The following is a 113,132-nucleotide window of genomic DNA, read 5'->3' as shown; positions in this document are numbered from 1 at the left end:
GAGCGGTACCTGGTGCGGATCCGGCGCAGCGAGGGCGTCGCGCTGGCCCGGGCGCTGCACGACGTGCAGGGGGTGCGCAGCGCGCGGAAGGTGCCCGAGCACGTGCGCGTGCAGCTGGACCCGCTCGAGCTGGCCTGAGCCGCCGACCTGCGCAGTTCACGTCGTGAACGCGCCGGGTAGCGGGGGACGGCTGGCGGTCTGGGCTCCGGACCGCCGGGTCCCCTCGCGCCGCCCGGTCCACTGCCGGGCGGCGTCCTCACGTCAGGAGCACCCATGACCGACCCCCGTCAGCCCGCCGCCGGCACCACCCGCGGCGCCACCAGCGTCGGCCCGCAGAAGAAGCGGAAGGGCCTGTGGCTCGCCCTGGCCCTCGCCGCCGCGGTGATCGCGCTGTTGCTGCTGCTCAGCCAGTGCGGTGGCGACGACGACCCCCAGCCGGGTGCCGCCGGCGCGTCCAGCAGCCCCAGCAGCTCGTCGTCCTCGGCCTCGGCCAGCCCGTCGTCCAGTGCCAGCTCCTCACCCAGCGCCACCAGCTCGGCCGGTGGCGGTGCGGCCGGTGGGGCCGCGGCCGGGCAGCCGAGCAGCCTCGTCGCCGCCGACGGCACCGCCGTCCTGGACCCCGCGGCCCCGGCGGACCCGGCCCCGGTGCTGGGGCAGGTCGCCGGCCAGCAGGTCACCGCAACCGCCGTGCAGGTGCTCTCCGTCCCCGCCGACGAGGGCTTCTGGGTCGGCAGCTCCGACGCCCAGCGCGTGTGGGTCCAGCTCGCCGGTGCCGCCGGTGAGTCGCCGTACCAGGTGCGTCAGGGTGACCGGGTCGACTTCACCGGCACCGTCACCGCCCACGACGGCCAGTTCCCGGCCACGGTCGGCGTGGACGACGCCGAGGGCGCGGCCCAGCTGGCCACGCAGGCCCAGCACGTCGAGGCCGACCGCAGCACGGTGCAGCTCAGCAGCTGACCGGCAGGTCAGCCGGCCGGCTGGTCGAGCAGCTCCGCGAGCTCCTCGTCCAGCCGGGCGGTGGCCCGGTCGACCGCGGCGAGCTCGTCGGCCTGGCGCCACCAGCTGGGCAGCGTGCTCAGTGCCGCGCCCAGCCCGGCCACGGCACCCAGCAGCAGGTGCGGACGGTCGACCCCGCGGGCGCGCAGCGCGCGGGCCAGCGGGCCGTCGACCACCGTCAGGACCAGCCCCCACGCGCCGACGACGACTCCCTGCCGCAGCCGCACCGCCAGCTCCTCCGACGACATCTGCTCCGGGGGCACGCCGTCGACCAGCGCCGCCCGCAGCGCCGGCAGCTCGGCGACGCCGACGTCGACGGCGGCGACCCCGGCCATGGCGAGGTACAGCCGGCGGCGGGCCGCCGAGCGGGCGGGGTGGTCCAGCAGGGCGCCGCAGAGGGCGAGGACCAGTCCGTCGGCGGCGCTGCCGACGACGGCGCGGGCGTGGTGGGAGGTCACCGGGGTCATCCTCAGCACGGTAGCGAGGGAACCGCGCTCCCGGCGTCCTGGGCGCCGCCTAGACTCACCCGGTGAGCGTCACCCCGATCCGGATCATGGGCGACCCGGTGCTGCGCACCCCGGCCGCCCCCGTCGTCGACTTCGACAAGGAGCTGCAGCAGCTCGTCGCCGACCTGACCGACACCATGCACGCCGCCGGTGGCGCCGGCCTCGCCGCGCCCCAGATCGGCGTCGGCCTGCGGGTCTTCACCTGGTATGTCGACGGCGAGGTCGGCCACATCGTCAACCCCGACGTCGTCCCCGTGGGCGAGGACGTCGAGCGGGACGCCGAGGGCTGCCTGTCGATCCCCGGGTACCGGTTCGACTGCGACCGCTACCTGACCGTCGCGGCCACCGGCTGGGACATGTACGGCGAGCCGCTGCGCGTGGAGGGCTCGCACAAGCTGGCCCGGGCCATCCAGCACGAGACCGACCACCTCGACGGCGTCCTGTTCGTCGACCGGCTCGACACCGAGGCGCGCGCCGCCGCCCTGGACGTCCTGCAGGCCGCCGAGTGGCAGGGGCACCCGTCCTGGCTGCCCGAGGGCTCGCCGCTGCCGGTCCCCGTCGTGAAGGTGAGCCCCCACTGAGGCTCTTGTTCGCCGGCACCCCGGCCCCGGCGGTCACCTCCCTGGAGGCGCTGCTGGGCTCCACGCACGAGGTCGTCGCCGTCCTCACCCGCCCCGACGCCCCGGCCGGGCGGGGACGGCGCACCAGCCGGTCCCCGGTCGCCGAGCGGGCCGACGCCGCCGGCATCCCGGTGCTGCAGCCCCGCTCGCCCCGCGAGCCGGAGTTCCTGGACACCCTGCGCGAGCTGGCCGTCGACTGCGCGCCGGTGGTCGCCTACGGCGCGCTCGTGCCGCCCGCGGCCCTCGACGTCCCGGTGCACGGCTGGGTCAACCTGCACTTCTCCCTGCTGCCGGCCTGGCGCGGTGCCGCCCCCGTGCAGCACGCGCTCATGGCCGGTGACGAGGTCACCGGTGCGGCCACCTTCCAGCTGGAGGCGGGCCTGGACACCGGCCCGGTGTTCGGCGTGGTGACCGAGCCGATCGGTCCCCGCGACACCGCCGGGGACCTGCTCGGCCGGCTGGCCGTGAACGGCGCCGGGCTGCTCGTGGCGACCCTCGACGGCATCGCCGACGGCTCGCTCCGGGCCGAGCCGCAGCCGGCCGAGGGCATCAGCCTGGCGCCGCGGATCCAGACCGAGGACGCCCGGGTCGACTGGGCGCTGCCGGCGCACGTGGTCGACCGGCGGGTCCGCGGGGTCACCCCGGCGCCGGGCGCCTGGACCACCTTCCGGGGCAACCGGCTGCGGCTGGCCCCGGTCGAGCCGCTGCAGTCCTCGCTGGCCCTGGAGGCCGGTGAGCTGTCGGTCGGTCCCACCGGCGTGCTGGTGGGCACCGCGCGCGGCGCCGTCCGGCTCACCGAGGTGCAGCCGGCCGGCAAGAAGGTGCTCCCCGCGGCGGACTGGGCGCGCGGCGCCCGGCTCGTAGCCGGCGAGCGCCTCGGCGAGCAGGGGGGAGCATGACCGCCCCCGACCGGCGGGCCGGTCACAAGCGGCGCAACGACCCGGGCACCGGCAACCAGCGCCCGCAGTCCCGGCGGCACCGGCCGGTGCTGGACGGCGCCCGGCTGACCGCCTACGACGTGCTCGACGGCGTCTCCAGCCGCGACGCCTACGCCAACCTGCTGCTGCCCCAGCTGCTGCGCGAGCGCCAGCTCGAACCGCGCGACGCCGCCTTCGCCACCCAGCTGGCCTACGGCACGCTGCGCGCGACCGGCACGCTGGACGCGGTCCTGACCACGCTGGTCTCCCGGCCGCTGGCCGAGCTGGACCGCAAGGTGCTCGACCTGCTGCGGCTGGGCACGTACCAGATCGTCGACCTGCGGGTCCCCGCGCACGCGGCCGTCGACACCACCGTCGCGCTCACCCGGGCGATCGTGGGCACCGGGGCCTCCGGCCTGGTCAACGCGGTGCTGCGCAAGGTCGCGGCCGGCGGTGACCGGGCGGCGTGGGTGGCCGCACTGGCCCCCGCCGAGGACGCCGACCGGCTCGCGCTGAGCACCGACCACCCGCGCTGGATCGTCGACGCCTGGCGCGACGCCCTGGGCGAGGACACCGAGGTCGAGGCCGCGCTGCTGGCCGACGACCTGGCGCCGGAGGTGCACCTGGTGGCCCGGCACGTCGACCGCGACGCGCTGGTCGCCGAGTCCGGCGGTGAGGCCGGCCCGTGGTCGCCCTACGCCGTCCGGCTGGGCGGGGGAGACCCCGGCAAGGTGCGCAGTGTGCGGTCCGGTGCGGCCGCGGTGCAGGACGAGGGCAGCCAGCTGGCCGCGCTCGCCCTGACCCGCGCCCCGCTCGAGGGCCCGGACGCCGCCTGGCTGGACATGTGCGCCGGCCCTGGCGGCAAGGCCGGGCTGCTGGCCGCCGTCCGCCCGGCCGGGGTGCACCTGACCGCCGCCGACCGCGCCGAGCACCGGGCCGAGCTGGTGCGCGGCGCGCTGGCCGGGGAGGACGACGTCGACGTGCGGGTCACCGACGCCACCGCGCCCGACTGGCCGGCCGGCTCCTTCGACCGGGTGCTGCTCGACGCACCCTGCACCGGGCTGGGGGCGCTGCGCCGCCGTCCCGAGGTGCGCTGGCGCCGCACCGCGGAGGACGTCGCACCGCTGGCCGAGCTGCAGACCCGGCTGCTGGACAGCGCGCTGGCCTCGGTCCGGCCCGGGGGAGTGGTCGCCTACGTGACCTGCTCGCCGCACACCGCGGAGACGGTCGCCATCGTCGACGCGGTGGCCGGGCGCGACGACGTCGAGGTGCTGCCGATCGCGCCGCTGTTCCCCGAGGTGCCGGGCATCGCCCGGGGCGACTACGGGCAGCTGTGGCCGCACCGGCACGGCACCGACGCGATGTTCCTGGCCCTGCTCCGCCGCACCCGCTGAGGGCACCCGGCGCCCGGCCGGTCAGCCTGTTGCGGGTGCCCGTGTCCGCCGCGGACCGGGCACACGCGGCACGCCGTCCCGCCTGCTGAGCCCGGCGGGACGGTCCCGCGGGACCGTCTCGCCCGCGAGATCCGCGTCCTCGCGTGCACGCCGTCCCGCCTGCTGAGCCCGGGGACGGTCCCGCGGGACCGTGCCCGCCCGCGAGATCTGCGTCCTCGTGGCCTCCCGGCCCGTGAGGCCACGAGGACGCGGATCTCGCGGCGCCGGCCGTGCGGGGCTCAGCCGAGCGAGGCGAAGGCGCGCACCGGGAAGGTGGCCAGCCCGCGGACGGCGACCGGGACGGCGGTGAACACCGCGCCGGTGTCGGGCAGGCCGCCGAGCCCGGTGAGGTGCTCGACCACCGGGATGTCGGCGGCCAGCAGCGTGCTGTGTGCCGGGCGGGCAGTGCCGAGCGTGTCGTCGATGTTCACCGAGTCGATGCCGACCAGCGTCGCCCCGGCGTCCACCAGCGCGCGGGCGCCGTCCTCGGTCAGGTGCGGGTGGTCGCGGTCGAGGTAGGCCTCGGTGCCCCAGTGGGCGTCCCAGCCGGTGTGCACCAGCACCGCGCAGCCGGCGACGTCCAGCCCGGTGAACGCCGCGGTGTCCAGGGCGTGCCCGAGCCCGGCGGCCCGGACGACGACGGCCGGCAGCCCGGCGCAGCGCTCCAGCGGCAGGCCGGCCAGGTCGTGCCCGTCGCGGTACCGGTGCGCGGGGGTGTCGAGGTAGGTGCCGGTGTTGGCGACCATGGCGATGCGGCCGATCTGGAACTCGGTGCCCGCGGCGTAGGCGCCGTGGGACTCCTCGAAGCCCAGGTGGACGCCGATCTCGGGGGCGGGCAGGCCGGGGTAGGTGGTCATCCCGTGCTCGACGACGTGGCTCAGGTCGATCAGGCGCATGCGCGGATCCTGGCAGGTCCGATCGCGCTGGACGTGGGCACGGCCGTTGGGGACCCTGCCCGTCATGACCGCGCTGCTCTCCCACGTCACCGTCGACAGCCGCGACGCCCACGCCCAGTCGCTGTTCTGGGCCGCCGTGCTCGGCTGGGCCGAGGACCCCGACGACCCGAACGAGCACGGGGACGCCGAGTGCATGCTCTTCTCGCCCGACGGGCACCAGCGGCTGCTGTTCATCGACGTGCCCGACGCGAAGGTGGGCAAGAACCGGCTGCACCTGGACCTGCGGCCGGCCTCCGGCACCCGGGACGCCGAGCTGCTGCGGCTGCTGGAACTGGGCGCGGTGGTGGTCGAGGACCGGCGCCGGCCCGGCGGTGGCGGATGGTTCGTGCTCGCCGACCCGGAGGGCAACGAGTTCTGCCTGCTGACGAGCGAGGCCGAGCGGGCCGCGGTCGGCTGAACGCAGGACGGGGCGCACCGCCGGTCTGCGGTGCGCCCCGTCCCGTGCAGGTCGTTCAACCGGTCAGCGCACGGCCTCCAGTGCGTCGACCAGGCCCTCGCCGAAGTACCCGTTGTCGGCCGCGGGGCCGGTGCAGGTCGTCGTCCCGGTCGGGCAGGGGACGTCGTCGGCCTGGGCGTACAGCAGGTCGGTCAGCGCGGTGCCGGACAGCTCCGGGTGCGCGGACTTCAGCAGCGCGACCACGCCGGCCACGTGGGGGGAGGCCATCGAGGTGCCCGACTTCAGGCCGTAACCGCTGCCGGTGACGGTGGACAGGATCCGCGAGCCCGGGGCGGCGACGTCGATGACGCCCTCGCCGTAGTTGGAGAAGGACGACCGCGCCCCCGTCGAGGTGGTCGAGGAGACGGTGACGACGCCGTCCAGCTCGGCCGGGATGTCCTCGCAGCCGGCGTCGATCGTCCGGGTGACCGGGGTGGTGTCGTTCGGGCTGGAGCTGTCGGTGGTCTTGTGGGCCAGGTCGACGTTGGAGTTGCCGGCCGCCGCCACGTTCACGACACCGCCGTCCTGCGAGTACTGCACCGCCCGGTCGACGGCGGTCTTGACGGCGCGCTGGTCGGCGTCGTCGTCGCACCAGAACTGCCACGGGTCGATGTAGTAGCTGTTGTTCGTGACGTCGGCGCCGGTGGCCACCGCGTGCATGAAACCGCAGATCGCCGCCTCGGCGAAGATGAAGCCGTCGTCGTTGACGACCTTGACCGACGACATCCGCACACCCGGCGCCACCCCGACGATGCCGACCCCGTTGCGGGCCGCGGCGATGGTGCCCGCCACGTGGGTGCCGTGGTCGCTGGTGGTGGGCTGCCAGGAGGCGTAGCTGGAGTCCGGGGACCCGCTGAGGCAGCTGGCCGAGGCGGCGGTGTCGATGTTGGCCGCGAGGTCGGGGTGGTCGCCCTGGATCCCGGAGTCCAGGACGGCGACCAGCACGTCCCGGCTGCCGTCGGTGACCAGGTGTGCCTGGTCGGCGCCGATGGCCTGCATGTCCCACTGCTCGGCCTCGCGCGGGTCGGCCGCGGCGGTCGTGGTGTCCTCGATGCTCGGCGTCCGGGTCACCCGTGCGCCGGGCTTGCCCTTGCCGGACTCGCCCTTGGCCAGCGGGTCGCTGACGCCGTAGGTCGGGTCGGTGACGGCCACGGCGGCGGTGCGGGTGGCGCCGACGGACTCCACGGTCTTGTCCCGGCGCAGCGCCGCGGCGAAGTCCGCGTTGTCGGACTGGGCGATGACCACGCCGATCTCGGCATAGGACTCCACGACGGTGCCGCCGGCCGCCGCGACGGCCCGCTCGACCTTCAGCGTCTGACCGCGGTTGGCGGTGCTGATGTTGACCGCGTAGTTCTGCAGCGCGCCCTGGACGTAGCCGGGGGCCGGGCTGGCCGCCGGGGGTGCGGCGGAGGCGGCGGACGGGGTGAGGGCGGCCAGGCCCAGTGCGGTGGCCAGGGCCAGGCCGGTGGCCACGGTGTGCGTGGCGGTCCGGCGGGTGGTGCGGGGCATGAGGCTCCTCGTCCAGCGGGGCAGGGGCCGGGTGCTCCACGGAGCGGGTCCCGGTGCCGGAGGACGCTAGGTCGCACAACGCAACGTCACAACCTGGTCACAGGAAGTGCCTGGCCAGCGCCTCGCCACGCGAGGGAGGACCGGTCCGCCACGCCGGGTGGGTGACCTGGCTCACACCCGATCGGGATCGAGGGTGGCACGGCGCCAGGGCGTCGGCCGCGTCGCGGGCCCCGTGCCCAGGCGGGGTGCTCGGTGACCGCGGCGCACCGCCGGCGCAGCGGCCCGGTGGCCGCTGTCGGCGGCTCGTCACCGGGTCGGTGGGCTCGCCGTCTCAGCTGCCCGCGCCGGTCGCGGTCCGGTGACCCGGGCGATGGCCGTGACCGCCGCACCAGTCGGCGCCCGGTCCGGGGTGGCGCTCATGGCACGTCTGCGGCGTCCGGTGCGTCTGCACCGGGTGCTGCCCGGCGTGACGGTCATCGGCATCACGGGGGCGAGCCCGACGACGGTCCCGACGTCGGACGCGTCCGCGGTCAGCACGCAGAGCAGCCACCGGGGCGCCGGGGACAGGTGCACGTGGGCCCGACGTCGGTGCAGGTCACACGACCTCCACGGAGCTGAGCAGGTCCGCGTCCGTGCTGCTCTCCCCGTCACCGCCGGGGGCAGGAGCGGCCGGGAGTCGCCCGATCGGGCGCGGCGGACCAGGCACCTACGATCACCGCGTGGCACAGGAACCGATGATCGCGCCCAGTCTGCTGTCCGCCGACTTCGCCCGGCTCGCCGACGAGGTGCAGCGGATCACCGACGCCGACTGGGTGCACGTCGACGTCATGGACGCCCACTTCGTGCCCAACCTGACCCTGGGCCTGCCGGTCGTGCAGGCCATCCAGGCGGTGAGCCCGGTGCCGCTGGACTGCCACCTGATGATCACCGACCCCGAGCGCTGGGCCCCCGGGTACGCCGAGGCCGGTGCCCGCAACGTCACGGTGCACGCCGAGGCCTGCACCGACCCGCGCGCCGTCGCCCGCGACCTGCGGGCCGCCGGTGCGCTGGCCGGGCTGGCGATCAAGCCGGGGACGCCGCTGGAGGCCTACCTCGACGTGCTGCCGGACTTCGACACCCTGCTGGTGATGACCGTCGAGCCCGGCTTCGGTGGGCAGTCGTTCATGGCCGAGACGATGAGCAAGGTGAAGGAGGCCCGCCGGCTCGTCGACACCGGGCACCTGCAGCTCTTCGTCGAGGTCGACGGCGGGATCAACGCCGACACCATCGAGCAGGCCGCAGCGGCCGGCGCCGACGTCTTCGTCGCCGGTTCGGCCGTCTACGGCGCCGACGACCCGGCCGCGGCGATCCGGGCGCTGCGGGCCAAGGCCGCCGCGGCCCGGTGAACGCCGTCGAGCAGGCGGCGATGGCCCGCGCCCGCGAGCTGGGGGAGCGGGTGCTGGGCACCACCAGCCCGAACCCGCCGGTCGGCGCGGTCGTGCTCGACGCCGACGGCGCGGTCGCCGGGGAGGGCGCCACCTCACCGGTCGGCGGCCCGCACGCCGAGGTGCACGCCCTCGCCCAGGCCGGCGAGCGCGCCCGCGGCGGCACCGCGGTGGTCACCCTCGAGCCCTGCGCGCACACCGGCCGCACCGGGCCGTGCGCCGACGCGCTGCTCGCCGCCGGCATCGCCCGGGTCGTCGTCGCCGTCCCCGAGCCCACCGCGCTGGCCGTCGGCGGGGCCGCCCGGCTGCGCGCCGCCGGGGTCGACGTCGAGCTGGGCGCCGAGCAGCAGGCCGCCGAGGACGGCGCGCTGGCCGGCTGGCTGACCGGGGTGCGCGAGCACCGCCCGCAGGTCGTGTGGAAGGTCGCCACCACCCTCGACGGCCGGGTCGCCGCCGCCGACACCACCAGCCGCTGGATCACCGGACCGGCCGCCCGCGCCGAGGTGCACCGGCTGCGCGCCACCTGCGACGCGGTCCTGGTCGGGTCGGGCACCGTGCTGGCCGACGACCCCCAGCTCACCGTCCGCGACGCCGACGGCCGCAACGCCGACCGGCAGCCGCTGCGCGTGGTGCTGGACCGGCGCGGCCGGGTGCCGGCCACCGCCCGGGTGCACGACGACGCGGCCGCCACGGTGGTCAGCCGCGCCGCCGACCCGGCTGCCCTGCTGGCCGAGCTGTTCGACCGCGGCGTCCGCCGGCTGCTGCTGGAGGGCGGCCCCACCCTGGCCGCGGCGTTCCTCGCCGCGGGCCTCGTCGACGAGGTGGTGCTGCACCAGGCGCCGCTGCTGCTGGGTGACGGTGCACCCATGGTCGGCGGCCTGGGAATCGCCACGATCACCGGTGCGCTGCACCTGACGATCACCGACGTCACCCGCCTGGGCGGGGACGTGCAGATCCGGCTGCGGCCCACCCGGCACACTGGTGGGCCGACGACCGGCGGAGGGAGCTGACGTGTTCACCGGCATCGTGGAAGAGCTCGGCACCCTGGAGGTGCGTGAGGACGGCGCGGACAGCGCCGTGCTGCGCATCCGGGCCCGCAAGACCCTGGACGGCGTCGCCCTCGGCGACTCGATCTCGGTCAACGGCGTGTGCCTGACCGTGACCGGCGTCCAGGGCGACGCCGACGGCACCAGCGTGTGGAGCACCGACGTCATGGCCGAGACGCTGCGGCGGTCCAGCCTGGGCGCCACCGGCGTCGGCGACGCGGTGAACCTCGAGCGCGCCGTCACCGCCGAGACCCGCCTGGGCGGGCACATCGTGCAGGGCCACGTCGACGGCGTCGGCACCGTCGTGTCGCGCACGCCCGGCGACCAGTGGGAGGTCGTGCGCATCGCCGTCCCGGTGGAGCTGGCCCGCTACGTGGTGGAGAAGGGCTCGATCACCGTCGACGGGGTCTCGCTGACGGTCAGCGCGCTGGCCGACGAGCCCGAGCCGTGGTTCGAGGTCAGCCTGATCCCCACCACGCTGCGCGAGACCACGCTGGGCGCCCGCACCCCGGGCAGCCCGGTCAACCTGGAGGTGGACGTCATCGCCAAGTACGTCGAGCGGCTGCTGGGGGCACGTCGATGAGCGAGCTGCGGCTGGACACCATCGAGGACGCCATCGCCGCGATCAAGGGCGGGCGGCCCGTCGTCGTCATCGACGACGAGGACCGCGAGAACGAGGGCGACCTGATCTTCGCCGCCGAGCTGGCCACCCCCGAGGTCGTCGCCTTCACCGTGCGCTACACGTCGGGCTACATCTGCGTCGCGGTCAGCGAGGCCGACGCCGACCGGCTCGACCTGCCGCCGATGTTCCGGGTCAACCAGGACCGCCGCGGCACCGCCTACACCGTCACCGTCGACGCCCGCGAGGGCGTCACGACCGGCATCTCCGCCGTCGACCGTGCGCGCACCATCCGCGTCCTGGCCTCGGCCGAGGCGACCTCCGGCGACCTGGCCCGTCCTGGCCACGTCGTCCCGCTGCGCGCCCGGGACGGCGGGGTGCTGCGGCGCCCCGGTCACACCGAGGCCGCCGTCGACCTGGCCGTGCTGGCCGGGCTGCGGCCGGCCGGTGCGCTGTGCGAGGTCGTCAGCGAGCAGGACCCCACCGGCATGGCCCGCGGTGCCGAGCTGCGTGAGTTCGCCGACGCCCACGACCTGGTGATGGTCTCCATCGCCGACCTGATCGCCTACCGCAAGCGCTTCGACAAGCTCGTCGAGCGGGTCGCCGAGGCGCGGGTGCCGCTGCGCGCCGGGGAGTTCACCGCGGTCGGCTACCGCAGCTCCTACGACGAGCGCGAGCACGTGGCCTTCGTCTACGGCGACATCGCCGACGGCGAGGACGTGCTGGTGCGCGTGCACTCCGAGTGCCTCACCGGCGACGTCTTCGGCTCGCTGCGCTGCGACTGCGGCCCCCAGCTGGACGCCGCGCTCGCCGCCGTCGCGGTCGAGGGCCGCGGCGTCGTGCTCTACATCCGCGGGCACGAGGGCCGGGGCATCGGCCTGCTGCACAAGCTGCAGGCCTACCAGCTCCAGGACGCCGGCGCGGACACCATCGACGCCAACCTGGGCCTGGGCCTGCCCGCCGATGCCCGCGACTACGGCACCGGCGCACAGATCCTGGTCGACCTGGGCATCCGCACCATGCGGCTGCTCACCAACAACCCGACCAAGCGCGCCGGCCTGGAGGGCTACGGCCTGAAGATCACCGGCCGGGTCGGGCTGCCCACCCACGTCACGGCCGACAACATCGGCTACCTGCGCACCAAGCGCGACCGGATGGGCCACCTGCTGGAGATCATCGAGCCGGAGTCCGTGGTCGAGCCCGCCGTGCCGGTGCGGCGCTCCGAGGAGCAGCCGCTGTGATCGGCCCCGCCACCCGCACCGGGCAGACTGCACTGTCGACCCTGGCACCAACCCACCACGAGGAGCACCCATGAGCGGGGCCGGAGCACCGGGCCAGCAGCCGATCGACGCCACAGGACTGACCCTGGGCATCGTGGCCGGCACCTGGCACCGCGAGATCGCCGACTCGTTGCTGGCGCGGGCGGTCGCCTGCGCCGAAGCGTCGGGCGTGCCCTCGCCGACCGTCGTGCGGGTGCCCGGCGCCCTCGAGCTGCCGGTGGTCGCCCAGGCGCTGGCCGCCACCCACGACGCCGTCGTCGCCCTGGGTGTCGTCGTCCGCGGCGGGACGCCGCACTTCGAGTACGTCTGCGACTCCTTCACCGCCGGCCTCACCCGGGTGGCGCTGGACTCCGGCAAGCCCGTCGGCAACGGCGTGCTCACCACCGAGGGCGAGCGGCAGGCCCGCGACCGGGCCGGCCTGGACGACTCCGGTGAGGACAAGGGCTGGGAGGCCGCCGCCGCCGCGCTGCAGACCGCACTGGTCCTGCGCGAGCTGCGCACGCCCAAGCAGGGCACCGGTTTCGGGGTGACCCCCGCGTGAAGACCTTCGACGAGCTCTTCGCCGAGCTGAGCGAGAAGGTCGCCGCCGGCGACCCGGCCTCGGGCACCGTCACCGCCGTCACCGACGGCGTGCACGCCGCCGGGAAGAAGGTCGTCGAGGAGGCGGCCGAGTCCTGGATGGCCGCCGAGTTCGAGGACGAGCAGCGCACGGCGGAGGAGATCAGCCAGCTCCTCTACCGGGTGCAGGTGCTGATGCTGGCCCGTGGCCTGTCCCTGGCCGACGTCTACGCTCACCTCTGAACGAGGACCCCGCTGCCCCCCGCAACGAGCAAGCTCGCGGCGGGTCCCTGCAGCGGGGCCGAACGACCTGAGGAGTCTGCTGTGCTGCGCGTCGCCGTCCCGAACAAGGGCGTCCTGAGCGAACCCGCTCAGACGATGCTCGCCGAGAGCGGCTACCGGCAGCGGCGCAGCCTCAAGGACCTCGCGGTCTACGACCCGGAGAACGACACCGAGTTCTTCTACCTGCGCCCGCGGGACATCGCGATCTACGTCGCCGCCGGCACGCTGGACGTCGGCATCACCGGCCGCGACATGCTGCTGGAGACCACCCCGACCGACGGCGCCGGGGCGGTCGCGGCCGAGGTCATGCCGCTGGGCTTCGGGCGGTCCTCCTTCCGGTTCGCCAGCCCCGCGGACTCCGCCATCGACGAGGTGGCCCAGCTCGAGGGCAAGCGGATCGCCACCGCCTACCCGGGGCTGCTGCAGCGGTTCCTGGACTCCACCGGCATGAAGGCCGAGGTCGTCAAGCTCGACGGCGCGGTCGAGACCGCCTGCCGGCTCGGTGTCGCCGACGCCGTCTGCGACGTCGTGGAGACCGGGACGACGCTGCGGGCGGCCGGACTGCGGATCATCGGCGAGCCGGTGCTGTCCAGCGAGGCCGTGCTGGTGCGCCGCGAGGGCGCCGACGAGATCCCGGCCGTGGCCCAGCTGCGCCGGCGGCTGCAGGGTGTGCTGGTCGCCCGGCGGTATGTGATGCTCGACTACGACTGCCCCAACGACCTGCTCGCCCGGGCCACCGCGATCACCCCCGGGCTCGAGGGCCCCACGGTCAGCCCGCTGCACACGCCCGGCTGGTCGGCGGTGCGCGCGATGGTCGGCAAGGACGACACCAACCGGGTCATGGACGACCTCTACGAGCTCGGCGCCCGCGCCATCCTCGTCACCAGCATCGCCGCCTCCCGCATCTGAGGCCGCTGCCCGCTGCGGTCGTCCCGACGACCGTCACGGGTGGTCCGCCGCGACATCGAGCCCTGCCCCCACCTGGGGGCAGGGCTCGACTGTCTCCGCACGTGGTCCTGGCGCCGGTCGTGAGCCCGTCGACGGGGAGCTCTCCGCCCACCGGGCGGCGGGGCGTCGTCGGTGCCTCCCTCGGGGCGGCGCCGTCCCGGTGCGGGTCGTGTCTCGGCCGACCGCGTGCCGGACGCGGCATGCTGGGGGGATGCGCCGCATCGCCGTCCCGGTCCTGCTGCTGTCGTCCGTCCTGCTCACCGCCTGTGGCGGGTCGTCGACGACGGGAGCCGCGTCCGCGCAGGCGTCCAGCTCCGCGGCCGTGCCGAGCGACCCGGCCGCCTCCGGCGAGCCCGCCGACGGCGAGCTGGTCGTCGAACTGGTGCCCGAACAGGGCGAGGCCGCGCAGACCTACCGGCTGTCCTGCGCCGACCAGCCCACCGGGGACCTGCCCGACCCGGCCGCGGCCTGCGCCCAGCTGACCGGCCAGCCCGACCCTTTCGCAGAACTCCCGGCCGACACCATGTGCACCCAGCTGTTCGGCGGCCCGCAGACCGCACGCGTCACCGGCCGCTGGGCGGGGGAGCCGGTGGACCTGGCGCTCTCCCGCACCGACGGGTGCCGGATCGCCCAGTGGGACCGGCTCGGCGCGCTGCTGCCCGGTCCGACCGGCTGACGCCGACCGGACCGGGGAGGCTCAGCGGGGCCGGCCGGTCCGCTCGACCAGGTCGATCGCGGTGCACAGCCCCAGGGCCAGCGCCCGGCCACTGGTCGAGCCGCTGCTCAGCAGGGCCCGGATCGCCGGGACCAGGGGACCGTCGCCGACCATCGCGCGCAGCACGGCGGCGTACTCCCCGGTGACCCGCCCGGCCGCGGCGTGCCGCAGCAGGGCGCGGGACAGCTCGGTGGTGCGCCCGGCGGCCAGGCCGGTGACCCCGCTGGCGAAACGCTCGGCGGCCGGGTGGCCCAGCAGCACCAGGCCGGCGGTGGTGCCGGCCAGCACGTCGTCGCCCACCGGGGTGAGGCCCGGGCCCTCGCCGATCAGCCGGGTCGCGGTGCGCAGCGCCGCGTCCAGGTCGGCGCGGCGGACCGCTCCGCGCAGCGCGGCGAGCGGGCCGCTGGGGCCACCGGCCAGCCCGGGCAGCACGAAGGCGCTGTGCGGGACGCCCTCGCCGTAGAGCGCGGCCCGCAGCTCACGGACGCCCTCGGGCAGCAGCGCCGGGCGGGCGGTGGGCAGCTTGGGGCGCGGGTCCCACCACGCGGCCGCGCTCACCGTGAGGTCACCGACGACGAGCCGGCCACCACCGACGACGGCCGGGGCGCCGCTGGGCGCGGAGACCAGCGGGCGGCCGTTGGACGGGCGGAACAGGATGCAGCCCAGCGGCAGCCGGGCGGCGTCGGAGGTCAGCACGCCGACCACCTCGGGCCCGGAGGGCGTCGGCACGGTGACGTACAGCGCCGTGGGCGCCGACAGCAGCACCGTGCCCTGGCGCAGCGGGCCACGGAGCAGCTCGGCCACCCCGGTGCTCGCCTGGGCCGGCACCGACGGACGCGGCGCGGGCACGAGACCCGACGACGCACCCCCGGACAGGTGCAGCGTCGGCATGCCGGCACGGGCAGCCCGGCCCGGGCGTCCCGAGCGCGGCGCCGGCGCCGGCGCCGAACGCCCGGCCTCGGACGGGGCGAGGCCCCGCGTCGCGGTCGATCGTGGTGCGGCGGTACGGCGTGGGCCGGTACCGGCCCTGTCCTCGCTGGTCGCGGCGTCGCCCTGCCCGCCGGTGCTCTCGTCGATCGTGCGCATCTGACCTCCACCCCCGTGCGGTCGCCGGCAGCGGTCGATGTGCCGACTGCCGTCCCGGTCTGTGCTCCCGGGCGGCCGGCACCGACCCCCTCGAGCGCGGGGCCGCCTACCATCCGGTCGGGACACAGGTCGGAAGGACGAACGTATGTGGCGCGTCCCTCAGACCTGTATGGCGATTCTCGCCAAGTGTGGGTTCGCGCGTCCAGAGACGTCTGACAGAATCTCGCCGAGTTCTTCGTGACACGGCGTTTTGGGGGTACGTACAGTGACTGATCGTGAGACGTCCGTGACTTACGTTGCACACAGCGACCGGGCGGCTACGTTCAGCAGCGTCCCGCCGTCCGCGGAACCGGTGCTCTCGCAGCTGCCCCCGGCCGACCGCACCGCCCTGCAGGACAGCATGGGGCTCACCGTCGACCAGCTCCTGGACCTCCCGGGCCTCACCGGGACGATCGTCGTCGGCGGTGCCACCGGCACTCGGCGCATCGTGCGGCACGTCGTCGTCGAGGAGCCCAACGACCCCCTCGGCAGCGCCGGCCCCGACGTGCTCGTGGTGCTCGCCGGCCGGCTGGGCTCCCGTGACGCCGTGCAGAGCCGCGCGGTGATCGAGCGCCTGCACCGCGCCGGCAGCGGCGCGCTGGCCTTCCGGTCCGAGGGCGGGCAGGGCAACGCCGCCGGCGAGGTGCCCGCCGAGGTGCTGGCCGAGGCCGACCGGCGCGGGTTCCCGGTGCTCGCGCTGCCGTCGTCCACCCGGCTGGACGAGGTCGTCGCCGAGGTGCTCGGCGCGATCATCGACAAGCAGACCCAGGCGCTCAGCCTCGCCAACCGGATGCACAACCAGTTCATCGACGTCGCGCTGTCCGGCGGTGGGCTGGCCGAGGTGACCACCCAGGTGTCGACCTTCCTGGCCGGTGCGGCGGTGCTGGGGCTCGGGCCGGACCGCGAGGTGGCCACCGACGCCGGCCCGCAGGAGGAGGTCACCGAGATCCGCGACTGGCTGTGGCTGCTCGACGCCGCCGCCGACGACGCCTTCGGTGACCTGACCCCGGCCCGCAGGCTGTCGGGCAACCGCGCCGACCAGAGCGTGGTCACCCCCGCCGACGTCCTGGCCGACGCCGACCTGTCCCCGGCCGACGGCATCCTGCTGGTGCCCGGTCACCACGAGCTGCCCGGCGGGGTGGGGGAGTACGCCGTCGCCCCGATCATGGCCGGCGAGCAGCGGCACGGCTGGCTGGTCGCGGTGAACCGGCACGGGCCGATGCTGCTCGGCGCCGGTGCGGTGCTCGAGCAGGCCGCCGTCATCGCGGCACTGTCGGAGATCCGGCTGCAGGCGGTCCACTCCGTGGAGCTGCGGTTCCAGGGCGACATGGTGCGCCGGCTCGTCGGTGGCTCCTTCGCCCACACCGAGCGGGCGCTGGCCTACGCGCGGTCCTTCGGCTGGCGGCTGGACGGCCCGGTCGTCGTCCTGGTGACCGCCACCGAGACCGTCGCCGACGCCGGGGCGGACCCGACCCGCGCGCTCGACGTCCTCGACCGGCTCGCCGACGGCTGGCGGTCCGCGGTCGACAGCGAGGTCGCCGGTGCCGCCGTCGCGGGCCTGGCCACCGAGATCGTCACCGTGCTGCCGCTGGACGGGCGCACCCCCGAGGAGCTCTCCGGGCTGGTAGCGGCGGTCACCGCCCGGGTCAACGCGCGGTTGCGCCGGGTCGGCCGGCTGCTGGGCACCGGCATCGGCCGCCCGGCGGAGTCGCTGCAGGTGCTGGGCGACGCCTACCAGCAGGCCCAGCGCGCCCTGGTCGTCGGCCAGGAGATCCACGGCGGGCACGCGGTCACCCACTTCGACCAGCTGGGCGTCTTCCGGTTGCTGTCGCTGATCCCGGACAGCTCCGAGCTGCGCTCCTACGTCGACGAGGTGCTCGGCTCGCTGGCCGACTCGACCGACCCGGACTCCGTCGACCTGCGCGACACGCTGCGCGTGCTGCTGGAGACCAACCTCAACGTCGCGGAGTCCGCGCGCCGGCTGCACTTCCACTACAACACGATGCGCTACCGGATCGGCAAGCTGGAGCGGATGCTCGGGCCCTTCACCACCGACCCGACGCTGCGGTTGAACCTGCTGCTCGCGCTGCACGCCGCCCGGATCCGCGGCCTGGACCAGCCGCACCGCCCGCCGGTGGAGAGCGTCGCCGCCGCCGTCCTGGACGACGGGCTCGAGTCGCTCGTCTGATCGAGGACCCCTCCCTCCCTGCCACGAGCGAGCTCGCGGCGGGGAGGGAAGGGGCCGGTCGATGACCGCTGCGGACGCCGTCCGCACGGGGTGATGCGCTGCGCAACCAGTTCGTGCGTGCCGGGGGCGCCGGACGGGCACCGGGGGCCCGGGGGCCGCGTCCGGCGGCCCGGAGGAGGCGCATCCGCATGACCGAGAACACCCGCCCGCTCGAGGGCAAGGTCGCCCTGGTCACCGGGGCGTCGTCGGGCATCGGCGAGGCGACCGCGGTCGCCCTGGCCGAGGCCGGCGCCGCCGTGGCGATCGGCGCCCGCCGCAGGGACCGGCTCGACGCCCTGGCCACCCGGCTGCGCGACGGTGGCGCCCGGGTGCTCCAGCTGGACCTCGACGTCACCGACGAGGCGCAGTGCACGGCGGCGGTCGCCCGCACCCGCGAGGAGCTCGGCGGCCTCGACGTCCTGGTCAACAACGCCGGCGTCATGCTGCTGGGCACCGTCGTCGGGGCCGACCCCGAGGACTGGCGCCGGATGATCCAGACCAACGTCCTGGGCCTGATGTACATGACCCACGCCGCGATCGAGGGCATGGTCGCGCAGGGGTCCGGGGACGTCGTGAACATCTCCAGCGTCGCCGGCCGGACGGCCCGCCTCGGCGCCGGTGTCTACAACGCCAGCAAGTGGGCGGTCAACGCGTTCAGCGAGTCGCTGCGCCAGGAGGTGACCGAGCGCGGGGTGCGGATCTCGCTGGTCGAGCCCGGCGCCGTGGCCACCGAGCTGACCGACCACATCACCCAGGCCGAGGCGAAGGAGGCGGCGAAGAAGATGTCGACCGAGATGACGCCGCTGCAGGCCGAGGACATCGCCCGGGCGATCACCTACGTGGTCACCCAGCCGCCGCACGTAGCGGTCAACGAGGTGCTGGTGCGCCCCACCGCGCAGCAGCGCTGAGCCTCACCCGCCGGCCTCGACCGCCCGCTTGAGGGTGGCGAGGTCGGCGGTGACCGCCGCGGCGTCGGCGGCGAACTCCGCGTCGGTCATCGCCGGCGCGCGGCGCAGCGTGAACACGACCTCGCAGCCCGCCCCGTGGGGCAGCACGCGCAGCGGGTTGGTCACCGTGGTGCCGTCGGGCAGCGTCACGTCGTGGTCCAGGACGCCGAACGGGTTGCGCTCGGCGAAGCGGACGACGACCCGCCCCATCGGGGAGTCCGCCACCCACTCGCCGTCGACCTCGGCGATGCCGCCGGCCAGCCCGGCCGCCCACGCGGGCAGGTGGGCGGGGTCGCGGGCGTAGTCGTAGACCTCGGTGGCGGGCCGGTCGACCGACACGGCCAGGTGCAGGGACTCGCTCATGCCGGCCATCCTGGCCCGGGGCACCGCCGGTCGGGGCCTACGGCTGCCCGGCGGCCAGGGCGTCGACGGCCCGGTCGAGCAGCTCACCCAGCAGGTGCTGCTCGCCCGGGGTCAGCACGTCCAGCTGCGGTGCGACCGCGTGGAAGGCGACGGTGGCGGCCATCGGCCCGGACCCCGCCACGGCCGGGGCGTCGGTGAGGACCTCGCGCAGCACGGGCCGGTGACCCTGACCGCGGGCGCCGCACCGACCTTCGCCGACGTCGCTGCGACCGCCGCCGAGGTGGCCGGGCGCCCGGTCGAGCGCGTGCTGGTCGACCCCGAGGAGTGGGTCGCCGGCCAGGTCGCCGGCGGGACGCCGGAGTTCGTGGCCCGCTTCATGCTGGGCATGTACTCCGCCGCCGAGCAGGGCTTCTTCGCCGGCGTCGACCCGCTGCTCGGGGAGCTGCTGGGCCGTGAGCCGCGCACCGTGCGCGACCTGCTGGCCGCACCGGCGCGCTGACCCGACCGCGTCGGGACTGCCTCCGGTCGCAACGGGACGGCCAGTCCCGGGTGCGGTGGCCGGATCCCGCCAGAGGACGTCGCCGGCGCCACCTAGGGTCGGCGACGTGCCCTCCACCCCGCGCGTCCCACTGGTCCTGCTCGCCGTCTCGGTGACGGTGCTGGCCTGGGCCTCGGCGTTCATCGGCATCCGCGCGGTCGGTGCGGACCTCTCGCCCGGCGCGCTGGCGCTGGGCCGGCTGGCGGTCGGCACCCTCGTGCTCGGCCTGCTGCTGGCCCCGCGTGGCTGGGTGCGGCCGACCGCGGGGGAGTGGCGGCTGCTGGCCGTCTGCGGGGTGGGTTGGTTCGGCGTCTACAACGTGGCCCTCAACGCCGCCGAGCAGCACCTGGACGCCGGCACCACCGCGATGCTGGTCAACATCGGCCCGGTGCTCATCGCCGTCTTCGCCGGGCTGCTGCTGGGTGAGGGGTTCCCGCGCTGGCTGGTGATCGGGCTGGCGATCGCCTTCTGCGGCGTCCTGCTCATCGGGTTCGCCACCCGCGAGGCGGGGGCGGACCTGCTCGGCGTCGTCCTGTGCCTGGTGGCCGCGCTGACCTACGCGATCGGCGTGGTGTCGCAGAAGCCGCTGCTGCGCCGGCTGCCCGCGCTGCAGGTCACCTTCACCGCCTGTGCCATCGGCGCGCTGTGCTGCCTGCCCTGGGCCGGGGCGCTGGCCGCCGACCTGGGTGCGGCGCCGGCGTCGTCGGTGCTCGGCATGGTCTACCTGGGGGTGGTGCCGACGGCGCTGGCGTTCAGCACCTGGGCCTACGCGCTGGGCCGGATGGACGCCGGCCGGCTGGCGGTCACCACGTACCTGGTCCCGCCGATCGTGGTGCTGCTGGGCTGGGCGCTGCTGGACGAGGTGCCGCCGGGTCTGGCCTTCGTCGGTGGCGCGGTCTGCCTGCTGGGGGTGGCGGTGTCCCGGCGGCGGGTGCGCCCGCCGGTGCCGGTGCCCGCCGAGGCGACCGCGTGAGCGGTCAGGGCGTGGACGGTCAGGGCGTGGAGAGCACCCGGGCGAGGTCGGCCAGTGCGCCGGGCACCAGGGCGTAGTAGGCCCACACCCCGCGCTTGTCCCGGGTCATCAGCCCGGCGTCGACGAGCACCTTGAGGTGGTGGGAGACCGTGGGCTGGGAGAGCCCGACCGGCTCGGTGAGGTCGCAGACGCACGCCTCGCCGCCGTGCGCGGCGACCAGCGACACCAGCCGCAGCCGGGTCGGGTCGGCCAGTGCCTTGACCGTGCGGGCCAGCGTCTGGGCGTCCTCCGCCGACAGGGGGGCGCCCTGCAGGGGCGAGCAGCAGGCGACAGCGGTCATGCGCCCATCGTGCCGCAGACATTGACATCCGTCGATCCCCTCGGTCACAGTTGCCCCCGACGAGGCATCGACGGACGTCGATGGAGGAGGAGCGATGAGCGAGCTGCGTGAGCAGGTTCGGGAGCGGTACGCCGCGATGGCCCGCGAGGTCACCGACGCCGGGTGCTGTGAGACCCAGGCGGGTCCCCGGCCGGTCGAGGTCGACGAGCGCTTCGGCGCCGGGCTGTACGACGACGGTGAGACCGACGGCCTCCCGGCGGAGGCGGTGGCGGCCAGCCTGGGCTGCGGCAACCCGATGGTCGTGGCCGACCTGCGGCCCGGCGAGCGGGTGCTGGACCTCGGCTCCGGCGGCGGGATCGACGTCCTGCTGTCCGCCCGCCGGGTCGGGCCGACCGGCTTCGCCTACGGCGTGGACATGACCGAGGAGATGCTCGCCCTGGCCCGGCAGAACGCCGAGGCGGCCGGCGCCACCAACGTCGAGTTCCGCCGCGGGGAGATCGAGGCGCTGCCCTTCCCCGACGCCAGCGTCGACGTGGTCATCAGCAACTGCGTGGTCAACCTGTCCACCGACAAGGCCGCCGTCCTCGCCGAGGCGTTCCGGGTGCTCGCCCCCGGCGGGCGCCTCGGCATCTCCGACGTCGTCGCCGACGACGTCCTGACCCCGGCCGAGCGGGCCGCGCGCGGCAGCCACGTCGGCTGCATCGCCGGTGCACTGTCGATCAGCGAGTACACCGAGGGACTGCTGGCCGCCGGCTTCACCGACCCGGAGGTCGTGCTCACCCACCCGGTCGCCGACGGCATGCACGGTGCGGTCGTGCGGGCGGGCAAGCCCACGTGAGCGACGTCGTCGGCGACCTCGCCCGCCCCGCTCCCGACGCCCCGGTCCTGGCCCGGCTCTCGCGGCTGGACCGCTTCCTGCCGGTGTGGATCCTCGCCGCGATGGCCGCCGGGCTGCTGCTGGGCCGGTTCGTCCCCGGCCTGGACGACGCGCTGGACGCCGTCCGGGTGGGCGAGGTCAGCCTGCCGATCGCGCTCGGGCTGCTGCTGATGATGTACCCGGTGCTGGCCAAGGTCCGGTACTCCGAGCTGGACCGGGTGACCGGTGACCGCCGGCTGCTCGGCGCCTCGCTGGTGCTCAACTGGCTCCTCGGCCCAGCGCTGATGTTCGCCCTGGCCTGGCTGCTGCTGCCCGACCTGCCCGAGTACCGCACCGGACTGGTGATCGTGGGCCTGGCCCGCTGCATCGCGATGGTGCTGATCTGGAACGACCTGTCCTGCGGTGACCGCGAGGCCGCCGCGGTGCTGGTGGCGATCAACTCGGTGTTCCAGATCGTCGCCTTCGCCGCGCTCGGCTGGTTCTACTTGCAGGTGCTGCCCGGCTGGCTGGGCCTGTCGACCACCTCGGCGGAGTTCAGCGTCGGGGCCATCGTGGTCAGCGTGCTGGTGTTCCTGGGCATCCCGCTGGTCGCCGGCTTCCTCACCCGCACGATCGGGGAGCGCACGAAGGGCCGGGACTGGTACGAGTCCCGGTTCCTGCCGCGGATCGGCCCGGTCGCGCTCTACGGCCTGCTGTTCACCATCGTGATGCTCTTCGCGCTGCAGGGGGAGGCCATCACCGCAGCACCCTGGGACGTCGTCCGCATCGCGCTGCCGCTGCTGGCCTACTTCGCGCTGATGTTCGGCGGCTCGTTCGCCCTCGGCCTGCGGCTGCGGCTGGGGTACGCGAAGACGGCGACCCTGGCCTTCACCGCCACCGGCAACAACTTCGAGCTGGCCATCGCGGTGGCCATCGGCACCTTCGGCGTCACCTCCGGTCAGGCGCTGGCCGGCGTGGTCGGCCCGCTGATCGAGGTGCCGGTGCTCGTCGCGCTCGTGTACGTCTCGCTGTGGGCAGGCCGCCGCTGGCTGCCCGACGACCCGACCGTCCCCCTCAGGAGGAACCCGTGAGCACCCCCAGCATCCTGTTCGTCTGCGTGCACAACGCCGGCCGCTCCCAGATGGCCGCCGGCTGGCTGCGGCACCTGGCCGGCGACGCCGTCGAGGTCCGCTCCGCGGGCTCCGTGCCCGGCGACCAGGTCAACCCCGCCGCGGTCGCCGCGATGGCCGAGGTCGGCATCGACATCTCCGACCAGCGTCCGAAGGTGCTCACCACCGACGCCGTCGAGGCCTCCGACGTGGTCATCACCATGGGCTGCGGCGATGCCTGCCCGGTCTTCCCCGGCAAGCGGTACCTGGACTGGGCGCTCACCGACCCGGCCGGCAAGGGGGTGGAGGCGGTGCGGCCGATCCGCGACGAGATCGAGACCCGCATCCGCGGCCTGCTCAGCGAGCTGGACGTCGCCGCCCGGTGACCCAGGCGGCCCTGCGCACCGACCGGCTGCTGCTGGAGCCGCTGGCCGACGCCCACCGCGAGTTCGAGGTGGAGCTGGACGGCGACGCGGCGGTGATGCGGTACCTGGAGCCCCGGCCGCGCACCCGCGCCGAGGTGCTCGCCCGGCACGTGCAGCGGCTCGCGGTGGCCGAGCGGGCGCCCGGGCTGGGGTTCTGGGTGGGCTCCGTGGACGGCGAGCCGGTCGGCTGGTGGCTGCTCGACGTCCCGGAGCGCCCTGACCAGGGGCCCGCCGAGGGGCAGGCCGAGCTCGGCTACCGGCTGCTGCCCCGGTGGTGGCGGCGCGGGCTGGCCACCGAGGGGGCGCGCGAGCTGGTGCGGCACGCCTTCGCCGACCTCGGGCTGCAGCGGGTGTCCGCCGAGACGATGGCGGTCAACGCCGGGTCCCGGGCGGTGCTGGCCGCCGTGGGCCTCCAGCACGTGCGCACGTTCCACCTGCAGTGGGAGACCGCGCTGCCCGGGGCCGAGCACGGCGAGGTCGAGTACGCCCTCACCCGCGAGGCCTGGCTCACCGGCTGACCGCTGCTGCCGGACGTCGAGTGTGCGCTCACCGGGCCCGGAGGAGCGCCAGGACCCCGCTCAGCGCACTCTCGGCGCAGGTGGGCACTCCCGTGACGCGCCCCGGATCCCGCGGTCGGACGCCGAGGGTGCGCGCAGCGGGCTCGGTCCGGCCGAGTGAGCCCGGTGAGCGCACACTCGGCGTCCCGCACCGCCCGGGTGGCGTCAGCGGCGGCGGGGGGCCCAGGGGTCGTCGGGGTCGAAGTCGTCGTCCTCGGCGGTGGCCTGCTGGACGGGCGCGGCCGGCCGGGGCTCGGGGCGGCGCGTGGCGGCGGCCTCCAGGGCGGCGTCGCGGGCGGCGGCCTGCTGGGCGCGCTGCAGCCGGGCGTCCTCGCGCAGCTGGCGGCGGCTCGGCGTCCCGTCGGGGTTGGTCAGCGCCAGCCAGTCGTCCTTCTGGCGCCACAGCGCGACACCGGCGGCGACCAGCCCGATCGGCAGCACGTAGGCGGCGACCCGCTCGGTGCCGCCCTCGCCGAGGAACAGGAACACCGCCGCGCCGAAGAAGATCGTCGCGATGATGCCCAGCAGGCCCAGCACGGCCAGCGTGGTGCCCAGCCCCTCCGAGCGCGGGCGGACGCCGTAGGCCAGCGCGGTCAGCCCGATGCCGCCGCCCAGCAGGTGCGCGCCCGCGGCGATCGCGTGCACGGTGCCGTCCCCGTCGGAGGGGAAGACCCCGACCAGCAGCACGCCGATGCCGGAGACGGTCAGCAGCACCCGGGACAGCCGCCCGCCGGTGCCGGCCAGGCCCGGTCCCAGCAGCAGCGCGCCGGCGATGATGAGCAGGCCCTGGGCGATGAACGAGCCGTTCATCAGCAGCCGGGCCGAGGACCCCGCCGTCCCCAGGTCGCTGATCGTGTCCCGGGTGTAGGAGTAGCCCCCGAACCGGGAGGCCGCGATCGCCTCCACGACGAAGAACTGAAGAGTCAGCACCCATGCGAGTCCGCCCAGGCGGTACCGGCTGTCCGTCACGAGGACCCATGGTCCCAGCCCGGAGGCGACCGCGAGGCCCGGGGCGGCAGAGTGGGGGTGTGACCATCCGCTCCATCGCCCTGTTCGTCCTCGCCGCGCTGCTGGAGATCGGCGGCGCCTGGCTGGTGTGGCAGGGGCTGCGCGAGCACCGCGGCTGGCTCTGGGTGGGCGTCGGGATGGTGTCGCTCGCGCTGTACGGGATGGTCGCCACCCTGCAGCCCGAGGCGGCGTTCGGCCGGGTGCTGGCCGCCTACGGCGGGGTGTTCGTCGCCGGGTCGCTGCTGTGGGCGGTGGTCGCCGACGGCTTCCGCCCCGACCGGTGGGACCTCCTGGGCGCGGCCGTCTGCCTGGCCGGGGTGTCGATGATCATGTACGCCCCGCGCGCCGGCTGACTCAGGTCAGCGCGAGCACGGCGGCGTACTGCTCCGCCGACAGCCACGACGGGTTGCTGCCCGCCGGCATCCGCAGCACCTCGGCGTCCCGCGCGACCGGGTCGGCCAGCAGCTCGGCCCGGTCCACCGGCTCGGCCAGCCGGGTCAGGCGCAGCGGGACCGCGGGGCCGCCGTCGGTCGCGGTGACCGGACCGGTGAGGACGCCGAGGGCGTGCACGCCGGGGCGGTCTCGGCCACTGACCCACAGCAGCACCGGCTGCCCGGCGCCCATCAGCTCCAGCCGGTAGGAGGGGCGCACGCAGCGGTCGAGCTCGGCGGCGCTCCCGGGCAGCCAGCCGGGCAGGACGGCGTCGGGTGGTCGGGCGCTCTTGATCACCCAGCAGGCGACGTCCTCGGTGGTCAGTCGGGCCATGCCCGCAGCCAACCAGTCCCGGATCGGTCGTGCACCGTCCGGTCTCGGGCTGCCGGACTCCTGCGGCTCCCTCTAGCATGAGAACGGTGTCGTTCCCCGGGGTGGTCTGGTCAGCGGTCGAACGGCGTGCCCGCACTGCTGCGACCGGCCCGGTCGTGGCCTCCGGTGCGACCGACGGGCTGGTGCTGCACGGCCTGGTCACCGACTCCCGTGCGGTGACCCCGGGCTGCCTGTTCGCCTGCGTGCGGGGCGGGCGCAGCGACGGTCACCGGTTCGCCGCCACCGCGGTCGCCGCCGGTGCCGCCGCCCTCCTGGTCGACCGGCCGGTCGACGTCGACGTCCCGCAGCTGCTGGTGCCCTCGGTGCGCGCCCAGCTCGGGCCGCTGGGCGCCCTGCTGGCCGGCGACCCGGCCGACCGGCTGCGGCTGGTCGGGGTCACCGGCAGCAACGGCAAGACGACGACCAGCACCCTGGTGCGCGGCGTGCTGCAGGCCGCGGGGGAGTGCGCCGGGGTGGTCACCACCCTCGGTGCGCGGGTCGGTGACCAGACCCGCAGCACCCGGCTGACCACGCCCGAGGCCCCCGAGCTGCACGGCCTGCTGGCCTGGATGCTCGACGCCGGCGCCACCAGCGCGGTGGTCGAGGCCTCCTCGATCGCCCTGGACGTCGGCCGGGTCGACGGCGTGCACGTGTCCGTGGCGATCTTCACCGGCTTCGAGGAGGACCACCTCGACCACCACGGCACCATCGAGCAGTACTGGGCCAGCAAGGCGCGGCTGTTCACCCCCGAGCGCACCGACAGCGCGGTGGTCGTGGTCGACGAGCCGTGGGGACGCCGGCTGGCCGACCAGGCCCGGGTGCCGGTGACCCGGGTGTCGGCCACCGACGACCCGACGGCCGACGTGCGGGTGGTGAGCTGGCAGACCGGCGCGGCGGGCACGAACCTGGTGGTCGAGGACGCCGACGGCCGGCACTGGCTGTCCTCGCCGCTGGTCGGCCGGGTGCACGTGGGCAACCTCGCCGCCGCCTGGGCCACCGGCCGGGCGATGGGCATCTCCCCGCAGACCGTGGCCGCGGGGCTGGCCACCACCGCGCCGCCGGCCGGGCGCAACACCCTGCTGCGCGCGGACGCCGGCCCGCTGGTCGTCGTCGACTACGCGCACACCCCGCGCGCCCTGGCCGCGGCGCTGCAGACCGCCCACGAGCTGACCGGGCCCGGCGGCCGGGTGCACCTGGTGCTGGGCGCCCGCGGCCGGCGCGACCGCTACAAGCGGCAGGGCCTCGGCGTCTCCGCCCGCGCCGCGGACACCGTCTGGCTCACCAACGAGGGCAGCCACGGTGAGCGGCCGGAGTCGATCGTCGAGGAGCTGCGGGTCGGGCTGCTCGGCGGCACCGCCGAGGTGCACACCGTGCTCGACCGCCGGGCGGCGATCGCCGCCGCGGTGCAGGCCGGCGGCGCCGCCGACGTGGTGATCGTGGTGGGCCGCGGTCACGAGACGACGATGACCGACGACGGTGCGCCGGTCGCCTTCGACGACGCGGTCGTGGCTCGCGAGGTGCTCGCGGCCCGGGCCGCCCGGGAGTCGGCACCCAACGTCGTCCGGACCATGACCGGGGTGACGGCCGCGGACCTGGTGGCCGAACGCGCCTCCTGACCCCACCTCCTGACCCCCGCGCCGGTGACCGGGGCGCACCCGGGCAGGCTGGCCCCGATGAGCACGGGGGAGTGGGCCGGGCACCGCACCGGGGAGCCCGGGTTCCGGCGCGCCTCGGTGGCGGTGTTCCTCGCCGGCGTCGCGGTGTTCTCCAGCCTGTACGCCCCGCAAGCCCTGCTGCCGGAGCTGACCCGCTCCTTCGGCGTGACCCCGGCCGGCTCGACGCTGTCGATCTCGGTGAGCACCGCCGCGCTGGCCGTGGGCCTGCTGGTGCTCGGGCCGCTGTCGGACCGCCGCGGCCGCACCGGCATCCTGCACGCCAGCCTGGCCGCCAACGCGGTGCTGGGGCTGCTGATCGCGCTGGCCCCGGCCTGGCCGGTGCTGCTGGTGCTGCGCGGGCTGCAGGGCTTCGCACTGGCCGGGCTGCCGGCGGTGGCGGTGGCCTACCTGCGCGAGGAGCTGCACCCCGGCGTCAGCTCCCGGGCCATCGGGCTCTACGTCAGCGGCACGGCGATCGGGGGGCTGTCCGGGCGGCTGGTCACCGGGTTCCTCACCGAGCTCGGCGGCTGGCGGACGGCGCTGGGCGGGACCGCCGTGCTGGCGGTGGCCTGCGCGGTCGCCGTCCGGCTGCTGTTGCCCGGCTCCCGGCTGTTCGCCCCGGTGGTGCGGCAGGGCCGGCTGCTGCGCCAGCTGGCGCGGGCCTTCACCGACCCGGCACTGCTCGCGCTGTACGGGATCGCCGCGCTGCTGATGGGCGGGTCGGTGGCGGTCTACAACGCGGTCACCTTCCGGCTGGAGGACACCCCGTACCTGCTCACCCCGGCGCTGGCCGGGCTGGTGTTCCTGGCCTACCTCCCCGGCTCGGCCAGCTCCCCGGTCGCCGGGGCGCTCGCCGACCGGTTCGGCCGGCGGCTGGTGGTGCCCGCGACCGTCGTGGTCATGGGCGGGGGGATCGCGCTGACCCTGCTCGACCCGCTGTGGTGCGTCGTGCTGGGCCTCTGCGTGCTGTCCACGGGCTTCTTCGCCGCGCACGGGGTGGCCAGCAGCTGGGTGGCGGTGCGGGCGCAGCTGGGTGGTCGCGCCGTCGGGCAGGCCGCGTCGCTGTACTCGTTCTGGTACTACGTCGGCTCGTCGGTGGCCGGCACGCTGGCCGGCCGGGCCTGGCAGGGCGCCGGGTGGAGCGGTGTCGTGCTGTTGGCCGGCGGGTGCACCGCCGCGGCCGGCGTGCTCAGCGTCGTCCTCGGGCGGACCCGCGCACTGACCCCCTGACGCGCCAGGGGCGGCGCCCCGGCGGTGCCGGGACGCCGCCCCTGGGAGGCGACCGGTGGGCTCAGGCCTCGGTCGCGTCGTGCTCGTAGGCCCCGCCCGGGGCGGCGTCGTCGGAGCCGACGGCCTGGCGCTCCAGCTCGGTGCGGTGCTCGAGGACCTCGTCGGAGGGGTGCGGGTCCTTGGCGTGCTGGGTGCGGTCCTGGGTCACGGACTCCTCGGGGAGGATCACGTCGTCGAGCGTCGGTTCGTCGTGCGGGCTGGTCATCTCTCGCCTCCGCTCTCGGTGTCCGGGGATGTCCCGGACTGCGTCCCCTCCTCCGTATCCCGGGACGGTGCCTGCGCAAACCGACGACGGCGCCGGGCGCCGGGCGCGGCGTCACGGCCGGGGAGCCGACCGTGCCCGCGACGTCGCGGTGAGGAGCGCCGCCACGGCCGGCGCCGAGACCAGGACGGCGACGAGCACCTGACCCGCCCGGCCGTCGCCGGCCAGCTCCTCGTCCGCGAACGCGGCAGTCACCGCCGTGACCACGATCCCCAGGGGCGGGACCACCAGCAGGCGCGTCCGTCCGCCGGACCGGTGCCGGAGGGCCCCGGCGACCTGCGCGAGACCGAGCGGGAGCGCCAGCGCCCCGACGGCCGACCACGTGAGGGGTGGCCAGAGGACGGGGACCAGCCCGGGGAGCCCGATGACCACGACGGCGAAGACGCCGCCGGCGATCGCGGCGACCTCCGGCACCGAGAGCGGACGACGTCGGGCCGGCGCCGACGGCTGCTCGGTCATGCCGCGGAGCGTAGGACGCGGGGCAGCCGGCCGGGGCTGGCCTGAGCGCACCACGGGGTTGACAGGTAGCCTGTCATTACGACAGGCTGACTGTCATGACAGAGGACGTCGAGACGCGGGACGGTGCGGGCGCCCAGGCGCCCGGTGCCGTGCCCGCGGCGTACCAGGTGCTCGCGCAGGTGCGCCCGCTGTACCAGGCCGCCGGGCGTGCCGTGGACCAGGCGCTGCGCGGCACCGACCTGACCGTGCCGCTGCGCGCGGTGCTGGAGCTCGTGCTCGACCGGGGGCCGATGACCGTCCCGCAGCTCGCCCGGGAGTTCGGGGTCACCCGGCAGAGCGTCCAGGCGCTCGTCGACACCGGTGCGGCGCGCGGGCTGCTCGACCTCGCGGACAACCCGCAGCACCGGCGGTCCCGGTTGGTCGCAGCGACCGGGTCCGGCCGCCGGACCTTCGACGAGGTGCACGGGCGCGAGCTCGCCGCCCTCGACCGGGTCACCGCCGACCTCGACGCCGAGGACCTCGTGAGCTGCGCCCGCGTGCTGACCCTGCTCACCGACCGCATCCGCCAGCTCTCCGACGAGGAGCCCACGTGATCCAGGTGCCCGACCTCATCCTCCCCACCGACCCGGTCGAGCCGGTCGACCACGGCGGCTTCGACCTGTACCTGCCCGAGCAGGGTGGGCGGCCACCCGTCGTCGTCCTGGTGCACGGGCTGTTCCAGCAGCCCCCGCCGGTGGCCCCCCGCCGGACGCCGTTCTTCCGCGCCTACGCCGCCCAGCTCGCGCGGCGGGGCGTGGCCGCGGTCGTGCTCGACCACGAGCTGACCGGCGGCAGGCGCTACCCGGAGGCCGCCGCCACGCTCGACCGGGTGCTGTCCGCGGTGCGCGACGGCGGTGCGGTCGACGGTGACCGGGTGGCCGTCTGGTTCTTCTCCGGCGGCGGCCCGCTCGCCCTCCCGCTGCTCGCCGCCGGCCCCGGCTGGCTGCGGTGCGTCGCGCTGACCTACCCGCTGCTGCCGACCGAGGACGTCCCCGGCTGGCCCTCGCTGACCGACGCCCTGCGCGGGCTGGGGGACACCCCGGTGGTGCTCACCCTCGTCGAGCACGAGCTGCCCGCGTTCGTACCGGGGCAGCACGCGCTGCTGGAGGTGCGGCCCGCCGGTCTGACGACCGTCGAGGTGCCGGGGGCCCAGCACGGGTTCGACACCGGTCCCGACACCGAGGTCGGCCGGGCGGCCGTCGTCCGTGCCCTCGACGAGGTCGTGGCGCGCCTGCTCGCCGCGCGCGGGACGGTCGGGGGACCCGTCGGCGGTCAGCCCTGTTTCAGCTGGTCGGCGGGCAACCACGCCTCCACCAGCACCGGTCCGTGCACCCCGGGGACGGCGTAGGCAACCCGCCCGTGCCAGCCGTCCTCCTGCTGGCGCCACTCGACGAGCAGGCCGGGCCACGTGCCGGGCGCGTCGGGTGGGTCGTGCACCCAGCAGTGCCGCCCCGACCCGTCGCCGGCGGGGCGGCGCGGCGCCGGCCGCGGCTCGGGCCCGGACGGCAAGGCGGGCACGCCGGAGCGGGCGGCGCGGTCGGCCAGCGAGACGCCGTGCTGTCCGCGCTGCATGCCCCCGGCCACCGGCAGATGTTCTCACGACGGTCGAACACGTGTTCGACCGATGTGGGCGGCGTCAGCCGCCTCGTCGCGGGACGGGCGGGCTCCAGACCCCGGCTCCGGCCTGTCGCCACTCACGGGGTGCGACTCCGTACGCCGCGCGGAAGCGACGGCTGAAGTAGGACGCGTCGGTGAAGCCCCACCGCCGCGCCACCACCGCGATCGGCCGGCTCCGGCTGCCGGGGTCGGCCAGCTCGGCGCGGGCACCCTCCAGCCGCTGCTCGATCACCCACTGCTCGAGGCTGAACCCGGCCGCGGCGCACACCCGGTACAGCTGGCGCACCGAGACGGCCAGCGCCGCGGCGACCCGTCCGGCGTCCAGCCCGGGGTCGGTGAGGTGCTGGCGCACGTACGCCCGCACCTGGCTGAGCAGCGTCTCGGCCGCCGCGTCCTGCGCCGTCCGGCCGGCGTCGTCGGCCGAGGCCAGCAGCGCCCGGGTCAGGTCGACCGTCGCCGACGCGAGCGCCTGCACCATCGGCTCGCCCACCAGCTCCTCGGCGTTCAGCGTCACCTGCTCCAGGTGGGCGCTCACCAGACCGTGCAGCGGGCTCCGCCGGGCCAGCGGGAGAGCTCGGCGCACGACGTCGACCGGCAGGCCCAGCCGCGCCACCGGGATCTGCAGCGACCGGCACACCCCGCGACCGGACCACCGGTACTCGTAGGGCGAGGTGACGTCGGTCAGCGTGAGCCCGCCGACGGGCACGACCCGGCGGCCGCCGAGGTGGTCCTGCAGCGCCTCGCCCACCTCTTGGACGGCGAAGGACACCAGCGGCTCGACGTCCTGCCGGGCCTGGCGGACGGACTGGGTGAGCTCGAGCTCGCCGGTGAGGTCGGCGCGCGTGACCGTCAGCCCGCCGAGGTCCCACGTGTCCATCCGGGCGTGCGCGGGTGGACGACGGCCCGGGAAGCGGACGCGGGCGCCGATCGCCGCCTCGAGCATGCCGCCGACCTGGGCCGGGCGGCGCTCGGACGGTGGGAGCAGGTCGGTGTCGACCAGGGTGACCATGGGTCCCTCCGGAGGGGTCCGCGGCGACGCTGCCCTGACCGGGCCGATCCTGGCCGGTCGAGCCGCCGCGTGGCAAGGAGCGGGTGGCGGGGACCGGATCGGCAGGCAGGGTCCGGGGTCGGGCACGCAGGGCACACCCGGGGCGGGCGCCGTCGTCCTACGGTCCAGGCGGTCCGGCCCAGGGCAGCGGGCCGGGCCACGTCCAGCGCGGCGCACGTCGCCGCACCCGCACCGAGCACAGGAGCACCTGCCATGCCCTTCGTCACCACCCCCGACGGCGTCGAGATCTTCTACAAGGACTGGGGCACCGGTCAGCCGATCGTGTTCAGCCACGGCTGGCCGCTGTCCAGCGACGACTGGGACGCCCAGCTCATGTTCTTCCTCGCCCACGGCTACCGCGTCATCGCCCACGACCGCCGTGGCCACGGCCGGTCGACCCAGGTCGCCGACGGCCACGACATGGACCACTACGCCGACGACCTGGCCGCGCTGGTCACCCACCTGGACCTGCACGACGCCGTGCACGTCGGCCACTCCACCGGCGGCGGCGAGGTCGCGCACTACATCGCCCGGCACGGTGCGGACCGCGTCGCCAAGGCGGTGCTGATCAGCGCGGTGCCGCCGCTCATGGTGCAGACCGACGCCAACCCGGGCGGGCTGCCGAAGAGCGTCTTCGACGGCATCCAGGAGCAGGTGGCCACCAACCGGTCCAACTTCTACCGCGAGCTGCCCGCGACGGCGTTCTACGGCTTCAACCGGGACGGCGTCGAGCCGCAAGAAGCGGTGATCCAGAACTGGTGGCGCCAGGGGATGATGGGCGGCGCCAAGGCCCACTACGACGGCGTCGTCGCGTTCTCCCAGACCGACTTCACCGACGACCTGAAGAAGATCACCGTGCCGGTGCTGGTCATGCACGGTGACGACGACCAGGTCGTGCCCTACGCCGACTCCGCGCCGCTGTCGGCCGAGCTGCTGCCGAACGGGACGCTGAAGACCTACGCCGGCTTCCCGCACGGCATGCCGACCACCGAGGCCGCCACGATCAACGCCGACCTGCTGGCCTTCCTGCAGAGCTGACCCGCCGACGCCGTCCCCTCAGCGCGAGGGGACGGCGTCGACGTCACTTCTTGCGGCTCTTCCCGCCGCTCTTGGCCTGCTTGGCCCTGCCCTTGTGCTTGCTGACCGGCGGCGCGGGCTGCAGCCCCTCGGCGAGCACGTGGGCCACCGCCTGCACGCCGGCGTGGGCGGCGAGGTCCTCGGTGGCCACCGGCAGCGGCAGGCACCAGTTGGGCCGCTCGTTCGCACCGGGGATGTTGGGCCGGCGCTCGACGCCCAGGGCGTCGTCCAGCGTCGCCGACAGCAGCGTCGAGGGCGCGGTGGCCAGTCGCCGGTAGGCCGCGAGCACGGCCTCGTCCGGCGTGGTGCCGTCCGGGACGCCGCCGAGGTGCTCCAGCAGCGATGTGCGGCCGCTCTCCAGCTCCTCGGCGGTGCCCGTCTCGTGCTCGAGCTGCTCGGCCACGTCGGACCCGGTGACCAGACCGGGGATGGTGGGCAGGTCGTGGGTGGTCACCGCGGCCATGGACTCCGCCGGCCACGCGGCGGGCTCGTCGTCCTCGAACCACAGCAGCTTGTAGGACAGGATCCCGTGCTCGGCCATGGCCTCGCGCACGCCGTCCTCGACGACTCCGAGGTCCTCGCCGACCACGATCGCCTGGGCGCGGTGGCTCTCCAGCGCGACGATGTCGAGCATGTCCTCGTAGGGGTAGCGCACGTAGGCGCCGGCGTCCGGCCCGCCCTCGGACGGCACCCACCACAGCCGGAACAGGCCCATGACGTGGTCGACGCGCAGCCCGCCGGCGCCGGCCATGGTGGCCCGGATGGACTGGATGAACGGCTCGTAGTCGGCGGCCTGCAGGCGCCAGGGCACCAACGGCGGGGAGCCCCAGTCCTGTCCGCGGGCGTTGAAGGCGTCCGGCGGGGCGCCCACGCTCACGCCCTGGGCGAGCACGTCCTGCCAGGCCCACGCGTCGGCGCCGCCGCCGGCGACGCCGATCGGCAGGTCCTGGATGACGGTGATGCCCTCGGTGGCCGCGCGCAGCTGGCGGTCCAGCTGCCACTGCAGCCAGGCGTGGAAGGCGATCTCGCGCTCGTGCGAAGCGGCGAAGTCGGCCACGCCGGTACCGCGCGGGTCGACCAGCTCGGCGGGCCAGGCGTGCCAGTCGGGGCCGTGCTCGTCAGCGACCGCGCACCAGGTGGCCCAGTCCATCAGCGGCTGCCCCTGGTGCCACCACCAGTCGCGCAGGGCACCTTCGTCGATGCCGGCGTCGAAGACCCGCTGCAGCACTCGGCGCTTGAGCGTCCAGATGGCGTCGCGGTCGATGAGCTCGGCGTCGCCCAGCGCGGAGCCGGCCTCGGCCTCGGTGTCGACCGCGTCGGCGCCGGGGACGTCGGCGATGCGCAGGTAGACCGGGTTGCGGAAACGGCGGGTGGCCGGCAGGTAGGGGCTGGCCTCCTGCTCCGGCGTGGGGGCGACCGCGTGCAGCGGGTTGACCAGCACGAACCCGGCGCCCTGCTCCTTGGCGAACTGCGTGACGGTGCGCAGGTCACCGAGGTCGCCGATGCCCCAGCTGCCCCGGCCGCGGGTGGCGTAGAGCTGCACGGCCCAGCCCCAGCCGCGCCAGCCCTCGGGCAGCCAGCAGCGGCCGGGGGAGACGATCAGCCGGCGCTCGCGGCCGTCGGCGGTGCGCAGCCGGTGGTAGCCCAGCGGGAAGTCCTCGGGCAGGACGCCGTCGACGGTGCGCGCCGTCCCGTCCTCGCACTCGACCTCGGCGGCCTCGACCTCCAGGGCGTCCCCGGGGCGGGCGACGATCGGCACGCGGTCGATCAGGTCTGCCGGCGGGTCGCCGATGACCTCGCGCAGCTTCTCGATCGTCGACTCGGCGATCAGGTGCTCGGTGTCGGAGACGTCGAGCCAGCGGGCGTCGATGCCCCATGCGTCCGTGGTCGAGGCGTCGATGGTGGGCGTCGGCTGGTCGGCGGTGCTCGTCACGTCCCGATCCTCACCGGTCGTGGCGCGTTCTGCCCGGTGGAACGGCTGCGCAGACCGTCACACCGGCTCCTCGGGTGACCTGTCGTGCGTCCGGGGGCCGTCTTCGGCCGGAGGCGGCGGCGACGTCCCAGGACCCGGGTCGGGATCAGCCCGGTCCGGTGCACCGGCGCGTGCGTCGGCCGCCAGCTCGGCCCGCAGCCTCGACTGCTCCCGGCGGCGCCGGACCTCCCGGCGGGCGAGGAACCAGGCCACGACGACGGGCCAGACGTACCCGGCCCGGTCCAGCAGCCAGGTCACCCAGCCCGGCAGCGGCCAGTCGGGCAGGTCGACGTCGGGCAGGTCGACGTCGGGCCAGGGGATCGACGGCAGGTCGAGGTCCGGCCACGGGATGTCCGGGAGGTCCCAGTCCGGCCAGGGGATCGCGATCGCCAGCCGCACGACCAGGAGGCCGAGGAGCAGGGGCAGCACGACCGTCGCGACGCCCCCGGCGACGGCCAGTGCCGTGTGCCGCCGGGGGTGCCGTTCGATCCGCTCCTCACGGAGCGCGGCGGGCGAGCCCGGCTCGGGTGCCAGGTCGACCCCGCCGACCCCGAGCAGGGCACGGGCGGGAGCGGCCACGTCGCCGTCGGGCCGGTACCAGGTGGCCCGCTTCGGCCGCCCCAGCGCGGTGAAGGTGACGGAGAGGGCGCCGACGTCCGGCGGTGGCTCCCCGGCCCCCTCCTCCTGGCTCTTCTCCAGCCGGTCGCCCGGGGTGAGCCGGATCGTGTCGTCGGACGACCGCGTGGTGGCGACGAGCCGGTCGTCGACGTGCCAGGTGACCGTCCTGAGGACCGAGCCCGTCGTCTCCACGCGGTGTCGTCGGCCGAGGGCGGACAGCTCCCAGCGCTGGACGCGGTCGGACACGCATCGACCGTAGCGGCGCCCCGGTGGTCGCGGGCTGCCTCAGGCCTCGGGAGCCGTCGTGCCCGCCGGCGGCTTGAGGGCGCCGGCGACGAGGGCGGCGATGCCCAGCAGGACGGCGACCACGGTGAGCGCCCGCAGCACGGTGACCTGCTGGCCGAGCAGGCCGATCAGCGGCGGGCCGGCCAGGAAGGCGCAGTAGCCGATCGAGGCCACGACGCTGACCCGGGCGGCGGCCGCGGCCGGCTCGTCGGCGGCGGCGCTCATGCCGGTCGGGAAGCCCAGTGAGGCCCCGGCGCCCCAGAGCAGGGCGCCGACGAAGGCGAGCTCGGGGGAGCCGAAGACGAACAGCAGCAGCCCGACCACGGCGAGCCCGGCGAGCAGGCGTATGACCTGCACCCGGCCGTACCGGTCCAGCACCGGTCCGCCGAACCAGCGCGCCACGGTCATCGCGGTGAGGAACAGCGCGAAGCCCAGCGTGCCGGCGGTCTCCGACGTGCCGTGGTCGTCGATGAGCGCGACGCCCAGCCAGTCGTTGGCGGTGCCCTCGGCGAAGGAGAAGGCGAGCACGACCACGCCGATGAGCCAGGTGCGCGGCTCGCGCCAGGCGGAGAGCGCGCTGCCCTTCGCGGCCGGTTCGCCGTCGGCGTCGACGTGGACGTCGCTGACGAACCCGCGCACCGAGACCGGCACGACGGCGACGATCAGCACGGCGACGGCGGCCAGGTGCGCCGGCACCCCCACGCCCAGGTGCACCATCGCCGCGCCCAGCAGCGCACCGGCGACCGTGCCGAAGCTGAAGCCGGCGTGGAAGCGGGACATGGTGGCGCGGCCCAGGCGCCGCTCGACCACGGCGCCCTGCACGTTCATCGCGACGTCCCAGGCGCCGTTGGCCAGGCCCATCACGAACAGGCCCACCGCCAGGACGGCGACGGTGGTGACCGAGCCGACGGCGATGACGCCCAGGGCCGCGGCCAGCACCAGCGACATGACGACGACGGTGCGGCGGGAGCCGAGCCGGGCGATGACGGTGCCGGCCAGCGGCAGGCCCACCACCGACCCCGCGGCGAGCGCGAGCAGCACCAGGCCCAGGGCGGCGGGGTCGAGGTCGAGCCGGTCGCGCACCGCCGGGATGCGGGAGGCCCAGCTGGCGAAGGCGAACCCGGCGCCGACGAAGGCGGTGTAGACCCCGCGCTTGGCCGCCTCGACCTGCGCCGGGCCGGGTGCTCGGCGGGCGTCGGTGCTGGTCACTGTGCTGCTCCCTCGGTGGTGGGCCGGACGGCCCGGGCGATGATCTCGTGCGTCTCGGTCCGGGACACCGGGCCGGTGGAGAGGACCTCGTGCATGACCAGGCCCTCGATGAGCCCGTCGACGCCGCGGGCGGTGGCGGCGTCGACGAACTGCTCGAGCACGCCACGGCTGCGGCGCATCCAGGTCTCGGTGACCGTGCGCAGCGCCGGGTCGCGCAGGGCGGCCAGGTACAGCTCGTAGGACACCGCCCAATCGCGCTCGTCGGCACCGGCGTGGCCGTGCACCAGGTCGGTGACCGCCTCGACGAGGTCCTCGGTGGTGCGCACGTGGGCGAAGTGCGCCTGGTACTTCACCGCCATCCGCTCGGCGTGCACGGTGAGGGCCTGGGCCAGCAGGTCGTCCAGGCCGGTGAAGTGGTAGGTCATCGAGCCCAGCGGGACGTCGGCGGCGGCGGCCACCAGCCGGTGGGTGGTGCCGGCGACGCCGTGCTCGGCGATCACCCCGATGGCGGCCTCGACGATGCGCTGCCGGCGGTCGGGGTCGTGCCGGCGCACCGGGCGGTCCAGCGGCTCGGCGGTGGGCTCGGCGGTCACCCGATCGACCGGACGACGCGGGCCGGGCTGCCGACCGCCACGACGTCCGCGGGCAGGTCGCGGGTCACGACCGAGCCGGCGCCGACCACCGTGTTGGCACCGATCGTCACGCCGGGGCAGACGATGACGCCGCCGCCCAGCCAGACGTTGTCGGAGATGGTGATCGGCTCGGCGGACTCCCACTTGTCCCGGCGCGGGCCGGGCTCGACGGGGTGGGTGGCGGTGAGCAGCTGGACGCCGGGGCCCATCTGGACGTCGTCGCCGATGGTCACCCGGGCGACGTCGAGGCAGACCAGCCCGAAGTTGGCGAAGGTCCGGGCCCCGACCGTGGTCTGGTAGCCGTAGTCGCAGTGGAACGGGGCGCGGATCTCGCTGCCCGGCCCGAAGGCGCCGAGCAGCTCCTCGAGCACGGCCCGCCGCTGGGCGCCGTCCGTGGGGTCCATCGTGTTGTAGCGGTGGGCGAGGGCCTGGGCGCGGGTGCTGTCCCGGGCGATGTCCGGGTCGTCGGCGATGTAGAGGTCGCCGGCCAGCATGCGGTCGCGCATCGAGCGCTCGTCCGAAGCCATGCGTACGACCGTACACAACGATGCGTACGCATGTACACCCGACGGGCCGGCACGTCGCGCCGGTCCTCGGATCACCGTTATCCCCAACACGCTCGCGGCCGGCCGCGCTAGGGAAGACCGGCAGTTGGCGGCTGTCGCCGCGGCGGCTCAGGTACCGCGGGGCTTGGCGCGCCGGGTCGGGGTGGCGGCGGCCGGGTCCTCTGGCCAGGGGTGGCGGGGGTAGCGGCCGCGCAGCTCGCTGCGCACCGCCGGGTAGCCGGTGACCCAGAAGCCGGCGAGGTCGGCGGTGGTGGCGACCACCCGGGAGGCGGGGGAGAGCAGCTGCAACCGCAGCGGCCGGCCGGCGACCACCGGCGCAGCCGCCCAGCCGAAGAGCTCCTGCACGCGCGCGGACAGCGTCGGCACGTCCGGGTCGCCGTAGTCGACCTTGATCGCCGAGCCGGTGGGCACCTGCACGCGCTCGGGCACCAGCTCCTCGAGCCGGCCGGCCAGCTCCCAGGGCAACAGCGAGCGCAGCGCGGCGACCACGTCGACCCGGGTCAGGTCCCGTCGGCTGCGCGCACCGGACAGCGCCGGGCTCTCGCCGAGGGCGGCCAGCAGCGACTCGTCATCCACGGCCGGCCACGGCTCGCCGAGCCCGGCGTGCGCGGCGGCCAGTCGTTCCCGCAGCGCAGTCGCCGCCGGCGTCCAGCGCAGCAGCGCCAGACCCTCCCGGCGCAGCCCCTCGGCCAGGGCGGCGGTGACGGCGGCCGGGTCGGGATCGGGCAGCGGCCGCTCGGCCAGCACGATCGCGCCCAGCCGCTCGACCCGCGCGGCGGACACGTCGCCGTCGCGCCAGGTCACCTCCGGTCCGTCGGTGTGCGCGGCGGCCCCGGCCTCCAGCGCGGTGGCCTCGTCGACCGCGACGGCGGTGCGCACCCGGGCGTCGCGGCGTCCTGGCGCGCGGTCGGCCGCGGCGACGGCCAGCCACGGAGCGCCGGCCAGCGCGGTGCCCGGGGCGAGCTCGGCGCCGGTGCCGGCGGCCAGCAGGTAGGTGCGCTCGGTGCCCGGACGGCGGCGGGCCAGCCACTCGGGGTGGGCGAGGCCGACCACCAGCCCCGCGGCGACGTCGTCGGGCAGCCGGGTCTCGGCGGAGTCGGGGGCGGCGCGGGTCAGCCGGGTCACCTCGTCGCGCCACCGCCCGTCGCGGGACCGTCGGACCTCGCGCCAGTCGGCGACCAGGTCGTCGGAGCGGGACGGGACGTCGGCCGACAGCAGCGCCACGACCTCCGCCGCCCGGCGCCGGCCGACCAGCGGCGCGCCGTCCAGCAATGCCCGAGCCAGCCGCGGGTGCGCGCCGACGGCGGTCAGCGAGCGGCCGCGCGGGGTCACCCGGCCTGCGTCGTCCACCGCGCCAAGTTGGCGCAGCGTGTCGCGGGCGACGGTGAACGCGGCGTCCGGCGGGGCGTCGGGCAGGGCGAGGCCGGTGCCGTCGGGCTCGCCCCAGCAGGCCAGCTCGAGTGCCAGGCCGGTGAGGTCGGCGACGGCGATCTCCGGCTCGGGCGCGGCGGGCAGCCGGTCGTGCTCAGCGGCCGACCACAGCCGGTAGACCCGGCCCGGCGCCTCGCGTCCGGCGCGGCCGGCCCGCTGGGTGGCCGCGGCCCGGGACACCCGGACGGTGACCAGCGAGCCGAGCCCCCGGGCGACGTCGTAGCGGGGGACCCGGGCCAGTCCGGCATCGACCACGGTGCGCACGCCGGGGACGGTCAGGCTGGTCTCGGCGACGTCGGTGGACAGCACCACCCGCCGCCGCGGCCCAGCGGTGAGCGCGGCGTCCTGCTCGGCGCTGGGCAGCCGCCCGTGCAGCGGCCGGACGTCGGCGTCGACGCCGCCGAGGAGGTTCGCGACCCGGCCGATCTCGGCGGCGCCGGGCAGGAAGACGAGGACGTCGCCGGTGGTCTCGGCCAGTGCCCGCCGGACGGTGTCGGCGACGGCGGCGAGCAGCCGCGGGTCGACGTGCAGGCCGTGTGCCGGGGCGACCGGGGGAGAGGGCGGGCACCACACCGGCTCGACGTCGTGCAGCGAGCCGGTGGCCGCCACGACCGGTGCGTGCCCCATCAGCTCGGCGAGGCGGTCGGCCTGTGCGGTGGCGGACATGGCCAGCAGCTCGAGTTCCGGGCGCAGCGACCCGCGGACGTCGAGGGCGAAGGCCAGCGCGAGGTCGGTGTCCAGGGCGCGCTCGTGGCACTCGTCGAGGACGACGGCGTCGACGCCGGGCAGCTCCGGGTCGGCCTGCAGCCGGCGCACCAGCAGGCCGGTGGTGACCACCTCGACCCGGGTGGCGGCGCTGCGCTGGGAGTCCCCGCGGACGCTGTAGCCGACCGAGCGGCCCACCGGCTCGCCGAGCAGGGCAGCCATCCGGCGGGCGGCGGCGCGGGCGGCGACCCGGCGCGGCTCGGCGACCAGGACCCGGCCGGGCAGCCGGTCGGCCAGGGCGAGGGGGACCAGCGTCGTCTTGCCGGTGCCCGGCGGGGCAACCAGGACGGCGGCGCCACCGCGGTCGAGGGCGGCGTCCAGGTCGGGGAGGACCGAGCGGACGGGGAGGTCGGTCCCCGGCGTCCCGGTCGGTGGCAGCACCTGGTCAGTCTGTCCGACGCCGTGCTCCGGCCGGCTCGTCGCAGGGTCGCGCTGCCGTCAGTAACCTGGGTCGGTGATCACCCGGAAGGGGCAGGCCACCCGAGAGCACATCGTCGAGGCGGCCGCGACGCTCATCGGCCAGCACGGCGTCGCCGGTACCAGCGCCGACGACATCCGCAGGACCGCGGGCGTCAGCGGATCACAACTGATGCACTACTTCGGTGGCAAGCAGGCCCTCGTGCGGGCGGTCATCGTTCGCCAGTCCGAGTCGGAGGCGTCCGTCGGTCACCCGATGCTGGGTGTGCTCGACAGCTTCGAGGCCCTGCAGACGTGGGCCGACGCCGCGGTCGAGGACCTCGCTCACGGGAGCAGTCACGGCGCTTGCACGTTGGCGATGCTGGCGGGTTCGACGAGTCCTGGCGACGAGCAGACCCGCGAGGAGCTCCGCAGCGCCTTCGCGCGCGTGCAGTCCCCGCTGCTCGACGGTCTCCGCGCCATGCGCGAGCGGGGCGACCTCCGTCCCGAGGCCGATGTCGACGAGCTGTCGATGGCGCTGCTGACGGCCCTCCAGGGGGGCGCGCTCCTGGGGCAGACCATGCAGTCGACGGCGCCGATGCGAGCGTCGATGAACGCCGCTCTCCGCTATGTCGAGTCCTTCGCCGCCTGACGATCCGTCCGACCGCCCTGCACCTTCCAGGCCCGCTCTGACAGCTGGCGGCCCGGGTCGTCCCTGACACCCGGGCACCGCCGCGTGCGCACGATCGTCGAGTCCACTGCGGGCCGTCCCGCTGACCCTCGATGTCCAGCCCAGCCCCGCCCCTGCCTTTCTGGGTGGGATGACCCAACCAGTGTCATGATCGGGTCATCCCACCCAGAAGGAGCACGTCATGTCGGAGCCCGCAGGAAGAACCGCCCTCGTCACCGGTGCCACCCGCGGACTCGGCTACGAGGTCGCCCGTCGCCTCGTGGAGGCCGGTCAGACCGTCTACCTGGGTGCCCGGGACCTGCGACGAGGGACCGAGGCGAGCGCCGAGGTCGGTGCGACGCCGATCCTCCTCGACAGCACCGACGGCGCCTCGATCGCCGCGGCGGTGGACCGGCTGCGGGACGAGGTCGGCGCGCTGGACGTCCTGGTGAACAACGCCGGCATCGCCGGGGACCAGCGTCAGCCCGCCGAGGCGACGCCCGAGGACCTCCGCCGGGTGTTCGAGACGAACGTGTTCGGCGCCGCCGCGGTGTTGACGGCCTTCACGCCGCTGCTCGAGGCGAGCCGGGCTCCGGTCGTCGTGAACGTCTCCAGTGCCGTCGGCTCCATGACGCTGAACGCAGGCCCGGACGCGCGGTGGTCGATGCTCGCGTACCCGATGTCGAAGGCGGCGCTCAACATGCTGACGATCCAGTACGCGAGGGCCTTCCCCCGCTGGCGCGTCAACTCCGTGTCACCCGGGCCGACCGCGACCGACTTCGTCGCCGCCCGCGAGGGCTTGCCGACGGTGGAGCAGCTCCGGGCGGCCGGCGTCGTGGTGAACACCGTGCAGGAGGGCGCGGAGGTCCTCGTGCGGATGGCGACGAGCGGCCCGGAGGGCCCGACCGGGACCTTCGTCGGCAACGAGGGCCCCGTTCCCTGGTGACGTCGAGCAGGCGACCAGCCCCACGAGGAGGGCCGACCGAAGGCGACCTCACACACCCCCAGATGGCCAGACCACGGCGTCCTTCCGCAGCGCTGCGTAGAGCCGCGCCAGGCCGAGGGCGGTGACGTGGGTGTTGCCCCATCGGCCGGGGACGTCGTTGGGGGAACCGAGGTCCGGTAGGTCGTGGTGCCTCTCGATCCATGGTCCCAGCCCGTGCCCGCCGGCTCGTTGCCACAGCACGTTCGCCGCGACGTCGTCGGAGCGGCTGATCATCGAGTGGGCGAGCTCTGCGGTCTGCCCGGTCATCTCCCCCTCGGCCAGGAGCCGGGCTGCGATCATCACCTTCACCACCGACGCGGTGGCAAGGGTCCCCTCGGTGTCCCCGGACACCGAGCACTCCCCGGTCGCGGTGTCCACGACGGCGACCCCGACCCGGAGTCCCGAATCGGTGTCGACGCGGGCTGCGGCAGAGACCGCTGCAGCCGGCATCCCGGTGCCCACGCCGCAGTCGGCCGCAGCGCTGGCGTCCTCCCGGACCGGCGGCGTCACGACCACGGCCATCACAGCGGCGAGGACGAGCCCAGGGACAGACCCCGGGACAACGGGCGGCCGCGATGGGCGGACGGGGACGAGCGGGTCGGTTCCATGGCCGTGTCCTCTCTGCCCATCACCTGGCGGGGCACCACGACGATGTGGGCCGCCCCGTCGTGGACGTCCGAGCCCTGGACGCCGCACCGGCAGTGGGGTCCACGCCGAGATGGTCGCCGGGGTGGCCGCCTGTCCGCACCCCGGCGACCGTGACCTGGCCGAGGCCATCGAGCGCCTCGGCCAGGCCGCAGCCGGTGTCACCGGGGAGGACGCCGAACCCGTCAGGGACCCCGGCGGGGACGGCGACGCACCGGGTGCACCTGTTCGGTCGGCGCAGTCCCTGGTGGAGGTGGCAGGTCCTCCGCTGGCCGCGGTGGTGCAGCTGTCGGGGTCACGCCTCCCGGGCTGGTCACCGCCCGTCAGCTCCGACCAGTTCGCGATCGCGGACCGGCGGGGCAGCGACCTCGCTCAGAGCGGCGCCCTCGACGTCGAGGCGGGGGAGCCAGTGCAGCCAGCGGGGCAGCCACCAGGCTCGGTCTCCCAGCAGTGCCAGCGCGGCCGGCATCAGGACCATCCGGACGACGAAGGCGTCGAAGAGGATGCCGGTGGCCAGTCCGAAGGCGATCGACCTCAAGGTGGGCTCGCCGTCGACGAAGAACCCGGCGAAGACGGCGAGCATGATCAGCGCGGCAGCGACCACGACCGGGGCGGCCTGCCGGAAGCCGGTGCGGACGGCGTCCAGCGCGTGGGCGCCGCGGCTGTGCGCCTCGTGCATCCGGGACACCAGGAAGATCTGGTAGTCCATGGCCAGCCCGAAGAGGATCCCGATGACCAGGATCGGGCTGAGGCTCGGCAGCGGGCCGGCGCTGGGTGCGCCGATGGTGTCGGCCAGCCAGCCCCACTGGAACACCGCGACCGTGGCGCCGAGCGAGGCGCCGATGGTGAGCAGGAAGCCCAGCACACCGATCAGCGGGACCAGCAGCGAGCGGAACACCAGGACCAGCAGGACCAGTGCCAGGCCGACGACGAGCAGCAGGTAGACCGGCAGCGCGGCGTCCAGGGACTCCGACACGTCCACGCCCACTGCTGTCTGACCGGTGACGTAGCTGTCCACGCCGGTGAGGCCGGTCAGCTGGGCGCGCAGGTCCTCGACCAGCTGCTCGGTGGCGTCGGTGGACGGTCCTGACTGCGGGATCACGGTCACCAGGGCAGCCGTGTCCGCAGCGTTCGGGACCGGTGTGGCGACAGCCGCGACGCCGGGCAGATCGACGAAGCCGCTGCTCGCGGTGGTGGCGCTCTCCACCGCTTCGCTGCCTCGGAACAACACGATGAGCGGGCCGTTGAAGCCCTCACCGAAACCATCGGTGAGCAGCTGTTGTGCGCGCTGCTGGGTGCTGTCCTCGGGCAGGGCCTGCGCCAGCGTGGTCTGCATGGAGAAGAACGGGACGGCTACGACGCCCAGGGCGATGACCGCGGTGAGCAGGGAGACCACCCGGTGCCGGGTGATCGTGGTGACCCAGCCGGCGAGGAACCCGCGCCCGCGGGCCGGGACCTCGCTGGTCTCCGCCGGGGCGTTGCGCAGCGTGCGGGGCAGCGCCCGCCGGCCGAGGAAGGCGAGCACCGCGGGGACCAGGGTGAGGGCGACGAGGACGGCGACGACGATCGTGCCGGCGGCGGCGATGCCCATCTGGGTGAGGAAGGGGATGCCGACGACGGCCAGCCCGACCAGGGCGATCACCACGGTGAGCCCGGCGGTGACGACGGCCGAGCCGGCGGTGCCCACGGCGGTGGAGACCGCGGTGCCGACGTCCGACCCCCGGCGCAGCTCCTGCCGGTAGCGGCTGATGATGAACAGGCCGTAGTCGATGCCGACGGCCAGGCCGAGCATGCCGGCCAGTGCCGAGGTGGTCGAGGACAGGTCCAGGAACCCGGTGGCGATCGTGATGCCCATGATCCCGACGCCGACCCCGACGACCGCGGTCAGCAGGTTCATCCCGGCGGTCACCAGCGTGCCGTAGGTGATGGCCAGGATGACCAGCGCCAACAGCACGCCGGCAGCCTCCCCGGGCCCGCCGACCGCGGGGGTCTCGTTGAGCGCCTCCCCGTCGATCTCGACGGTCAACCCGGTGGAGCGCGCGTCGTCGACTGCGGCCATGAGGGCGTCCTGCTCCTCGACGGTGACCCCGCCGACGGGCTCGGTGTAGGTGACGGTGCTGTAGGCGACGGTCTGGTCGGCGTTGACCGTCGGCGCGGCCGGGTCCAGCGGGTCGGTCGCGGAGATCACGCCCGGCAGCTGCCCCAGCTCGTCGACCAGGCCGGACAGGGCCGTGGCGTTGGTGCCGGCGGTCACGGGGGAGCCGTCCGGGGACTGCACCACCACTCGGGCGGTGGCGCCGTTGCCGCCGGCGCCGAAGTCCTCCTCGATGAGGGTGAGCGCGGTGGTGGACTCCTGGCCGGGGATGGAGAAGGTGGTGGTCGTGGTGCCGGCCAGGGTGGCGGCGCCGACGCCGCCTCCCACGAGCAGGACCAGCCAGGCGAGTACGACGGGAAGTCGGTGGCGGTGGGTGAACGCCCCGAGTCGGGACAGCAGCAGAGCCATGAGTCGGACCTCGATCTGGTCGGTGGTGGCATGAGGGCGCGCGAGAGCTCGGGGCGACCGAGCGCATCGCAAGTGGTGGTGTGGGTGCAGCCGCCGGGTCGTGGTGTCGTCCGGCTGAGCGGCGGTCGGCCCGACGGGACGCGTCCGGTCGGGCGCCGCCCGGGTCCGGCGCCGGTCGCGAGGGGCACCGGCCTCGGACCGTGGGGTGGTCGCGGGGTCAGCCCGGTACGGGCTCCAGCGCCTGGTCGCGGTGCCGACCGGTGGCAGACGGCTCGGGTGCCAGGGGGTCGCCGTGCTCGTGGTCGGCGGTCCCGGCGCCGATCGTGGGCAGGGAGCGGGTCGTCACCGGTCGCCGGGCTCTGCGCCGACCGTGCCCGAGCGTGTGGTGGACAGGGACTGGGCGCCGATCACGGCGAGCATCTCGAGCTTGTCGTAGCTGTCCGTGCCGGGTGCGGCGGTGTAGACCATCAGGCGGTGGGCCTGGTGGGGGTCGATCAGCGTCTGGCAGCTCAGGTCCAGCCGGCCGACCTCGGGGTGCTGGTAGCGCTTGACCTCGTCGGGGTGGATGCCGACCTCGTGGGTCTCCCAGAGGGTGCGGAACTCCTCGCTCTCGACCAGCAGGAGGTCGGCCAGCTGCGCCGCGCGTGACCCGGGACCGCGCATCGCGAGGAGGGCGCGGAGGCCGGCGGCGTACATGCGGGACATGTGCGCGTGGTCCTCGGCCACGTACAGCGCGCGGGCCGCCGGGTCGGTGAACCACCGGTACCCCCGACTGCGGGCGGGGCCGGTGTACCGCGTCGCGTCACCGACGAGCGCGATCCCGAGTGGTGTCTGCCGGAGCGTCTCCCCGACCTCGGTGACGATCTCGGCGGGGGTGTCCCCGAGGCGGTCGAAGATCCGCAGCAGACCGGGGCTGAGGTGCTCGCTGCTCGTCCCGCGGGTGGGTGGCTGGTGGCCGGCGAGCCGGAACAGGTGGTCCCGCTCGTCGAGGGACAGGTGCAGCCCCTGGGCGATCGAGGCGATCATCTGCTCCGACGGGTGGGGTCCGCGCTCCCGTTCCAGCCGCGTGTAGTAGTCGGTCGACATGTGGCAGAGGCCGGCGACCTCCTCCCGGCGCAGGCCGGCGGTGCGGCGGCGCTGGCCGCGGGGGAGCCCGACGTCCTCGGGTTGCAACGCGCCTCGGCGTTCGCGGAGGAACTCCGCCAGACCTGCTCGATCGATGGCCACGTGGGTCCTCCTGAGGGTGGGGTGCGCCGACCTCGGGGGGGCGGCACCGCTGTGTCTACCGGCGATCCACGAGCGCATCCACGTCCCGCCGATCCCCCTCTCACCAGCGCGTAGGGGGGATCGGCGGGCCCTGCCACCGACTGCCGGCACGGGGGACGGTGTGGTCACGACGCGAACGGCGCGTCACGACGACAGGAGCCCGACATGGCCCGCACCTCGATCGACATCACCGTCCCCGACCTGACGGGCAGGCGCGCCGTGCTCACCGGCGGAAGCGACGGCATCGGCCTGGTCCTCGCCCGCCGCCTGGCCGCAGCCGGCGCCGACCTCGTCCTCCCGGTCCGCAACCGCGGCAAGGGCGAGGCCGCCGTCTCCGAGATCCGGGCCCGCGTCCCCGGCGCGCAGGTCACCCTGCACACGATGGACCTGTCCTCACTCGCCTCGGTCGCCGGCTTCGCCGAGGCACTGCTCGCCGAGGGACGCCCGATCGACGTCCTGGTCGCCAACGCCGGGGTGATGACCCCGCCCGAGCGCCAGGCGACCGTCGACGGCCACGAGCTCCAGCTCGCCACCAACCACCTCGGCCACTTCGCGCTGGTCGCGCAGCTGCTGCCGCTGCTGCGCGCCGGCTCGGCCCGCATCACCTCGCAGTCCAGCGTCGCGGCGAGGAGCGGCGCCGTCCACTGGGACGACCTGGACTGGGAGCGCTCCTACCACCCGGGGCGCGCCTACAGCTCCTCCAAGATCGCCGCCGGCCTCGTCGCCCTCGAGCTCGACCGCCGCAGCCGGGCACACGGGTGGGGGATCGCCAGCAACGTGTCCCACCCGGGGGTGGCCCCGACCAACCTGCTCGCCGCTCAGCCCGGCATCGGTCGCCCGGCGGAGGGGCGCGAGATCCGTCTGATCCGGCGGCTCTCGGCGATGGGCATCCTGGGGACGCCGGAGACCGCCGCCCTCCCCGCACTGCTCGCCGCGACCTCGCCGGACGCCGCCGGGGAGCGGTTCTACGGACCCAGCCGCTTCCAGCACATGAGCGGTGCGCCGGCCGAGCAGGAGCTGTACCGGCCGCTGCGCAGCGTCGAGGACGCCCAGCGCATCTGGACGCTGTCCGAGCAGCTGACGGGCGTGTCGTTCCCCGCCGCCGTGGGTGCCGGGGAGCGACCCGTCCTCGACGTCGTCCGTGACCGCGGCCTGACGGCCTGAGCGGCGGGAGAGCTGCGGCAGCGGCCGTGGACGCGCACGAGTGGTCCCCGCCGGCGGTGCGCCGGGCGGCGGGGGCCCGGTCCGCCGAGCAACTGGTGTTCGTCCGGGAGTTCCTGCGCGCGCCCTTGCGCACGGCCTCGGTCGTGCCCAGCTCCGCGGCACTGGCCGAGCGGATGGTCGCCCCGCTCCTGCTCCGGTCCCCGGCGCAGCGCGCCCCGGTCGTCCTGGAGCTGGGACCGGGCACCGGGGCGTTCACTGCGGCCCTGCACGCGGCCGTGCCCGGGATGCGCTACCTCGGCGTCGAGGCCAACCCGGTGATGGCCGACCACCTCGCCGCCCGGTTCCCCGGCATCGACCTGGTCCGCGGACCGGCCTCCGGGTTCCCCGGGGCCCTGGCGCAGCGCGGCCTCCGCACGGTCGACCTGGTCGTCAGCGGACTCCCGTGGCAGGCCTTCGCCGGTCCGGCGGGCGCCGACCTCGTCCCGGCGATCGCCGCCCACCTGGCCCCGGCGGGCGCCCACACCCAGTTCACCTACAGCTGGAGCCGCTGGGCGCCGCCCGGTCGGCGACAGCACCGGGCGCTCCGGCGCGCCTTCGGCCGGGTCGACGTGTCCCCGACGGTGTGGCCGAACCTGCCGCCGGCCGTCGTCTACACGGCGACGCGACCGCGACCGGGCGGCGACCACGCCGCGGCGACGTCCTCCTGCTGACCGGCGCCGCCGTGCTCGTCGGCCACCGACGCGCCGTCGGTCAGCGGGGTGTGTCGGCGAGCAGGTCGTCCAGGGACAGGCGGCGGGTGACGAGGTCGTGGGCCACCTCGTCGACCAGTCGGCTGCTGCCGTAGGCGCGGGCGCGGAGCAGGGCCAGTGCGTCGGCGCCGGACAGGCCCAGGCCTGCGGTGACGATGCCGACCGCCTGCCACACCTCGGTGCGCACCCGGGCAGCCGGGACGTCGATCCAGTGCTGCAGGCCCGGCTGGTGGCGTTGCGCCCAGACGGTGGAGGCAGCCAGCTCCTCGGAGACCAGGAAGACGAGGGACTGGGCGTCGAGGGCGTCGAACTCCAGCGGTCCGGCCGGGCTGGCCAGGTAGACGACCATCGCGCCGGTCCCGCTGAGACCACCGCTCAGCGGGAAGGCGACCACGCTGCGGAACGGGGTCTGCGCGCGGAGGAGGTCGTGGTAGAACGGCCACCGGCGCTGCAGGTAGGACTCGACGGCGAAGATCGGCACCTGGCTGTCCACCGTCGCCAGGCAGGGGCCGCTGCCCACGGTGAACTGCAGCTGCTCGGCCAGCGCGGCCGTCTCGTCGCTCGCCCCGATCGACGTCGGCTGCTGGGCGGCCAGGGTCAGGCCGACCGCGTCGACACGGAGGGCGCGGGCGGTGGCCGTGGCCAGCCGGTCGGGCAGGAGCCCGGGGTCGGTCGCACCAGGGCCCAGCTGTGCCAGCTCGACCATGAAGCGTCCGGCGATGTCCACGTCAGTCCTCTGTGGGCACGACCGCTGAGCGGCCGCGCCGGTGGTGCAGAGGCCGCGCTGTGGGACCTGGCCCGTCGTCCGACGGGCTGCGACCACGAGTGTGGACGACGCCCCGGCGACCGGCGAGCCGGAGCAGCTCGACCGCACGGGTCACCGGGTCGAGGGACGTGCCGGCCCCGCGGTGATCGCGGCGGCGACGGCGGACACCGCGTCCTCCACCGCCCGGTCCGCGGCTGCCTGGTCGGTGGTCTCGGAGTCGTGCACGAAGGCGGTCACGCCGCGCCGCATCCCGCAGTAGTCGACGATGCCGCTGAGCACCTGGGTGTCGAAGGACTGCGTGTACCCGTGCCGCGCGAAGGAGCCGGCCGTCGTGCCCGAGACCGGCACCAGGTGCGCCCGCAGCCGCTGCAGCCGCGGGACGATCCGGCCCCCGTCGTCCACGTCGAAGGCCCAGCCGGCGACGAACACCCGGTCGACCCAGCCCTTGAGCAGGGCCGGCATCGACCACCAGTACACCGGGAACACCAGCACCAGGTCGGTGACGTCGTCCATGCGCCGCTGCTCGGTGACGACGTCGGGGGCGAGCGCTCCCCGGCCCCGGTAGGCGTCCAGGTCGGCCGGGGTGAAGCGCGGGTCGAAGCCCTCGTCGGTGAGGTGGGCGACCGCGGTGACCTCCTCGCCGAGCAGCGTGTGCAGGCGGTCGGCGGCGCACCGGGTGCGGGAGAGCGGGTCGGCATGGGCGGTGACGATGAGCGTGCGCACGCCGCGATCCTGCCCCGCCCGTCACGTCCCGTCCGTCGGGGCACCACCGGCCTGGTCGTTGCGCGGTGCACCAGAGTCTGCGGATGATCACCGCGCCGGGTAGGCATGCCCCATGACGGTGATCGGCTTCCACAACTCCCACGAGCAGGTGCACCCCTCGGACCTGCTGCGCGCGGTCCAGCACGCCGAGCAGGTGGGCTTCACCGCCGCCATGTGCTCCGACCACCTCGAGCCGTGGAACGAGCGGCAGGGCCACTCGGGGTTCGCCTGGTCCTGGCTGGGCGCGGCGCTGGCGACGACGAACCTGCCCTTCGGTGCGGTCAACGCCCCCGGCCAGCGGTACCACCCGGTGATCATCGCCCAGGCGATCGCGACCCTGGGCTCGATGTTCCCGGGCCGGTTCTGGGTCGCGCTGGGGTCGGGTGAGGCGATGAACGAGCACGTCACCGGGCACGTCTGGCCGAACAAGGAGCTGCGCGACGCCCGGCTGCGCGAGTGCGTGGACGTCATCCGTGCGCTGCTGGCCGGCGAGGAGGTCAGCCACGAGGGCCTGGTCACCGTCGACCGCGCCCGGATCTGGACGCTGCCCGAGCAGCAGCCCGCGCTCATCGCCCCCGCCGTCAGCGCGAAGACCGCGGCGAGGCACGCCGAGTGGGCCGACGGCCTGGTCACGATCAACCAGCCGCACGAGAAGCTGCGCGAGGTGATCGACGCCTACCGCGACGCCGGCGGCCAGGGCTCGCTCACCATCCAGGTGCACGTCTCCTACGACCCCGACGGCGACCGGGCGCTCGCCCTGGCCCACGACCAGTGGCGCAGCAACGTCTTCCCGCCGCCGCTGTGCTGGGACCTCGACACGACCCACGCCTTCGACCAGGCCAGCACGTTCGTGCGGCCCGAGGACATGCACGACGCCGTGCGCATCTCCAGCGACCTGGGCCAGCACACGGCCTGGATCCAAGAGTACGTCGAGCTCGGCTTCGACCAGGTCTACCTGCACCACGTGCCCAAGGAGCAGGTCCCGTTCCTGGACGCCTTCGGCGAGCACGTGCTGCCCCAGCTCGACGTCACCGCGCCGGCGCCGGCGGTCGCCATCGACCCGCCCGGCCCGGCCGACCCGCTGCGCCCGCACCAGACGCCGCAGCCCGCCGTCCTGCCCTGACCTCCGCTCCCACCCGCCCCGAGAAGAGGAGCGACATGCGCATCACCGACACCGCCGACCTCTGGTGGAAGAACGCCGTCGTCTACTGCCTGGACGTCGAGACCTACATGGACTGGAACGGCGACGGGATCGGCGACCTCGCCGGCCTGGCGCAGCGGATCGAGCACCTGGCCGACCTGGGCGTCACCTGCCTGTGGCTGATGCCCTTCTACCCGACCACCGAGCGCGACGACGGCTACGACATCACCGACTTCTACGGCGTCGACCCGCGGCTGGGGACCCACGGCGACCTGGTCGAGGTGATCCGCACGGCCAAGGACCGCGGCATGCGGGTGATCGCGGACCTGGTGGTCAACCACACCAGTGACCAGCACCCGTGGTTCAAGGCCGCGCGGAGGTCGAAGGACTCCCCGTACCGGGACTGGTACGTCTGGCGCTCCGACACCCCGCCGGACACCTCCGCCCAGGTCGTCTTCCCGGACAAGGAGGACAGCATCTGGGAGATCGACGACAAGACGGGGGAGTGGTACCTGCACAAGTTCTACAAGACCCAGCCCGACCTCAACGTCGCCAACCCGCTGGTCCGCGACGAGATCGCCAAGGTCATCGGCTTCTGGCTGCAGCTGGGCCTGGACGGCTTCCGGGTCGACGCCGTCCCGTTCCTGCTGGAGACCGAGGGCATCGACCCGGCCGAGGCCGAGCGGTTCCCCGACCCGCACGAGTACCTGCGGGCGCTGCGCTCGCTGGTCGACCGCCGCTCCGGTGACGGCGTGCTGCTCGGTGAGGTGAACCTGCCGCACGACCAGCAGGCGCAGTTCTTCGGCGGCACCGACGGCGACGAGCTGACCATGCAGTTCGACTTCATCGCCATGCAGGCCATGTACCTGTCGCTGGCCCGCTCCGACGTCGCCCCGCTGGTCGACGCCCTGATGGCCCGCCCGGCGACGTCGCCGGACAACCAGTGGGGCATGTTCGTGCGCAACCACGACGAGCTCACCCTGGACAAGCTCTCCGACGACGAGCGCGCCGAGGTGTTCGCCGCCTTCGGCCCCGACCCCGACATGCAGGTCTACGACCGCGGCCTCACCCGCCGGCTGCCCCCGATGCTGGCCGGCGACCCCCGCCGGGTGCGGATGGTCTACAGCCTCATGTTCTCCCTGCCCGGCACCCCGGTGCTGTTCTACGGCGAGGAGATCGGCATGGGGGAGAACCTCGCCGCCGAGGGCCGGCTGGCGGTGCGCACCCCGATGCAGTGGACCGCCGGCACCAACGGCGGCTTCTCGTCCGCCGCGCCCGGCAAGCTGCCCGGCCCGGTCGTGGAGGGCGGCTTCGCCCCGGAGTTCGTCAACGTCGCCGACCAGCGCCGCGACCCGGACTCGCTGCTGTCGTTCATGCGGCTGCTCGTGCGCCGCTACCGGGAGTGCCCGGAGCTGGGCTGGGGCACCTACGAGGTGCTCGGCCAGCCGCACCCGGAGGTGCTGGCCTCGCTGAGCACCTGGGACGACGGCACCCTGGTCGCGCTGCACAACCTGGGTCCCGAGCCGCGCACCGTGCCGCTGGTGCTGGCCGACTGCGGTGCCACCCACCGCCTGGAGGACCTGCTCACCGTCGGCAGCACCCCGCTGGCCGAGGACGGCTCGGTCGAGCTGGCGCTGGAGGGCTACGGGTACCGCTGGCTGCGGGTGGTCGCCGAGGACAGCCGCCGGCTGCTCTGACCGCACGGTCCGGCGCTCTGACGGTGCGACCCCGGTGGACCACGGAGGGTCACTCCGCGCCGGGGTCGCACCCGCCCCACCCGCCACACCCACCCACCTCCCGGTGGTGTCGGGGCACCCACCTAGCGTCTGACCCGAGGTGATCACAGACATGAGTGACGAGCAGGACGTGGCGGCGGCCGGACGGGTCGACCAGGGACGACCGGAGACCGGGGCGACCGCCGTGGTCCCCGGCCAGCGGACCGGGGACCAGACGGTGGTGCAACCGGCGGCCCAGCCGGTGCCGCAGCCGGTGGTGCCCGAGCCGGGGACCGAGCACCTGACCCAGCCCGGCGTGCCGCTGGTCGGACCACGGCAGCACGACGCCCTGGCGGCCACCGACTCGCAGCCGGTGCCGCCGCTCGGGCAGCCGCCGGTGGCCGAGCCGGCGCCGGGACACCAGCCGACGACGCCGGTGGAGGCCCGCTCGCGGCCGCGCCCGCGGATGCCGCGGCCGGACCAGATGATCCGGATGGGCCCCTGGGCGCCGGTGGCCGGCGCGGCGATCGGGCTGCTGCTGGGCCTGGTCGTGGTGGCGTTCCTGGCCTCGTCGGCGGAGACCTTCGACCAGCGGATGGCGCTGGTGTTCGTCGTCCTCGGGCTGGCCCTGCTCGGTGCCGGCGGCACGCTGCTGGCCGACGAGGTGCGGCTGCTGCGCCGCGGCACCCAGGCCGTGGAGGCCCGGTCGGCCAACGCCGGGATGATCGCCGGCCTGCTCAACGGGCTCACCCCGGCCCGGCTGCTGATCACCGCCAGCGCGTTCTCGCTGCTGCTCAGCGCCTACGTCACCAGCGGCAGCTGACCCCCGGCCCGGCCGGCGCCACGACGCCGGCCGGGCCGCTGCCGGCCCTCGACCGGTTCAGTGCCGGCGGGGGACGTGCAGGTCGTCGAGGCCCATCCGGCCGGCGACCAGGTCGTCGGCGACGTCGTCGACCACCCGGTCGGTGGCGAAGGCGTGTGCCTTGAGCACGGCGAGCGCGTCGGCGGTGTCGAGGTCGAAGCCCACGTTGACCATGCCGGTGGCCTGCCACACGCGGGCCCGGCGCAGCGCGTCCGGGCCGTCCCACCAGCCGCGTCGGCCCTCCTGCACCGGGGCCCCCAGGGCTGCGGCGACCATCGCGCGGGTCATCGCGATGGTCACGTCGGCCACGTCCTCGCGGTCGGTGGCCGGCAGCGCGTCTGCGTCCCGGACGTAGAGGTCCAGGACCACCAGCGGGCCCAGCGGCGGCAGCAGCGGCACCGAGAGCACCGCGTGGAAGTCGGTCTCGCCGATCAGCGACTCGTGCAGCTCGGGCCAGTTGCGGGCGATCGCCGCCTGGTCGAAGGCGATCGCCACGCCGTCGTCGTGCGCCCGCAGCGCGGGGCCGTCGCCGTGGGTGAACTGCAGCCGTTCGGCCTGGGACGCGACCGGGTCACTGGCGCCGATCGGCGTCCGGTGCCCCTCCATGTCGTGGATGCTCAGCCCGGCGCCGTCCACCGGCAGCGCGGCGACCGCAGCCCGCGCCAGCCGGACGGCGAGCATCTCGGGGCCGCGCAGCTCCGGCGGCGGGAGCTGGTCGAGCTCCGCCACGAAGCGCTGCGCTGCCGGACCCGGCACGATCATGTCGTTCCTCCGTCGTCGGGGCGCCCGTGCGGACGCCGGGTCCGGCCTGTGGTGCGGCCGGACCGGGTACCACTCTGCCCGGTCAGCCGAACGCGTCGAGGCCCAGGTGCACCGCGAGGCCCAGTCCGGCGACCGCGATGACCCGGCGCAGCAGCACCTGCGGCACCCGCCGGGCCACCCGCGGGCCCAGCCGGCCCCCGATCAGGAAGCCGATCGCCAGCGGCAGCGCCGCCAGCCAGGCGACGTCGGCGAAGAGGGCGTAGCCGATCGCGGCCACCGAGTTGGCCAGGCCGAGGACGACGTTCTTCAGCGCGTTGCCCTGCGGCACGCCGACCCCGAGGACCAGGAGGAACGTCGCCAGCATCAGCACCCCGGCGGCCGCGCCGAAGTAGCCGCCGTAGATCGAGATGGCGAAGGTGCCCAGCACCACGCCCCAGTGGTCGCGGTGCGGGTGGGCGGCCTGCTCGGCGGCCCCCTGCGCGGCCAGCTCCCGGGCCGGGCGCTGCACCAGGATCGCCGCCGAGGCCACCGCGATCAGCACGGGCACGACCTTCTCGAACGCCGAGGACGGGGTGAGCAGCAGCAGGACCGCGCCGACCGCACCGCCGGCGAGCCCGGCGCCGCCCAGCCGGAGCAGCCGGCTCCGCTGACCGGCGAGCTCGGGGCCCGAGGCGCTGACCGAGCCGACCCCGTTGGCCACCAGGGCCACGGTGTTGGTCACGTTCGCCGACACGGGGGACAGCCCGGTGGCCAGCAGCGCCGGGTAGCTGATCAGCGAGGCCAGCCCGGCGATGCTGCCGGTCAGGCCGGCGCCGGTCCCGGCGAGGACGAGGAGGGCGAACTCGAGCACGCTCACCGGCTGACCAGCACCCCGATCGCCACCAGGCCCAGGACGACGATCGCCGTCCGCAGCACCGTGGCGGGCAGCCGGCGTCCGTAGGCCGCGCCCAGGTGCCCGCCGACCAGTGAGCCGCCGGCGACCAGCCCGGCCGCACGCCAGTCGATCCGGTCGGTGGCCACCACGACGTAGGCCAGGGCGGCTACGGCGTTCACGCCCAGGGTGAGCACGTTCTTGATCGCGTTGAGCCGCTGCAACGGCTCGCGCAGCAGCAGCCCGAAGACGCCGACCTGCAGCACGCCCTGGCTGGCGGCGAAGTACCCGCCGTAGGTGCCGGTGGCGTAGGCGCCGGCGAGCAGCCCGGCCAGCCGCGCGCCCCGGACACCGCCGGGTCCACCGGCCGGACGGGTGCGCAGCCTGCGCTGCAGCCACGGCTGGACGGCAACCAGCACGACGGCGAGCCCGACCAGGCCCGGCACGACCGTCTCGAACGCCGACGCCGGCAGGTGCAGCAGCAGGAACGCCCCGGTCAGCGCACCGAGCACCGAGGCCGGCAGCAGGCGCAGCAGCAGCCCGCGCTGCCCGGCCAGCTCGCGCCGGTAGCCGATCGCGCCGGTGAGGTTGCCGGGCACCAGGCCGAGGGAGTTGGAGACCGTGGCGGTCACCGGCGGCAGCCCGACGGCCAGCAGCACCGGGAAGGTCACCAGGGTGCCGGACCCGACGACGGCGTTGATGCTGCCCGCCGCCAGCCCGGCGGCGGCGACCGCGACCATCTCCCACACCGTCATGCCCGCATCGCCGCGAGGGTGTCACAGCGCCCGGTGCCCACCGGTCAGGCGGGGGTGAGCTCCCCGGTCGAGGAGCGGCGCCGGTTGTCGGCCAGCCAGGCGGTGAACTCCGCCGCCGGGGCCGGTGGGAGGTACAGGTAGCCCTGCAGCGAGTCGATGCCGGCGCGCTCCAGGACGTCCTGCTGCTCGACGGACTCCACGCCCTCGGCGACGGTCTGCAGGCCCAGCCGGGAGGCCATCTGCACGATCGCCTCGACCACGGCCTGATCGGCGGCCTGGGTGAGCACCCCGGCCACGAAGGACCGGTCGATCTTCACGATGCCGATCGGCAGGCTGCGCAGCGTGGTCAGCGCCGAGTACCCGGTGCCGAAGTCGTCGAGCGCGATGCCCACGCCCAGGGCCACCAGCGCGTCCAGCGTCGCGGCGACCACGGGGGAGTCCAGCACCGTCGTCTCGGTCACCTCGACCACCAGCCGGCCGGGGGCCAGTCCGGTCGTGGCCAGCGACTCCCGCACCAGCTCCACGAACCGCGGGTGCGCCAGCTGGGTGGGGGAGGCGTTGACGTGGACGGCGACCGGGTGGCCCTCCTGCGCCCAGCGGGCGGCGTCGGCGCAGACCCGGCGGACGACGAACTCGCCCAGCGGCACGATCGCGCCGGTCTCCTCGGCCAGCGCCAGGAACTGGTCGGGCCCCAGCAGCCCGCGCTCGGGGTGCGCCCAGCGGACGAGCGCCTCGACGGCGGTGCAGCGGCCGTCGCCGGCCGCGACCACGGGCTGGTAGGCCAGCACGAGCTCGCCGCCGTCCACCGCAGCGCGCAGCTCCGCCTCGGCCTCGGCGGCGGCCTCGAGCTGGAGCATCCCCGGGTGGAAGAAGTGCACGCGGTTCTTGCCCGCGGACTTGGCCGCGTACATGGCCACGTCGGCCTGGTGCACCACCAGCGTCTCGGTGGAGCCGGGCTGCAGCCGGGTCGCCCCGATGCTGGCCCCGATCCGGGCCAGGCCCTCGCCGAGCTCCACGGGCGTGGAGATCGTCTCCACGATGCGCTGGCCGATCCGGCGGGCCTCGGCCTCGCCGGCGCCGCGCAGCAGGACGGCGAACTCGTCCCCGCCCAGCCGGGCGCAGAGGTCCTCGGCGCGCAGCGCTCCGGTCAGCTCGCAGCCCAGGTGGGCCAGCAGCCGGTCGCCGGCCAGGTGGCCGAGGGTGTCGTTGACGACCTTGAAGTCGTCCAGGTCGAGGAAGAGCACCCACGCCTCGGAGTCCGCGTCGGCCAGTGCCGCGTCCACCGCGGCGGAGAAGGCCGTCCGGTTGGCCAGGCCGGTGAGGCGGTCGGTCAGCGCCTGGGCACGCAGCTCACGGTGGGCGCTGCTGGTGCGCAGGGCGAGCGCGACCTGGTTGAGCATCGACTGGACGGCGAGCACCGCGTCGCCGGGCACCGTGGGGTGGCCACCGAGCAGCATGTAGCCGCCGGGGGAGTCCGGCATCGGCAGGCCCAGCCACTCGCCGCGGACACCCGAGCTGAGCACCAGGGCGGTGGGCGGCACCACCCGCTGGGGGTCCGGGTCCTCGTCGGACAGCAGGTCGCCGGGCAGGGTCGTGGGCCGGCGGAGGAACTCACCGGCGGCGCCGTGCACCCGCAGGACGTCGCCGTCGCGGGCCAGCACCGCCGTGCGCAGGCCAGGAGTCGCCGCGCACACGGCCTCGGCGGTCGCCCACGCCGTCCGCAGGATCGCCGACCGGTCGGTGACGCCGAGCAGCTGCCCGCCCAGCGCGGCCAGGGCGGTGTCGCGGGCCCGGGTGTGCTCCCGCTCGAACAGGCCCACGGCCAGGTGACGGACGACGAAGACGGTCAGCAGCAGCACCGGGAGGTTGCCCAGGACGGCGGCGGCGGCGAGCTGGGCGCCGTGCCCGGGGACGGCCGACCACAGCTGCAGACCGCAGGTGAGCGCGAGGCAGACGCCCAGCCCGTAGGCCACGATGCGGCGGGTGTCGCCGTAGACGGCCCGGTACCAGACGGCGGGGAAGGCGACCCCGAGGGCGAGCACCGGCCGCGGGCAGGCGGCGGCGAAGAGCGCCAGCGCCAGCAGGTCGGCCAGGTCGGCGGGCAGCGGCGCCCGGCGGCGGCGGTAGCGGTGCAGCCAGGAGACCACGAAGGTGACCGCCGCGACCGTGGCCAGCGCGAACGACCAGCCGGTGACGTCGCCGGAGAGCACGGTGAGGCTGGTCAGCCCGACGGAGGCGATGCTGGCCAGGCAGAACAGCCACCGGGTGTGCTCGACCAGCTCGGCGGGCGGGTGCAGCCGCTGCAGGGCAGCGCGCAGCACCGTCTCGACGCGGGGGGAGCTCATCACGGTGGACCGTCCTCGGGCTGGCGGAGGGGCCGTCGTGGTCGCGACGGCGGTCCTCATGCCACGTGCATCGTCACCGGACGGTCTCGTCTTGATCACCCCGTCGGGGCACTCCCGCGCGACCTGGGACACCCACCGGCTCCCACGTGGACATCCGCCGCGGAGGTGAGCAGGCTCGGGTGGTGCCCCGTCCTGCGCCGTCCTACCGGTTCCGCAGCACCTGGCGGGTGGCCGGCACCGTGGCCGAGGTGCAGGCGGTGCTCAGCGACCCGGGGTCGCTGACCCGCTGGTGGCCCTCGGTGTACCTCGCCGTCGTGCCGGTCGCCGACGGCCGTACGGACGGCGTGGGCCGCAGCGTGGAGCTGTCCACCACCGGCTGGCTGCCCTACACGCTGCGCTGGACGCTGACGATCACCGAGACGATGACCGACACCGGCTTCGCCCTGTCCGCGGCCGGTGACCTGGTCGGCTCCGGCCGCTGGACGTTCGTCCCCGACGGGCCCGAGGTGGTGATCACCTACGACTGGTCGGTGGCGGCGGCCAAACCGCTGCTGGCCCGGCTGAGCTGGCTGCTGCGCCCGGCGTTCGCCGCCAACCACCGCTGGGCGATGGCCCGCGGCGAGCAGAGCCTGGCGCTGGAGCTGCGCCGCCGTCGGGCCACCGGGGTGGAGGTGCCCCCGCCGCCCGGGCCGACCTTCCGCCGGCTCAGCCGGGCGAGGTGACCCGGGCGGGCAGCTCCACGTCCTCGGGGCGGTCGGCGTGGGCCAGTCGGACGCCCTCCGGCACCGGGAGGGGTCTGGCGCACGGTCGAGTCCTGCCCCCGGGTGGGGGCAGGGCTCGACCGTGCGCGTGGACGTGCTCGCCCGTGCCGTCCCGGTCGACGGCAGAGCGGACGGGCGGGGCGGAAGGGCAGGACGGTTGCGGCCGGTCCCGCCTCAGTCCTTGCGGCCGGCGTCCACGACGCGCATGACGAGCACGCCCTCCTCGTCGGAGGCGTCCAGGTCGATCTCGGCGTCGAAGCCCCAGTCGTGGTCGCCGGCCGGGTCGTCCAGGATCTGCCGCACCTGCCACAGTCGCGGGTCGCTCTTGTCCACGATGAGCAGCGCCGGGCCGCGGGCGTCGCCGCCGGTGTTGAGCTCGCCGTGCTCGGCGAAGTAGGCCTGCACGACCTCACCCCACCGGTCGGCGTCCCAGCCCGACGCCGCGTCGAGCTCGCCGAGGTCGTACCAGCGGCGCCGGGTGATGAGGTCGACCCGGCGGAAGAGGGAGTTGCGCACCATCGCGGTGAACGCGCGCTCGTTGCCGGTGAGCGGGCGCGGGCGGGCCGGCACCGACACGGGGGCGTCCAGCGGGCCGGAGGGGTTGGTCAGCTCCTCCCACTCGTCCAGCAGCGAGGAGTCGACCTGGCGCACCAGTTCGCCCAGCCACTCGACGAGGTCGGTGACCTCCTCGGTGCGCGCGTCGGCCGGGACGCCGGAGCGCAGCGCCTTGAACGCGTCCGACAGGTACCGCAGCACCGCGCCCTCGGAGCGGGTGAGCTGGTAGGTGTTCACCAGCTCGCGGAAGGTCATCGCCTGCTCCCACATGTCCCGCACGACCGACTTCGGTGACAGCTGGGCGTCGGCGACCCACGGGTTGGACGAGCGGTAGGTCTCGAACGCGTACTCCAGCAGCTCCTCCAGCGGCTTGGGGTAGGTGATCTCCTCCAGCAGCTCCATGCGCTCGTCGTACTCGATGCCCTCGGCCTTCATCTGCGCGACCGCGGCGCCCTTGGCCTTGTTGAGCTGCGCGGCCAGGATCTGCCGCGGGTCGTCCAGCGTCGCCTCGATGACCGACACGACGTCCACGACGTAGGTGTCGCTCTCGGCGTCCAGCAGCCCGATCGCGGCGAGGGCGAAGGTCGACAGCGGCTGGTTGAGCGCGAAGTCCGGCGGCAGGTCGACCGTCAGCCGGTAGCGGCGGCCGTCGGGCTCGGGCTCGGCGAGGCGCTCGATGACCCCGGCCTGCAGCAGACCTCGGGCGATGCCGATCGCCTCGCGGACGTGCCGGCGCTGCCGTGAGCGCGGCTCGTGGTTGTCGGTGAGCAGGTGCCGCATCGCCGCGAACGGGTCGCCGGGGCGGGCGAGCACGTTGAGCAGCATCCCGGTGGAGACCTTGAAGTGGCTGGTGAGCGGTTCGGGGTCGGCGTTGATCAGCCGCTGCTGGGTGGCCTCGCTCCAGGGCACCATGCCCTCGGGGGCCTTGCGGCGCACCAGCTTGCGGCGCTTCTTGGGGTCGTCGGCGACCTTGGCGAACTGCTTGAGGTTCTCCACCTCGTGCTCGGGCGCCTGGACGACGACGGTGCCGGCGGTGTCGTAGCCCGCGCGCCCGGCGCGGCCGGCGATCTGGTGGAACTCGCGGGCGTTGAGCAGCCGGGTGCGGGTGCCGTCGTACTTGCTCAGCGCGGAGAACACCACGGTGCGGATCGGCACGTTGATGCCCACGCCCAGGGTGTCGGTGCCGCAGATGACCTTGAGCAGCCCGGCCTGGGCCAGCTGCTCGATCAGCCGCCGGTACTTGGGCAGCATGCCGGCGTGGTGCACGCCGATGCCGTGGCGCACCAGCCGCGACAGCGTCGTCCCGAACGCCGAGGAGAACCGGAAGCCGCCGATCATGTCGGCGATCGCGGCCTTCTCCTCCTTGGTGGAGACGTTGACGCTCATCAGCGCCTGCGCGCGCTCGAGCGCGGAGGCCTGGGTGAAGTGGACGACGTAGACCGGCGCCTGCTTCGTGCTCAGCAGCTCGTCGATCGTCTCGTGCATCGGCGTGGTCGCGTAGTAGTGCGACAGCGGCACCGGGCGCTCGGCGTTGGCCACGAGCGCGGTGGGCCGGCCGGTGCGGCGGGTGAGGTCCTCGCGCAGCGCGGTGACGTCCCCGAGGGTGGCGCTCATCAGGAGGAACTGGGCGTTGGGCAGCTCGATCAGCGGCACCTGCCAGGCCCAGCCGCGGTCGGGGTCGCCGTAGAAGTGGAACTCGTCCATCACGACCAGGCCGATGTCGGCGTCCGGGCCCTCACGCAGCGCGATGTTGGCCAGCACCTCGGCGGTGCAGGCGATGATCGGGGCGTCGGCGTTGACGCTCGCGTCACCGGTGAGCATGCCGACGTTGGCCGCACCGAACACCCCGCACAGGGCGAAGAACTTCTCGCTGACCAGGGCCTTGATCGGTGCGGTGTAGAAGCTGACCCGGTCGGTCGCCAGGGCTGCGTACTGCGCGCCGGTGGCCACCAGCGACTTGCCCGAGCCGGTCGGGGTCGCGAGCACGACGTTCGCGCCGCTGACCAGTTCGATCAGCGCCTCCTCCTGTGCCGGGTAGAGCACCGTGCCCGACGCCTCGGCCCACTGGGCGAACCGCGCGAAGACGGCGTCCGGGTCGCTGCCGAGGGCCATGAGGTCGGACAGGTCGTCGGGGTCGGCGATCAGCGGCGTCGCGCCTGCGGAGGGCAGCGCGGAGGCGGGGGAGTCGGCCGGGGTCGAGTCGGTGCCGGCGGGGGAGAGCGTCATCGTGCCCTCCAGCGTGCCCGATGCCGGTCGCGTTCTCGCGCGGGGCTGCGAACGGCCTGGTCACCCGTTCGGGTCACGAACAGATCTCGGCGGGTCGATCCGTGCATGAAGCAGCGAACAGTGGGACATTAGGTGAACGAGAGGTTAACGAGAGGTGGATGTCATGCGTGAGAACCTGTGCCCGGAGCTGCACTGGGTGGCCGTCGTCGATGCTGCCGGACGGCGTCGTCTGGAGATGCGCTGGGACCGGCCCGTCAGCTCGGTCGTCCCGATGCGCAGCACCATGGCGGCGACCGCGTCCCGCGCGGCCTGACCCGACACGGCCCCACCGGCTCGCGGTGGGACCGGCAGGACACCGACCCGGCGACCCGGGAGGTGCCGAGGCGCACGACCTGCGCTCCTCGCCACCTCCCGGGTCGCTGGCCGTCCGGGCCCGTCCGGCCAGGACAGCGACGGGCCGGTCGGCGCCGCGGGGTGCACGCCCCGGGTTCACCGCCGCCGGGCCCGGGTAGGCGACGAGTGAGCGGCACCGGGCCGGCCGCACCACGAGCCGGCCGCGTGAGCAGAGCGCGGGAGTGCCGCCCCAGCGTCAGCAGGAGGACCACCATGTCGTCACCGCGCCCCGAGTCCCAGCCCGAGCAGCAGCAGACCCCGCCCGGCGTCCTCGCCGAGATGACCCCGAAGCCCGACCACGGCGAGGAGAGCTACGTCGGCTCCGGCAAGCTCACCGGCAAGCGGGCCGTCATCACCGGCGGCGACAGCGGCATCGGCCGCGCCGTCGCGATCGCCTTCGCCCGCGAGGGCGCCGACGTCCTCATCTCCTACCTGGACGAGCACGAGGACGCCCAGGACACCGCCAAGTACGTCGAGCAGGCCGGCCGCAAGTGCGTGCTGGTGCCCGGTGACCTGTCCGACCGTGCGCACGCCAAGACGATCATCCCGAAGGCGGTCGAGGAGCTGGGCGGGATCGACATCCTGGTCAACAACGCCGCGTTCCAGATGACCCACCAGACGCTGGACGAGATCAGCGACGAGGAGTGGGACCACACCGTGGCCACCAACCTCACCGCGATGTTCATCCTGTGCAAGGACGCCGTCCCGCACATGGGGCCGGGCTCGGCGATCGTGAACTCGTCCTCGGTGAACTCCGACATGCCCAAGCCCACCCTGGCGCCCTACGCCATGACGAAGGCCGGCATCGCCAACTTCACCGCCAGCCTCGCGCAGATGTACGGCGACAAGGGCATCCGGGCCAACAGCGTGGCTCCGGGACCGGTGTGGACCCCGCTCATCCCGGCGACCATGCCCCCCGAGCAGGTGGCCAGCTTCGGCTCGGAGGTCCCGCTGGGTCGCGCCGCCCAGCCGGCCGAGCTGGCACCGGCCTACGTGCTGCTGGCCAGCGACGAGGGCAGCTACATCTCCGGTGCCCGGCTCGCCGTCACCGGTGGGAACCCGATCCTCTGATGGTGTTCGTCTGGGGCTGGGGCGGTGGGGGACCACGTCGTCGACGCGGCTTCAGCCGCCCCGGCTCGGGCTACGGCTACGGCTACGGCCCGCCACGGGGCTACGGCGGGCACGGGCCCGGCTACGCGCGCAACGACTCGTGTCTGCGGAACCTGCTGTTCTTCAACACCGGCTGCTGCCTGGCCCAGGCGCTGGGCTGCGGCCTGGACCTGTTCCTGGTCGCCCCCGCGACCCTGCGTCGGGTCCGCGCCGGGACACCGGGCGGCCGGGTGGTCGACCGGCTGGTCGCGGCGGTGCGGGTCTACCAGCGGGAGGTCAGCCCGCGCCGCGGTGCGTGCTGCCACTTCACGCCGACCTGCTCGGCGTACGCGATCGAGGCGCTGGAGGGGCACGGGGCGCTGCGCGGCAGCTGGCTCACCGTGCGGCGGCTGGCGCGCTGCCGGCCCGGGGGCCGTCGCGGCGCGGACCCGGTGCCCGCCGGCTGAAGGACCCCGCTGCCCCAGCACTCGCGAGCTCGTGACGGGGCCTGCAGCGGGGCCGTGTCACCGGACGGCGTCGGCGATCGCGCGGACGTCGTCCGGTCGCACCCGGCAGCAGCCACCGACCAGCCGCGCCCCGGCGGTCACCCAGGCCCCGACGTCGCCCACCCCGGTCGTGCCGGTCCAGCGGCGGGCGACGGCGTCCCAGGTCTCGCCGCTGTTCGGGTAGGCCACGACCGGCTTGCCGCTGGCCGCCCGCGCCGCCGCGACGGCCGGGACCACCGTCGCCGGATCGGTGCAGTTGACGCCCACGGCCACCACCTGCGCGACCCCGCGGGCCATGCCCAGGACGTCGGCGACGGGCTCGCCCCGGCGGGTGCGCACCACGCCGTCCGGTCCGGTGACCGCCGAGACCGACAGCCACACCGGGACGTCGAGGGCGGTGACCTCGTGCAGCAGCGCCTCGACCTCGGCGGCCGCGGGCAGCGTCTCGCAGGCCAGCACGTCGGCGCCGGCCTCGGCGAGCACCTCCAGCCGCGGCCGGTGGAACGCGCGCAGCGCCGCGACCGGGACGGAGGTGACGTAGTCGCCGGAGTACTCCGAGCCGTCGGCGAGGTACGCGCCGTACGGGCCCACGGACCCCGCGACCCAGCTCCCGGGCGCACCCTCCCGGGCCAGCGCCACGGAGCGGGCCACGAGCGCGCGTGCCTCGTCGGCGCCGATGCCGGCGGCGGCGAACCCGGGGACGGTCGCCTGGTAGCTGGCCGTGGTCGCCACCTGGGCCCCGGCGGCGGCGAAGGCGGCGTGCGCGGCGACGATCGCACCGGGTTCGTCGCGCAGCAGCCGGGCCGACCACAACGCCGACGTGACGTCGTGTCCCCGGGACTCCAGTTCGGTGGAGAGGCCACCGTCGAGCACGACCGGTCCGGTGGCGAGGGCGGCGGCGAGGCTGGTCACGGGTCCATGGTGCCGCGCCGGGGCCCGCGCCGGTGACGTCAGGCGGTGTGCACCCGACGGTGGTCGGCGGCCACGAACGCCACGGCCAGCGCCAGCGGCGCTGCGCCCGACAGCAACGTCATGCCCAGGACGTCGCCGAGGCCGGCCGCGGCACCGGAGGAGGCCAGCAGCGACCAGCCCAGTGCGGTCATCGGCACGGTGACCACCCCGGTGCCCAGCGCGGCACGGATGCGGGAGGCCCGCCCGTCGGCGTGGGCCAGCGCACCGGCCAGCAGCGCGGCGACCAGCGGGACCAGGCAGCGCACGGCCAGCCCGCCGGGCTGTTCCCCGGTGCCGGCCCACGAGGTCAGCGACAGCGCGGAGGTCAGCGAGACCACCATCGCGCCGATCACCAGCAGCCACCACACCCGGACGGCGCTGGGGGAGTCGAACGTGCGTTCCGGGCGCACCGCGCGGCCGGCGGCCCAGACGCACAGCGCACCGCAGAGCAGCAGGAAGGTGACCAGCGACTGCGGGACGGCGCCCACGGCACCACCGGCCCGCTGCGGCAGCTGCCAGGGCTGGTCGCCGAGCAGGGCCAGCAGGACGGTGAGCCCGGCGGTGAGCGGTACCAGCAGCCGCACCCGGGTGCCGGTGACCGGGGCAGGGGCGGCGGCCGCGTCCAGCTGCGCGGCGCGGTCCAGCAGGTCGCGGAACCGCTCGTCCTGGGCGGCGGCGAACGCCCGGTCGTCCTCGGTCTGGGCGGTGTCGGTGTGCGTGACGTCGGGCTGCGCGGCGTCGGGCTGCTCGGCGGTGGTGTTGCCGGTGAACGCGGTGTCGGTGACCAGCTGCAGGTGGCTCGTGCTCCGGGTCGTCACGTCCTGAGCGTCACACGCAGTGACCGGCCCGGCGAGCCGGGTGGGTGACGTGCACCCGACCGGGCGACGCCGACGTCACCCAGCGGGAACGGCCGTCCCGTCGCTCACCCGGTCGGGTCCGTACGGGGAAGGAGTGCCAGCACCGCGGCGACGGGTGCAGCACCCAGGACGGCCGTCGGCCACAGTGAGCCCAGCGCTGCTGGCAGGAGCCCCTCCGGTGCGGCGTACAGCGACCAGCTCAGGGCGGTCAGGGGCACGCCGACCACTGCCGTGCCGAGGACCGCACGCAGCTGGGCAGGCCGACCGGCCGGGCGCGCGATCAGACCGACGACCAGGGCCGGGAGTGCGGTGAAGAGCCAGTTGAACACCGGGATCACCGCGCCCCCGTCCGGGTCGGCCAGGGCCGCGAGGTGGGCGCTGTCCCATCCGTGCAGCAGCACGGCGAGCAGCCCGACCAGCCACCAGCCGACCGCGACGGGCGCCGGCAGCTGCCAGGGCCGGGTGAGGACCGCGGCGACACCCAGGCAGAGTGCGCCGGCACCGGCCAGGAGCGCGAGCAGGCTCGGCGGGACGTCGGCGACCTGCCAGCCCGACGTCGTCCGCGCCGGCGACGGCCAGCCGAGCGCCCCGACCACCGCAGCGAGGACGGTGAGCGCCAGGGCCGCACCGCCCAGCCCGAACGCCTCGCGGCGGCCCAGGCCCGCGGCGACGTGCGGACGGCGCGAGGTCATGTGCGCCAGCGTGGCAGGCGCTCCCGGGGAAGTCGGTGGTCCGCGCCGACACGACCAGGGAGGATGGGTCCGTGGCCGGTGACGACGCGTTCGGAGACCTCCCGGTCGTCGGGTCGCTCGTCGTCCCGGCGTCGGCGCTGTCGTGGCGGTTCTCCCGGTCGTCCGGGCCCGGCGGCCAGGGTGTGAACACCGCCGACTCGCGGGTCGAGCTGGTGGTCGCCCCGCTGGAGCTGGCCGGGCTGACCGAGACCCAGCGGGCGCGGCTGACCGAGCGGCTCGGGCCCCGGCTGGTCGACGAGCTGCTCACCATCGCCGCCAGCGAGCACCGGCAGCAGCTGCGCAACCGTGAGGCGGCCCGGGATCGGCTGGCCGCCGTCCTGCGCGCCGCCGTCGCCGCCCCGCCGCCGGCCCGCCGGAAGACCAAGCCCACCCGCGGGTCGAAGGAGCGGCGGATCAAGGCGAAGAAGGAACGCGGGCAGACCAAGCGGCTGCGCGGCGGCTGGGACTGAGGTCGGCTGCCCGCGCAGTACGGTCCGTCGTCCTCCGTGGCCTCCAGGTGGAGGGCCGGTCCGAAGGCCCGTAGCCCGGGTGCGGCAGCGGTCAGTCCGGCGCGGAGTCGCCCACGACGTGCTCGACCGGCAGGTGCAGGGACCGCTCGATCCGGCTCGGCAGGTCCGCGCGCAGCCAGCGCGAGAGCCCTGACCGCAGGGTCGACACCACGACCTCGTCGGCGCCGAACCGGCGGAGCGCCAGTCGCGTGGCCTCCAGCGGGTCCCGGTCACCGACCTCGCCTTCCGCGGGCGCCCCCAGCGCGCGGACCTCGTCCAGTGCGCGCGTCAGCCGCTGGGCGGCGAGGGCGTGCGCGTGGTCGGCCGGCGGGCCGCTGCCGACGGTCGCCCGCTCCTGGTCGGCGATCGGCGTCGCCGGCACGACGATGTAGAACTCGTGTGCGCCGGAGGCGATCCGTTGCCGGACCGTCTCCAGCAGCTGCGGGCCGGCGAGGGTCTGGTTGGCGAGGATCAGGCAGCGTCGCATCGTCTCTCCGCCTCTGGGCGACAGGGCTCGTGCACCTCGACGGTAGGACGGGCTCGCCGCGGGGACCAGAGCCTGCTGCGCGGCGGGTCCTCCCGGTCGTCCGGGCCCGGCGAGCAGGGTGTCGACACGGCCGACCCGCAGGTCGAGCAGGTCGTTCCGCCGCTGGCACTGCCCGGGCGCACAGGCACCCAGCGTGCGCGGCTGACCGAGCGGCTCGGACCCCGGCTGGTCGACGGGCTGCTCACCCTCGCCGCCGGCGAGCACCGGCAGCAACTGCGCAACCGCGAGGCCGCCCGCGCCTCAGCTGCGGCGCCTGAGCGACGACCCCACCAGCACCCCGGCCAGCGCCCAGAACGCGCCGACCCCCACGCCGGCGAGCACCACCCAGAACGGGACCCGCAGCTGGTCCGTCGCCACGTGCACCAGCCGCTGCTCTGTCGTCTCGTCCATGGGCTGGAGCCTGGCCGAGTCGCCCTGCGCCCGCCAGCCCCCGCGACACGGCTCCCGGCCGGGACGGCGACAGGTGGCCGCGTCCCCCTCGGAATCGGCCAGGAGCTGCTCGAGACGGCACGGGTCGTGGCCGCCGGCCGGTGGAGTGCGTACGGTCCGGCCGTGCGGCGGGGGCTGACCAGGTGGGCCGGAGCCCCGCGGCGGGTGCGGGTGGTGGCCGCAGCGACGGTGCTCCTGCTCGGCTACGGGACGGTCGTGCACGTCGTCCAGCTGGTGGCCGCGGACCTCGCCCCGTACCCGGCCCTGCCCGGCTGGCTGCGGGGGTACTTCACCGGTCTCACCGTCCTCGACCCGCTGGCCGCCGTCCTGCTCGCCCGTGCCCGGCGGAGCGGCGTCGTCCTGGCGGTGGGCGTCCTCGTCACCGACGCCGCGGCCAACGCCTGGGCGAACCTGGTGCTCGACCCGAGCCCGGGCCTGACCCCCGGCCGGGTCGGCACCGCGGTCCTCACCGTGCTGGCGCTGGGCCTGGTCGTCGCCGCCCGGCCGCTGTGGCGGCACGCCGAGCACGACCGGGACAGCGGAGCCGCACCCGACCGCTGACCGCTGCGGGCCCCTACCGTGCGGGCGTGGACCTCGACCGGGCCGTCGCTGCGGTGCTCGCCCTGCCCGGCGTGACCGAGGCCGACCACCACGGACGGCGCTCGTTCCGGGTCGGCCCGACGAAGGTCCTGGCCACGGTGCCCGCCGCCGGCGTGCTGAACGTGCTGGTCGGCGAGGACCTGGCCGCAGCGGTGTCCGCACAGCCCGGCGTCACACCGCTCACCTGGGGCGCGACGACTCCCGGCGTCCGGGTCGAGCTGGCCGTCGTCGACCCCGACCTGCTCGACGAGCTGCTGCTCGCGGCCTGGTCACGCCGCGCCCCGGCGTCCCTGCGCCGGCAGCTGCCCGACTGAGGGCCTCGGCCGCACCGTCACCCCCGGCTAGGTGTGAGGTCGACGGAACGCGACCTTGACGCGGGCGCAGCGGAGGGGAAACCGCACCACCGCAGTCTCGGTTCGTGTCCACCGCCGTCTCGCTGCCGCACCCGGGCACCGGCACGCGCACCACGGCCACCCACTGCCCGTACTGCTCGCTGCAGTGCGGCGTCACGATGACCGCCGGCGACCGCCCGGCGACGCTGGTGCCCGCGGACTTCCCGGTCAACCGCGGCGGGCTGTGCTCCAAGGGCTGGTCGGCCCCCGAGCTGCTCGACCACCCCGAGCGGCTGACCCGGCCGCTGGTGCGCGCCGTCCCCGGGAACCGCACCAGCCCGCTGGTGGAGACCAGCTGGGACGAGGCGCTGGACCGGGTCGTCACCGCGATCACCGCCACCCAGCAACGGCACGGCCGGGACGCCGTGGGCTGCTTCGGCGGCGGCGGGCTGACCAACGAGCAGGCCTACCAGTTCGGCAAGTTCGCCCGGGTCGCGCTGCGCACCAGCGCCATCGACTACAACGGCCGGTTCTGCATGTCCTCGGCGGCGGGCGCGGCGATCAAGGCGTTCGGGCTGGACCGCGGCATGCCCTTCCCGCTGGCCGACGTCGCCGCGGCCGACGTCGTCGTGCTGGTGGGCAGCAACCCGGCCGACACCATGCCGCCGGCGATGCAGTACTTCGACGCCGGCCGCGCGCGGGGCGCCGAGCTGATCGTCGTCGACCCCCGCCGCACCAGCACCGCGAAGAACGCCAGCCTGCACGTGCAGCCGCTGCCAGCCACCGACCTGGCGCTGGCCAACGGGCTGCTGCACATCGCGCTGGCCGAGGGCCTGGTCGACGAGGGCTACGTCGCCGCGCGCACCACCGGGTTCGACGACGTCCGGGCCGGGGTCGCCGGGTACTGGCCCGACCGGGTCGAGCGGCTCACCGGGGTGCCGGTCGCCCAGCAGCGCCGGATCGTCTTCGCCCTCGCCCGCGGGAAGCGGTCGATCATCCTGAGCGCCCGCGGCGCCGAGCAGCACCGCAGCGGCACCGACACCGCGCTGGCCTGGATCGACCTGGCCCTGGCCCTCGGCCTGCCCGGTCGCGAGGGCAGCGGCTGGGGCACCGTGACCGGCCAGGGCAACGGGCAGGGCGGGCGCGAGCACGGGCAGAAGGCCGACCAGCTGCCCGGCTACCGGAAGATCACCGACCCGGCCGCCCGCGCTCACGTCGCCGCCGTCTGGGGCGTGGACCCCGAGTCGATCCCCGGCCCCGGGCGCAGCGCCTTCGAGATGCTCGACGCGCTCGGCACCGACGGCGGCGTCCGGGCGATGCTGGTGCTCGCCTCCAACATCGCCGTCTCCGCGCCCGACGCCCGCCGCGTCATCAGCCGGCTCGGCGACCTGGACTTCCTCGCCGTCAGCGACTTCTTCCTCTCCGAGACCGCCGAGCTCGCCGACGTCGTCCTCCCCAGCGCCATGTGGGCCGAGGAGGAGGGCACGATGACCAACCTCGAGGGCCGGGTGATCCGCCGCCGCCAGGCGATGAGCGCTCCCGACGGGGTGCGCGACGACCTCCAGCTGCTGGCCGAGCTGGCCGGCCGGCTGGGGGCTTCCGGGTTCAGCGGGGACGCCGAGACGGTCTTCGCCGAGCTCGGCCGGGCCAGCGCCGGCGGGACGGCGGACTACGCCGGCATCAGCTACGACCGCATCGATGCCGAGGACGGCGTGTTCTGGCCCTGCCCGGACCCCGAGCACCCCGGCACGCCGCGGCTGTTCACCGAGCGCTTCGCCACCCCCGACGGGCGGGCGCGCTTCCACCGCGTCGAGCACGTCGACGCCCACGAGCGTCCCGACGGCGACTACCCCTACGTGCTGACCACCGGCCGGGTGCTCGCCCAGTACCAGTCGGGCACCCAGACCCGCCGCTCCCGCAGCCTGCAGCTCATCGCCCCCACGCCGCGCGCCGAGCTGCACCCCGACCTCGCCCGGTCCCTGGGCATCGCCCACGGGGACGTCGTCGAGCTGGCCACCCGCCGCGGCCGGGCCCGCTTCGCCGCCCAGGTCACCGACACGATCCGGCCCGACGTCGTCTTCGTCCCCTTCCACTGGGGCGGCGGCGCCAGCGCCAACGCGCTCACCGACCCAGCCCTCGACCCGACCAGCCGGATGCCGGCCTTCAAGGTCTGCGCCGTCGCCGTCACCCGCGTCGGGGTGGCCGAGGAGCGCATCCCGGCGCCCGAGGCGGCCGCCCAGCCCGCCACCCCGGCACACCAGACCCCCACGGCCCACACCCCGCACGCCCCGTCACGGAGGAGGACCACCAGCGTGAAGAGCACCCCGCGCTTCCTGCAAGGCGTCTACCCGATCACCGGCGAGGGGCTGGGCAAGCCCGGCCCGGTCGATCCGGCGCTGCGCTACCAGGTGCCGGAGGGGAAGACGGCACAGGCGCTGTACTTCCGCGGCGGCAACTCCACCGCCGAGCTGGTCTACCTGCTGCTGGTGCGCGACGGGGAGCCGATGCGCTGGTTCCCGATCGGGGCCAAGGGCGACTGCCACGTGCCGCTGCGCGTGGTGGAGGACCTCGACGGCGGCACCGTCGTCGAGCTGCACGCCGCAGCGCCGCTGGGCGTCACCGGCGAGATCGTGGTCGACCTGGGACTGGTGGAGGTCTGATGACTGCTGTGCTCGGTGGGCGCCCCGAGGGCGTGAGCACGCTGCACTTCGCGATGGACGAGGCCGACGGGATCGACACCCGCCAGCGCCTGGTCGTCATCGGCAACGGCATGGCCGGGGCCCGGGTGGTCGAGGAGGTGCTCGAGCGCGGCGGCGGCGAGCAGTTCGCGATCACCGTGTTCGGCGAGGAGCCGCACGGCAACTACAACCGGATCATGCTCAGCCACGTGCTGGCCGGCGAGGAGCACGAGGACGACATCGTCCTCAACAGCCACGACTGGTACGCCGACAACGGCGTCGTCCTGCGGGCCGGGGTCCGGGTGGTGCGCATCGACACCCACGCCAAGGTGGTGCACGCCGCCGACGGGACGACGACGCCCTACGACCAGCTGGTCATCGCCACCGGCAGCCGCTCGTTCGTCCCGCCGATGACCGGGCTGTACTCGGGCGAGGACCAGCTACTGCCCGGCGTCTTCGGCTTCCGCACCATCGACGACACCCGCGCGATGCTGGCCGCGGCGGCCGAGCACGACAAGGCCGTCGTCGTCGGCGGTGGGCTGCTGGGCCTGGAGGCCGCCCGCGCGCTGCAGGGCCACGGCCTGGCCGTCGAGGTCGTGCACGCCGGCACGCACCTGATGAACCAGCAGCTCGGCGCGGAGGCCGGCGCCATCCTGGCGAAGAGCGTCGAGGCGCTGGGCATCGTCGTCCACCTGGCCACCCGCACCACCGAGGTCATCGGTCCCGACCGGGTGCGCGGCGTCGTCCTCGCCGACGGCCGGGCGATCGACGCCGACATGCTCGTCCTCGCCGCCGGCATCCGGCCGGTCACCGAGGTCGCCCTGATGAGCGGCATCGAGGTCGAGCGCGGCGTCGTCGTCGACGACCAGCTGCGCACCGACGACCCCGACGTGTACGCGGTGGGGGAGTGCGCCCAGCACCGCGGTGAGCTCTACGGCCTGGTCGCCCCGGTGTGGGAGCAGGCCAAGGTGCTCGCCGACCTGCTCACCGGCACCGACCCGACCGCCGAGTACCACGGCTCCCGCACGGCCACGAAGCTCAAGGTCGCCGGGGTCGACGTGGCCACCATGGGCATCAGCAAGCCCGAGCGGGACAGCGACGAGTTCCTGGTGATCTCCGAGCCCAAGCGGGGCGTGCACCTGAGCGTCGTCGTCCGCGACGACAAGCTCATCGGCGCCACGCTGCTCGGTGACACCCGCAAGGTCGCCTACCTGACCCAGGCCTTCGACCGCGGCACCCCGCTGCCGGAGGAGCGGATCAAGCTGCTGGTCGACCTCTCGGACGGCGCCGCCGAGGTGGGCGTGGCCGAGCTGCCGCACGACTCGCAGGTCTGCAACTGCAACGGCGTCACCAAGGGCGACATCTGCGGGGCCGTGGCCGGCGGCTGCGGCAGCGTCGGGTCGGTCATGGACACGACCCGGGCCGGCAAGGGCTGCGGGTCCTGCAAGGGCCTGGTCAAGCAGATCGTGGAGTGGGCCGCCGACGGCGACGTCGTCGAGGACCCCACCGCCAGCTGGTACGTCCCCGGCATCCCCATGGCGAAGCCCGAGTTGATGGCCGCGATCCGCGAGCAGGGTCTGCTGAGCCCCTCGGCGGTGTTCGCCGCGCTGGCCCCCGGTGGTGCGGAGGACGCGAAGTCCAAGATGGGGCTGACGTCGCTGCTGCGGATGATCTGGGGCAAGGACGCCGTCCAGGAGAACGACGCGAAGTTCATCAACGACCGCGTGCACGGCAACATCCAGCGCGACGGCACGTTCTCCGTCGTCCCGCAGATCAAGGGCGGGGTCACCACCCCGGCGCAGCTGCGGAAGATCGCCGACGTGGCCGAGAAGTACGAGGTCCCGATGGTCAAGATCACCGGCGGCCAGCGGATCGACCTGCTCGGGGTCCGCAAGGAGGACCTCCCCGCGATGTGGAACGACCTGGGCATGCCCTCCGGCTACGCCTACGGCAAGAGCTTCCGCACGGTGAAGACCTGCGTGGGCAGCGACTTCTGCCGCTTCGGCCTGGGCGACTCGACCCAGCTGGGCATCGACCTGGAGACCCGGTTCCAGGGCATCGAGAGCCCGGCCAAGATGAAGATGGCCGTGGTCGGCTGCCCCCGGAACTGCGCCGAGGCCTACGTCAAGGACGTCGGCGTCGTCGCGGTCGGGAACGGCAAGTGGGAGGTCTACGTCGGCGGCGCCGCGGGGGCGAGCATCCGCAAGGGCGACCTGCTGGCCACCGTCGACTCACCCGAGGCGGTGATGGAGCTGTCGGGCCGGTTCATGCAGTACTACCGGGAGAACGCCAACTGGCTCGAGCGCACCTACGACTTCGTGCCCCGGATCGGGCTGGAGCGGATCAAGCAGATCCTGCTGGAGGACAGCGAGGGCATCTGCGCCGAGCTCGACGCCAACATGCAGCAGTCCATCGACGCCTACACCGACCCGTGGGGCCAGGACGGCAAGGCCCCGGCCACGCCGGGCCAGTTCCGCACCTCGCTGCCGCTGGTCGAGCTGCCGCTGGTGCCGGTCCGATGAACCTCACCCACGACGACGTCGAGTCCCCGACCACCGCACCCGCCAAGGCCGGCACCCCCGCCACCGAGGTCACCGACGGCACGGCCGCCGGCGTCCGGGGCACCCCGCACGTGGTCGGCCGGGTCGAGGAGGTGCCGCCCGGGGAGGGCCGGGCCTTCGTCGCCGGCGGCGTGCAGGTGGCCGTGTTCCGGCTGCGGGACGGCTCGCTGCACGCCACCCAGGCGGCCTGCCCGCACTCCGGCGGACCACTGGCCGACGGGCAGACCGACCTCGACGTGCTGGTCTGCCCGCTGCACCTCTACACGTTCCGCTGGACCGACGGCACCAGCCCCGGCGGCGCCGCACCCGTCCGGCAGTACCCCGTGCACGAGGAGTCCGGCCGGCTCGTCGTCACCGTCTGACGAAGGACCCCGCTGCCCCCCACCACTCGCACGCTCGCGGTGGGCCCCTGCAGCGGGGCCGACACGTGATGGGGGCTGCCTTCTCAGGGGTGCATGCGGGCGCCCTTCACCACCTTGTCGACGGCGTTCTTCGGGCCGTGGACGGCGAGCCCGACCAGGTCCAGGTCGCGGCCGGCGACGGCGCGGACGGCGGCCCGGTTCTGGACGTCGCCGGGGGTGCTGAACAGCTCGGCGGTGAAGACGGCCGGGGTGAGTGAGCGCTCCAGTGCCCGGGTGCGTGCGGTGGCCAGTAGCTCGCCCGGACCCTCCAGCACCATGACCGGCTGCCGGATCATCGGCAGGTACCGCGTGCCGTCGGCGTCCTCGTAGGGCTCGCCGACCAGCTCCGGCCCGGTCGCGACGATGCCGCTGACCAGGAACGACGTGACGTTGAGCGCCTGCCACGGGGCGAGGTCCTCGCGCAGCAGGACGGCGATCTTGGTGGCCCAGCGGGGCAGCTCGTCGGAGGAGGTCATGCCACCAGCGTCGGGGCTGGTCCCGTTCCCGGTCTTGTACGTTCCTGACGTGGCCGAGGTGACGGCGTGGCGGCCCGACGTGCCGGGGCTGACCGAGGTGCTGCACGCGCACTTCACCGACCACGTCTACCCGGCGCACACCCACGAGGCGTGGACGTTGTTGCTCGTCGACGACGGCGCGGTCCGCTACGACCTGGACCGGCACCCCCACGGCGCCACCCGTGGCCTGGTCACCCTGCTGCCGCCCGGCGTCCCGCACGACGGCCGGTCGTCCTCGGCGGCCGGTTTCCGCAAGCGGGTGCTGTACCTGGAGCCGGGCACGCTCGGCGCCGGCCGGGTGGGCACCGCGGTCGACCGGCCGGGCGTCGACGACCCGGCGCTGCGGGTGCGGCTGTCGGCGCTGCACGCGGTCCTGCGGGGCGGTGACGCCCTGGAGGCGGAGAGCCGGCTGGGCTTCGTGCTCGAGCGGCTGGCCCAGCACCTGGACCGTGCGGTGGTCGCTGTCCCCGACGTGCGCGACGACGCCCTCGCCGACCGGGTGCGCGACCTGATCGACGCCCGGGTGGCCGAGGGGCTGTCGCTGACCGAGACCGCGGAGGCGTTCGGGGTGCACCCGACGTCGGTGGTGCGGGCCTTCACCCGCCGGCACGGGCTGCCGCCGCACCGCTACCTCACCGGCCGCCGGATCGACCTCGCCCGCCGGCTGCTGCTGGCCGGCGTGCCCGCCGCGGAGGTCGCCACGGCCGCCGGGTTCGCCGACCAGTCGCACCTGACCCGGCACTTCCGCCGGATGCTCGACACCACCCCGGGCGCCTACGCCCGCTCCGCGGCAGGACGCACGACCGGCTGACTCAGGGAGCGGGGACGGTCACCGTCGCCTCGTGCGGGCCGCTGCACTCCTCCGTCCCGCCCACGCGGACCCCGTCGGGTCCGGCCTCGACGCGGGACAGCTCGGTGCCGTCGCGGTCCAGGACCCTGACCGCGACGGACGCGGGGAGCGTCCTCACCACCCCGCAGGACGTCGCGACGGGTGGACGGCAGGGGGTCATCGGTCGCTCCTGGCTCGGCGGCGGGCGTGGCGATCCTGCCGGTGCACTCAGCCCCGCAGGTCGGTCTCCTCGACCACCGGTGCGCCGACGGTCCGGCCGTCGGCGGTGGTCACCTGGACGGCGGCCACGAGGGCAGGGGAGGTGAGGACCGCGACCCCGTCGTCCATCGGGCGGTCGTCCAGAGCGGCGCCGGTCTCGTCGAACAGGCGCACCGTGCCCGCCCCCCGGGGGCCGACGACGAGCAGCACCGGCCCGCTCCCCCCGAGGTCGCAGCGCACCGCGACCACCCGCTGGCCAAGCGGCGGACCGGCCGGCAGCGTCCCGGTCACGCACGAGGCGCTGTCGGCCCGGCCGCTGAGGTCGGCGGTGGTGCCGTGGGGCGCGATGACCACGACCGCGCCGGAGGGCTGCGGCACCGCCACGAGGGTGGTCCGCACCGGCCGGTCGTCGCGACCGGGCAGGTCACCGGCCCACAGCACGGTGGTCCCCGAGGTGTCACCCCGCTGGCCCAGCCGGCCCAGCAGGTCCTCGAGCTGGTCGTCGACCGCCGCGTCCCCGGCTGCCGGCGGGGGAGCGGGCCGGAGCCGGGGCAGCCACGGCGGACCTGGGTCGGGCTCGGTGACCAGGTCCAGCGGGCCGGCCGCCAGCTCGCTCCCGTCCCGGACCACGGTGAACCGGACTGCCGGGGTGTCGGTGCGGGTCGACTGGGGCAGCTCCACGGTGGTCACCCCGTCGACGGTGGTCGCCGGGGAGAAGGTGCGGCTCACGGTGCCGTCGGCGGCGACCTCCGGCCGCGGTGACACCTCCACCCGGTCGCCCTCGGCGCCGACGACCACGAGCGCGCCACTCACCGGCGCGGCCAGCGCCACCGGCAGCGACCGGTCCGGGGCGAGCTGCACGCCCTGCACCCGCATACCGCGGGGCATGGCGCCGGGCGGGCCGGCGAACCAGGCGGCGGCGAAGTCGCGGCCGGTGCCGCTGACCACGAGCGCGGCGCGCCCGCCGTCCACGTCGGCGGCCCACACCACCCGGCGCTCGGCCGGCGGTGGCTGGGTGGCCAGGTCGGTGCCCGCCCAGCGTTGGGCCTGCAGTTCGGTCAGGAACTCGGCGTCGCCGGCGAGCGACCCCCGGGTCGGGCCGGCGAAGACGTCGACGGGCGGGGCCGCCGCGCCCGGCCACGGGACCACCCGGACGAGCGCGGCCAGCCCAGCCAGCGCCAGGACAGCGGCGAGCACCCGCAGCCGGGTCCGCCGGCGGGACCGCCGCCGCTCGGCGGCGTCCCGCTCCAGGGCGGCGGTCTGCGCGGCGGTGAGCTCGGTGCCGGCGGCCAGCGCGCGCAGCCGGTCGGGCAGCGGCGTGCGGTCGGGCCCGCGCACCGGCGGCGGTGAGCCGGGGGCCCGGAAGGGTGCCTCGAGGGCCTCCCGCTCGGCCCGGGCACGGGCGTCCTGCGGGCCGAGCTCCGCGGCCAGCGCGGCCACGGCCGCGTCGCACTCGGCCGCGGTGGCCCGGAGCTCCCCGGCCGACGGCGGGTCGAGCAGGTGGACGACGGCCAGCACGCGGGTGCGGCGGGGGAGGGCGCGCAGGGTGGCGGCCACCGCCGCGGCAGCGGGGTCGCGTGGCGGGGACGCCGACGCGGGACGGTCGGCGACGTCCAGCGCTGCGCGCGCCACCGCCCGCCGCAGCGCCGCGGGCTCCCGGTGCCGTCCGGCCAGCGCCGTGGTCATCAGGGCCTCGGCGTCGGCGCGGTCGTCGGTGAGCAGCACGGCGAGCGGCCAGGCGGCGGCCGGGCCCTCGACGTCGTCGTCGATGCGCACGTGCCCTCCGTCCCGCCGGGTGCCCGGCGAGGTCCATGGTCCGCCCCGCACGGGCCTCCGCGCCGGGGCCGACCGCGAGGGCGACGTGGTGGCGGACCCCCGGTCAGGAGGTGGGCAGGTCCAGGTCGGCGACCGCGGCGGCCACGTCGTCCTCGCGCACGAAGTCCAGCGCCAGCAGCCGGTGCACCAGCACCCCGCGGCGGGTCAGCCGCAGGTCGGCGGGCCGCAACCGCGGCTGCACCGCCCCGGGCCGGACGGCGACCGGGGCCGGGTCGAGCAGTCCGGCGCGCTGCAGGTCGGTGAGGTCCTCGCGGGCACCCCAGGCCCGCCACGCACGCGGGGAGTCCTCCAGCGAGCCCACCGGCAGCGGTGTGCGGTCGCGCCGGCCGACGGCGGCCAGGAACACCAGCTGCCGCCAGCTGCACGACTGCGCCAGCTGGAGCGCGCGGGCGGCGAGCGCGCCGTCGACGTCGGGGGAGACGACCACCTCGGCGACGAGGTAGCCCAGGTGCCGCACCCGGCGCTCCTCGGTCGTGGCCCGCGCGGCCTGGACGACGTCCTCGACCAGGCGCTCGGCGGCCGAGCGGGCCGCGGTGCTGACGTGGAAGAAGCCGTCGGTGCGCACCGGCCGGCCCTGGGCGGACCGGGTGACCGAGAGCTCGGCGGTGAAGGCCAGGACGGCGCCGGCGCGGGCGCGCTCCCAGGTCAGCGGCAGGTCCGCGGCGGTGGTGGCCGCCTCGCGCAGGCAGCCGGCCAGCCGCTCGTCCAGCCGCACCGCGCTGCCCTCGGGGTCGAACAGCAGCCCGGCGACGGCGCGGGTCATCGACCCGGCGACCAGCTCACCGGTCTCGACCAGGTCGCGGCCGGGGGAGCGCTCGTTCCCGCGGGAGTCCCTCACGCGGTGATCATGGCCCGCCCCGCTCAGGAGCGCACCCGGCCGACCGCGGCCCTCACCACAGCGGGGCAGGAGCAGTGAGCACAACGGAACACGAGGTCACCGCCTCGGCAACGACGAGGGCACACCGACCCGAGACCGTTCCGCCATGGCCAGCTCCGTCACCGAGACCACCGCCCCGCCGACCCCGCACCAGCCCGGCCGTCTCGGCGGCCGCTGGATCGACGACTGGCGCCCCGAGGACCCGGACTTCTGGGAGTCCACCGGCAAGCCCGTCGCCCGCCGCAACCTGTTCTTCTCCGTGTTCTCCGAGCACATCGGCTTCTCGATTTGGAGCCTGTGGTCGGTGCTGGTGCTGTTCCTGCCCGAGCCGGTGTTCGGCATCGACCCGGCCGGCAAGTTCCTGCTCACCACCCTGCCGACGGCGCTGGGCGCCTTCGTCCGGCTGCCCTACACCTTCGCCGTGGCCAAGTTAGGTGGCCGCAACTGGACGATCATCAGCGCCGCCCTGCTGCTGGTTCCCACCATCGCCACCGCGGTCGTGCTGGAGCCGGGGGTCTCCTACTCCACGCTGCTGTTCGTCTCCTGCCTGGCCGGCGTGGGCGGCGGCAACTTCGCCAGCTCCATGACCAACATCAACGCCTTCTACCCGACCCGGCTCAAGGGCTGGGCGCTCGGGCTCAACGCCGGCGGCGGCAACCTCGGCGTCCCGGTCGTCCAGCTGCTCGGCCTGCTGGTGCTGGCCACCGCCGGCGCCGACAGCCCGCGGATCGTGCTCGTCGTCTACATCCCGTTCATCGTGCTCGCCGCGGTCGGCGCCGCGCTGGTGATGGACAACCTGACCTCGGCGCGCAACCAGCCGCGGGCGATGCGGGAGGTCGCCCGCCAGCCGCACGCCTGGATCATGTCCTTCCTCTACATCGGCACCTTCGGCTCCTTCATCGGCTTCGGGTTCGCCTTCGGGCAGGTGCTGCAGAACCAGTTCACCGCCGACTTCGCCACCCCGCTGGCGGCCGCGCAGCTCACCTGGCTGGGGCCGCTGCTGGGCTCGCTGATCCGCCCGCTGGGAGGCTCGCTGGCCGACCGGTTCGGCGGCGCCCGGATCACCTTCTGGAACTTCATCGCCATGGCCGCCGGCGCCTCGGTGGTGCTGGTGGCCAGCAAGCAGCAGTCGCTGCCGCTGTTCCTGGTCGGCTTCGTGTCGCTGTTCGTGCTCAGCGGCCTCGGCAACGGCTCGACCTACAAGATGATCCCGGCGATCTTCCGGGCCAAGGCGATGGACGACGTCGCCTCCGGCGGGGACACCGTGGCCGCCGACCGGCTGGCGCTGCGCCGGTCCGGTGCGCTCATCGGCATCGCCGGCGCGGTCGGGGCCTTCGGCGGGGTGCTGGTCAACCTCGCGTTCCGGCAGTCGTTCCTCGAGACCAGGACCGGCGACAGTGCCTACCTCGCGTTCATCGCCTTCTACGTCGTCTGCGTCGTGGTCACCTGGGCCGTCTACCTGCGCCCGGGCAACCGGATGGCCGGCGTCTGAGCGACGGCGGGGCGGGGCGCGGTCGGCGTCCCGCCCCGCTGCGCGTCCGGGGGTTCCGGCGGTGTTCCCGCGGCCGCACAGCGGAGTCGGCCCGGGCGTGCGGTGCATGTTCCGCGAGGGTCACGCCGCCGAGCGGGCGCCGTCACGTGGGCTCCATACGGTCGCGGACAACGGGAACGCACAGCCGACGCCCAGCGGCTCCCGGACACCCGCCCCTCCGAACAAGGAGCTCGATGTCCCCGATCCTCCCGAAGTCCGACGCCGCCGCCCTGGTGGTCGCGGCCCGGATCCGGCACGGCCTGTCCTGGTCGCAGATCGCCGACCGGATCGGTGCGCCGCTGGTCTGGTGCACCGCGGCGCTGCTGGGTCAGCACCCGATGAGCCGGGAGCAGGCCGAGGGGGTCTGCGCCCTGCTGGAGCTCGACCCGGCCGTGGCCGAGAGCCTGCAGCTGCAGCCCTACCGCGGTTCGGACCCGGCCGCGATGACCGACCCCACCGTCTACCGGCTCCTGGAGGCCATGTCGGTGTACGGGCCGGCCCTCAAGGAGCTGATCCACGAGGAGTTCGGCGACGGGATCATGAGCGCGATCAACTTCAAGGTCGACATCGCCCGGCGTCCCGACCCCGACGGCGACCGGGTCGTCATCACCCTCGACGGGAAGTTCCTCGACTACCGCTGGTGACCAGCCGGACGCCCCCGGCCTCCCCGCCCCACCGCCGCACCCCACCCCGTACCTGAGGAGCTCGCCCGTGTCCTACGTGATGCCCAAGGACTTCGTGACCAAGATGATCGACGCCGGTGAGGCGAAGGTCTTCATGGCCACCCGCGACACCCTGATCCGCGCCTTCATGGCCGGCGCGATCCTGGCGCTGGCCGCGGCCTTCGCCGTGACCGTCACCGTGCAGACCGGCCAGGCGCTGGTCGGCGCACTGCTCTTCCCGGTCGGCTTCACCCTGCTCTACCTGCTCGGCTTCGACCTGCTGACCGGGGTGTTCACCCTGGTCCCGCTGGCGCTGCTGGACAAGCGCAAGGGCGTGACCGTGCGCGGCATGCTGCGCAACTGGGGCCTGGTCTTCACCGGCAACTTCGCCGGCGCCCTGGTCGTCGCGGTGATGATCGCGGTGATCCTCACCTACGGCTTCTCCGTGCCCCCCAACGAGGTCGGGGAGCGGCTCGGGACGATCGGTGAGTCACGGACGCTGGGCTACGCCGAGCACGGGGCGGCCGGGATGCTGACCCTGTTCCTGCGCGGCGTGCTGTGCAACTGGATGGTCTCCACCGGGGTCGTCGCGGCGATGATGTCGACGTCGGTGCCCGGCAAGATCATGGCGATGTGGATGCCGATCATCATCTTCTTCTACATGGGCTTCGAGCACTCGATCGTGAACATGTTCCTGTTCCCCTCCGGGCTGATGCTCGGTGGCGACTTCTCGCTGGGGGACTACCTGGTCTGGAACGAGATCCCGACCGTGGTGGGCAACCTCGTCGGCGGCCTGGCCTTCGTCGGGCTCACGCTCTACGCCACCCACGCCCGCACCGGGGCCAGCCGTCGGCCGGCCGACGCCGCCCCGGCCGCGCCGGCCCCGGCGGCAGCACCGCGGGAGCCGGAGACGCTCAGCATGAGCTGACGCTCCTCCGTCGCCGCGGGGCGGCCGCTCTCCTCCGGGGGAGCGGCCGCCCCGTCGTCGTCCCACGGGGGTGTGTCCTGCCGGGCCGCCACGTCCCCGCGAGGACGAGCACGGGCAGCTCCGGCTAGACCGCCAGCCGGTAGCCGCGCTTGACCACGGTCTCGACCACCGGCGCACCGAGGGCGGCCCGCAGCCGGGTCACGGCCATCTCCACCGCGTGCGCGTCACCACCGCCGGAGAGCTCGCTCAGCAGGTCGGGCCGGGAGACGACGACACCAGGACGGCGGGCGAGCGCGCGCAGCACCGCCATCGGGCCCGGCGGCAGCTCGACCAGCCGCCCGTCGAGCACCGCGGCGTGTCCGCGGACCTGCAGCGTGTGCGGGCCGGAGGTCAGCACCGGGTGCCGGGCGGGCAGGTCGGAGACGACCGAGCGGGCCAGCGCCCCCAGCCGCGCACGCTCGGGCTGCACGGTGCGGATGCCGGCCTCCTCCAGCGGGGCGGCGGTCACCGGCCCCACGGCCACCGCCAGGACGGCGTCGGCGAAGGCGGCGAGCACCGCGGCGCGCACGCCCTCCTCCCCGGCGACCTGCAGCAGGCTGGCCGCGGCCGGGGCGCTGGTGAAGGTGACCGCGTCGACCCCGCGGGCGGCGATCGTGCCCACCAGCCGGCGCAGCGGCGCGGTGTCCTCGGGCAGCACCCAGCGGTACACCGGCACGGTGAGCACGTCGGCGCCGGCCGCACGCAGCCCGGAGACCAGGTCCGGCAGCGGGTCCCCGTGCAGCTGGACGGCGATCCGGCGTCCCTCGATCGGGCCCTCGGCGCCGGAGAGCAGGTGTGCCAGCACCTCGGCGGAGTTCTCCGACTCCGGGGACCAGGCGTCGACCAGCCCGGCGCCGCGGATCGCCCCGCGCGCCTTGGGCCCGCGGGCGAGCACCCGGGAGGTGAGCAGGTGGTCCCGCAGCGGCAGGTCCCAGGCCTCGGCCGCCTCCAGCCACCCGCGGAAGCCGACGCCGGTGGTGGCCACCACGAGGTCGACCGGCTGGGCCAGCACCTCCCGGGTGGCGGCCACCAGGTCGGCGTCGTCGGACAGCGGCACGATGCGGATCGCGGGGGCGTGGACGACGCGGGCACCGCGGCGGTCCAGCAGCGCGCCGAGCTCCTCGCTGCGCCGGGCCGCGGTGACCGCCACGGTGTAACCGGCCAGGGGCAGCAGCTCCTGGGCCGGGGCGTCTCCGCCGGGGCCGTCCAGCGGACGGGCGTGCGCGGGGTCGGTCACCCCTCCATGGTGGGGGCTGGGTGTTCCATCCGTGTGACGCACCCCGGCGGGACCGGTCACACGGTCAGCAGGAGCTGTCCCGCGGTGCCGGCACGCTCAGCCCGAACAGCCGGCGCGCCCGCAGTCCGAGCCACGTGCCGCCCAGTGCGGCGAGCCCCCAGATCCAGCCCGACGCGCTGCCGGAGGCGATGCCCGCCAGGTACTGGCCGATGTTGCACCCGCTGGCCAGCCGGGCGCCGATGCCCATCAGCACCCCGCCGACGACGGCGGCCACCGCGGTGTTCAGCGGGATCCGCCGGTGCAGGGCCCAGGCGCCACCGGCCGCCGACGCCAGCGCGGCGCCCAGCACGATGCCCAGGTCCGTCAGCGACGTGCGGTCGGCGAGCACCGGGCCCTCCAGCTGCGCGGCCAGGGCCGGCTGCTGCCAGTACTGCCAGCCCTCCGGGTGCAGGCCGACGGCCTGCAACAGCTTCGAGCCCCAGAGGGTGAAGGCGCTGGTGATGCCCCAGGCGCTGCCGGAGGCCAGCAGCACGCCGGCGCCGAGGAAGGCCAGCGCCAGGGCACCGACCCACTTCGGCCACGACCCGCGCAGCGCCCGGGCCCAGCCCTGCGCGGTGTCGGGCTCCTCGGCCGGCGGCGGCACGCGACGGCGCTGGACCACGGAGGTGAGGCCGACGACGGCGGCCAGCAGCAGCAGGGTCACCGCCCAGGAACCGGCCCAGCCGATGTGGTCGGCCAGGGTGAACGCCGGCAGCGCCGGGAGGTCGTCGACCAGCGGGAAGGCCCAGGCGTAGAGCACCGTGCCGGTGATGAAGCCGCCGAGGGTGAGCAGGATCGAGGTCTGCCCGGTGCCGACGACGTAGAGGGTGCCCGACGCGCACGCGCCACCGAGCTGCATGCCGATGCCGAAGAGCACGGCGCCGGCCACCAGCGCGAGGCCCAGCGGGCTCGACGTCGGGGTGGGGGTGCTGCCGAACAGCCCGGTGCCGGTGCCCAGCACGAGTGCGAACAGGGTGGCCGTGGTGCCCAGCAGCAGGGCGTGGGCGCGCAGCCCGCTGCCGTTGCCGACGGCGACCAGCTGCCGCCAGGCGGAGGTGAAGCCGAAGCGGGAGTGGAACAGCGCCACGCCCAGGCCCAGGCCGAGGAGGGCGTAGACGCCCTGCTGGGTGCCGTACCGGGTCCACACCCAGCCGGTCAGCGCGACGGCCAGGACGGCGGCCACCCCGAGGGGCGCCCAGCGCACGGGCGGGGCGGCGGCGGGCACCGGGGCCGGGCCGGAGGTCGGGAAGACGCCACCGGCCCGGGGGAGCGGTGGACGGGGAGGAGAGGTGGTTGCCACGTGCCCACCAACCGGTTGCAGCGCGTCGATGATCCCGGGCGGGGTGTAGCCGCGGTCACGGGGATCACCGGTCGCGCGGCGGCGGCGGGCCGGTGCGGCGGTGCAGGATGGGAGCGTGCCCGCCGACGTCCCGCCTCCTCCCGCCGGGCCCGCTCCGGTCTCCGCCGTCCCGCGCCGGCTGCGGCTGATCGCCGCGCTGACCGCGGCGGGCCTGGTGGCCGCGATGAGCGTGGTCGCCGTCCTGCTGAAGAGCTCGACCACCGGGGTGGTGTCCTTCCAGACCGCCGACCAGGTGGCGATGGTGGGCCTGGGCCTGGCGATGGGTGCCGGGGTGCTGGTGATCGGCCGCTCGCGGGTCGACGCCGACACCGCCGGTCTGCGGGTGCGCAACGTGGTGGTCAACCACGAGGTGCCCTGGGAGGCCGTGCGCGCGGTGCGGTTCGACCAGCACTCGCCGTGGGCCACGCTGCTGCTCACCAACGACGACGAGCTGGCCGTCTCCGCCGTCCAGGCCGCCGACGGCGAGCGGGCGCTGGTCGCGGTCCGCGGGCTGCGCGCGCTGCTCAGCGACCACCAGGCCCGCGCGGCGGCTGTTGCGCCGCCGAAGGAGGACCTGCTCTACCCGGACTGAGGCACTGCGCGGGGGAGCGCACCCCGGGAATGACGGACCGGACCCCGGCGCTGTACAGTGCAAGCGCCTCCTCCTGCACCATCGAGGCGTGAGAACCACCGGTGGTGGGATCGCGAGATCCGACCACCGACCAAAGAGGAGCCCGCTCCCACCTGGCGCTGTCACAGGCGTCCAGGTCCCCGGAAGACGACCGGCCTGTCCGGTCGTCGCTGGAACCGCACCCTCGTCGAGGGCGCGGCTGCAGCAGTCGGCGAGTGGGCCCTGTGAGCGATCAGCTCACGGGGCCTTCTGTCGTCGGTGCCCGGGACGGGTGCGGCTCCTCCCCGCAGCAGCAGAGGAGAGGCCATCACCGAGCCCCGTATCAACGACCGTATCCGCGTCCCCGAGGTCCGCCTCGTCGGACCCGAGGGCGAGCAGGTCGGCATCGTGTCGATCGGCGAGGCGCTGCGGCTGGCGCAGGACAGTGAGCTCGACCTGGTCGAGGTCGCGCCCATGGCCCGCCCGCCCGTCGCCAAGCTCATGGACTACGGGAAGTTCAAGTACGAAGCCGCGCAGAAGGCCCGCGAGGCCCGGCGGAACCAGGCGCTCACCGTCATCAAGGAGATGCGGCTGCGCCTCAAGATCGACCCGCACGACTACGAGACCAAGAAGGGCCACGTCGAGCGCTTCCTCAAGGGCGGCGACAAGGTCAAGATCACCGTGATGTTCCGCGGTCGCGAGCAGTCCCGCCCCGAGATGGGCTACAAGCTGCTGCAGCGACTGGCCGGGGACGTGTCCGAGCTGGGGATCGTGGAGTCGAACCCCAAGCAGGACGGCCGCAACATGGTCATGGTGATCGCTCCGCACCGGAACCAGGCGGCCTCCGACGCCGTCCGGCGCACCGCGAAGGCGGAGAAGCACGCAGCCGCGGAGGAGCAGGCCCCGGCCGAGCAGGCGCCCCCGGCGTAAGCCGGCCCTGCACACCGCACCTGCACCACCGCACCAGACCGCCCGCGCCGGGGAGCCCAGCTGCTCCCCGGCGCGGACATCCACGAACAGGACGAGGACATGCCGAAGAACAAGACCCACAAGGGCGCCGCCAAGCGGATCCGCGTCACGGGCACCGGGAAGCTGGTGGCCGAGCACACGAACAACCAGCACAAGTTCGAGCACAAGTCGGGCTCCCGGAAGCGGCGGATCTCCGGCACGGCAGAGCTGAGCCCGGCTGACACCAGCCGGATGAAGAAGCTCCTCGGCATCTGATCCCGCCCCCTATCCGTAACGAGCAGACAGGAGCTTCCACGTGGCACGCGTGAAGCGGGCGGTCAACGCCCAGAAGAAGCGTCGTACGACCCTCGAGGCCGCCAGCGGCTACCGGGGCCAGCGGTCCCGGCTGTACCGCAAGGCCAAGGAGCAGATCCTCCACTCCGCGACCTACAACTACCGCGACCGCAAGGTTCGCAAGGGTGACTTCCGCAAGCTGTGGATCACCCGCATCAACGCCGCGGCGCGGCAGAACGACATGACCTACAACCGGTTCATGCAGGGCCTGAAGCTGGCCGGCATCGAGCTGGACCGCAAGGTGCTGGCCGAGCTCGCCGTGAACGAGCCCGCCACCTTCACCTCGCTGGTGGCCTCCGCCCGGGCCGCGCTCCTGGCGAACCCGCAGGCGACCGGCGCGGCCCAGGCCGACACCGCCGCTGCCTGAACCACCCCGTAGCACCCGCGACGCCGTCGCCGGTGGGTCCCCCGGACCTGCTGGCGACGGCGTCGCTGTCTGTGCACCACCCCGTGAGAGGAACCCCGTGCCCGAGTTGTTGACCGAGCGCTCCGCGCGGATCGTCGCCGCGCGCAAGCTCACCCGCCGCAACGGCCGGGACGACGCCGGCGCCTTCCTCGCCGAGGGCCGGCAGGCGGTCAGCGAGGCCCTCGCCGAGCCCAGCGCCGTGCGGGAGCTCTTCGCGACTGAGGCCGCGGCGCAGGCGCACCACGACCTGCTGGCCGGGACGGGCGTCCCGGTCCGGCTGGTCACCGACAAGGCCGCGGCCGTGCTGTCGGAGACGGTCACCCCGCAGGGCCTGGTCGCGGTCTGCGCGCTGCGCGACGTCCCGGCGCAGCGGCTGGTGACCGACCCGCCGCGGCTGGCCGTGGCGCTGGCCGAGCTCAACGACCCAGGCAACGCCGGCACGGTGCTGCGCACCGCCGACGCGTGCGGCGCCGGCGCGGTGGTCTTCGGCGCGGGCTCGGCCGACCCCTACAACGGCAAGGTCGTGCGCAGCAGCGCCGGCAGCCTCTTCCACGTCGACGTCGTGCGCAGCGCGCCGCTGCCCGAGCTGCTCACCCAGGTGCAGGCCGCCGGCGTCACGGTGCTGGCCGCCGACGGTGGGGGAGAGGTCGCCCTGGACGCCGCCGGCGCCGACGGGCTGCTGGCCGGTCCGGTGCTGTGGCTGTTCGGCAACGAGGCCCGTGGCCTGGACCCGGCGCTCGCCGCGGCCGCCGACGCCCGGGTGCGCATCCCCATGCGCGGGAGGGCGGAGAGCCTCAACCTCTCGGTCGCCGCCGCCATCTGCCTCTATGCGACCCAGCTGGCCCAAGGGTGAGCGGAGTGGATCCGCGCCGGTGACCGGTACGGACCCACTCCGCCTCAGCGGTCGGCAGGGTGCTTGCCGGCGTACATCCGGGCGTCGGCGCGGTGCAGCAGCGGGGCGAAGTCGTCGCCGTCCTCGGGGTGCACGGCGATGCCGATGCTCACCTGCACCGTGACCGTGGTGCCGGCGAGCGGCACGGGCTGCTCGATCGCGGCGCGCAGGTCCCCGGCGACCCGCTCGGCCTCGGCCAGGGCGCTGGTGCGGTCCAGGCCCAGCAGGCCGACGAGGAACTCGTCGCCGCCGAGCCGGGCCAGCAGGTCGCCGCGGCGCAGCCGGCCGCGCAGCCGGTCGGCCACGGTCTGCAGCAGCTCGTCACCGGCGGCGTGCCCGTGCGCGTCGTTGACGGCCTTGAAGCCGTCGAGGTCCAGGAACAGCAGGGCCACCGCGCCGCCGTCCAGGCGCGCCTGCCACAGCGCGGTCTCCATCCGCTCCTCGAGCCGCCGGCGGTTGGGCAGGCCGGTGAGCGGGTCGGTGTAGGCCAGTTCCTCGATCCGGGCCAGGTGCTGGCGGGTGCGGTCACGCTCCTGCAGCAGCTCGCGCTCGGCGGTGACCCGGGTGGTCACGTCGGTCTGGACGCCGATGTACTGGACGACGACCCCGCGGGCGTCGGTGACCGGCGCCAGGTGGATCTCGTTCCACCAGGGCTCGCGCTGCGGGCCCCGGTGGTTGAGCACGGTGGCGCGGAACTCCTGGCCGGCGTTGATCGCCGAGCGCATCCGGCTGACCATCGCCGGGTCGGTGTCCGCACCCTGCAGGAAGCGGCAGTTGCGGCCCAGCACCTGGGCGGCCGACAGCCCGGCCAGCTGCTCGAAGGCGCTGTTGACGTAGATGAGCGGCTGGTCGGGGGCGGTCATGTCGCTGATCGTCACGCCGCTGGTCGTCGCGGCCAGCGCGCGCAACAGCAGCGGCTCCTCGGGAGTGGGCCCGACCAGCGACGACTGCGCCAGCGGCAGCTGCACCGGGGGCACCGCGACCTCGGGGACCGGTGCGGGCTGGGCGGCCACCCGGGCGACGAGGGAGATCCCCGCCAGCTCCACGGTCGTCCGCTCGTAGGTCAGGGCGTACTCGTACCGGCGCTGCGCGTCCGGGCCGCCGTCGCCGAGGTCGCGGGCCAGCAGGGCGGCGCTGAAGTGCGGGCTGAGGACGACGACGTCCCACTCGCCGCGCACCGGGTCGGCGGGGTCGAGGTGGGCCCCGCGCAGGCCGGGGACCGGCTCGACCGGCAGGTCGGCGCCCAGCGCGCAGACGAACCCGGTGCGGGCGACGAGGTCGCGGTAGCGCAGCTTCGTGGCCGGCGTGAAGTGCCGGGCCTCCTGGAAGGTCGAGGCCACGACGCAGGTCTCACCCAGCCGCATGGCCTGCCGCTCCAGGTGCTTGCTCAGCTCGATCAGCAGCGCCTTGGGGGCGACCCGCAGCTCCGTGCCCGGGGGGAGGCAGCCGAAGGGCGAGCCGTGCACGTCGGCGTCCAGCGTGGCGGGGGTGGGCAGCCGCAGCGTGCCGACGGCGCGGTCGGTCACCGCGGTCGCGCCGGGCCGGCCGAAGTGCCAGCCCTGCCCGAGGCTGGCGCCCAGGGCGCGGGCGGTGGCCAGGTGGGCCTCGTCCTCGATGCCCTCGGCGAGCACCAGGGCGCCGGTGCGCTCGGCGTAGCCGTTGACGGCGTTCATGATCTCGGCGACCGCCGGGCCGGGGCGCTGCTGCACCAGGCGCAGGTCCAGCTTCACGACGTCCGGGCGCAGCAGCGGCATGAAGGCCAGCGACATGGACTCCGCGCCCACGTCGTCCAGGGCGATGCCCCAGCCGACCTCGCGGACCCGCTCGACGGCGCGCAGCAGGTCGGCCGGCCGGGTGGCCAGCGCCCGCTCGGTGATCTCCACGACCACCCGCAGCCCGGCGGGTGCGGTGGTGGCGATCGCCAGCAGGTCCTCCAGGGGCGCGGACTCCAGCACCTCGGGCTCGACGTTGACGAACACGGTCAGCGGCGGGCCGAGCCGGGCGGCCACGGCGCCGCGCAGGGCCGCGGAGCGGCACAGGGCGTCGAGCTCGGCCAGCCGGCCGGCGGTGCGCGCGGCGGCGAAGAGCGCGTCGGGGGTGTGCAGCGGACCCTGCGGGCCGCGGGCCAGCGCCTCGTAGGCGACGACGCGTCCGGTGCCGAGCTCGACGATCGGCTGGTAGACGCTGTGGACGCTGCCGGTGCGGAGGACGTCGTCGAGCGTCGAGGTGAGGGTGGCGATCGAGGTCACGGGTCCCCATCGGCGCCCGGGCGGCCCACCCGAGGGGCCCGGGCGGGTGCCACCACCCCAAGGGATGACCCGCTCCGGCGGCCGGGCGGTGACCGGCCGGGCGCGAGCCGGGCCGGGCGGGGACGAGGCCGACCGGGAACCCGGGCGCGCGGGGGAGGGTCCGCCGGGCAGAATGGCCTCCCGTGTCTGGCGCCAACGATCCCTACGACCCCAAGCAGGTCGCCGCGCTCTCCCCGGAGGCCCTCGACGCCGCGGTGACCGCCGCGGTCGAGGCCTTCGCCGGGGCCGCCGACCTGGCCGAGCTGGCCGCCGTCCGGCCGGCCCACCTGGGCGACCGCGCGCCGGTGCTGCTGGCCCGCCGCGAGCTCGGCGCGCTGCCGCCCGCGGCCCGCTCCGACGCCGGCAAGCGGGTGAACGCCGCCCGGGTGGCGGTCACCGACGCCTACGCCGAGCGGCTGGCCGTGCTGGAGGCCGAGCGCGACGAGCGGGTGCTGGCCGAGGAGCGCGTCGACGTCACGCTGCCCTGGGACCGCGCCCCCCGGGGCGCCCGGCACCCGCTGACCACCCTCACCGACCGGATCGCCGACGTCTTCGTCGGGATGGGCTACGAGGTCGCCGACGGGCCCGAGCTGGAGGCGGAGTGGCTGAACTTCGACGCCCTCAACACCGGCCCCGACCACCCGGCCCGCTCGCTCGCCGACACCTTCTTCGTCGCGCCGGAGGACTCCGGCCTGGTGCTGCGCACGCACACCAGCCCGGTCCAGGCCCGCACCATGCTCGAGCGCACCCCGCCGATCTACGTCGTGGCGCCCGGGCGGGTCTACCGCACCGACGAGCTCGACGCGACGCACACCCCGGTCTTCCACCAGGTCGAGGGCCTGGCCGTCGACAAGGGGCTGACCATGGCCCACCTGCGCGGCACCCTGGACCACCTGGCCCGCTCGCTGTTCGGCGCCGACGCGCAGACCCGGTGGCGCCCGCACTTCTTCCCCTTCACCGAGCCCTCGGCGGAGTTCGACGTCTGGTTCCCCGAGCACCGCGACGGCCCCCAGTGGGTCGAGTGGGGCGGCTGCGGGATGGTCAACCCGCGGGTGCTCACCGCCTGCGGCATCGACCCGGAGGTCTACACCGGGTTCGCCTTCGGCATGGGCATCGAGCGGGCCCTGCAGTTCCGCTCCGGCGTCGGCGACATGCACGACATCGTCGAGGGCGACGTCCGGTTCACCACAGCGTTCGGAGTAGAGCAGTGAGTGAGCATCGCAGCGAGCGCCAGCGAGCGAGGAGCGGAGCGAACGTGTTGCGGAGCAACGGAGTGAACGAGTGAAGGTCCCCGTCAGCTGGCTGTCCGAGATGGTCGACCTCCCGGCCGGGATCACGGTCGAGGAGCTGGACGCCGCCTTCATCCGGCTCGGCCTGGAGGTCGACGACGTCGTCCGCCCGCCGGTCACCACCGGTCCGCTGGTGGTCGGCCGGGTGCTGGAGATCGAGGAGCTCACCGGCTTCAAGAAGCCGATCCGCTACTGCCAGGTCGACGTCGGCGAGGACGCACCGCGCGGCATCGTCTGCGGTGCCCGCAACTTCGCCGTCGGCGACCTCGTGGTCGCCGCGCTCCCGGGTGCGGTGCTGCCCGGCGACTTCGCCATCGCCGCCCGCACGACCTACGACCACGTCTCCGACGGGATGATCTGCTCGGTCCGGGAGCTCGGCATCGGCGAGGACCACGCCGGGATCCTGGTGCTCGGCCAGGACGGGTTCACCCCCGGGACGTCGGCCGCCGGCGTCCTCGGCCTGGACGACGTCGTGTTCGACCTCGAGGTCACCCCCGACCGCGGCTACGCGATGAGCCTGCGCGGCATCGCCCGCGACCTGGCCGCCGCGCTGGCCGTCGACTGGCGCGACCCGGCGGCGCTCACCCCGCCGGCGTGGTCGGGCGAGCCGGCCTGGCAGGTCACCGTGGCCGACCCCGAGCGCTGCGACCGCTTCTCCATGGTCGCCCTCGAGGGCCTCGACCCGGCCGCGCCGAGCCCGTGGGCGATCCGCCGCCGGCTGGCCCAGAGCGGCGTCCGCAGCATCTCGCTGGCCGTCGACGTCACCAACTTCGTGATGCTCGAGCTCGGGCAGCCGATGCACGCCTTCGACCGCGACCGCCTCACCGGTCCGGTCGAGGTGCGGCTGGCCCGCGCCGGCGAGCGGCTGACCACCCTGGACGGCGTCGCCCGCACGCTGACCGAGGACGACCTGCTGATCGCCGACGGGTCGGGCCCGATCGGGCTGGCCGGGGTGATGGGCGGGGAGTCGACGGAGATCGGCGACGGCACGACGAACGTGCTGCTCGAAGCCGCGCACTGGGCGCCCACCGGCATCTCCCGCGGCGTCCGTCGGCACAAGCTGCCCAGCGAGGCGGCCAAGCGCTTCGAGCGCGGCACCGACCCCGAGGTCACCGTGGTCGCCCTGGCCCGCGCCGCCGCGCTGCTGGCCGAGCACGGCGGTGCCCGCGTCGTCGGTGCGCCGGTCGACCTCGACGTCCGAGGCCCGCGCCCGGTCATCGCCCTGGACGCCGCCCTGCCCGGGCGCATCGCCGGCGTCGACTACCCGGTCTCCCAGGTCGTCGACGTCCTGCGGGCCGTGGGCGCCACCGTCGACGCCGACGGCGAGCGGCTGCAGGTGACCCCGCCGTCCTGGCGCGGTGACCTCACCGACCCGGCCGACCTGGTCGAGGAGGTCGTGCGGTCCGTCGGCCTGGACGAGATCCCCTCGGTGCTGCCCAGCGCGCCCCCCGGCCGCGGGCTGACCGAGCGCCAGCGCCGCCGGCGCAGCATCGGCCGCGCCCTGGCCGAGGCCGGCTACGTCGAGGCGCCGTCCTACCCGTTCCTCGGCACGACCGTGCTCGACCACCTGGGCATCCCGGCCGACGACGAGCGGCGCACGCTGATCACGCTGCGCAACCCGCTGTCGGAGGAGGCGCCGGCGCTGCGGACGACGCTGCTGCCCGGGCTGCTGGGCTCCCTGGCCCGCAACCTGGCCCGCGGCCAGCGCGACGTGGCGCTGTTCGAGCACGGCGCGGTCTTCCCCGGCGGCCTGACCGGCACCGCGCCGGTGCCCGGCGTCGACGCCCGCCCGGACGACGCGACGCTCGCCGCGCTGCTGGGCGCGGTGCCGGTGCAGCCCTGGCACGTGGGCGTGGTGCTCACCGGGCAGCGCGAGCCGCGCGGCTGGTGGGGTCCGGGCCGTCCGGCCGACTGGGCCGACGCCGTGCAGGCCGCGCGGGTGGTGGCCGAGGCCGCCGGTGTCGAGCTGACCGTGCGCGCCGGCGAGCTGGCTCCCTGGCACCCCGGCCGCTGCGCCGAGCTGCTGGTGGGCGAGCAGGTCGTCGGCCACGCCGGCGAGCTGCACCCGCGGGTGTGCGCAGTGCTGGAGCTGCCCGCGCGCACGTGCGCCATGGAGCTGGACCTCGACGCGCTGCCGCTCGGTGGCGTGCCGGTCGGCCCGCAGATCTCCACGTTCCCGCCGGTGCACATGGACGCCGCCCTCGTCGTCGCGGACGACCACCCGGAGGCCCTGGTGCGCGACGCGCTGGCCACCGGGGCGGGGGAGCTGCTGGAGGGCGTGCGGCTCTTCGACGTCTACACCGGCAGCCCCGTGCCGGCCGGCAGCCGGTCGCTGGCCTACGCGTTCACCTTCCGCGCGGCCGACCGCACGCTGACCACCGAGGAGGCCCGGGCGGCCTTCGAGGCCGCGGTCGCCGCCGCGGCCTCGGCCACGGGGGCGACGCTCCGTGTCTGACGAAGGACGCCGTCCTCCTCACCACTCGCAAGCTCACGGCGAGCCTCGGGACGGGGCCGTGCTCAGCGGGACGGTCGCGCTGGTCACCGGCGCCTCGGCCGGCATCGGCCGGTACCTGGCGCACGGGCTGGCCGAGCGCGGCGCGGCCGTGGCCGGGTTGGCCCGCTCCGGAGACCGGCTGGTCGCGACGATGGACGACGTCGCCGGGGCGACCGGGGCCCGCACCCTGGCCGTGGCCGCCGACGTCACCGACCCCGACGCCGTCCGGGCCGCCGTGGACCAGGTGGTCGCCGAGCTCGGACCGGTCACCCTGCTGGTCAACAACGCCGGGCTGATCGACGCCGCCGAGGTCCCGCTGTGGGAGGCCGACCCCGAGCAGTGGTGGGCGGTGGTGGAGAGCCAGGTCCGGGGGCCGTTCCTGATGGCGCACGCCGTGGTGCCCGGGATGGTCGCCGCCGGTGGTGGCCGGGTGATCGGGCTGGGCAGCGGCCTGGGCACGCGGGGGAGTGACGTCTACAGCGCCTACTCGGCCGGCAAGAGCGCCCAGATGCGGGTCACCGAGGGCATCGACTCCGCCGGCGCCGCGCACGGCGTGCGGGCCTTCGACCTGGCCCCGGGCGTCATCGACACCGCGATGACCCGGGCGATGCCGGTGCACGCCGGGCGCACGGAGTGGACCCGGCCCGAGGACGTCGTCGCCCTGGCCGTGGCCATCGCCGCCGGTGAGCTGGACCAGTGGTCGGGCCGCTTCCTGCGCGCCGGGGCCGACGACCTGGACACGCTGCGCCGCACGACCCCGGCCGGCCCGGCCCGTCAGCTGCGGCTGCGCCCCTACGGGGACACCGACCCGATCGGCTGACCGGGCCCGGCGACACGGTCGTCCCCGGGCGCACGTCCTTGTGCTCGGCGGGCACGGGCTGCCAGGTTGGGCGCCTGATGGAGGAGGTCCACCATGGCGACTCCCTCTCGGGGAGCCACGGGGCTGATCGTCGTCGCGCTGGTGATGCTCGTCGGCTTCACCGCCTGGGTCGGCCCGGCCGGCTGGCAGGCGGGCGGGTGGTGGTCCGCCGTCCTCTTCGGGGTCCCGCTGACGTGTGCAGCCGGAGCCCTCGTGGCCGAACGCGGCATCCGGGGGCGGCTGGCGCCGGTCGTGGTCGGTGCCCTCGCCGTGGTCTCGCTGGGCTGGTCGCTGCTCACCGGGCTCGGCATCGGGCTCGGCTTCCTGCTGCCGGCGCTCCTCCTGGTGGTCGCCACGCTGGTCTCCGGGGTCGACCGGGCCACCGGTACGCGGGGGCCGCTGCCCGGCTGAGCGACGCCGGGCCTCAGACCAGGGTGGCCAGCGCCCGGGGCGCGATGTCCACGGTGACCGTCGTGTCGGCCTCCAGCTCGACCAGCTCGCCGTCCAGCTGCAGGGGCATGGGGGCGAGCGCGGTGAACGCGTAGTGCGTGGCGCTCGGCTGCGGCCCCAGCCCGCGGGTCGCGGCGCGCAGCGCGGTCGCCAGCACCCGCAGCTTGCCGGTGCGCTGCTGGGTGACCACCTCGAACCGGCCGTCGTCGGGGGCGGCGCCCTCGGTGAGGGTGGCGACCTTGGCCATCTGGGAGATGTTGGCGAAGACCAGGCTGTCGATGGTCCGCCGCTGCCCGTCCTCGAGCCGCACGGGGAACGGGCGGAAGCGGGCGAACCCGCGGACCACCGCGACGATCTCCCGCCACGAGCCCTTGCCGCCCTCCTCCAGGTCGACCGCGACCACCGGCGTCAGCCCGACGCCGATGTAGGAGTGCGCATACCGGACCTCGGTCTCGTCCCCGCGGCCGAGGGTGAGCCGGAGCAGGTCGATCCGCCGGACGTCACCGGCCACGATCGCGTCGGCCAGGCGGTGCTCCTTGGTCGTCCGGCGGTGGTCGTTGGCGTTGCCGGCGGCCCGGACGGCGCAGACGGCCCGGTCGTTGCCGGCCTGCACCGCGCCGTCGACGACCTCGTTGTAGCCGCCGTCGCCGCTGACCGAGACGAGCAGCGGTGCGCCGGTGGCCGCCACCTCGCGGGCGATCTCCCGGGCGTGCCCGGCGCGCTGGGTCGGGCGCAGCTCCACCGGCACGTCCGGCAGTCGGCGCACCAGCTCGGCCTGCAGGTCCTCGGCGAGCCGGGGGGCGTCACCGGTGCTGTGCGGGTTGAAGACGATGACGATCCGGTCGAACGGGCTCACGGCGGACGTCTCCTCGGGCTGCGGGTCGGCGTCGTGGTGCGGGCACCACGACGGGGCGATCCTGCCCGGTCAGCACGCCGGCTGCCGCCCGTGCCCCGGCGCGGCGACGGTCCACCGCGGCCCGCCGGTCAGAGGACGGCGGCGAAGAGCCGCTGCACCCCGGCGATCTCGACCATCCGCTGCACGGTGTGCGAGGGGCGGCGCAGCTCCGGGACCCGGCCCGACCGCCGGGTGGCCTCGGTGGCCCGGACCAGCAGCCGCAGCCCCGGGCCGTCGAGGAAGGTGGCCGCGGACAGGTCGACCGCCACCGCCGGCCGCCGGCCGGGGGAGGAGGCGGCGTCGTAGGCGGCGACCACGAGGGAGTCGACCTCGCCGCGCAGCCGGAGCACCGGCCCGCCGTCCTCGTCGACCAGGTCGATGCCGCCGGGCAGCTCGGTGGTCTGCATGGTGTCCCTCCCCCTGGCCGGCACCGTCCGCCGACCTCGCGCCCACCCTGCCCCGGGGGTCTGACAGTTCCGCTGGCGTCGCCTGCGGACTCGCTGGAAGCTTCAGGCCGCCGGCGTCGCGCCGACGACCCAGACGGTGTTGCCGTCCGGGTCGCGCAGCGCGAAGGTCAGCGGCGCGCCCGGGAAGGGCTCGGGCGCCGGGTCCAGGTCGACGTCGCCGCGCGCGGCCAGCCGGGCGTGCTCGGCGAGCACGTCGGTCGAGTCGACGCCGATGGCGCCACCGCTGGGCCGCCCGTCCGTCGGGGGCGTGAGCGCGAGCCGGGCGGCCGACCCGGGCGGGGCGACCTCCAGCCAGCGGTGCTCGCCCTGCGCGCCGAACCGGACGTCGGCGCGGACCTCGAAGCCGAGGACGTCGGTGTAGAACGCCAGCGCCGCGTCCTGGTCGTGGACCGGGAACATCGCCGTGGCCAGCTGGGTGAGGGTGGTGGTGCTCGTCGTGGTCATGCAGGGGAGACCGGCCGGCGTGGCCGGACTCATCGGTCGGCGGCTGTCCGGGGAGGACGTGTCGGCGAGCAGGTCACCGGGGTCCCGGGACCGGGTGGGCGGGCTTGCGCCAGACCAGCGACCACCGCCACAGCAGGTGCCGACGCCACCGGAGGCCGGGGAGCAGCCCGGTGGCCAGGGCGCGCATGCCCGCGTGGGTCTCCGGCGGCGGCCACACCCTCGGTGACGGGTGCTCCCACACCGGCGTGCGCAGCCGGTGCAGCTGGTGGGCCACCACCCCGGCGCCCTCCCACAGGACGTCGTGCGGCAGCCGGCTGCGGGCCAGGCCGACCACGACCAGCACGCCGCCGGGCCGGACCAGCGCGGCCATCGCCGTCAGCCCGGCCCGGGCGTCGACGTGGTGCAGCGTCGCCATGCTGGTGACCAGGTCGAAGGTGCCCGGCGCGAACGGCGGGTCGAGCAGGTCGCCCACCACGTGGTCGGTCCCCCGGCCGCCCTGCGCGCGGGCCGCGGCCACCCCTGCCTCGTCGCGGTCCAGGCCGACGACGTGGTCCACCCGGCTGCGCAGGGCCCGGGTGAGCTGTCCCTCCCCGCAGCCGACGTCCAGCGCCCGGGCGCACGGACGCGGGACCGCGGCCAGCACGACCGGGTGGTACGCGATGTCGTGGTCCCACCGGAGGTGGTCGGCGACCGGGGCAGCGGCGGGCACCCCGGCATCCTCGCCGACCGGTGCGACCTCCGGCGGTGGCGTCAGCGGGCGATCGAGCCGAACAGCTCGACCAGCCGGTCGGCGTGCGCGTCGAACGTGTACCGCTCCCGCACCGCCAGCGCCGCGCGGCCGCCCGCCCGGGTGGCCAGCTCCCCGGCCAGGACGTCGGCCACCCCGTCGGGGGAGTCGTGGAACAGGCCGGTGCCGTCCTCGCGCAGCACCCGCGCCACCGAGACCAGCTGCCCGGGGTGGTCCGGTTGCAGCAGCGGCAGCCCCGCGGCCAGGCAGACCGGCAGCCGGGCGGGGGAGTTCAGGTCGTCCCAGCTGGCCCGGCGCAGCTCGCCGCCGTTGTCGCTGGGCAGGCGGTGCAGCCAGCCGGCGTCGTAGCGGGACAGCTCGGTCACCCAGCTCTCGGGACCCACCGCCGGGTGCACGTGCACGTGGTCGGGGGCGGTGGCCAGCGCCTCGTCCAGCCAGCTGGTCCAGGAGCCGGTGGGGCCGGGCGCCCGGACCCGGCCGTAGAGGTGGGTGTGCACCCCGCGCCGGGCCAGCTCGACCAGCCACTCGCCGTCCAGCCCGGCGGGGCGCCCCACGACGACGGTGTGCGGCTGCCCGTCGGCGTCCGAGAGCTTGGGGCTCAGCGGCGCGTCCAGCCAGTCGCGCTTGGGCAGGTCGCCGTCCAGCACCCCGAGCCGGGCCGGGTCGACCCGGCCGCGCAGTGCACCGGCGAACCAGTCGCGCTCCTCCTCGGTGGCCAGCAGACAGGCGTCGGCGCCGGTGACCAGGTCGGCCAGCAGCGGCCACTCGCCGCGCACCATGCTGCGCTGCGGCGCCTCCTTGAAGTGCCAGACGAACGGGACGTCGGGGAACGCGGCGCGCACCGCGTGCGCGAACGGGACGGCGCGCCAGTTCAGCTGGGCCCACACGACGTCGGGGGCCAGCGCGGCGACGCCGTCGCGCCAGGTGTCGCGGTCCAGGTCGGGCACGTGTCCGAAGGGGAGCGGCCCCACCGTGGAGTCGCCCAGCCCGTCGGGGGTCCACAGCCCGGTCAGCCGGTGCCCGCGCTCGCGCAGCGTCAGCACCCGCTCGGGGTTGAAGGCCAGCTCGCCGACGACGAGGACCGACAGGCCGTCGGGCTCGGGGTACGTGCGGTCGCGGAAGCGGGCGTAGCGGGCGACCTCGTCGACGTCCCCGCTGTCGGTGGAGGCGAAGCGCAGCGGCTGCGCCACCCGGTAGCGGCTGCGGAAGACGTTGAGCCCGCCGTCGGTGGACTCCCGGATCGCCCGGGAACGCTGCCCGGCGTGCCGCGTCCAGGTGCAGGTGACCCGGCCGGTGTCCGCGCTCGGGCCCGAGCCGGCCAGCCGGTGCCAGTACAGCCGGTCGAGGTCGTCGGCCTCCAGCTCGGCGCGCTCGGTCCACCGGTGCCCCGTGCGGCGGTGGGCGACCTGCACCAGCTGGGCGTAGGGGGTGCCCGCGGGCTCGGTCAGCCCGCTGCGCACCAGCACCACCGCAGGGTCGGCCAGGCACTCCAGCAGCGCGTCGAGGTGGTCGGGCGCCCACACGTCGTCGGCCGGCAGGTAGGCCACGACCGGCGCGGTGGTCGCGTCCAGGCCGGTGTTGAGCGTGGCGCCCAGGCCGCGGTTGTCCGGCCGCGCCAGCAGCCGGACGCGCGCGTCGGGCAGCGCGGCGACCACGGCGGCCACCGCCTCCGGGTCGGGGGAGCCGTCATCGACGACGACCGCCTCCCAGTCGGTCACCGTCTGGGCCAGCAGCCCGTCCAGGGCGCGGGGCAGCCACGCGGACTGGTCGTAGACCGGGACCAGGACGGCGACCCGGGGACCGCTCACGCGGGGACGGACAGCGCCGGTTCGCCGCCCCGCACCTGTCGGTAGACGTCGGCGACGCGCATCGCCAGGTGCGGCCACGCGTAGTGCCGCGCGTTGTCCCGGGCACCGGCGGCGAGCCGGGCGCGCAGCGCGTCGTCGGCGACCAGCCGGTCCAGGGCGGCGGTGAGGGCGGGCACGTCACCGGGCGGGACGAGCAGCCCGGTCTCCCCGTGCCGCACGACCTCGGGGATCCCGCCGACGTCGCTGGCCACCACCGGCAGGCCGGCCACCATCGCCTCGACCAGCACCGACCCCATCTCCTCGTAGGCCGAGGGCAGCACGAGCAGGTCGAGGGAGGCGAGCACCCCGGGGACGGCGGAGTGCTCGACGAAGCCGCGGGTGCTGATCCGGTCGGCCGCCGGGCTGGTGCGCACCAGCCGGTGCACGCGGTCGCGCTCGGGACCGTCGCCCACCACGACCAGGTCGGCCTCCTGCTGCATGGCGCCGAAGGCGGTGACCAGCAGGTCGGCCCGCTTCTGCGCGGCGAGCCGGCCGACGTAGCCGATCCGCGGCCGGCTGCGCGGGGCACCGCCGGCCGGCACGTCGAACACCGCGGGCTCGAAGCCCGACGGGATCGTGCTGATCCGCTCCGCCGGGACGCCGTCGGCCTGCAGTGCCGCCGCGGTGCGGCCGGTGAGGACGACGACGGCGTCGGCCCGGCGCAGGGTGCTGCGCTCGATGCGCCCGCCGACGGCCCGGACCATGCGGGCGTGCAGCGAGTGCCCGGTCAGGGTGTGCCCGACGCTGCAGTGCACGGTCACCACCAGCGGGCAGCCGTGCCGCCGCGCGGCGAGACGGGCCAGCAGCAGGGTCGCGAGGTCCTCGCCCTGGTGGCCGTGCACCACGTCGACGGGGCCGGTGGCCCGGGACAGCGCGCGCGGCAGGGCGGCCAGCGCCCACAGCTGGCGGGCGCGCCGGGTGCGCACCCCGGTGCGGTGCACCAGCGCGCCGAGCCCCTGCCGGTCGGACCGGCGCGGCCCGCCCAGCCGGGAGGTGAGCACCGTCTGCCGGTGCCCCTGCGCGTCCAGGCACCGGGTCAGCGCGGCGGTGTGGTTCTGCATGCCGCCGATCGGGTCGAAGCGGGCGGTGCGGGCGTCGAGCCCGTCGCCGTCCGGACGCGTCCCGGAGCCGGCCGGGGGTTCGAAGACACTGCACAGGCGCAGGACGTGCACCCTCCCCACCTCCACCGATGGTCGACCCGGCTGCTCCGGTCGGTTGCGCGCAGTAGAACACGGACCACCGGCCGGACGCCCGGTGCGGAGCCCGCCGGGCGGGGGCCCGCGACGGCAGGCAGGATGCCCTGCGTGCTCCCGCCGCTCGCCGACCCCGCCGTCCGCCGGGTGGCGCTGGTGCGGCTGCGGGTGGGCCTGGGCGACCTGCTGTGCTCGGCCCCGGCGCTGCGCCGGCTGCGCGAGTTCCGGCCCGACCTGCACGTCACGCTGATCACCTGGCCGGAGATGGCCGGCGTCGTCGGCCGCTACGCCGACGACGTCGACGAGCTGCTGCCGTTCCCCGGCGCCGACGGCATCCCCGAGCGGACGCCGGACCCGGCCGGCTGGGCACCGTTCCTGGCCGCCGCACGGGAGCGGGACTTCGACCTGGCGCTGCAGGCCTACGGCGACCGGCCCCCGGCCAACGCGGTGACCGCGGCGCTGGGCGCCCGGCTGGTGGGCGGCTTCGCCCCGACCGGCTGGGACCCGCCCCCGGGCACCGGGGACCTCCACCTGCGCTACCCGCTGGACCTGCACGAGGCGCAGCGGCACTTGCGGCTGCTCGAGCACCTGGGGCTGCCGGCCGGGCCGCCGCCGGCGATGCACTTCCCGCTCACCGCCGCCGACCGCGCCGAGCACGCCGACACGCTGGCCGCCACGGGGCTGGCGCCCGGCCGCTACGTCGTCCTGCACCCGGGGGCGTCGGCGGCCACCCGCCAGTGGCCCACCGAGCGCTACGCGGCGGTCGGCGACGCGCTCGCCGCCGACGGCTGGGACGTCGTCCTCACCGGGGTGCCCGGCGAGCGGGGGATCAGCGCCACGGTGCGGGACCGGATGCGGGCGCCGGTCACCGACCTGACCGGCGCGACCAGCCTCGGCGGGCTGGCGGCCCTGCTGGCCGACAGCGCGCTGCTGATCGGCAACGACACCGGGTCCGCGCACCTGGCGGTCGCCGTCGGCGCGCCCAGCGTCACCGTCTTCCTGCCCGGGGACCCGGTGCGCTGGGCCCACGCCGGTCCGCGGCAGCGGGCGGTGGTCGCCGACGTGCCCTGCGCGCCGTGCCCGCACCTGGTCTGCCCGATCGACTTCCGGTGCGCGGCGTCGGTGCGGGTCGCCGCCGTGGTGGCCGCGGCCCGCGAGCTGCTGGTGACGACGTGAGCCGCCGGATCAGCGTCGTCGCCGACTCCGACGCCTGGGGCGGCGCCGAGGTCTACCTGACCCACCTGCTGCGGGGCGCGGCCGACTCGGGCTGGACGGCGTCGCTGGTGGTCGCCGAGCCGGTGGCCGACGGCTTCGCCCGCAGCGTGCCCGGGGTGCCCACGGCCGTCGTGCCGCTGGTCCGCCACCGCGCCGACGCCCCCGAGGTCGCGGCGGCGCTCGCCGCGCAGCGGCCCGACGCGGTGCTGGTGAACCTGGTCGACCCCGGCTCCAACGCCGCCGCCGTCCGCGCCGCGCTGGCCACGGCGCCCACCGCGGGCGTGCTGCACCTGCCCGGCGACACCGGCGCCGGCGAGGACCGGCGCGCGCTGGCCGACCTCTACGGCCGGCTGGGGCTGGTGCTGGGCACGTGCCAGGACGCGCGCGCCCAGGTGGTCACCGAGCTGGGCGTCGCACCCGAGCGCACCGGCGTCGTCCCGAACGGCGTGCACGTCCCGGCGGTCGCCTCCGGGCCGGCCGGGCACACCCCGCCGCGGCTGGGCACCTTCGGGCGGCTCACCGCGCAGAAGGGCTTCGACGTCCTGCTCGGTGCGGTCGGCCGGCTGGTCGCCGAGGGGCGCGCGTTCGACGTGGTGATCGGCGGGCACGGCCGGGACGCCGACCGCCTGCGCGCGCAGGCCGCCCGCCTGCCGGTCACCTTCACCGGCTTCGTCGACGACGCCCCGGCGTTCCTCGCCGACCTCGACCTGTTCGCGCTGTCCTCCCGCCGCGAGGCGCTGCCGCTGGTGCTGCTGGAGGCGATGGCGGCCGGGCTGCCGTGCGTCACCACCGCCGTCGGCGACGTGGTGCCCGCGGTGGGGGAGGACGCCGTCGTCGTCCCCGTCGACGACGAGGCCGCGCTGGCCCGTGAGCTCGGTGCCCTGCTCGACGACGCCGGCCGGCGGGCCGACCTGGGGGCGCGGGCCCGCGCACGGGCGGTCCGGGAGATGGGGGCCGACCTGATGGCCCGCCGGACGTTCGCCCTGCTCGACCGGCTCCTGGACTGACCCGCCGGGCGCCTCCGTACAGCTATGCACGACAGTGTATGGTCATGCAGGTGAGCAGCGGACAGACGTGGACGGTCGGGGTCACCGGCGCCACCGGGTACGCGGGCGGTGAGGTGTGCCGGCTGCTGGCCGGGCACCCGCACCTCCGGCTGGCCGGGGTGCACGCCAACACGAGCGCCGGCCGACGCCTGGGCGAGCTGCAGCCGCACCTCACCCCGTACGCCGACCTGGTGGTCCAGGCCAGCGACGCAGCCGACCTGGCCGGCTACGATGTCGTCGTCCTGGCCCTGCCGCACGGGGAGTCCGCGGCCATCGCCGCGCAGCTGCCCGACGACGTCCTGGTCATCGACTGCGGCGCCGACCACCGGCTCAACGACCCGGCCGCCTGGGCGCGCTGGTACGGCAGCGAGCACGCGGGCACCTGGCCCTACGGGCTGCCGGAGCTCCCCGGGCAGCGCGAGCAGCTCGCCACCGCCCGGCGGATCGCGGTCCCCGGTTGCTACCCGACCTCGGTCACCCTGGCGATGGCCCCGGCCCTGGCCGCCGGCCTGGTCACCCCGGACGTCGTGGTCGTCGCCGCCAGCGGCACCAGCGGCGCCGGCAAGTCGGCCAAGACGCACCTGCTGGGCAGCGAGGTGATGGGCTCGGCCAGCGCGTACGGCGTCGGCGGGGTCCACCGGCACACCCCGGAGATGGTGCAGAACCTGTCCCAGGCTGCCGGTACGGACGTGACCGTGAGCTTCACCCCGACCCTGGTGCCGATGAGCCGGGGCATCCTCGCCACCTGCTCGGCGCCGCTGACACCCGGCGTCGACGCCGCCGCCGCCCGCGCCGCGTACGAGCAGGCCTACGCCGACGAGCCGTTCGTGCAGCTGCTGCCCGAGGGCCAGTGGCCCACCACCGCCGCGGTGCTCGGCGCGAACACCGTCCAGCTGCAGCTCGCCGTCGACCCCGACGCCGGCCGGCTGGTCGTGGTCGCCGCCGTCGACAACCTCACCAAGGGCACCGCCGGTGCCGCGCTGCAGTGCGCCAACCTGGCCCTGGGCCTCCCCGAGACCACCGGTCTCCCGCTCGTCGGAGTCGCACCGTGACAGTCACCGCCCCCGCCGGTTTCCGCGCCGCCGGCGTCGCCGCCGGGCTCAAGACCTCCGGCAACCCCGACGTAGCCCTGGTCGTCAACGACGGCCCCGAGGACGTCGCCGCCGCCGTCTTCACCACCAACCGCTTCCCGGCCGCGCCCGTGCTGTGGAGCCGCCAGGTGCTCACCGCCCAGCGGCTCAAGGCGGTCGTGCTGAACTCCGGCGGCGCCAACGCCTGCACCGGGCCGGAGGGGTTCGGTGACACCCACGCCACCGCCGAGCACGTCGCGGCCGAGCTGGGCATCGGCGCCGGCGAGGTCGCGGTGGCCTCCACCGGGCTGATCGGCGTCCGGCTGCCGATGGACAAGTTGCTGCCCGGCGTCACCGCCGCGGTCGCAAAGCTGTCCGCGGACGGCGGCACCGCCGCCGCGCAGGCGATCATGACCACCGACTCGGTGCCCAAGACCACCGTGCAGCGCGGCGAGGGCTGGACCGTCGGCGGCATCGCCAAGGGCGCCGGCATGCTCGCCCCGAGCCTGGCCACGATGCTCGTCGTCCTCACCACCGACGCCGTCGTCCCGCCGGAGCTGCTGCAGAGCGCGCTGGCACAGGCGACCGGCGTGAGCGTCGAGCGGGTCGACTCCGACGGCTGCCTGTCCACCAACGACACGGTCATCGCGATGGCCAACGGCGCCAGCGGGGTCACGCCCACGGCCGAGGAGGTCACCGCGGCGCTGACCGCGGCGATGACCGACCTCGCCATGCAGCTGCTCGCCGACGCCGAGGGCTCCACCAAGGACATCGCGATCACCGTCCGCAACGCCGCGAGCGTCGCCGACGCGCTGACCGCCGGCCGGGCCTGCGCCCGCAACAACCTGCTGAAGACGGCGCTGTTCGGCAACGACCCGAACTGGGGCCGGGTGCTCGCCGCGATCGGCACCACCGACGCCGCGTTCGAGGCCGACCAGGTCGACGTGACCATCAACGGCGTCACCGTCTGCCGGAACGGCTCGATCGGCGACCCCCGCGAGGGCGTGGACCTCTCCGGCCGGGCGATCGCCATCGAGGTCGACCTGCGGGCCGGCACCGAGGAGGCGACGATCTGGACCAACGACCTCTCGATCGCCTACGTGCACGAGAACTCGGCGTACTCGACGTGAGCGGCGAGCCGAACCCCGCCGAGGACGACGACGTGACCACCGCCCAGGACCCCACCCCGCCCGACGTCGCACCCGACGAGACCGCACCGGAGGAGCCCGTGCCGGGGACCGCCCAGGACCCCACGCCCCCGGACGTCGCCCCCGACGAGGTCCCGCCGCGGCGGATCGGCACCCACCGCGTCATGCGGGTCAACGACCCCGAGGGCGATGCGGCCAAGGTCGCCGTCCTCACCGGGGCGCTGCCGTGGCTGCGGGAGTTCCACGGCAACGTCGTGGTGGTCAAGTACGGCGGCCACGCGATGGTCGACGAGGAGTGCCGCCGCGCGTTCGCCGAGGACATGGTCTTCCTGCGGACCTGCGGCATCCTGCCCGTCGTCGTCCACGGCGGCGGCCCGCAGATCAGCGCCATGCTCAACCGGCTGGGCATCAGCAGCGAGTTCCGCGGCGGCCTGCGGGTCACCACCGAGGAGACGATCGACGTCGTCCGGATGGTGCTCACCGGTCAGGTGGGCCCCGAGGTCGTCGGCCTGATCAACTCCCACGGCCCGCTGGCGGTCGGCCTGTCCGGTGAGGACGGCGGCCTGTTCACCGCCGAGCGCACCGCGGCCGTCGTCGACGGCGAGCCGGTGGACGTCGGCCTCGTCGGTGACGTCGTGGCCGTCGACCCCGCCCCGGTCACCGCGCTGCTGGACGCCGGGCACATCCCGGTCGTGGCCACCGTGGCCCCCGACGCCTCGGGCCAGGTGCACAACGTCAACGCCGACACCGCCGCCGCCGCGCTGGCCGTGGCGCTGGGCGCGGTGAAGCTCGTCGTCCTCACCGACGTCGAGGGGCTCTACGCCAACTGGCCCGACCGCGACTCCCTCGTCGAGCAGATCGACGCCCGGGAGCTCGCCGGGATCCTGCCCGACCTGGACGCCGGGATGATCCCGAAGATGGCCGCCTGCCTGCGGGCGGTCGAGGGCGGGGTGAAGCGGGCCACCGTCGTCGACGGCCGGCTGCCGCACGCGCTGCTGCTGGAGATGTTCACCACCGAGGGCACCGGGACGATGGTCGTCCCGGCCGACACAGACGAGGGGGCAGCACCATGACGACGCACACCGCATCGACGCACACCGAGGAGCTGGCCACCCGCTGGTCGGCGGTGATGATGGGCAACTACAAGACCCCGCCCGTGGCCCTGGCCCGTGGCGCGGGCGCCACCGTGTGGGACGTCGACGGCCGGGAGTACACCGACCTGCTCGGCGGCATCGCCACCACGATCCTGGGCCACGCCCACCCGGCGGTGGTGCACGCGATCACCGCTCAGGCGCAGCTGCTGGGCCACGTGTCCAACCTGGCCATGCACGAGCCGGAGCTGGTGCTCGCCGAGCGGCTCATCGAGCTGGCCGGCCGGCCCGGGCGGGTCTTCTTCGCCAACTCCGGCGCCGAGGCCAACGAGGCGGCGTTCAAGATCAGCCGGCTGACCGGCCGCACCGAGGTCGTCACCGCGCTCGGCTCCTTCCACGGCCGCACCATGGGCGCGCTGGCGATGACCGGCCAGCCCGGCAAGTCCGGTGCCTTCGCCCCGCTGCCCGGCGGCGTGCGGCACGTGCCCTACGGCGACGCCGACGCCCTCGAGCTCACCGACGCCACCGCGATGGTCCTCCTCGAGCCGATGCTGGGCGAGGGTGGCGTGCTGCCCGCCCCGCCCGGCTACCTGGCGGCGGCGGAGTCCGCGGCCCGTTCGGTCGGCGCGCTCTCCGCCCTCGACGAGGTGCAGACCGGCACCGGGCGCACCGGCACGTGGTTCGCCCACCAGGCCGACGGTCTGACCCCCGACGTGGTCACCCTGGCCAAGTCCCTGGGCGGTGGCCTGCCGTTGGGCGCCACCCTCGCCTTCGGTGCCGCCGCGGACCTGATGACGGCCGGCACGCACGGCTCGACCTTTGGTGGCAACCCGATCGCCGCCGCGGCTGCGCTCGCCGTGCTGGACACCATCCGCGACGAGGGGCTGCTGGAGCGGGCCAAGGAGATCGAGCACCGGTTCACCGCCGGCATCGAGGGCCTCGGGCACGCCGGGGTCAGCGGCGTCCGCGGCCGGGGCGCGCTGCTCGGCGTCGTCCTCACCGCACCCGTCGCCGCCGCGGCGGAGGCGCACCTGCGCTCCGCCGGCTTCCTCACCAACGCCGTCGCGCCCGACGTGATCCGGCTGGCCCCCTCGCTGGTGGTCACCGACGCCCAGATCGACGCGTTCGTCACCGCGCTGCCCGCGGCACTCGACGCCGCCCTCCAGGAGACCGACTCGTGACCCGCCACTTCCTCGCCGACGACGACCTGACCCCCGACGAGCAGGCCGAGGTCCTCGCGCTGGCCGCGCAGCTCAAGGCCGGCCGGCACACGGCAGAGGCGCCCACCCCGCTGCGGGCCGCCAACGGCGCGCCGCGCACGGTGGCGCTGCTGTTCGACAAGCCCTCCACCCGCACCCGGGTCAGCTTCTCCGTGGGCGTCACCGAGCTCGGCGGCCAGCCGCTGGTCATCGACGCCGGCAACAGCCAGCTCGGCCGGGGGGAGTCGGTGGAGGACACCACCCGGGTCCTCGACCGCCAGGTCGCGGCCATCGTGTGGCGCACCGGCGCGCACGAGCGGATCGAGCAGATGGCCGCGGTCAGCCGGGTGCCGGTGGTCAACTCCCTCACCGACGACTACCACCCGTGCCAGATCCTGGCCGACCTGCAGACCGTGCTCGAGCGGCGCGAGAAGCTGGCCGGGCTGACCATGAGCTACCTCGGCGACGGGGCCAACAACATGGCGCACTCCTACCTGCTCGGCGGCGCGCTGGCCGGCATGCACGTGCGGATCGGCTCGCCGGAGACCTTCCAGCCCGACCCGGCCGTGCTCGCCCGGGCTGCGCGGATCGCCGCGGACACCGGGGGATCGGTGCAGTGGACCGCGGATGCGGCCGCCGCGGCCGACGGCGCCGACGTCCTGGTCACCGACACCTGGGTGTCGATGGGCCAGGAGGACGAGTACGCCGCGCGCAGCGCACCCTTCCTGCCCTACGCCCTCGACGAGCCGGCGCTGGCCCGCGCCGCTGCCGACGCCGTCGTCCTGCACTGCCTGCCGGCCTACCGCGGCAAGGAGATCGCCGCGGCGGTGATCGACGGACCGCAGAGCGCGGTGTGGGACGAGGCGGAGAACCGGCTGCACGCCCAGAAGGCCCTGCTGCTGTGGCTGCTCGAGCGATCGGGGTGACCACGGCGCTGACCCGCTCGGCCCGGCACGCCCGGATCGCCGAGCTGATCACCGCCGGGCCGGTGACCTCGCAGACCCAGCTGGCCCGGCTGCTGGCCGAGTCCGGCGTCGACGTCACCCAGGCCACGCTGTCGCGGGACCTGGAGGAGCTCGGCGCGGTCAAGATGCGCGGCTCGGACGGCGCCCCGGCGTCCTACGTGCTCCCCCCCGAGAACGCCCCGCTGCGTCCGGCCCAGTCCGCGCCGGCCCGGCTGACCCGCCTGCTGGCCGAGCTGCTCACCAGCGCCGAGGGCAGCGCCAACCTCGCCGTCGTCCGCACGCCCCCGGGGGCGGCACAGTTCCTGGCCTCCGCGCTGGACAAGGTCGGCCTGCCCGACGTGCTGGGCACGATCGCGGGGGACGACACTCTGATGGTCGTCTCCCGCGCCCCCGACGGGGGCCCGGCCCTGGCCGACCGGCTGCGCGCGCTCGCCGAGCGCGCCGCCGCCGCACCGGCACCCCAGGGCCCGGACACCGACCTGGACGACGACGTGGAGGAGAGCGCACCGTGAGCGAGGCCAGCGGCGAGAACACCGGAGGCGGCCACACCCGGCTGTGGGGCGGTCGTTTCGGCGGCGGGCCCTCGGCGGCGATGGCGGCCCTGTCGAAGTCGACCGACGTCGACTGGCGGCTCGCGCCCTACGACCTGGCCGGCTCCCGTGCTCACGCCCGGGTGCTGCAGCGGGCGGGGCTGCTGAGCGTCGACGAGCTGGCGCGGATGATCGGCGCGCTCACCGAGCTGTCCGCCGAGGTCGCCGCCGGCACCTTCACCCCCGTCGAGGCCGACGAGGACGTGCACGAGGCGCTCGAGCGCGGCCTGCTGGAGAAGCTGGGCGAGCTCGGCGGCAAGCTGCGGGCCGGCCGCAGCCGCAACGACCAGGTCGCCACCGACCTGCGGCTGTACCTGCGGCACAACGTCCGCGCCCTGGTCGCCGAGGTCGCCGCGCTGGAGAAGGCGCTCATCGGCCTGGCCCTGCGCTACCGCGACGTCGCGGCACCCGGGATGACCCACCTGCAGCACGCCCAGCCGGTGCTCATCGCCCACCAGCTGCTGGCCCACGCGCACGCCTTCTCCCGCGACGTCGAGCGGCTCTTCGACTGGGACAAGCGTGCCGCGGTCAGCCCGCTGGGCTCCGGCGCGCTCGCCGGCTCGTCGCTGGCGCTGGACCCCGACGCGGTCGCCATCGAGCTCGGCTTCGACCGGGCGGCGGACAACAGCATCGACGCGGTCAGCGACCGCGACTTCGCCGCCGAGTTCTGCTTCGTGGCGGCCCTGCTGGGCGTCCACCTCTCCCGCCTGGGCGAGGAGGTCGTGCTTTGGACGTCGACCGAGTTCGGCTGGGCCCGTCTGGACGACGCCTGGGCCACCGGGTCCTCGATCATGCCGCAGAAGAAGAACCCCGACATCGCCGAGCTGGCGCGGGGCAAGGCCGGCCGGTTCGTCGGCAACCTGACCGGGCTGCTGACCATGCTCAAGGGCCTGCCGCTGGCCTACGACCGCGACCTGCAGGAGGACAAGGAGCCGGTCTTCGACTCGATCGAGCAGCTGCTCCTGCTGCTGCCCGCGGTCACCGGCATGATCGCCACGCTCACCCTGCGGCCCGAGGTCATGGAGGCCTCGGCCCCCCAGGGGTTCGCCCTGGCCACCGACGTCGCCGAGTGGCTGGTCTCCTCCGGCGTCCCGTTCCGGTCCGCCCACGAGATCAGCGGCGCGATGGTCGCCTACTGCGAGGAGGCCGGCCTCGAGCTCGACGAGCTGGACGACGAGCAGCTGGCCGGGATCGACGAGCGGCTCACCCCGGACGTGCGCTCGGTGCTGCACGTCGACGGTGCGCTCGCCGCCCGCCGGGCCCGCGGTGGCACCGCTCCCGAGCGGGTCGCCGAGCAGCTGGGCTCGTTGGCCGAGCAGGCGCGCCGGCACACCGAGTGGTCGACGCTCTCCCCGGTGGCGGCGGCGCTCTGAGCCCGCCGGACCACCCCCTCGACCGGCCCGGGCCGGGTCCCCTCCTCACCGAGGCGGACCTGCTCGGGCCGGTCGACGTCGTGGGTCGTGCGCTGCTCGGCTGCTGGGTGGTCACCGACCGGCCCGAGGGCCAGGTGGCGGTGCGGCTGACCGAGGTGGAGGCGTACTCGGGGGAGGGGGAGGACCCCGCCTCGCACGCCCACCGCGGACCGACCCCGCGCGCGGCGATCATGTTCGGCCCACCCGGCCGGCTCTACGTCTACTTCAGCTACGGCGTGCACTGGTGCGCCAACGTCGTCGTCGGCCCGGCCGGTCGCGGGTCGGCGGTGCTGCTGCGGGCCGGGGAGGTCGTGGTGGGGGAGGAGCTGGCCGCAGTCCGTCGTCCCGCCGCGAAGGCCCCGCGGGACCTGGCCCGCGGCCCGGCGCGGCTCACCCAGGCGCTGGCCATCGGCCCGGCCGACAAGGACGCGCACCTGCTGGAGGCCTCCTCGCCGGTGCGGCTGCACCGGGGGACGCCGCCGGCCGACGTCTCGGCCGGGCCCCGGGTCGGCATCACCAAGGCCACGGAGCTGCCCTGGCGCTTCTGGGAGACCGGCGCGACCTCGGTCAGCGCCTTCCGCACCGGGGGGAAGGCCCGGCACCGCCCCGCGCCGCCCGGGTGATCAGGCAGGATGGGCAGTCGTGACCGACGTGATCGACGAGCTGCACCGCCGTGGGCTGATCGCCCTGAGCACCGACGAGGACGCCCTGCGCGCCCACCTCGCGGAGGGCCCGGTCACCTACTACTGCGGGTTCGACCCGACCGCGGCCAGCCTGCACGTCGGGCACCTCATCCAGTTCATGGTGCTGCGGGCCCTGCAGCGGGCCGGGCACCAGCCGATCGTGCTGGTCGGTGGCGCCACGGGGTTGATCGGTGACCCCCGGCCCACCTCCGAGCGGGTGCTCAACGACCCGGCGCAGGTCGCCGAGTGGGTCGACCGGATCCGCCGCCGGGTGGCGCCCTTCCTCGACCGTCCGGCCGCCGAGGACGGGCACCGGGCGCCGGTCTACGTCGACAACCTCGAGTGGACGGCGCCGATGTCGGCGATCGAGCTGCTCCGCGACCTGGGCAAGCACTTCCGGGTCAACCGCATGCTGGCCAAGGAGGCCGTGTCGGCGCGGTTGAACAGCGACGCCGGCATCAGCTACGCCGAGTTCAGCTACCAGATCCTGCAGGCCAACGACTTCCGAGAGCTGCACGGGCGGCACGGCTGCACGCTGCAGACCGGCGGCTCGGACCAGTGGGGCAACCTCACGGCCGGCATCGACCTGGTCCGCCGCACGGAGGGTGCTTCGGTGCACGCCCTCGGGACGCCGCTGATCACCACCGCCGACGGCAAGAAGATCGGCAAGACCGAAGGCGCCACCGTCTGGCTGGACCCCGAGCTCACGTCGCCGTACGCGTTCTTCCAGTACTGGCTCACGCTGGACGACGTCGACGCCCGCGCCTGGCTGCCGCTGTTCTCCGAGCGGCCCGCCGAGGAGGTCGCGGCGCTCGTCGCGGAGTCGCAGGAGCGGCCGGCCTCCCGGGCCCCGCAGCGCGCACTGGCCGAGGAGCTCACGGCACTGGTGCACGGACCGGGGGAGCTGGCCCAGGCCGAGGCCGCCGGCCGGGCGCTCTTTGGCCGGGCCGAGCTCACCGAGCTGGACGCCGCCACGCTCGAGGCGGCGCTGCGGGAAGCGGGCGCCGTCGAGGTGGACGACCCGGCGGTCCCGGTGTCCACGCTGCTCCAGGCGGCCGGCCTGGCGTCCTCCCTGTCGGAGGCCCGGCGCACGGTCAAGGAGGGGGGCGCGTACGTGAACAACGTGCGCGTCACCGACGCCGACTCGGTGCCGGCGGCGGGGGAGTGGCTGCCCGGTGGGTGGCTGGTCCTGCGCAAGGGGAAGCGCAGCGTGGCGGGCGTGCACTGCCCGGCAGCCGCGTCCGCTGGTGGCTCCGGGGCCTGATCCCGGCGCTGACCTGGGCACTCGGCGCGTGTGAACGCCGGGTGTCGAGCACGTTCCGTCCAGGTGGCGCGCGTCACCAGGGCCCGGGTTTGACACCGCCGCCAGAGCCACGTAACTTTCTCTTTGCGCCGGGAACGACCGCGAGGCCGGGCCCGAAGCGCCGAGCAGGACAACACAAGCTGGCAACGACGATCCGAGAGGGTCTGGTTTGCTGCGCGTCCGCTCCTTGAGAACTCAACAGCGTGCCGAAAGTCAGTGCCAAGTAACAAATCCCCATGCGATGTCTTCG

The 113,132-nt window shown here is 75.3% G+C and carries 114 protein-coding genes (1 of these 114 running past the window's edge); 69 read left to right on the top strand and 45 right to left on the bottom strand.

Translation table 11 applies throughout. The features are described 5' to 3' along the window. Positions 1–138 carry the final stretch of a primosomal protein N' gene (locus O2W14_RS04790; RefSeq protein ID WP_269174940.1) on the top strand. 1,893 nt of this gene lie to the left of the window's left edge, so the window shows 138 of its 2,031 coding nt (coding positions 1,894–2,031); its start codon lies off the left edge, out of view; the stop codon is at positions 136–138. A gap of 135 nt (positions 139–273) precedes the next feature. Beyond that, positions 274–957 (top strand): hypothetical protein, encoded by a 684-nt coding sequence (locus tag O2W14_RS04785; protein ID WP_269174939.1) that lies wholly within the window; start codon positions 274–276, stop codon positions 955–957. 8 nt (positions 958–965) lie between these two features. Here the strand turns inward: O2W14_RS04785 and O2W14_RS04780 are convergent, their stop codons facing one another. Next, a complete protein-coding gene (locus O2W14_RS04780; RefSeq protein WP_269174938.1) occupies positions 966–1,463 on the bottom strand; it encodes a hypothetical protein in 498 nt (165 codons plus the stop codon). Between the two features lie 62 nt (positions 1,464–1,525). Here O2W14_RS04780 and def point away from each other — a divergent pair, with 62 nt between their 5' ends. Genes def through O2W14_RS04765 form a run of 3 tightly spaced genes read left to right on the top strand, consistent with a single transcriptional unit; the run spans position 1,526 to position 4,433 of the window. Then, the gene (def, locus tag O2W14_RS04775; RefSeq protein WP_269174937.1) at positions 1,526–2,083 is read left to right on the top strand and encodes a peptide deformylase; all 558 of its coding nucleotides are present in this window, start codon (positions 1,526–1,528) and stop codon (positions 2,081–2,083) included. A gap of 5 nt (positions 2,084–2,088) precedes the next feature. After that, the gene (gene fmt, locus O2W14_RS04770; RefSeq protein WP_269174936.1) at positions 2,089–3,021 is read left to right on the top strand and encodes a methionyl-tRNA formyltransferase; all 933 of its coding nucleotides are present in this window, start codon (positions 2,089–2,091) and stop codon (positions 3,019–3,021) included. Continuing rightward, positions 3,018–4,433: an RsmB/NOP family class I SAM-dependent RNA methyltransferase gene (locus O2W14_RS04765; RefSeq protein ID WP_269174935.1), complete on the top strand. Its 1,416-nt coding sequence runs from the start codon at positions 3,018–3,020 to the stop codon at positions 4,431–4,433. Before fmt ends, O2W14_RS04765 begins: the two co-directional genes overlap by 4 nt. Before the next feature lie 278 nt (positions 4,434–4,711). Here the strand turns inward: O2W14_RS04765 and O2W14_RS04760 are convergent, their stop codons facing one another. Continuing rightward, positions 4,712–5,368, bottom strand: coding sequence for a cyclase family protein (locus O2W14_RS04760; protein WP_269174934.1), 657 nt, complete (start codon positions 5,366–5,368; stop codon positions 4,712–4,714). 64 nt (positions 5,369–5,432) lie between these two features. On the opposite strand from O2W14_RS04760, the gene O2W14_RS04755 reads away from it, so the two are divergent. After that, positions 5,433–5,825, top strand: a complete 393-nt coding sequence (locus O2W14_RS04755; RefSeq protein ID WP_269174933.1) for a VOC family protein — start codon at positions 5,433–5,435, stop codon at positions 5,823–5,825. Positions 5,826–5,888: 63 nt separating this feature from the next. On the opposite strand, the gene O2W14_RS04750 is transcribed toward O2W14_RS04755, so the two are convergent. Continuing rightward, positions 5,889–7,373 carry a S8 family serine peptidase gene (locus tag O2W14_RS04750; RefSeq protein WP_269174932.1) on the bottom strand — a complete coding sequence of 495 codons (1,485 nt, stop codon included), beginning with the start codon at positions 7,371–7,373 and terminating at the stop codon, positions 5,889–5,891. Positions 7,374–8,092: 719 nt separating this feature from the next. Here O2W14_RS04750 and rpe point away from each other — a divergent pair. From rpe to O2W14_RS04710, 8 genes are all read left to right on the top strand, one after another. Then, positions 8,093–8,758, top strand: coding sequence for a ribulose-phosphate 3-epimerase (gene rpe, locus O2W14_RS04745; RefSeq protein ID WP_269174931.1), 666 nt, complete (start codon positions 8,093–8,095; stop codon positions 8,756–8,758). After that, positions 8,755–9,807: a bifunctional diaminohydroxyphosphoribosylaminopyrimidine deaminase/5-amino-6-(5-phosphoribosylamino)uracil reductase RibD gene (gene ribD, locus O2W14_RS04740; RefSeq protein WP_269174930.1), complete on the top strand. Its 1,053-nt coding sequence runs from the start codon at positions 8,755–8,757 to the stop codon at positions 9,805–9,807. The genes rpe and ribD overlap by 4 nt, the downstream gene beginning before the upstream one ends. 1 nt (position 9,808) lies before the next feature. Next, positions 9,809–10,426 carry a riboflavin synthase gene (locus O2W14_RS04735; RefSeq protein WP_269174929.1) on the top strand — a complete coding sequence of 206 codons (618 nt, stop codon included), beginning with the start codon at positions 9,809–9,811 and terminating at the stop codon, positions 10,424–10,426. Next, positions 10,423–11,703, top strand: coding sequence for a bifunctional 3,4-dihydroxy-2-butanone-4-phosphate synthase/GTP cyclohydrolase II (locus tag O2W14_RS04730; protein ID WP_269174928.1), 1,281 nt, complete (start codon positions 10,423–10,425; stop codon positions 11,701–11,703). The genes O2W14_RS04735 and O2W14_RS04730 overlap by 4 nt, the downstream gene beginning before the upstream one ends. 70 nt (positions 11,704–11,773) lie before the next feature. Next, positions 11,774–12,283: a 6,7-dimethyl-8-ribityllumazine synthase gene (ribH, locus tag O2W14_RS04725; RefSeq protein WP_269174927.1), complete on the top strand. Its 510-nt coding sequence runs from the start codon at positions 11,774–11,776 to the stop codon at positions 12,281–12,283. Further along, entirely contained in the window at positions 12,280–12,543 is a 264-nt protein-coding gene (locus O2W14_RS04720; protein WP_269174926.1) for a phosphoribosyl-ATP diphosphatase, read from the top strand. Before ribH ends, O2W14_RS04720 begins: the two co-directional genes overlap by 4 nt. Positions 12,544–12,624: 81 nt before the next feature. Next, a complete protein-coding gene (hisG, locus tag O2W14_RS04715) occupies positions 12,625–13,491 on the top strand; it encodes an ATP phosphoribosyltransferase (RefSeq protein ID WP_269174925.1) in 867 nt (288 codons plus the stop codon). A 250-nt stretch (positions 13,492–13,741) separates the two neighbouring features. Beyond that, a complete protein-coding gene (locus O2W14_RS04710) occupies positions 13,742–14,206 on the top strand; it encodes an SSI family serine proteinase inhibitor (RefSeq protein ID WP_269174924.1) in 465 nt (154 codons plus the stop codon). Positions 14,207–14,227: 21 nt separating this feature from the next. Here O2W14_RS04710 and O2W14_RS04705 read toward each other — a convergent pair whose 3' ends face one another. Next, the gene (locus O2W14_RS04705) at positions 14,228–15,136 is read right to left on the bottom strand and encodes a DUF2877 domain-containing protein (protein ID WP_269174923.1); all 909 of its coding nucleotides are present in this window, start codon (positions 15,134–15,136) and stop codon (positions 14,228–14,230) included. A 547-nt stretch (positions 15,137–15,683) separates the two neighbouring features. Here O2W14_RS04705 and O2W14_RS04700 point away from each other — a divergent pair. Next, positions 15,684–17,558: a PucR family transcriptional regulator gene (locus O2W14_RS04700; RefSeq protein ID WP_269174922.1), complete on the top strand. Its 1,875-nt coding sequence runs from the start codon at positions 15,684–15,686 to the stop codon at positions 17,556–17,558. Between the two features lie 188 nt (positions 17,559–17,746). Continuing rightward, on the top strand, positions 17,747–18,505 hold the full coding sequence (locus O2W14_RS04695) for an SDR family NAD(P)-dependent oxidoreductase (RefSeq protein WP_269174921.1): 759 nt from the start codon (positions 17,747–17,749) through the stop codon (positions 18,503–18,505). 3 nt (positions 18,506–18,508) lie between these two features. Here O2W14_RS04695 and O2W14_RS04690 read toward each other — a convergent pair whose 3' ends face one another. Together O2W14_RS04690 and O2W14_RS04685 are read right to left on the bottom strand one after the other, a co-directional pair. Further along, positions 18,509–18,907: an SRPBCC family protein gene (locus tag O2W14_RS04690; protein ID WP_269174920.1), complete on the bottom strand. Its 399-nt coding sequence runs from the start codon at positions 18,905–18,907 to the stop codon at positions 18,509–18,511. 37 nt (positions 18,908–18,944) lie between these two features. Beyond that, positions 18,945–19,121, bottom strand: coding sequence for a hypothetical protein (locus O2W14_RS04685; RefSeq protein ID WP_269174919.1), 177 nt, complete (start codon positions 19,119–19,121; stop codon positions 18,945–18,947). 6 nt (positions 19,122–19,127) lie between these two features. On the opposite strand from O2W14_RS04685, the gene O2W14_RS04680 reads away from it, so the two are divergent. Both O2W14_RS04680 and O2W14_RS04675 read left to right on the top strand, forming a co-directional pair. Then, on the top strand, positions 19,128–19,406 hold the full coding sequence (locus O2W14_RS04680; RefSeq protein ID WP_269174918.1) for a hypothetical protein: 279 nt from the start codon (positions 19,128–19,130) through the stop codon (positions 19,404–19,406). Between the two features lie 106 nt (positions 19,407–19,512). Next, a complete protein-coding gene (locus O2W14_RS04675; RefSeq protein WP_269174917.1) occupies positions 19,513–20,418 on the top strand; it encodes a DMT family transporter in 906 nt (301 codons plus the stop codon). A gap of 19 nt (positions 20,419–20,437) precedes the next feature. Here the strand turns inward: O2W14_RS04675 and O2W14_RS04670 are convergent, their stop codons facing one another. Next, the gene (locus O2W14_RS04670) at positions 20,438–20,758 is read right to left on the bottom strand and encodes an ArsR/SmtB family transcription factor (RefSeq protein WP_269174916.1); all 321 of its coding nucleotides are present in this window, start codon (positions 20,756–20,758) and stop codon (positions 20,438–20,440) included. A 94-nt stretch (positions 20,759–20,852) separates the two neighbouring features. On the opposite strand from O2W14_RS04670, the gene arsM reads away from it, so the two are divergent. The 4 genes from arsM to O2W14_RS04650 are packed head-to-tail and all read left to right on the top strand — an operon-like array spanning position 20,853 to position 23,666. After that, on the top strand, positions 20,853–21,596 hold the full coding sequence (gene arsM / locus O2W14_RS04665; protein ID WP_269174915.1) for an arsenite methyltransferase: 744 nt from the start codon (positions 20,853–20,855) through the stop codon (positions 21,594–21,596). After that, complete coding sequence (gene arsB, locus O2W14_RS04660; RefSeq protein ID WP_269174914.1) at positions 21,593–22,705, top strand: ACR3 family arsenite efflux transporter; 1,113 nt, start codon at positions 21,593–21,595, stop codon at positions 22,703–22,705. The genes arsM and arsB overlap by 4 nt, the downstream gene beginning before the upstream one ends. Then, positions 22,702–23,109 carry an arsenate reductase ArsC gene (locus O2W14_RS04655; RefSeq protein ID WP_269174913.1) on the top strand — a complete coding sequence of 136 codons (408 nt, stop codon included), beginning with the start codon at positions 22,702–22,704 and terminating at the stop codon, positions 23,107–23,109. The genes arsB and O2W14_RS04655 overlap by 4 nt, the downstream gene beginning before the upstream one ends. Continuing rightward, positions 23,106–23,666 carry a GNAT family N-acetyltransferase gene (locus tag O2W14_RS04650; RefSeq protein WP_269174912.1) on the top strand — a complete coding sequence of 187 codons (561 nt, stop codon included), beginning with the start codon at positions 23,106–23,108 and terminating at the stop codon, positions 23,664–23,666. Before O2W14_RS04655 ends, O2W14_RS04650 begins: the two co-directional genes overlap by 4 nt. A gap of 204 nt (positions 23,667–23,870) precedes the next feature. Here the strand turns inward: O2W14_RS04650 and O2W14_RS04645 are convergent, their stop codons facing one another. Beyond that, entirely contained in the window at positions 23,871–24,635 is a 765-nt protein-coding gene (locus O2W14_RS04645; protein ID WP_269174911.1) for a DUF998 domain-containing protein, read from the bottom strand. A 98-nt stretch (positions 24,636–24,733) separates the two neighbouring features. Between O2W14_RS04645 and O2W14_RS04640 the strand changes: the two genes are divergently transcribed. Further along, positions 24,734–25,066 (top strand): YnfA family protein, encoded by a 333-nt coding sequence (locus O2W14_RS04640; RefSeq protein ID WP_269174910.1) that lies wholly within the window; start codon positions 24,734–24,736, stop codon positions 25,064–25,066. Between the two features lies 1 nt (position 25,067). Here O2W14_RS04640 and O2W14_RS04635 read toward each other — a convergent pair whose 3' ends face one another. Beyond that, positions 25,068–25,478 (bottom strand): hypothetical protein, encoded by a 411-nt coding sequence (locus O2W14_RS04635; protein ID WP_269174909.1) that lies wholly within the window; start codon positions 25,476–25,478, stop codon positions 25,068–25,070. A gap of 86 nt (positions 25,479–25,564) precedes the next feature. Here O2W14_RS04635 and O2W14_RS04630 point away from each other — a divergent pair, with 86 nt between their 5' ends. Continuing rightward, positions 25,565–27,133: a Mur ligase family protein gene (locus O2W14_RS04630; RefSeq protein WP_269174908.1), complete on the top strand. Its 1,569-nt coding sequence runs from the start codon at positions 25,565–25,567 to the stop codon at positions 27,131–27,133. A 57-nt stretch (positions 27,134–27,190) separates the two neighbouring features. Then, a complete protein-coding gene (locus O2W14_RS04625; RefSeq protein ID WP_269174907.1) occupies positions 27,191–28,402 on the top strand; it encodes an MFS transporter in 1,212 nt (403 codons plus the stop codon). A 61-nt stretch (positions 28,403–28,463) separates the two neighbouring features. On the opposite strand, the gene O2W14_RS04620 is transcribed toward O2W14_RS04625, so the two are convergent. Both O2W14_RS04620 and O2W14_RS04615 read right to left on the bottom strand, forming a co-directional pair. After that, positions 28,464–28,667, bottom strand: a complete 204-nt coding sequence (locus O2W14_RS04620; RefSeq protein WP_269174906.1) for a hypothetical protein — start codon at positions 28,665–28,667, stop codon at positions 28,464–28,466. 111 nt (positions 28,668–28,778) lie between these two features. Then, positions 28,779–29,183 (bottom strand): hypothetical protein, encoded by a 405-nt coding sequence (locus O2W14_RS04615; protein ID WP_269174905.1) that lies wholly within the window; start codon positions 29,181–29,183, stop codon positions 28,779–28,781. Between the two features lie 95 nt (positions 29,184–29,278). On the opposite strand from O2W14_RS04615, the gene O2W14_RS04610 reads away from it, so the two are divergent. Together O2W14_RS04610 and O2W14_RS04605 are read left to right on the top strand one after the other, a co-directional pair. Beyond that, positions 29,279–29,776, top strand: coding sequence for a MarR family winged helix-turn-helix transcriptional regulator (locus O2W14_RS04610; protein WP_269174904.1), 498 nt, complete (start codon positions 29,279–29,281; stop codon positions 29,774–29,776). Further along, complete coding sequence (locus O2W14_RS04605) at positions 29,773–30,570, top strand: dienelactone hydrolase family protein (protein ID WP_269174903.1); 798 nt, start codon at positions 29,773–29,775, stop codon at positions 30,568–30,570. The genes O2W14_RS04610 and O2W14_RS04605 overlap by 4 nt, the downstream gene beginning before the upstream one ends. 288 nt (positions 30,571–30,858) lie before the next feature. On the opposite strand, the gene O2W14_RS04600 is transcribed toward O2W14_RS04605, so the two are convergent. Then, positions 30,859–31,848, bottom strand: a complete 990-nt coding sequence (locus tag O2W14_RS04600) for a helix-turn-helix domain-containing protein (protein WP_269174902.1) — start codon at positions 31,846–31,848, stop codon at positions 30,859–30,861. A 252-nt stretch (positions 31,849–32,100) separates the two neighbouring features. Between O2W14_RS04600 and O2W14_RS04595 the strand changes: the two genes are divergently transcribed. Continuing rightward, the gene (locus tag O2W14_RS04595) at positions 32,101–32,925 is read left to right on the top strand and encodes an alpha/beta fold hydrolase (protein ID WP_269174901.1); all 825 of its coding nucleotides are present in this window, start codon (positions 32,101–32,103) and stop codon (positions 32,923–32,925) included. A gap of 43 nt (positions 32,926–32,968) precedes the next feature. On the opposite strand, the gene malQ is transcribed toward O2W14_RS04595, so the two are convergent. The 6 genes from malQ to hrpB all read right to left on the bottom strand — a co-directional run bounded on the left by malQ (position 32,969) and on the right by hrpB (position 40,823). Beyond that, the gene (gene malQ, locus O2W14_RS04590; RefSeq protein WP_269174900.1) at positions 32,969–34,897 is read right to left on the bottom strand and encodes a 4-alpha-glucanotransferase; all 1,929 of its coding nucleotides are present in this window, start codon (positions 34,895–34,897) and stop codon (positions 32,969–32,971) included. Positions 34,898–34,954: 57 nt separating this feature from the next. Further along, the gene (locus O2W14_RS04585; RefSeq protein ID WP_269174899.1) at positions 34,955–35,800 is read right to left on the bottom strand and encodes a hypothetical protein; all 846 of its coding nucleotides are present in this window, start codon (positions 35,798–35,800) and stop codon (positions 34,955–34,957) included. 39 nt (positions 35,801–35,839) lie between these two features. Then, positions 35,840–37,048, bottom strand: coding sequence for an MFS transporter (locus tag O2W14_RS04580; RefSeq protein WP_269174898.1), 1,209 nt, complete (start codon positions 37,046–37,048; stop codon positions 35,840–35,842). Further along, complete coding sequence (locus O2W14_RS04575) at positions 37,045–37,641, bottom strand: TetR/AcrR family transcriptional regulator (RefSeq protein WP_269174897.1); 597 nt, start codon at positions 37,639–37,641, stop codon at positions 37,045–37,047. The genes O2W14_RS04580 and O2W14_RS04575 overlap by 4 nt, the downstream gene beginning before the upstream one ends. Continuing rightward, entirely contained in the window at positions 37,638–38,207 is a 570-nt protein-coding gene (locus O2W14_RS04570; RefSeq protein WP_269174896.1) for a sugar O-acetyltransferase, read from the bottom strand. Before O2W14_RS04570 ends, O2W14_RS04575 begins: the two co-directional genes overlap by 4 nt. A gap of 147 nt (positions 38,208–38,354) precedes the next feature. After that, the gene (gene hrpB / locus O2W14_RS04565) at positions 38,355–40,823 is read right to left on the bottom strand and encodes an ATP-dependent helicase HrpB (protein WP_269174895.1); all 2,469 of its coding nucleotides are present in this window, start codon (positions 40,821–40,823) and stop codon (positions 38,355–38,357) included. 73 nt (positions 40,824–40,896) lie between these two features. On the opposite strand from hrpB, the gene O2W14_RS04560 reads away from it, so the two are divergent. Beyond that, the gene (locus tag O2W14_RS04560; RefSeq protein ID WP_269174894.1) at positions 40,897–41,490 is read left to right on the top strand and encodes a TetR/AcrR family transcriptional regulator; all 594 of its coding nucleotides are present in this window, start codon (positions 40,897–40,899) and stop codon (positions 41,488–41,490) included. 220 nt (positions 41,491–41,710) lie between these two features. Beyond that, complete coding sequence (locus O2W14_RS04555) at positions 41,711–42,454, top strand: SDR family NAD(P)-dependent oxidoreductase (protein ID WP_269174893.1); 744 nt, start codon at positions 41,711–41,713, stop codon at positions 42,452–42,454. 48 nt (positions 42,455–42,502) lie between these two features. Here the strand turns inward: O2W14_RS04555 and O2W14_RS04550 are convergent, their stop codons facing one another. From O2W14_RS04550 to O2W14_RS04540, 3 genes are all read right to left on the bottom strand, one after another. Further along, entirely contained in the window at positions 42,503–42,871 is a 369-nt protein-coding gene (locus tag O2W14_RS04550) for a serine hydrolase (protein WP_269174892.1), read from the bottom strand. Between the two features lie 580 nt (positions 42,872–43,451). Next, on the bottom strand, positions 43,452–45,641 hold the full coding sequence (locus O2W14_RS04545) for an MMPL family transporter (RefSeq protein ID WP_269174891.1): 2,190 nt from the start codon (positions 45,639–45,641) through the stop codon (positions 43,452–43,454). 342 nt (positions 45,642–45,983) lie between these two features. Beyond that, positions 45,984–46,868, bottom strand: coding sequence for a helix-turn-helix transcriptional regulator (locus tag O2W14_RS04540; protein WP_269174890.1), 885 nt, complete (start codon positions 46,866–46,868; stop codon positions 45,984–45,986). A gap of 204 nt (positions 46,869–47,072) precedes the next feature. Between O2W14_RS04540 and O2W14_RS04535 the strand changes: the two genes are divergently transcribed. Together O2W14_RS04535 and O2W14_RS04530 are read left to right on the top strand one after the other, a co-directional pair. After that, positions 47,073–48,071, top strand: a complete 999-nt coding sequence (locus tag O2W14_RS04535; protein ID WP_269174889.1) for an SDR family oxidoreductase — start codon at positions 47,073–47,075, stop codon at positions 48,069–48,071. Positions 48,072–48,097: 26 nt separating this feature from the next. Next, positions 48,098–48,781 (top strand): class I SAM-dependent methyltransferase, encoded by a 684-nt coding sequence (locus tag O2W14_RS04530; protein WP_269174888.1) that lies wholly within the window; start codon positions 48,098–48,100, stop codon positions 48,779–48,781. Positions 48,782–48,821: 40 nt separating this feature from the next. Here the strand turns inward: O2W14_RS04530 and O2W14_RS04525 are convergent, their stop codons facing one another. Further along, complete coding sequence (locus O2W14_RS04525; RefSeq protein WP_269174887.1) at positions 48,822–49,547, bottom strand: ANTAR domain-containing protein; 726 nt, start codon at positions 49,545–49,547, stop codon at positions 48,822–48,824. Between the two features lie 150 nt (positions 49,548–49,697). Continuing rightward, positions 49,698–50,309 (bottom strand): NAD(P)H-dependent oxidoreductase, encoded by a 612-nt coding sequence (locus O2W14_RS04520; protein ID WP_269174886.1) that lies wholly within the window; start codon positions 50,307–50,309, stop codon positions 49,698–49,700. Between the two features lie 112 nt (positions 50,310–50,421). Between O2W14_RS04520 and O2W14_RS04515 the strand changes: the two genes are divergently transcribed. From O2W14_RS04515 to O2W14_RS04505, 3 genes are all read left to right on the top strand, one after another. Next, complete coding sequence (locus O2W14_RS04515; protein ID WP_269174885.1) at positions 50,422–51,471, top strand: TIGR03885 family FMN-dependent LLM class oxidoreductase; 1,050 nt, start codon at positions 50,422–50,424, stop codon at positions 51,469–51,471. 35 nt (positions 51,472–51,506) lie between these two features. Further along, positions 51,507–53,186, top strand: coding sequence for an alpha-amylase family protein (locus O2W14_RS04510; protein WP_269174884.1), 1,680 nt, complete (start codon positions 51,507–51,509; stop codon positions 53,184–53,186). A 151-nt stretch (positions 53,187–53,337) separates the two neighbouring features. Then, positions 53,338–54,027: a hypothetical protein gene (locus O2W14_RS04505; protein ID WP_269174883.1), complete on the top strand. Its 690-nt coding sequence runs from the start codon at positions 53,338–53,340 to the stop codon at positions 54,025–54,027. Positions 54,028–54,084: 57 nt separating this feature from the next. On the opposite strand, the gene O2W14_RS04500 is transcribed toward O2W14_RS04505, so the two are convergent. From O2W14_RS04500 to O2W14_RS04485, 4 genes are all read right to left on the bottom strand, one after another. Beyond that, complete coding sequence (locus tag O2W14_RS04500) at positions 54,085–54,828, bottom strand: hypothetical protein (protein ID WP_269174882.1); 744 nt, start codon at positions 54,826–54,828, stop codon at positions 54,085–54,087. 82 nt (positions 54,829–54,910) lie between these two features. After that, the gene (locus O2W14_RS04495) at positions 54,911–55,684 is read right to left on the bottom strand and encodes a sulfite exporter TauE/SafE family protein (RefSeq protein WP_269174881.1); all 774 of its coding nucleotides are present in this window, start codon (positions 55,682–55,684) and stop codon (positions 54,911–54,913) included. Beyond that, positions 55,681–56,454 carry a sulfite exporter TauE/SafE family protein gene (locus tag O2W14_RS04490; protein ID WP_269174880.1) on the bottom strand — a complete coding sequence of 258 codons (774 nt, stop codon included), beginning with the start codon at positions 56,452–56,454 and terminating at the stop codon, positions 55,681–55,683. The genes O2W14_RS04495 and O2W14_RS04490 overlap by 4 nt, the downstream gene beginning before the upstream one ends. A gap of 44 nt (positions 56,455–56,498) precedes the next feature. Beyond that, complete coding sequence (locus O2W14_RS04485) at positions 56,499–58,799, bottom strand: putative bifunctional diguanylate cyclase/phosphodiesterase (protein WP_269174879.1); 2,301 nt, start codon at positions 58,797–58,799, stop codon at positions 56,499–56,501. Positions 58,800–58,981: 182 nt separating this feature from the next. Between O2W14_RS04485 and O2W14_RS04480 the strand changes: the two genes are divergently transcribed. Then, a complete protein-coding gene (locus O2W14_RS04480; RefSeq protein ID WP_269174878.1) occupies positions 58,982–59,521 on the top strand; it encodes an SRPBCC family protein in 540 nt (179 codons plus the stop codon). 213 nt (positions 59,522–59,734) lie between these two features. Here O2W14_RS04480 and O2W14_RS04475 read toward each other — a convergent pair whose 3' ends face one another. After that, complete coding sequence (locus O2W14_RS04475) at positions 59,735–62,341, bottom strand: DEAD/DEAH box helicase (protein ID WP_269174877.1); 2,607 nt, start codon at positions 62,339–62,341, stop codon at positions 59,735–59,737. 163 nt (positions 62,342–62,504) lie between these two features. On the opposite strand from O2W14_RS04475, the gene O2W14_RS04470 reads away from it, so the two are divergent. The 3 genes from O2W14_RS04470 to yidD all read left to right on the top strand — a co-directional run bounded on the left by O2W14_RS04470 (position 62,505) and on the right by yidD (position 64,290). Further along, positions 62,505–62,654, top strand: coding sequence for a hypothetical protein (locus O2W14_RS04470; RefSeq protein ID WP_269174876.1), 150 nt, complete (start codon positions 62,505–62,507; stop codon positions 62,652–62,654). 293 nt (positions 62,655–62,947) lie between these two features. Next, positions 62,948–63,805: an SDR family oxidoreductase gene (locus O2W14_RS04465; RefSeq protein WP_269174875.1), complete on the top strand. Its 858-nt coding sequence runs from the start codon at positions 62,948–62,950 to the stop codon at positions 63,803–63,805. Beyond that, complete coding sequence (gene yidD / locus O2W14_RS04460; RefSeq protein ID WP_269174874.1) at positions 63,805–64,290, top strand: membrane protein insertion efficiency factor YidD; 486 nt, start codon at positions 63,805–63,807, stop codon at positions 64,288–64,290. The genes O2W14_RS04465 and yidD overlap by 1 nt, the downstream gene beginning before the upstream one ends. Before the next feature lie 57 nt (positions 64,291–64,347). On the opposite strand, the gene mmuM is transcribed toward yidD, so the two are convergent. The 3 genes from mmuM to O2W14_RS04445 form a co-directional block, all read right to left on the bottom strand. Next, a complete protein-coding gene (gene mmuM, locus O2W14_RS04455) occupies positions 64,348–65,241 on the bottom strand; it encodes a homocysteine S-methyltransferase (protein ID WP_269174873.1) in 894 nt (297 codons plus the stop codon). Between the two features lie 38 nt (positions 65,242–65,279). Continuing rightward, on the bottom strand, positions 65,280–66,098 hold the full coding sequence (locus tag O2W14_RS04450; protein ID WP_269174872.1) for a hypothetical protein: 819 nt from the start codon (positions 66,096–66,098) through the stop codon (positions 65,280–65,282). A 104-nt stretch (positions 66,099–66,202) separates the two neighbouring features. Then, positions 66,203–66,829 carry a hypothetical protein gene (locus O2W14_RS04445; protein ID WP_269174871.1) on the bottom strand — a complete coding sequence of 209 codons (627 nt, stop codon included), beginning with the start codon at positions 66,827–66,829 and terminating at the stop codon, positions 66,203–66,205. Between the two features lie 71 nt (positions 66,830–66,900). Here O2W14_RS04445 and arfB point away from each other — a divergent pair, with 71 nt between their 5' ends. Next, positions 66,901–67,338 carry an alternative ribosome rescue aminoacyl-tRNA hydrolase ArfB gene (gene arfB, locus O2W14_RS04440; protein WP_269174870.1) on the top strand — a complete coding sequence of 146 codons (438 nt, stop codon included), beginning with the start codon at positions 66,901–66,903 and terminating at the stop codon, positions 67,336–67,338. Positions 67,339–67,429: 91 nt separating this feature from the next. Here the strand turns inward: arfB and O2W14_RS04435 are convergent, their stop codons facing one another. Further along, a complete protein-coding gene (locus tag O2W14_RS04435; RefSeq protein WP_269174869.1) occupies positions 67,430–67,864 on the bottom strand; it encodes a hypothetical protein in 435 nt (144 codons plus the stop codon). A gap of 300 nt (positions 67,865–68,164) precedes the next feature. After that, positions 68,165–68,314: a hypothetical protein gene (locus O2W14_RS04430; protein WP_269174868.1), complete on the bottom strand. Its 150-nt coding sequence runs from the start codon at positions 68,312–68,314 to the stop codon at positions 68,165–68,167. A gap of 213 nt (positions 68,315–68,527) precedes the next feature. Here O2W14_RS04430 and O2W14_RS04425 point away from each other — a divergent pair, with 213 nt between their 5' ends. The 5 genes from O2W14_RS04425 to O2W14_RS04405 all read left to right on the top strand — a co-directional run bounded on the left by O2W14_RS04425 (position 68,528) and on the right by O2W14_RS04405 (position 74,886). Further along, positions 68,528–68,914, top strand: a complete 387-nt coding sequence (locus O2W14_RS04425; protein WP_269174867.1) for a hypothetical protein — start codon at positions 68,528–68,530, stop codon at positions 68,912–68,914. Between the two features lie 26 nt (positions 68,915–68,940). Continuing rightward, complete coding sequence (locus O2W14_RS04420; protein WP_269174866.1) at positions 68,941–69,267, top strand: MmcQ/YjbR family DNA-binding protein; 327 nt, start codon at positions 68,941–68,943, stop codon at positions 69,265–69,267. Positions 69,268–69,371: 104 nt separating this feature from the next. Beyond that, a complete protein-coding gene (locus O2W14_RS04415; RefSeq protein WP_269174865.1) occupies positions 69,372–71,945 on the top strand; it encodes a molybdopterin oxidoreductase family protein in 2,574 nt (857 codons plus the stop codon). After that, complete coding sequence (gene nirB, locus O2W14_RS04410) at positions 71,945–74,485, top strand: nitrite reductase large subunit NirB (RefSeq protein WP_269174864.1); 2,541 nt, start codon at positions 71,945–71,947, stop codon at positions 74,483–74,485. The genes O2W14_RS04415 and nirB overlap by 1 nt, the downstream gene beginning before the upstream one ends. After that, positions 74,482–74,886 (top strand): Rieske (2Fe-2S) protein, encoded by a 405-nt coding sequence (locus O2W14_RS04405; RefSeq protein WP_269174863.1) that lies wholly within the window; start codon positions 74,482–74,484, stop codon positions 74,884–74,886. The genes nirB and O2W14_RS04405 overlap by 4 nt, the downstream gene beginning before the upstream one ends. Before the next feature lie 83 nt (positions 74,887–74,969). Here O2W14_RS04405 and O2W14_RS04400 read toward each other — a convergent pair whose 3' ends face one another. Beyond that, positions 74,970–75,401: a DUF2000 domain-containing protein gene (locus O2W14_RS04400; protein WP_269174862.1), complete on the bottom strand. Its 432-nt coding sequence runs from the start codon at positions 75,399–75,401 to the stop codon at positions 74,970–74,972. A 49-nt stretch (positions 75,402–75,450) separates the two neighbouring features. Between O2W14_RS04400 and O2W14_RS04395 the strand changes: the two genes are divergently transcribed. Beyond that, positions 75,451–76,251, top strand: coding sequence for a helix-turn-helix domain-containing protein (locus O2W14_RS04395; RefSeq protein ID WP_269174861.1), 801 nt, complete (start codon positions 75,451–75,453; stop codon positions 76,249–76,251). A 246-nt stretch (positions 76,252–76,497) separates the two neighbouring features. On the opposite strand, the gene O2W14_RS04390 is transcribed toward O2W14_RS04395, so the two are convergent. Together O2W14_RS04390 and O2W14_RS04385 are read right to left on the bottom strand one after the other, a co-directional pair. After that, on the bottom strand, positions 76,498–78,264 hold the full coding sequence (locus O2W14_RS04390; RefSeq protein WP_269174860.1) for a hypothetical protein: 1,767 nt from the start codon (positions 78,262–78,264) through the stop codon (positions 76,498–76,500). Positions 78,265–78,367: 103 nt separating this feature from the next. Continuing rightward, positions 78,368–79,162 carry a hypothetical protein gene (locus tag O2W14_RS04385; protein WP_269174859.1) on the bottom strand — a complete coding sequence of 265 codons (795 nt, stop codon included), beginning with the start codon at positions 79,160–79,162 and terminating at the stop codon, positions 78,368–78,370. Between the two features lie 145 nt (positions 79,163–79,307). Between O2W14_RS04385 and O2W14_RS04380 the strand changes: the two genes are divergently transcribed. From O2W14_RS04380 to O2W14_RS04370, 3 genes are all read left to right on the top strand, one after another. Next, positions 79,308–80,693: a nitrate/nitrite transporter gene (locus O2W14_RS04380; protein WP_269174858.1), complete on the top strand. Its 1,386-nt coding sequence runs from the start codon at positions 79,308–79,310 to the stop codon at positions 80,691–80,693. Between the two features lie 233 nt (positions 80,694–80,926). Then, positions 80,927–81,376, top strand: a complete 450-nt coding sequence (gene cynS / locus O2W14_RS04375) for a cyanase (protein ID WP_269174857.1) — start codon at positions 80,927–80,929, stop codon at positions 81,374–81,376. Between the two features lie 67 nt (positions 81,377–81,443). Continuing rightward, a complete protein-coding gene (locus tag O2W14_RS04370) occupies positions 81,444–82,322 on the top strand; it encodes a formate/nitrite transporter family protein (protein WP_269174856.1) in 879 nt (292 codons plus the stop codon). Positions 82,323–82,446: 124 nt separating this feature from the next. On the opposite strand, the gene O2W14_RS04365 is transcribed toward O2W14_RS04370, so the two are convergent. Next, positions 82,447–83,598, bottom strand: a complete 1,152-nt coding sequence (locus tag O2W14_RS04365) for a uroporphyrinogen-III synthase (protein WP_269174855.1) — start codon at positions 83,596–83,598, stop codon at positions 82,447–82,449. Positions 83,599–83,662: 64 nt separating this feature from the next. Next, on the bottom strand, positions 83,663–84,937 hold the full coding sequence (locus O2W14_RS04360; protein WP_269174854.1) for a YeeE/YedE family protein: 1,275 nt from the start codon (positions 84,935–84,937) through the stop codon (positions 83,663–83,665). Between the two features lie 115 nt (positions 84,938–85,052). Here O2W14_RS04360 and O2W14_RS04355 point away from each other — a divergent pair, with 115 nt between their 5' ends. The 5 genes from O2W14_RS04355 to O2W14_RS04335 all read left to right on the top strand — a co-directional run bounded on the left by O2W14_RS04355 (position 85,053) and on the right by O2W14_RS04335 (position 88,147). Then, on the top strand, positions 85,053–85,568 hold the full coding sequence (locus O2W14_RS04355; protein WP_269174853.1) for a PH domain-containing protein: 516 nt from the start codon (positions 85,053–85,055) through the stop codon (positions 85,566–85,568). 297 nt (positions 85,569–85,865) lie between these two features. Then, on the top strand, positions 85,866–86,516 hold the full coding sequence (infC, locus tag O2W14_RS04350) for a translation initiation factor IF-3 (RefSeq protein ID WP_269174852.1): 651 nt from the start codon (positions 85,866–85,868) through the stop codon (positions 86,514–86,516). Between the two features lie 99 nt (positions 86,517–86,615). After that, the gene (rpmI, locus tag O2W14_RS04345; protein WP_269174851.1) at positions 86,616–86,810 is read left to right on the top strand and encodes a 50S ribosomal protein L35; all 195 of its coding nucleotides are present in this window, start codon (positions 86,616–86,618) and stop codon (positions 86,808–86,810) included. A 40-nt stretch (positions 86,811–86,850) separates the two neighbouring features. After that, on the top strand, positions 86,851–87,255 hold the full coding sequence (rplT, locus tag O2W14_RS04340) for a 50S ribosomal protein L20 (protein ID WP_269174850.1): 405 nt from the start codon (positions 86,851–86,853) through the stop codon (positions 87,253–87,255). A 97-nt stretch (positions 87,256–87,352) separates the two neighbouring features. Then, positions 87,353–88,147, top strand: a complete 795-nt coding sequence (locus O2W14_RS04335) for a TrmH family RNA methyltransferase (RefSeq protein ID WP_269174849.1) — start codon at positions 87,353–87,355, stop codon at positions 88,145–88,147. 44 nt (positions 88,148–88,191) lie between these two features. Here O2W14_RS04335 and O2W14_RS04330 read toward each other — a convergent pair whose 3' ends face one another. Next, positions 88,192–90,435 (bottom strand): diguanylate cyclase domain-containing protein, encoded by a 2,244-nt coding sequence (locus tag O2W14_RS04330; RefSeq protein WP_269174848.1) that lies wholly within the window; start codon positions 90,433–90,435, stop codon positions 88,192–88,194. A gap of 182 nt (positions 90,436–90,617) precedes the next feature. On the opposite strand from O2W14_RS04330, the gene pheS reads away from it, so the two are divergent. The 4 genes from pheS to O2W14_RS04310 all read left to right on the top strand — a co-directional run bounded on the left by pheS (position 90,618) and on the right by O2W14_RS04310 (position 95,527). After that, positions 90,618–91,685, top strand: coding sequence for a phenylalanine--tRNA ligase subunit alpha (gene pheS, locus O2W14_RS04325; protein ID WP_269174847.1), 1,068 nt, complete (start codon positions 90,618–90,620; stop codon positions 91,683–91,685). Between the two features lie 70 nt (positions 91,686–91,755). After that, entirely contained in the window at positions 91,756–94,218 is a 2,463-nt protein-coding gene (gene pheT, locus O2W14_RS04320; RefSeq protein WP_269174846.1) for a phenylalanine--tRNA ligase subunit beta, read from the top strand. A 58-nt stretch (positions 94,219–94,276) separates the two neighbouring features. After that, complete coding sequence (locus O2W14_RS04315; protein WP_269174845.1) at positions 94,277–95,077, top strand: SDR family NAD(P)-dependent oxidoreductase; 801 nt, start codon at positions 94,277–94,279, stop codon at positions 95,075–95,077. A gap of 93 nt (positions 95,078–95,170) precedes the next feature. After that, entirely contained in the window at positions 95,171–95,527 is a 357-nt protein-coding gene (locus O2W14_RS04310) for a hypothetical protein (protein WP_269174844.1), read from the top strand. A 13-nt stretch (positions 95,528–95,540) separates the two neighbouring features. Here O2W14_RS04310 and O2W14_RS04305 read toward each other — a convergent pair whose 3' ends face one another. The 6 genes from O2W14_RS04305 to O2W14_RS04280 form a co-directional block, all read right to left on the bottom strand. Continuing rightward, positions 95,541–96,422, bottom strand: coding sequence for a diacylglycerol/lipid kinase family protein (locus O2W14_RS04305; RefSeq protein ID WP_269174843.1), 882 nt, complete (start codon positions 96,420–96,422; stop codon positions 95,541–95,543). Between the two features lie 128 nt (positions 96,423–96,550). After that, positions 96,551–96,868 carry an STAS domain-containing protein gene (locus O2W14_RS04300; protein WP_269174842.1) on the bottom strand — a complete coding sequence of 106 codons (318 nt, stop codon included), beginning with the start codon at positions 96,866–96,868 and terminating at the stop codon, positions 96,551–96,553. A gap of 102 nt (positions 96,869–96,970) precedes the next feature. After that, complete coding sequence (locus O2W14_RS04295; RefSeq protein ID WP_269174841.1) at positions 96,971–97,372, bottom strand: VOC family protein; 402 nt, start codon at positions 97,370–97,372, stop codon at positions 96,971–96,973. 73 nt (positions 97,373–97,445) lie between these two features. Then, the gene (locus tag O2W14_RS04290; RefSeq protein ID WP_269174840.1) at positions 97,446–98,081 is read right to left on the bottom strand and encodes a class I SAM-dependent methyltransferase; all 636 of its coding nucleotides are present in this window, start codon (positions 98,079–98,081) and stop codon (positions 97,446–97,448) included. A 41-nt stretch (positions 98,082–98,122) separates the two neighbouring features. Beyond that, a complete protein-coding gene (locus O2W14_RS04285) occupies positions 98,123–99,928 on the bottom strand; it encodes a glycosyltransferase (protein WP_269174839.1) in 1,806 nt (601 codons plus the stop codon). Further along, positions 99,925–101,139, bottom strand: coding sequence for a glycosyltransferase (locus O2W14_RS04280; RefSeq protein WP_269174838.1), 1,215 nt, complete (start codon positions 101,137–101,139; stop codon positions 99,925–99,927). The genes O2W14_RS04285 and O2W14_RS04280 overlap by 4 nt, the downstream gene beginning before the upstream one ends. 123 nt (positions 101,140–101,262) lie before the next feature. Here O2W14_RS04280 and O2W14_RS04275 point away from each other — a divergent pair, with 123 nt between their 5' ends. Genes O2W14_RS04275 through tyrS form a run of 11 tightly spaced genes read left to right on the top strand, consistent with a single transcriptional unit; the run spans position 101,263 to position 112,843 of the window. After that, positions 101,263–102,336, top strand: coding sequence for a glycosyltransferase family 9 protein (locus tag O2W14_RS04275; RefSeq protein WP_442928825.1), 1,074 nt, complete (start codon positions 101,263–101,265; stop codon positions 102,334–102,336). Then, entirely contained in the window at positions 102,333–103,382 is a 1,050-nt protein-coding gene (locus O2W14_RS04270; RefSeq protein WP_269174836.1) for a glycosyltransferase, read from the top strand. Before O2W14_RS04275 ends, O2W14_RS04270 begins: the two co-directional genes overlap by 4 nt. A 50-nt stretch (positions 103,383–103,432) precedes the next feature. Then, positions 103,433–104,473 carry an N-acetyl-gamma-glutamyl-phosphate reductase gene (gene argC, locus O2W14_RS04265; RefSeq protein ID WP_269174835.1) on the top strand — a complete coding sequence of 347 codons (1,041 nt, stop codon included), beginning with the start codon at positions 103,433–103,435 and terminating at the stop codon, positions 104,471–104,473. Further along, positions 104,470–105,621, top strand: coding sequence for a bifunctional glutamate N-acetyltransferase/amino-acid acetyltransferase ArgJ (gene argJ / locus O2W14_RS04260; RefSeq protein WP_269174834.1), 1,152 nt, complete (start codon positions 104,470–104,472; stop codon positions 105,619–105,621). Before argC ends, argJ begins: the two co-directional genes overlap by 4 nt. After that, positions 105,618–106,712, top strand: coding sequence for an acetylglutamate kinase (gene argB, locus O2W14_RS04255; RefSeq protein ID WP_269174833.1), 1,095 nt, complete (start codon positions 105,618–105,620; stop codon positions 106,710–106,712). The genes argJ and argB overlap by 4 nt, the downstream gene beginning before the upstream one ends. Further along, positions 106,709–107,911: an acetylornithine transaminase gene (locus O2W14_RS04250; RefSeq protein WP_269174832.1), complete on the top strand. Its 1,203-nt coding sequence runs from the start codon at positions 106,709–106,711 to the stop codon at positions 107,909–107,911. Before argB ends, O2W14_RS04250 begins: the two co-directional genes overlap by 4 nt. Next, the gene (argF, locus tag O2W14_RS04245) at positions 107,908–108,855 is read left to right on the top strand and encodes an ornithine carbamoyltransferase (protein WP_269174831.1); all 948 of its coding nucleotides are present in this window, start codon (positions 107,908–107,910) and stop codon (positions 108,853–108,855) included. The genes O2W14_RS04250 and argF overlap by 4 nt, the downstream gene beginning before the upstream one ends. Next, positions 108,831–109,406 carry an arginine repressor gene (locus O2W14_RS04240; protein ID WP_269174830.1) on the top strand — a complete coding sequence of 192 codons (576 nt, stop codon included), beginning with the start codon at positions 108,831–108,833 and terminating at the stop codon, positions 109,404–109,406. The genes argF and O2W14_RS04240 overlap by 25 nt, the downstream gene beginning before the upstream one ends. Next, the gene (gene argH, locus O2W14_RS04235) at positions 109,403–110,857 is read left to right on the top strand and encodes an argininosuccinate lyase (RefSeq protein ID WP_269174829.1); all 1,455 of its coding nucleotides are present in this window, start codon (positions 109,403–109,405) and stop codon (positions 110,855–110,857) included. Before O2W14_RS04240 ends, argH begins: the two co-directional genes overlap by 4 nt. After that, a complete protein-coding gene (locus tag O2W14_RS04230) occupies positions 110,821–111,519 on the top strand; it encodes a DNA-3-methyladenine glycosylase (RefSeq protein WP_269174828.1) in 699 nt (232 codons plus the stop codon). The genes argH and O2W14_RS04230 overlap by 37 nt, the downstream gene beginning before the upstream one ends. A 19-nt stretch (positions 111,520–111,538) precedes the next feature. Then, positions 111,539–112,843: a tyrosine--tRNA ligase gene (tyrS, locus tag O2W14_RS04225; RefSeq protein ID WP_269174827.1), complete on the top strand. Its 1,305-nt coding sequence runs from the start codon at positions 111,539–111,541 to the stop codon at positions 112,841–112,843. Positions 112,844–113,132: the final 289 nt, after the last annotated feature.

This window comes from Modestobacter sp. VKM Ac-2986, assembly GCF_026967795.1.
GTDB lineage: Bacteria > Actinomycetota > Actinomycetes > Mycobacteriales > Geodermatophilaceae > Modestobacter.
Note: the sequence above shows the minus strand (reverse complement) of the source record. Positions and strands in the feature narration are given on the sequence as shown.

Bases quoted from the DNA above. Each gene is read 5' to 3' on its own strand.
- O2W14_RS04785 (WP_269174939.1), top strand. From the start codon at position 274: ATGACCGACCCCCGTCAGCCCGCCGCCGGCACCACCCGCGGCGCCACC.
- O2W14_RS04780 (WP_269174938.1), bottom strand. From the start codon at position 1,463: ATGACCCCGGTGACCTCCCACCACGCCCGCGCCGTCGTCGGCAGCGCC.
- O2W14_RS04765 (WP_269174935.1), top strand. From the start codon at position 3,018: ATGACCGCCCCCGACCGGCGGGCCGGTCACAAGCGGCGCAACGACCCG.
- O2W14_RS04760 (WP_269174934.1), bottom strand. From the start codon at position 5,368: ATGCGCCTGATCGACCTGAGCCACGTCGTCGAGCACGGGATGACCACC.
- O2W14_RS04755 (WP_269174933.1), top strand. From the start codon at position 5,433: ATGACCGCGCTGCTCTCCCACGTCACCGTCGACAGCCGCGACGCCCAC.
- O2W14_RS04750 (WP_269174932.1), bottom strand. From the start codon at position 7,373: ATGCCCCGCACCACCCGCCGGACCGCCACGCACACCGTGGCCACCGGC.
- O2W14_RS04730 (WP_269174928.1), top strand. From the start codon at position 10,423: ATGAGCGAGCTGCGGCTGGACACCATCGAGGACGCCATCGCCGCGATC.
- ribH (WP_269174927.1), top strand. From the start codon at position 11,774: ATGAGCGGGGCCGGAGCACCGGGCCAGCAGCCGATCGACGCCACAGGA.
- O2W14_RS04710 (WP_269174924.1), top strand. From the start codon at position 13,742: ATGCGCCGCATCGCCGTCCCGGTCCTGCTGCTGTCGTCCGTCCTGCTC.
- O2W14_RS04705 (WP_269174923.1), bottom strand. From the start codon at position 15,136: ATGCCGACGCTGCACCTGTCCGGGGGTGCGTCGTCGGGTCTCGTGCCC.
- O2W14_RS04695 (WP_269174921.1), top strand. From the start codon at position 17,747: ATGACCGAGAACACCCGCCCGCTCGAGGGCAAGGTCGCCCTGGTCACC.
- O2W14_RS04690 (WP_269174920.1), bottom strand. From the start codon at position 18,907: ATGAGCGAGTCCCTGCACCTGGCCGTGTCGGTCGACCGGCCCGCCACC.
- O2W14_RS04670 (WP_269174916.1), bottom strand. From the start codon at position 20,758: ATGACCGCTGTCGCCTGCTGCTCGCCCCTGCAGGGCGCCCCCCTGTCG.
- arsM (WP_269174915.1), top strand. From the start codon at position 20,853: ATGAGCGAGCTGCGTGAGCAGGTTCGGGAGCGGTACGCCGCGATGGCC.
- O2W14_RS04635 (WP_269174909.1), bottom strand. From the start codon at position 25,478: ATGGCCCGACTGACCACCGAGGACGTCGCCTGCTGGGTGATCAAGAGC.
- O2W14_RS04625 (WP_269174907.1), top strand. From the start codon at position 27,191: ATGAGCACGGGGGAGTGGGCCGGGCACCGCACCGGGGAGCCCGGGTTC.
- O2W14_RS04620 (WP_269174906.1), bottom strand. From the start codon at position 28,667: ATGACCAGCCCGCACGACGAACCGACGCTCGACGACGTGATCCTCCCC.
- O2W14_RS04615 (WP_269174905.1), bottom strand. From the start codon at position 29,183: ATGACCGAGCAGCCGTCGGCGCCGGCCCGACGTCGTCCGCTCTCGGTG.
- O2W14_RS04610 (WP_269174904.1), top strand. From the start codon at position 29,279: ATGACAGAGGACGTCGAGACGCGGGACGGTGCGGGCGCCCAGGCGCCC.
- O2W14_RS04600 (WP_269174902.1), bottom strand. From the start codon at position 31,848: ATGGTCACCCTGGTCGACACCGACCTGCTCCCACCGTCCGAGCGCCGC.
- O2W14_RS04595 (WP_269174901.1), top strand. From the start codon at position 32,101: ATGCCCTTCGTCACCACCCCCGACGGCGTCGAGATCTTCTACAAGGAC.
- O2W14_RS04570 (WP_269174896.1), bottom strand. From the start codon at position 38,207: ATGGCTTCGGACGAGCGCTCGATGCGCGACCGCATGCTGGCCGGCGAC.
- O2W14_RS04555 (WP_269174893.1), top strand. From the start codon at position 41,711: ATGTCGGAGCCCGCAGGAAGAACCGCCCTCGTCACCGGTGCCACCCGC.
- O2W14_RS04545 (WP_269174891.1), bottom strand. From the start codon at position 45,641: ATGGCTCTGCTGCTGTCCCGACTCGGGGCGTTCACCCACCGCCACCGA.
- O2W14_RS04535 (WP_269174889.1), top strand. From the start codon at position 47,073: ATGGCCCGCACCTCGATCGACATCACCGTCCCCGACCTGACGGGCAGG.
- O2W14_RS04515 (WP_269174885.1), top strand. From the start codon at position 50,422: ATGACGGTGATCGGCTTCCACAACTCCCACGAGCAGGTGCACCCCTCG.
- O2W14_RS04510 (WP_269174884.1), top strand. From the start codon at position 51,507: ATGCGCATCACCGACACCGCCGACCTCTGGTGGAAGAACGCCGTCGTC.
- O2W14_RS04505 (WP_269174883.1), top strand. From the start codon at position 53,338: ATGAGTGACGAGCAGGACGTGGCGGCGGCCGGACGGGTCGACCAGGGA.
- O2W14_RS04500 (WP_269174882.1), bottom strand. From the start codon at position 54,828: ATGATCGTGCCGGGTCCGGCAGCGCAGCGCTTCGTGGCGGAGCTCGAC.
- O2W14_RS04490 (WP_269174880.1), bottom strand. From the start codon at position 56,454: ATGACGGTGTGGGAGATGGTCGCGGTCGCCGCCGCCGGGCTGGCGGCG.
- O2W14_RS04485 (WP_269174879.1), bottom strand. From the start codon at position 58,799: ATGAGCTCCCCCCGCGTCGAGACGGTGCTGCGCGCTGCCCTGCAGCGG.
- O2W14_RS04475 (WP_269174877.1), bottom strand. From the start codon at position 62,341: ATGACGCTCTCCCCCGCCGGCACCGACTCGACCCCGGCCGACTCCCCC.
- O2W14_RS04470 (WP_269174876.1), top strand. From the start codon at position 62,505: ATGCGTGAGAACCTGTGCCCGGAGCTGCACTGGGTGGCCGTCGTCGAT.
- O2W14_RS04465 (WP_269174875.1), top strand. From the start codon at position 62,948: ATGTCGTCACCGCGCCCCGAGTCCCAGCCCGAGCAGCAGCAGACCCCG.
- yidD (WP_269174874.1), top strand. From the start codon at position 63,805: ATGGTGTTCGTCTGGGGCTGGGGCGGTGGGGGACCACGTCGTCGACGC.
- O2W14_RS04445 (WP_269174871.1), bottom strand. From the start codon at position 66,829: ATGACCTCGCGCCGTCCGCACGTCGCCGCGGGCCTGGGCCGCCGCGAG.
- O2W14_RS04435 (WP_269174869.1), bottom strand. From the start codon at position 67,864: ATGCGACGCTGCCTGATCCTCGCCAACCAGACCCTCGCCGGCCCGCAG.
- O2W14_RS04430 (WP_269174868.1), bottom strand. From the start codon at position 68,314: ATGGACGAGACGACAGAGCAGCGGCTGGTGCACGTGGCGACGGACCAG.
- nirB (WP_269174864.1), top strand. From the start codon at position 71,945: ATGACTGCTGTGCTCGGTGGGCGCCCCGAGGGCGTGAGCACGCTGCAC.
- O2W14_RS04405 (WP_269174863.1), top strand. From the start codon at position 74,482: ATGAACCTCACCCACGACGACGTCGAGTCCCCGACCACCGCACCCGCC.
- O2W14_RS04400 (WP_269174862.1), bottom strand. From the start codon at position 75,401: ATGACCTCCTCCGACGAGCTGCCCCGCTGGGCCACCAAGATCGCCGTC.
- O2W14_RS04380 (WP_269174858.1), top strand. From the start codon at position 79,308: ATGGCCAGCTCCGTCACCGAGACCACCGCCCCGCCGACCCCGCACCAG.
- cynS (WP_269174857.1), top strand. From the start codon at position 80,927: ATGTCCCCGATCCTCCCGAAGTCCGACGCCGCCGCCCTGGTGGTCGCG.
- rpmI (WP_269174851.1), top strand. From the start codon at position 86,616: ATGCCGAAGAACAAGACCCACAAGGGCGCCGCCAAGCGGATCCGCGTC.
- O2W14_RS04310 (WP_269174844.1), top strand. From the start codon at position 95,171: ATGGCGACTCCCTCTCGGGGAGCCACGGGGCTGATCGTCGTCGCGCTG.
- O2W14_RS04300 (WP_269174842.1), bottom strand. From the start codon at position 96,868: ATGCAGACCACCGAGCTGCCCGGCGGCATCGACCTGGTCGACGAGGAC.
- O2W14_RS04295 (WP_269174841.1), bottom strand. From the start codon at position 97,372: ATGACCACGACGAGCACCACCACCCTCACCCAGCTGGCCACGGCGATG.
- O2W14_RS04275 (WP_442928825.1), top strand. From the start codon at position 101,263: ATGCCCTGCGTGCTCCCGCCGCTCGCCGACCCCGCCGTCCGCCGGGTG.
- O2W14_RS04250 (WP_269174832.1), top strand. From the start codon at position 106,709: ATGACGACGCACACCGCATCGACGCACACCGAGGAGCTGGCCACCCGC.